The organism is Microbulbifer sp. CAU 1566 (genome assembly GCF_023156515.1).
Lineage (GTDB): Bacteria > Pseudomonadota > Gammaproteobacteria > Pseudomonadales > Cellvibrionaceae > Microbulbifer.
Genome location: NZ_JALNMG010000003.1, coordinates 522844 through 605488, shown reverse-complemented (window position 1 = coordinate 605488; position 82645 = coordinate 522844). Strand labels below are relative to the sequence as shown.

Sequence of the window (82645 nt, the reverse complement as noted above, 5' to 3'; positions counted from 1 at the left end):
ACAAGCGATTGAATCGCTTCTCGCTGCGTGGCAAACGTAAAGTGCAGGGGCAGTGGCAAATGTTCTGTTTGGTGCATAACATTGAGAAGTTGATGAATTACGGAGCTATCCACTGATTAACAGAGTTGTCCACACGTGCGGTGGCCAATTTCCCAAATACTGCGCACAAGCGTGATTATGTTAAAGGTTTGTGGTTAAATCTTGGCCAGGTAATAGTCAATTGAAAAGAGCTGGACGAGAGTAGTGATGAATATCGTTTTTCTACAGGCTCGTTAGGCGAAGATCATGTATTGCATACCAAAAGAATTGGATTTATCTAAAGCGATTGGTGAGTTCACGACACAAATATGTATAGGTAAGTACGATTTCCAGTTTAGCTTAGGAAAGGTTCATTTTACTGTCGAATCGCCGATTACATTGCTTAGGGGTGGTGATTTAGTCGCTACATGGAAAGAGGGTACGTGGCCAGAAAGTGGATTCATCGAAATTTTTAACGTTCCGGTAACTAAGGCTTTAATTGCCAGTGATGAAAAAATAATTATTTTCTTTGAAAATAGTTTAGAGATGCATCTTGTAGATAACAGCGATCAGTTCGAAAGTATGCAAATCAGTATAGAGGGCGAACCGGAAACTTGGATCATCTAGTGGGTCCGCCTAACAAGCGACTGTGGTGTCAACCACCCCAAATTTAAGTTGAACACCACGCTTGTTTTTCTCGAATCATCGCATTCAGGATAGTAATAAATTTTCGCATACAGGCGGTCAAAGCAACTTTCTTGTGCTTCCCTTGGGCTACGAGATTTTTGTAGAAAGCCTTGATCGCAGGGTCGCATTGAGTTGCACTCAGTGTCGCCATATAAAGCGTTGTGCGGACCGAGTCTCGTCCTCCCTGAATCCGTCGCTTCCCGCGCATCTTTCCGCTATCACGATTGATCGGTGCCACCCCGACGAGCGCAGAGGCCTGCTTGTTCGTCAGGCTGCCAAGTTCTGGCATATCGGCTAACAGGGTGAACGCAAGCGCTTTCCCAACACCAGGTGCTGACTCTAGAATCTCTCGCTTCTCTGATCATTCGGATTCTGTTTCTACAAGCTTCTCAAGCCTCTTTTCGACCCAGGCAACCTCAGCATCAAAGCACTTTATCTGTCGACGACAGGAGCGCTTGATCCCACCGTCCATAATGTGTCGACGATTGATTTCTTGAGTCCGAAGACTCAGTATTTGACGACGCTTGGCGAGTAAGTCTTTGATAGCTATAAGATTCTTACTTCTTTCAGGCGTCACGCGAGGCTTGATTACCGCCGCATATTCCGCAATTACCTGAGCGTCAATGCGATCCGTCTTCGCGAATTGCTCTATAGCGCCAGCATACTTCCTGACAGAAGTGGGCTTAGCTATACATACCGACAAGCCCTTATCATAGGCCGCTTCCGCCAGCGCGAATTCATATCTGCCGGTCGCTTCCATAACGATTCGTTCAACGCGATATCGTGAAAGACGATTCATTAGCGATCGGATGCCTTCTGGCGTGTTCTCCACCTGCCATACCAGCTCCTTCTCGTGGATGCAGATATCCAAACTCCACTTTCCAACATCGACACCGACATTAACCCTGGACTTCGTTAGCTTTTGGTTTGTCATGATGACTCTTCCTTGCTAAATTCGGGCTCGAGGCCCATTCGACTGTTAGGGTTTGCAAATCGGGTGGGCCTGGCGCCCACGCTTGTTAACGGTCTTTTGACCAATCGCTCATCGGACTGCCAGGCCGGTAACTTATGACGGTAAGTTACGGGTCTTACCTTACCGAATATTTGGGGAATTAGGCCATACAAGGCGCTGCAAGGCGGCGGCTTACTTTGTGCACTTTATTGCGCGGTCGCTTCGCTCCCATTTTCGCGCAATCAAGCGCCCAAAGTAAGCCGCCCCTGAGCGCGGCGTTAAGCGTCATTAGCCGGAAGGCAATTACATACAATAAGGAGTAAGTGTGAAATACATAGCTTTACTAGTTTCATTGTTTTTGGCGTCAAAAACGATCGCACAAGAAGATTGTAAAGAATTAGTAAGAAAAATTTCTGAATCCGGATTTTCGGCAACGGAGAAGCTTCATCAATTAGATGAGTTGAGGTCATGTACCAATAGTGCGTCGTACAAATATAAGAAATCTGTACTGCTAGCTTCAAATCGTGATCTTCAAGGTGCGCTATCAATCTTAGAAAATACCAGCGACTGGGGAGAGCTGGAAGAGCACGTAGTCCTTCTTAGAGCCAAGATCTATTCCGTTAGTGCTACAAACAAAGAAGCAATCGAAATTTTAGATAAGTATTTGGCGAGTCATAATGGAGGTGCTTCCATTCATTACTACAAGGGCACGTTGCTAAATTCTCAGCGGAAATTTAGTGAGGCAATAAATAGTTTTATCAATTCGGTCAAAGTTGCTCCGAATTCTAAATCATATCAAGCTGCAGCGGTTTCTTACTACGCGCTTGGCCAGTGTGACAATGCGGTATCTTCTATAGATCAAGCAGCTACCTTAGATGAATCTACTTTTGGTGATCTTGGCTCGATGCTAGTTATGTCCCGTTGTTACGCGATGCAAGGTAAATTTGTAGTAGCTAGCAATGCGCTAAAAATTTTGCTACAAAATAATCCTAGTGCAGAAGAAAATTCTGATTTTAAAGAAGCACTCACTAGTCTTCGTGCAAAAATCGCTGAAGCGAAAAAGTCGGGGGATGCATCAACAGATGCGCATTTAGTGAGCCTGCGGGATATTTAAGCCTCGATACGTTTAAAAAATTAAGCCGCGGCTGATTGCGGGGTTATACCGGCGCGGACAGGTGAAACCATTGAAAGACTTAATGCTCTTCCTCCTTGTAATGACGGCATGCACGGGCGTGTCGGCTGAGCAGTATCAAGGTCCTAGGAACGCTACATCACAAGATATTCCCGCCTTCGTCGAACGCCTTGATTCCCTCCGGCAAGCTGCCAACATCCCGGGATTGTCCGTAGCCGTTGTGAAGGGTCAAACGATCGCTCTCGCGTTGGGCTTGGGCTACGCTGACATCGAACACCATATTCCTGCTACTGCCGAAACCCCGTACAACATCGCCTCGGTCGCGAAGCCGATCTCCGCTGTCGTTGCCCTCCGGCTCGTCGAGGAGGGAGTACTTGACCTCGATCGACCGATTGTGGACTACAGCGAATGGGCAGACTTCTGCACCGAGTTCAGTCAGCAACCGTCGATATTTGCCAGAGGCCTCCGCTGCCAGCCCCCGAACCACACGCTTCGGCACTTGCTCTCTCATACCGCTACAGGGACGCTCGGCGACCAGTTCTCCTACAACCCCGTGCTGTACTCCTGGGCGTCGCGGCCCATCATGGCAGCCGCTGATACATCCTTCTCGGCCCTCGTCGAGCAGTATGTATTCGCGCCTGCTGGTATGACACGATCGGCCCGGATTAATCGGGATTTGCCCCTGCGTGAGGATTTGGCAAAGCTCCTGGCCCCGCCATACCGAGTCGGGGCCTCCGGGGCAGTCGAACGTGCCCCAGCGCCGCCACCCCAGGGAGACGGCGCCGCGGGCGGCGTAATCACGACGGTCCTCGCTCTTGCCAAGTTCGACGTCGCACTAGATCAGGGGGTGCTGATATCGGCAGGGTCACGGGCTGCAATGTTAGCCCCGATGCGATCGAGCAACGGTGAGGTGCTTCCGTACGGCCTTGGTTGGTTTGTGCAGGAATACCGGGGGCACACCCTCGTTTGGCACTCGGGATGGTGGGAGGACGCTTACTCCGCGCTGTATTTGAAGATCCCATCCCTGGACCTCACCTTCATTGTGCTCGCGAATAGTGAAGGTGTCTGGTGGGACAACCCACTTGACCGAGCAGAGGTCCAGCGTTCCGAATTCGCCCAGGCGTTTCTTCAGACGTTCGTTGATGACTAACCGGACCTTGTGTGGCCCACTTGCGCTGTCTAACCACGGCATGCAACGGACGGCGCGTTGTGCTGCCGCTGATGCCGGAGTCGTTAGGCAATCAACAAGTACATCGCAGCCTTCTGAAGGAGGGTTCAATGAAATGTAAAATTTTTCTTTGTGCAATATCAATATGTATTGTTTCAGCTCTTTCAAATGCAAAAGATTCATCTGAAAAATCGACGATCAAGTAAATTCAAGCTGGGAGTGAAAACATGACTCGGATAACAGGAATAGGTGGTATTTTCATAAAGGCCAAAGATCCAAATATGCTGCAGAATTGGTACAAAAAACATCTTGAAATAGATGTTCAAGTTTGGGGGGGAACATCCTTTAAGTGGGTAGATGGCGAAGGAAAGCCTTACGCTGGTACAACAGCTTGGATGATTGGAAATGGTGAAAATTTTGCACCTAGCGAGTCTCCTTTTATGGTTAATTATCGGGTCGCCAACTTAAGCGGGTTATTAGCCGCACTTCGCGCTGAAGGTTGTAATGTTCTAGAAAAAACCGAAGAATCAGAATTTGGCAAATTTGGTTGGGTAATAGATCCTGAGGGAAATAAGATTGAGCTTTGGGAGCCTCCAGCTGGAGTATAATGCCATACACGGTCCGGCACGGCGACGTCTTTTTCATTGCGGCTTCGCCTTCACTACAAAGCCGCGCGTGCTGGCGGTGTTAGCCTTCCGAGTTACCCACAAAAATTACAGGTATAGTAATGCCAATTAAGAAATGGATTTTTCAATACATCATGATGATTTTGGCGCTCTTCGTGCTATTTTCTGGTGTCCAATATCTAAAAGGTAGAGAGCTAGAATACGCTCTGGAGTTTGGTGTGCTTTGGGCTTTGACCAGCTCAACTATTTTCCTGGTTGTTCGTATAAGAAACTACAAGAAACGGGTTGCCTGTAAGTTGTGTAATGATCTTCCTGAGTAGTAGTTGATTGTATAGTGAGCCGCGTGTACAGCGTGCAAATAGTATGCTGTGGTACTTCGAGTTTCCGGCGCGGGGATTACTGCGTAAAACATTTGAATTTAGCTGCATAAGATTGTGGATAAGTATGAAAGAACTATGGGACAAATACGAAAAATGGTTGTCAGCTAACTTTGAGAGCGGGTTCAGAGACCTTAACCCGCCGATAACGGATGAGGAGCTTGAAAATCTCCAGTCAACACTGGATGTCCAGCTTGCTCAGGATTTTATTGATTTCCTCAAAGTCCATAATGGTCAGGCTGGTAATGCGGGCGGAATTATTGATGCGACCGAATTGCTGTCGTCAACACGGATTCTCGATGAATGGAGATGCTGGAAGGATCTGCTTGACAGCGGAGAATTTGAGGGCTATGACGAGGAGAGAGCTAACGGTGTTAAGGCAGACTGGTGGAATCAGAAATGGATTCCGTTTACCTACAACGGAGCTGGAGATCATCTTTGTCTTGATTTAGACCCCTCCGGTACAGGTTCACTTGGGCAGGTTATTACCATGTGGCACGACGACGGAGAACGCGAGGTAAAAAGTAACAGTTTTAAAGCTTGGTTTTCAGGCTACGTTGATGATGTCCTGCAAGGAAAGTACGTATATTGCGCGGATTACGACGGGGTCGTAAGCGTCGAAGATATCTAAGATCTAAAGTCTAAGCTAAGGCGGGGCCTCGGCGCTACTGCGCCGGGCCGGTAGTCATTTTCGGAGCAGGCAACATCTTTCGTGTTTGCAACTTTATTCACACAGTCTGTTTTCGGTAAAGTTCAGTATCTGTATACATAAATCATAATCGTCGAGTAAACGCGTGTGTCCCAGTCCAGCAGTGAGGACTAGAACCGCACTGGGGTTACTGTTCCTGATCTTCATAGCGTGTTCTACGGGTATTTTTCGATCATTTCGGTCATGCAGAATTAAGTGTTGGCCATTGTAGTTGGCTAATGTTGCGTTTGTGTCAACTTGGGCGATGGGTATACCGGCAAATTCTTCGATGCAATCGTGCATATTCTGCCGCGCGGGTTTTGACAGGCGAAGCCAGTCCGAGACGCCATTGATTGTGGATGCGGCGTCTGCCGGGGCTGAAATGGTGACCAGGTGTGAGGTTTTCAATCCCTGACTTATCGCCAAGGTAGCCGCTAACCCACCCATGGAGTGACCCAGCAACAGTTCGATCGGGCCGACAATATCGGCGGCTGCGTTCAATATATCGGCAAAGTGTTGCGGCGACGCGCGCTCGCCAGCGCCGTCCCCGTGTGCCGGTGGCTCGACTATCACTACGGCGTAGCCGTTGTCCCGCAGTGCGCTAGCGATACTGTGCAGCTGGCTGTGGTGCCCCTCCCAGCCGTGGATCAGTAGTACTACGGGTTCAGCTTTCGAACCCCAACGTCGAACGCAGCCCTGTTCCAGTTGCCAGGTATCATCCGCTTGCGGAAGCCGATTTTGGCTTTTGTACTTTCTGCGGGGGACCTGAATTTGTTTCGCGGCCCATTGGCCGATGGTGCGCGGGGCGATATAGCTGGCACTCCCAATCAGTACGGGCAGGATTTTGTATAGCACAGACATATCCTTAGTTGCTCTCTGAAAACGTTTGTTGAAAATTCAATCTTAAAAGCGATTGCTAAAATCCATACTCGAAGCCTACCAGCAGGCGATCGCGGGCATCGAACTGGCCATATCGGCCGTACTGGCTTCCGTAAAACATATTTGCCTCTATACGCAATTCGAGATTGGCGAGATAGTCGTAAGTCAGTTCAGCTGACAGCAGGCCATCACCGCTATCGATGTCGTGTATCAGCAGGTTGCGCAAGGTCAGTACTTCATTGAGAAAGGTGCGCTCTATTAACAGCGTGGCGTCGGTTTCGATGGTGTCCCGCGTTGCGCTCACTCCTTTGCGGTCAAACCAGCTTTGAATCAGTTGTGCCGAAACCAGGGTGTCGCTGAGTCCCATCCAGTCCACGCCAAGTGCGTAGCTCAATTCACCGCCACGAACAACGCCGTTGTTTTCAGTCAGGGTATTGGTTTGACTATGGCGGTCTGTGGTGTAGCCCATTTCCGAGCGTAGGGTAAAATCGCCAAAGGCGTTCGAAGCGGAACCACCGATAGTGTGGGTGCGCTCGTAAGACCCGTGAATTCGCATTCCACCATTTTCCTGATACAAACGCATGACCGGTGTGTCCGCATAGTGGTAGAGATAGTTCACCGTAAGATCCCAGCCGTGCAGGCGGCTGGAAAGTTGCAGGCCGGCGTCGGCATCGGCCAGAACCCGGCCGGGTTTTTCAAACGTGTAACCGGTAATCACGGTGCCAGCTGGCGGAGTTACCATAAGTTCCGGCGACGTGGGGGCGTAGCTGGCGCCGGCAGCCGGCACTTCGTGATAGGTCTGGTCGGGTATCAGGATTAATTGACCGTCCCAGTCTTTGTTTAAAATGGTATCCAACGAAAATTCCCATTTGGCCGCCCAAAGGGGAATACGGGAGGATTCAAAATCTTCCAGAATAAACTCGCGGTAGCGCTGTGGATTGACTCTGTCGAGCACTTTCAGACCGTCGGTCTGCCCCCAGACAATCTGTTGCTTTCCCAGTTTGAGGTAAGTGCCAAACGGGTAAGCCTCAAGGTAAAATTCCCGCAGCTCTACTTCGGTATGCGCACCGAGAAATGCCCTGCGTGACCAGGCGTTGACCGCCGCCTGATCCGGCTCACCGGGTTCGAGATGGTTTTGGCCATCGGCACGAATGCGGCCAATGGCGGTGACGTCGATGCCATTGGCGCTGCGCCATTCCAGTTGTGGGAGTATGACGAGTTCACTTTTCTGGGGCGTACCATCGGTGGTCTGTACCGCGTGTTCCGCACTTATAATGCCGCCGATGCGTACCGAGGCGGCACAGCTCGAACTCACTAAAGCCAGAGAGATTACGCCCGCAAGCGGCCGATATGCTCCTTGTGTAATGGAACGCATTACCGCACGCCCCGGCGCAAAGTGCGCTCTTCAAAACGCTCATCGTCGAGGGGGGTATCGTAGGCAACGTCGCTGATCAGCAAATGGGTCTGGTGGCCGGTCTTGTGGTTGTCCACGGTGATTTCGTGCACTGTCCAGATGTCGTCGATTTTGCGCACATCGGTAAATATCGCGGTTTTCAGCGGGTTGCCCTGAACATCGAAGTTTTCAGAGCGGCGAATGGTGTGGGTGGCCGGGTCCACATACCAGCGTGCGCGCCCGTAGCCCAGTTCCTCGGCCACTTGTTCATTGACCGGAGTACCTTCGACGACAATGGTGTTGATGCCATCCACTAACGATTCTTCGATGCGGGTAAAACGCCAGTCCTGCAGAGAGATTTTGTTCTGGCGTTTCATTTCCTCGTAAGTCAGGTCGGTTCCGAGGAAGTAGTCACCGCGGTCTGAAGCCGAGATTCGTCGTGTCTTGCGCAGCGCGGGTAAATACAGCCACTGCTCGTCCTCGGTGTTGGGGTCTGCGTAATCGTAAGTGAGGAAGGCGGTGTCGCGCACGTTGGTTGGCTCCAGGTAATAGAGCACTTGCCGCTTGTCAGCGCCGTAGTATTTGCGCTGCACAATGGTCTGCTGAATCCGCTTTCGCCCCCGGCGGTCGGTCAGCGTAAGGGTCAGGTTGGCCCGCTGTGTAATGCCTTCCGGTCGCGCATCCACTGCTTGCATTATTGTCTGGCCAGTATTGTGATCGTCTGCGAATGCGGTAATGGCGAGAATGAGCAGCGTAATCCCGGTCAGTATTTGCAATACGCCGATGGTCGCGAATCCCTGTTGGAGCTTTGGTGTCGACAGCTTCGACGCCGGCTCATCCCGTTGGCCAAACAGGGCGCGGGGACGCAGTACACCAATCAGCGCTGTCATACTGGTCATGCTGATCACGAAACTGGTGAATACCGCAATGGCGACCAGCAATCCGAAGTCCTGCAGTGGTGGCACCTTGGACGTCATCAGTACACCGAAGCCCAGCGCCAGTGCCAGCAGGTTGAACAGCAGCGCGCGGCCCGTGCTCGGGAAGAGAATGGCTACCGCCTCTGGGTAATCCATTTGTTGATCGCGGATCAGTGTGCGCAGGCGGTCGATGGTATGAATGGCAAAGTCCACGCCCAGACCAATAGCAATGGCCGCAAACATCGAGGTACCGATGCCGATCCAGATACCGGCATAGCCCATGATTGCGAAGACCATCAACACGGAGAAGGCCACGGGCAGGGTGGCAATCATCCCGAGTATCAGTGAGCGAAAAAATACGGTGGAGGAAACCAGAACCAGTATCAGTGCGAGCGCCATACCAGCGGCGGTATTGCCAGCCAGTGGTTTCAGCCAGGAGTAACTGAGATCGATGGCGCCGGTCGTATTGCCGCGGATGCCCGGTGCATCGAACTCTTCTTTGAGATATTGCTTGAGGCCCAGAACGATGGGTTCCACATCCTGGAAATTGTCTGCCTTGAGTTGACCGCGTACATGGGCCTGGCGGTAGTCGTAATCAATCTCCTGTTCGAAGTCATCCGGCTCGCCTGAAGCGCTGTACAGCAGGAAGTACTGGGCAATCAGTGCGGAGTCATCTGGAATTGCGTAATAGGCCGGGTTGCCCTCGTGCAATGCCTGGTGCATCTGCTTGATGTGGTCGACGATGGAAGTGGTATTTTGAAGACCGCCGTGCTGTTCCATCCAGTATTGCAGTGCTTCGATTTTGCGTAGTTTGTCCGGTTGGAACAGATCCTCTGGCTGCGGTGTTTCGATGGCAACATCCAGATAATAGGTGCCGTCGAAGTGCTGGTTGATGATCCCATCGGCGATACGCAGGGGCTCCTGCTCCTGAAAGCTGTGTATGCGCTGGTCATTGAACTCGATGCGGCTGGCGCCGCCGATTGCGATCATCAGCAGTAGCCCGGTGCACAGTAATATATGCACCGGGTAGCGGGCGACAATGCCCCCGCATGCCGCCATGATGGCTGTGGTGATACCACCCCGGGCATTTTTTGCTGCGTTTTTTACGGTGGTCTTTATTCGCGGCTTGAACAGCGACAACAGTGCCGGCAATAGCAGCAGGGTCCAGGCCCAGGCGGCGAGAATCCCGACGGCGGCGAAAATGCCGTAGGACTGCATGGGGGGCAGGGATGCTGCCAGCGATAAGCCGACAAAGCCCGCGACCGTGGTGAGTGTGGTCAGGGTGACCGGTCGCCACATGGCACTCATCGCGCGCGCTACCGCCTGTTGCCCGGAAAGCTGCGGATTGTTCGTCAGCTCCTCGTAGTACTGGGTAAAGATATGGATTGAATCGCATACCGCGATTCCGATCAGTATCACTGGCAGCGAGTTGGTGATGACATACATGGGTACGCCCGCTGCCGCCATGCTGCCAAGTCCCACCGCGACGGTGCCGAATACCACCAGGTTTGGAAGCAGGGTGCCGGCAACCGTCCGGAACGCCAGCAACAGGACCGCGGTGATAATCAGCGCGGCAATCGGGTTCAGCCGGCTGGCATCTGCGGCGATGTAGGCGGACAGGTAGCCGGATACCGCACCCTGGCCGGCGACGTGAAGTTGTAGGTCATCCCCTAGCCAGCCTTGCTGCTGGCCCTCGGCGGTTATCTGCCCGGCTAATGCGAGCAATGCGTGGTACACCTGCTCGTCATTTGCTTCCGGCAGGGTTTCTGCAATTAGCAGTGTGCTGCTGCCATCGCGGGCGGCGAGGGTGCCGAGCATCAGCGGAAAGTTTTCCACCCGCTCCCGGACGGACTTAGCCTCCGCCATTGTTTGCGGAGGCACTTCCCAGAATGATTCCACCAGCATTCCATCGCGGACACCGCGAATATCTTTTTCCGTGGCCAGGCTGGTAATCCCATCGGGGTCGATACCTTCGATGGTGGTAAGTGCTTGGGTGAGGTGCTCAACCAGTTGCAGGGCGCCCGGGGTGTAGATTCCGTTTTTTCCGCTGGACGTGACCGCAATTACCATCGGGTCCTTGAGCCCGAACACCGCCTCCACGTGGTCGCGATAGGCGAGAGCCGGACTGTCCCTGGGGACGAAGGCCTCCGGGGTTGTGTCCTTGGTCATGGTGGGTAAATAGCGCCCCACAAGGCCGATTGCCACAAAGCAGCCAATTATGACCAGCCAGCGCCAGCGCAGTAGCCCCCAAAAGAAGCGGTATGCGGTGGTGGTCGTCTCTGTGTGCCCTGGATTATCCGTTTTCATTAACTTTCCTCTGTTTATTCCCTACCTACCGATCGTTAGTCTTGCGGGGTGAAAAAAAGCGCAGTGATCACTGCGCCCTCGGCGTCAAATTTTCGTGCCTGTTGTTTGTACCTGTTGTTTGTACCTGTCGTTTGTACCTACTGCTGGCGAAGGTACCCCAGCGTCTGTTGGCAAATCCGGGTAAAGGTGGCCTCGGCAGACTTTTTACTGCCGGATTCCGACGGCAGGTTGATACGGGCGGTAACCAGCGCGCCTTGCACCGCGGCTATCAGCCACTCCGCCAGGTCAGAAGCCGAGCCGTGCTGGCTATCGATGCTGCCGTCGGCAATCCCGGCTTCAAACGCCGATTCGAGAAACTGGTGCTGCGCGTGAAAGACCGCTTTGACCGCCCGCTGCAAGCTATCCGGCAGGCTGCCCCAGCTGGACGAGAAGGCGCCGGCGGGGCAGAGCCGGGTACCGGCGCCCAGCCAGCCGAGATAGAAATCGAAGCAGTAGGCCTCGAGTCGCTTTACCGGTGCCAACCCCGCCTTCGACTGCGACCAGCGCACAATTCCCTCCCGAGCTCGCTCTAACATGGCAACGGCCAGCGCCTCTTTGGACGGGAAGTGATGGTAAATACTCGGCTTGCGGATACCCACTTGTTCCGCCAGATCGCGGAAACTGAAACCGTCGTAGGAAGCCTGCTGAATCAGCAATTGCGCGCTGTCGAGTAGCTGCTCACGGGTGTCGAGCTTGGAGGTTGGCGTGTTCGTCATAGGGCACCGAATGCGTTGTCTACCTACCGAAAGGTAGGTTTAGGTTGGGGCAATTGCACATCGGTGTCAAGCACTCCGGTTTTTTGGCGGGAAAGGCGCTGAATCTGGTGGCTGCCACAGCCCCGGCAAGGAGCCCGAAATGCTGCCCGGAATGCTGCCCGGATTACCGCAGGATTGTTGCCTGCTAGTCAGTTCCGAATCTGACTAGTCTCAATCATCCCCTCCCCATACACTGGTACCCACGTATTCAACCAGTGAACTGACTGTGCAACCGGACCCTGAACTTTGCCACACCGCCCGGCTCGCCCGCGACAAGCGATTTGATGGCCGCTTCTATACCGCGGTGAAGACCACGGGTATTTTCTGCCGTCCCATCTGTCCCGCGCGCCCGCCGCTGGAAAAGAACGTGGAGTACTTCGCCACTGCAGCGGAAGCCGCTGCCGCGGGTTACCGTCCCTGTTTGCGCTGCCGCCCGGATGCCGCTCCTGGCAGCCCTGCCTGGGGACTGGTGTCGACCACGGTGCAGCGCGCCCTGAATTTGATGCGGCGGGAACGGGAGGCTCAGTCCATAGAGCAGCTGGCCGATCGTTTGGGTATTAGCAGTCGCTACCTGCGCAAACTCTTTGCCGAACACATTGGTCTCAGTCCGCTGCAGGTGTGGCAAACCGAGCGCGCCCTGTTTGCGTTCAGCCTGCTGCGGGATACCAGCCTGCCCATTGGTGATATCGCCTTTGCTGCGGGGTTCAACAGTCTGCGCCGTTTCAATGGTGTTTTCCGCGAGATTTATCGGCGCACCCCCTCGGAAGTACGTCGGGAAGAGCACCCTGAAAAGCGCAGCCAAAGCTGGCAGGCGGGCAGCCCGGCCCAGGTGACCATGTACCTGAGCTATCGCCCCCCGTTTGATTGGCCCGCATTACTGGCGTTTTTTGCGGCGCGCACCCTGCCGGGGGTGGAACAGGTGATTGCCGCGGATGACCCGGAGCAGGGCGAGTACCAGCGCAGTTTCCAGTTGCTCGGCCAGCGCGGTTTTTTGCGGGTAGCCCACGAGCCGGACAAGGGGCGCTTGCGCGTCCGTGTATTTGGCGAGGGTTGCGGTGCGGTGCTCTATCCGCTGCGGGAAAAGCTGCGGCGACTGTTTGACCTGGACGCCGACAGCGATGAAATTCGCGGGCACCTGCAGATGGATCCATTGCTGAAAAGCGTTCTGGAAAAAAGCCCCGGCGTGCGCCTGCCGGGGGCCTGGGATCCTTTCGAATACACGCTGCGCGCCATTCTCGGTCAGCAGATTTCGGTTGCGGCAGCCACCACCATTGCCGGGCGTGTGGCCAGCCGGTATGGCGACTACTTCCCTGGGCCGGACGGACAGTTACTGCTATTTCCCACCGCAGAACAGCTCCGCGATGCCGATTTCTCCGATATCGGTGTGACCCGCACCCGCGCGCAGACATTGCGAACTTTGGTCGCGGCCACCCTGAACGGTGAGGTCGATTTCGATGAGCCGGATCTGGAAAGGTTCTGTGCTCAGATGACGGCGCTGCCGGGCATTGGTGACTGGACCGCCCATTACACTGCGATGCGGGGCCTATCGATGCCCGACGCCTTTCCCGCATCGGACCTGGGGATTCTGATTGCCCTCGGCGACAGCGAGCGCAAGGCGACACCAAAGCAGGCACTTACCCGCGCCGAATCCTGGCGCCCCTGGCGGGCCTATGCCGCACTGCTGCTGTGGCAGTCACTCAAATTGAATACAGAAAAGAGATCGTCAACATGATTCGGTATGAAATCTATCCCAGTATTTTTGGCGAGCTGGGTATCGCCGCAAGCGATACCGGATTGGTGGGGATCGACCTGCAGGTGGGAAAGCGGCCACTGGTGGTGAAGGCGGATTGGCAGCGGGGTGCCAACCATCTGACCGATGCTGCTTCAGATCAGTTGGCAGCCTACTTTGCCGGTGAACGGCAGTCCTTTGATCTGCCACTGGACGCGGCGGGAACGCCTTTCCAGCAGTCCGTATGGCGGGCCCTGTGTGCAATCCCCTACGGCGAGACCCGCAGTTACCGGGAGCTGGCGGAGGCGATTGGCAACCCGAAAGCGGTGCGCGCGGTGGCGCGGGCCAATGGGGCCAATCCGCTGTCTATTGTGGTTCCCTGCCATCGGGTGATTGGCGCGGACGGTACCCTGACCGGTTATGCCGGCGGACTGGAGATGAAAGCCCGGTTGCTGGTGTTGGAGGGGGCTCTGATCGGCTGATCTGTCTGCCCGGTCAGGTCGTTTTCGCAGGGGATCCGGGGTGGCAATCGGGGGCCTTGGGCGGGATAATGCCCGGCTGATTTCCACCCATCCAAGATCCTGAGCGGAGGCCGAATGCTGTACAGATTGGGCGATAAACAGCCACAACTGGAAGGCGAGGGGCACTATGTGGCGCCGGGCGCCCGGGTAGTGGGCAATGTGCTGATGCAGTCCCACAGCTCTGTGTGGTTCAACGTGGTGATCCGGGGCGACAACGACCGGATCACCATCGGTGAGCGGTCGAATATCCAGGACGGCTCAGTGCTGCATACGGATCCGGGTCTGCCGCTGACGGTGGGCACGGGTGTGACCGTGGGGCACAAGGTGACCCTGCATGGATGCCAGATTGGCGATTACTCGCTGGTGGGCATGAATGCGGTAGTGCTGAACGGAGCCAAAGTAGGTAAGTGCTGCATCATTGGTGCCAATGCGCTGGTGACGGAAAATGCACAGATCCCGGACTATTCCCTGGTGCTGGGCAGCCCGGGCAAGGTGGTGAAAACGCTGGACGAATCGACCTTTGAGCTGCTGAAGGCGAGCAGCGATATCTATGTGGCCAATGGCAAGCGGTTTTCGGAAGAGCTGGTGCCGGTTGACGGTGTTAACGGTAGCGAGCGCGATGACTGAGAGCGATTGGAGTCGGGTGAAACATCAGGAACCCGATCCTGCCTTTGAATTCCCTGTGAAATCCCCCTGTGTGTCGGTGTGTGCGTTGAATCGCGAGGATATTTGCGAGGGCTGCTTTCGCACCGGGACTGAGATCAGTCAGTGGGGGCGGATGTCTAATGCTGAAAAGAAGCAGGTCCTGCAGAATTGCCAGGACCGCGCGGTGAAATTGCGGCGGGTCTGGTGGTCTGACTGAACTTGTTTTTGTGGCGGTGCTCCACCTGCGTATCGACCGTATTACTTCGCTAGAAATTATTGGGTACCCGGATCAAAACTCGAATCCAAATAACTGCAAATAGCTCCGGGCCAAATTAAATAGAACAGAATATGACCCAACCTTTCGTACATTTAAGAATTCACTCCGAATATTCCCTGATTGACGGCCTGGTGCGGATAAAGCCGTTGATTGGCCGCGTTGCCGAGCTGGAAATGCCGGCGGTCTCCATTACCGACCAGACCAACTTCTACGCCCAGGTAAAGTTCTACCGCGCGTGTATGGGCGCGGGTATCAAACCGATCACCGGTGCCGATTTCTGGTTGAGGGAAGGGGGCGAAGAGCACCCGACGCTGCTGACCCTCTACGCGATGAACGAGGTGGGTTATCGCAATATTACCGAGCTGATTTCCCGCGCCTGGATGGAAGGGCAGTACCACGGTCATGCGTTTGTCGAGCGGTCCTGGATTGAGGAGGCATCGGAAGGTGTTCTGATGCTGTCCGGTGCCAAGTACGGTGACGTCGGGCGGGCACTGATCGCCGGGCGCAATGCGCAGGCGGAAACCCTGGCCCAGGAGTGGGAGCGGATTTTCCCGAATCGTTATTACCTGGAATTGCAGCGTACCGGTCGCCCCGGGGATGAAGAGTACCTGCACGCGGCGGTGAATCTTGCCGGCAAACTGAACCTGCCGGTGGTGGCCACCAACGATGTGCGCTTCCTGGAAGACAGTGAGTTTGAAGCGCACGAGGTGCGGGTTTGTATCCGCGAAGGACGGGCGTTGGATGATCCCCGTCGCGAGCGCCGTTATTCTGCCGAGCAGTATCTGCGCACACCGGAAGAAATGCTGGAGCTGTTCAAGGATCTTCCGGAAGCCGTGGAAAACACGGTGGAAATTGCCCGCCGCTGTTCCTCGCCGATTCAGTTGGGTAAATATTTCCTGCCCCAGTTCCCGATCCCCGAGGGAATGACGGAGAACGAATTCTTCGAAAAAATCTCTTTCGAGGGCCTCTACGAGCGCTTGGAATTTATCCTGGATAAATCCGCGCCGGATTATGAGGCGCGCAAGAAAGAGTACGAGGATCGCCTGCGCTTTGAGCTGGATATCGTTATCCAGATGGGGTTCCCGGGCTACTTCCTGATCGTGATGGACTTTATCCAGTGGGCCAAGGATCACGATATCCCGGTAGGGCCGGGGCGGGGCTCCGGTGCGGGCTCGCTGATTGCCTACTCGCAAAAAATTACCGACCTGGATCCGCTGCAGTACGACCTGCTGTTCGAACGATTCCTGAACCCGGAACGGGTATCCATGCCCGACTTCGACGTTGACTTCTGTATGGAGAAGCGCGACCGGGTAATCAGTTACGTGGCCGACAACTACGGCCGTAACGCGGTGAGCCAGATTATTACCTTCGGTACCATGGCCGCGAAGGCGGTGGTGCGGGACGTGGCGCGGGTGCAGGGCAAGTCCTACGGCCTTGCGGACAAGCTCTCGAAAATGATTCCGCCGGATCCGGGGATGACCCTGATGAAGGCGTTCGAGCAGGAAGATATTCTGCGCGAGTTCCTGGAGAACGACGAGGAAGGCCAGGAAATCTGGGAGATGGCGCTGCAGTTGGAAGGCGTGGCGCGGAACGTGGGTAAGCACGCGGGTGGTGTGGTTATCGCCCCCACCAAACTGACCGACTTTGCACCGCTGTATTGTGACGAAACCGGTGCGGGTCTGGTCACCCAGTTTGACAAGAACGACGTGGAAGACGCGGGTCTGGTGAAGTTCGACTTCCTCGGCCTGCGCACCCTGACCATCATTGACTGGGCCAAGGCGATGGTGGATGAGCAGCGCGCACTGGAGGGCAAAGAGCCGCTGGTGATTGAAGCGCTGCCGCTGGACGATGTGGAAACCTTCAAGCTGATCAAGCGCGCTGAGACCACCGCGGTATTCCAGCTGGAATCCCGCGGTATGAAGGACCTGATCAAACGCCTGCAGCCGGACAACCTCGAGGACATGATCGCCCTGGTGGCCCTGTTCCGTCCGGGCCCGCTGCAGTCGGGCATGGTGGACGACTTCATCAACCGGAAACACGGCCGCGCCCAGGTGGCCTATCCGGATGCCAAGTACCAGCACGAAAAACTGAAACCGATTCTCGAGCCCACCTACGGCGTTATCGTTTACCAGGAACAGGTAATGCAGATCGCCCAGGAACTCGCGGGTTATACCCTTGGTGGCGCGGACATGCTGCGCCGGGCCATGGGTAAGAAAAAGCCCGAGGAGATGGCGAAGCAGCGCAGCACCTTCGAGGAAGGCGCCAAGTCCGAGGGCGTAGACCCGGATCTGGCGATGAAGATCTTCGACCTGGTGGAGAAGTTCGCCGGTTACGGCTTCAACAAATCCCACTCCGCGGCTTACGCCCTGGTGTCCTACCAGACCGCCTGGCTGAAGGCACACTACCCGGCGCAGTTTATGGCGGCCACCATGTCTTCGGACATGGACAAGACCGACAAGGTGGTGACCTTTATCGAAGAATGCCGGGCGATGAAACTGGACCTGGTACCGCCGGATGTGAACCTCGGTAACTACCAGTTCTCGGTGCCTGTCTCCGCGGATGGCGACAACCGCATCATCTACGGTCTCGGTGCCATTAAAGGCCTGGGTGAGGGTCCGATCGACAACATCATCAGTGAGCGGGAGAAAAACGGGCCCTTCAAGGACCTGTTCGACTTCTGTTCGCGCATTGATCCGCGCAAGGTGAACAAGCGTGCGCTGGAAGCCCTGGTGCGCTCCGGTGCCCTGGACAGCATTGGCCCGGACACCTCCAGTGCCGACGGCCTGGATTACTCCCGCGCCGTGTTGTTCAACGCCCTTGATGAAGCGGTGAAATCCGCCGAACAGCAGAGCAAGAACGACAGCGCCGGCATGATGGACCTGTTTGGCGAAGTGGTGCGCTCCGCCAGTGATGGCGATGTGTACGAAGATTTCCGCAATGCGCGCCCCTGGGGGATTCGCGAGCGGTTGGAAGGGGAGAAGAATACCCTCGGTCTGTACCTGACCGGCCACCCCATTGACGAGTACGAAGAAGAACTGAAACACCTGGTGAAAGCGCGTATCGCCGACCTGAAGCCCGGCCGTGAAAACCAGAAGGTGGCCGGCCTGGTGGTGGGTATGCGGGTGATGAAAACCAAGCGCGGCGATTCCATGGCCATTGTCAGCCTGGACGACCGCAGTGCGCGGATCGAGGCGGCGGTGTTCAGTGAAGCGTTCGGCGAGCACCGGGAAAAACTGGTGAAGGACTCCCTGCTGGTACTGGAGGGCTCCATTTCCCACGACGACTACAGCGGCGGCCTCAAAATGAGTGTCAACAGCGTGTCGACTCTGGATGATCTGCGCAGTGGCAGCGTGGTTGGGGTGACCCTGAAGCTGGACAGTGCCCAGGCACTGCCCAAAATGGGCCAGCGTCTGAGCGCTTGTCTGCGTCCCTACGTGGGGGGCAATTGTCCGATTCACGTCGAAGTGGAGCGCAGCGACGCCCGCGGTGTCTTCCGTCTCGCGGATGAGTGGAAAGTGGAGCCAAATGACCAGCTGATCCAGTCCCTGCGGGAGGTGATTGGCCGGGAGCGGGTACAGCTCAACTACACTTCTCGGCAGTAAGTGAGGTGTGCACTCGACTGAGTGGTTCTATCCCGGTAAGCTAGCCGCCATTTTCAGTAGACGGGCCTGTTTGCGACTGATCGGGGATTTTCGGTCGCATTTTTCAACTTTTTGGGCAGGCCCACAGAATTATCAAGGCGCGATATAAATGAACTTCAGTTTTCTCGAGTTTGAACAGCCAATTGCGGAACTGGAAAGCAAGATCAAGGAATTGCAGCATGTGGGCGACGACAACGAGCTCAACATCGCTGAAGAGATCACCCGCCTGCGGGAAAAGAGCGAGAAGCTCACTGAATCCATCTACTCCGACCTGTCGCCGTGGCAGATCGTTCAGGTAGCGCGGCATCCGCAACGCCCCTACGCAAAAGATTACATCGAGCGCATCTTCACTGACTGGGATGAGCTGCACGGCGACCGTCACTTTGGCGACGACCAGGCCATCATCGCTGGTATCGGTCGACTCGAAGGCCGCCCGGTTGCCGTGATCGGCGAAGAGAAGGGTCGTTCCGTTAATGAAAAAGTGAAGCGCAACTTCGGTATGCCCAAGCCCGAGGGCTACCGCAAGGCCCAGCGCATCATGGAAATGGCTGAGCGTTTCAAAATGCCGGTTCTGACGCTGATCGACACTCCCGGGGCCTATCCGGGTATCGACAGTGAAGAGCGCGGCATTTCCGAGGCGATTGCCAAGAACCTGGCAGTGATGTCGCGTCTGCGTACGCCGATCATCTGCACCGTGATTGGTGAAGGTTCTTCCGGTGGCGCACTGGCTATCGGCGTGGGCGATCAGCTGAACATGCTGCAGTACTCCACCTACTTTGTGATTTCCCCGGAAGGTTGCGCCAACATTATCTGGAAGACCGTGGAAAAGGCGCCGCTGGCAGCCGAGGCCATGGGGGTGACTTCCAGCGTGCTGGAAGAGCTGGGTATCGTGGATGAAACGATTCCTGAGCCTCTCGGTGGTGCCCATCGCGATCCGGACCTGATGGCCGCCCGTTTACGGGATCGTCTGTCTGAGCAACTGGACAAGCTCACCGCGACACCGCTCGATGATTTGCTGGAGAAGCGTTACCAGCGGTTGATGAGTTACGGCAATGTAACCGGCTGATACCGGTAGCCTGTCGCAATATTGGCACAAGTCCAAAACAACAACGGCAACTTCGGTTGCCGTTGTTGTTTTTAGGGTTGTTGTTTTTGCCGTTCCAGTAATGCAATTACAATCTATAAATATGGCGATAGCCGGCAACCGCCACCTGGAACGGTGTATGGTCCTGCAGGTAAAGTCGCAGGCAATCGGCCGCATCCGGTTCACCGTGCACCAGCATGATCTGCGTATCCGCTTTCAGGTTCGAGCCCAGTAGCCATTCGCCGAGTTCCACATAATCGGCGTGGGCGGACAAGCCCTCGAGTACTTCAACCTGCGCCTTGCAGGGTACATATTCCCCATGGATCTTTACGCTACTGGAGCCGGCCAGCATCCTCGCTCCACGGGTGCCGCCCGCCTGATACCCGGTAAACAGCAACGCCGCCCGATGATCCGGCAATAGCCGCTTCATATGGTGCAAAATACGGCCACCGGTCGCCATACCACTGCCGGCGATGATGATGTGGGGGTATTGGATATTTTCCAGTGCCTTCGATTGGTCGACACTGCGGGTGTACTGAATTCCCGCGCACATAAAGGTGCAATTCTCGGCACTGAGGCGGTGTTGCTCCGGATAGCGCGAGTAGATTTCCGATGCGTCTATGGCCATGGGGCTGTCGAGGATGATCGGAAGTTTGGGGATCTTTTTCTCGCGCATTAACGAAAGCAGTAAAAACTGCAATGTCTGGGCGCGGCCCACCGCAAAGCTGGGAATCAGCAGCACACCACCGCGTGCCACGACCCGGTTCACTATCTCGGCCAGTTGCACTTTGTGGTCGATCTGCGGATGGCGGCGATCGCCATAGGTCGACTCCATCAGTAACAGGTCGAGCGCAGGTAGCGGCCTCGGTGGATACATGATCAAGTCATTCACACGCCCGACATCACCGGAAAACCCGACACGCTTGCCTTCTGCATCCATGATCGCGCACCCGGCACCCAGGATATGGCCTGCCGGCTGAAAATGTAATTGTGCACCGCCGATATGAAATGGCTGGTCAAAGGCTACGGGCTGGAACAGTTCCAGACAGCGCTCGGCGGTCTCCCCGGTGTAGAGCGGCTCCGGGTGCGCGTGCTTCCCGAGTTTGTGGCGGTGATAGTAGTGGGCGTCTTCTTCCTGAATGCGCCCGGCATCCGGCAGCAGGATGGAACACAGATCCATGGTCGCGTGATGGCAGTACACCGGCCCCCGGTATCCCATGGCGTACAACCTCGGTATATAACCCGAGTGATCCAGATGGGCGTGGGTGAGCACGATACCGGCGATTCGACGGTAGTCGAACATCGGGGCTTCCCAGTTGCGCTCACGCAGCCATTTGTATCCCTGGAACAGGCCGCAATCCACCAGGAATTCGGTTTTTCCCTGGTCGATCGACACCAGGTGTTTCGACCCGGTAACGGTACCCGCTCCTCCCAGAAATGTGATGTTCATGGTTAGCGCCCCTTGCTCACACCGGGTTTTGCGGAGCCGGATATTTCAAACAGGTCCCGGTTCTGGTGAAAATAATCCCGGGCGTACGTCAGCTCACCCAACGTCGATGCGTACAGGGTGGCGAGAGGTTGCCGCGCCTCGATTCTGTCTCCCACTTTCGCTTGCAAACGCAAGCCAGCTTCCGGTGAAGAGGGCGCGCCAGCGACCTTTGCCAGGTGTGCGAGGCGCCGGTTGTCCATACTGCGTAGCAGCCCTGCGCATTCGCTGCGTAATTCCGTGTGATGACTGGCGATCGGTAGTTCGTGGAGTCCCCCCTGGGCCTCGCAAATGGAACGGAACTGTGTCCAGGCTTGTCCTGAGCGGAGAATCTCTCGTGCCTGTTGCATGGCTTCTGCTTCATCAGCACCGGTTGCCATCGATAACAGCTGCCCCGCGAGATACACCGCACGGTTTTCGAGGTCCGGCGGGGCGTTACGCGCATTGCGCAGCACGCTCAAAACATCCCGGGCTTCTTCCGCCGGACCAATACCGTTACCAATGGCCTGGGTGCCATCGGTCATCACACATCTCACCGTCAAACCGAGTGCCTCGGCGACATTCTGGAAGAGTTCCGCCAAAACGTCGGCCTGTTCCTGACTGCGTACCTTTGCTGTTTTACCGACCGGCATATCGATTAGGATATGGGTGGAGCCCGCGGCCATTTTCTTGGACAGAACCGAGGCGACAAGTTGGCCTTCGCTATCGAGATCCAGAGCGCGCTCGATACGGATCAGAAAATCATCCGTCGGGCTGAGGCCCACCTCGCCACCGGCGATCAGGCAGGCGCCGGTGCGCGTGATGACGCTGCGCAATTGGTCCAGTGGAAGGTCAACGTTGGTCAGTACCGCCATGGTATCGGCGGTGCCCGCGGGCGATGTGATGGCGCGGGAGGACGTTTTCGGAATGATCAGCCCGGCAGCGCTGACAATGGATACCACAATCGGCGTGGTGCGATTTCCCGGAAGTCCGCCGATACAGTGTTTGTCGAAGACTCGTTCGTGCTCGGGCCAGTGCAGCTGGTTGCCCACTTGTGCCATGGCTCGGGTCAGCGCAGTTGTTTCCGAGGCGGTGAGACGGCCGCCGGCGCAAGCGGAAATAAATCCGGCGATTTCAATGTCGGAATACAGACGCAGGTTGATGTCGCGAATAATGCTGTTGATTTCGTCCGCTTCCAGCGAATGACCATAGATTTTTTTGCGCAGCGCACTCAACGAATGAACCTGGGGCACATGGCCTACCGTTACCGATTGCCCGTGTGTCAGTGACAGGAATGCCCAGGCGCTGTCGGAAAAACCAATGCTACCGTGGGGCAGGATTTCTTCCGCCACCGTGTTGAGTGTGGCGATCAAGGTGTGGGAGTTGGCGTTGATCTGCAGTCGCGTATTGGCGGTATAGCCCTCTGCGCGACAGATGGCGCAGTCGGCGCGCATATAAACCAGTGGTTCCTGGTGGGTATCTATCCCCATTTTGTAGGCGTAAAGCGGCATGGCCCGAGACATGGCGTCTTCCTGGAAACATCATACGGGGCAGCCTGGCCGGGTAGGCGGAGCGTCCTGTGACCCCGCCGATCTCCGTCATTAGGTCATATCAGCCCTCTATTTAATTCAAGTTCGCTTATGTGATGGCCGCAAGTTAATGTGATCTTTGCGGGTGGCTTACGGAATCCCTGGCGATAGCGCGTTAATAGACTCCATATACCGTAAGTTGCCATCAACCCTTCAAATGACGCTTCCCACTTTTGCTTTCCTGTTGAAGTGAGCAGGATTTACGGCCTGTATTTCTTCCGTCTTATGTGCGTCAGGTCCGAGTCTGGCGGGTAAATACCTTTTTCTCTCCCGATTCCCGATGATTTCAACATGGGATATCCCTCCCTATTCAAAGCACATTAATTTATTCCCGCAGTTTCCCGGGCGAACGAAGTCGCCGGACATGACTGATGAAATATAAAAATAATCAGCGATAAACAGGAAATGCGTGATGAGGAAAATCAAAACTACGCGACACCTCCAGGGTGCCCTCGCGGGGCGGCTTGTGGCTGTTGCTTCTCTCTGTTCCATCTTTTCGTGGCCAGTCCTTGCTGCGGAGATTCTCACTTTAAATAAACCCGCTTCGGCGACGAGCGAAATTCAGTCGGCATCGTTGGCCTTTGATGGTAACCAGAATACCCGATGGGAAAGCGCACACCAGGTGGACCCAAGTAGCCTGACCGTGGACCTCGCGGATACCTTCCAACTGGAAAGCGCAACCATTTATTGGGAGGCGGCGAATGCTTCGGATTACATCATCGAAGGCAGCGCCAATGGCGTGAACTGGAACCAGATAGCAAGCTTTACCGGTGGTGCATTTGGCAACCGGACGGATGTTCTGCCGTTGACAGGAAACTACCGCTATGTGCGCATGAATGCCTTACAGCGCAGTGCGGAAAATGCCTGGGGCTATTCGATCTGGGAAATGGAAGTGGAGGGTACGGCGATTGTTGAAGTCCCAGCCGATGACAATATCGCGCTGCTCGGGAGTGCCAGTGCCAGTTCAGGGGATGCGTCCCAGGCGATCGATGGCAATGGCGGTACACGCTGGGAGAGCGATCACGCTGTCGACCCTTCCTGGATCGCGGTAGATCTGGGCGATAGCTACCCACTGTCTCAGGTGGTGCTGGATTGGGAAGCGGCGAATGCCAAGCGCTATGAGGTGCAGGGTTCCCTGGACGGGGCCAACTGGGACACGCTGCAAACCTTTAGCGGCGGCGAGTTTGGCAGTCGTACCGATGCACTGGCAGTCAGTGGTAACTACCGCTATGTGAGGATGTACGGCGCCGAGCGCAGCGACGGCAATGACTGGGGCTATTCGATTTGGGAATTCCAGGTCTTTGCGCGCGCGGGTGATATCGATCCGCCACCGGAGGTTGATCTGCCCTCAAATCTGCCGCCTCCAGACTTTTCAAACCTCACTTATAACACCCTGTATGACACGGTCTACACGCCGGAAAGTTCACAGGAATGGCGAGTCGAAGCGGACGGCACCATCGTGACCCTGGCCAGCGGACGCGCGCGCTCACGGCACGAATCGGAAGATATTTTCTATACCTTCCCCACCCATTATTTTGAACACCGCACCTTCGAGATCGAAATTCACGATCACACCCCGGCCGGTGAGAACCTGGTAGAGATTTTTTATCACCCCGAGTACGCGAACTATGTACCGCCCGGGTGCCGCTCCTCCTATAGCAATGAGTGGCGTGCAGACTTCAACAACAATGCCGGCATGGATGAAAAACTGCAGCAAGCGGCGGCAGACGGGACCGGTGAACGCTGGGTTTGCCGCATCCAGCGGGATGCGCACAACGGTGACGACGGTGTTATGCGCGTGGGCGAGTGGATGGAGTTTGAGCTGCAACAGTTTCTGGGGCGTTTTGAGGGTGACCCGAACGTGCGTGGGCAGGCCGTCTACTACACCGATACCTATCGGATAAAGCTCGGTCAGCCGGGCCTGTTCATTGTGAACGATGAAGTATTGGATGCACAACTTCGCAGTGGCGGCCGCGCATCGGCACCCTATGTTCGAGCAGGTGACGCAGTACCCGCGGCGGAAATCATTAGCGTGAATGCCGACAATACCGTCACCTATAAAGTGGCGAGTAATGGCAAGTGGACGCAAAAAGCCAATCCTTCCGGCGAGCTAGTGACCTTTCCCATTCTCGATGGCATCGATGTGTACGATAACTATGTCGTGGATAGCGGCGTTGCGGATTGGACAACGTATATGCGGGAGGGGCTGAACACACAGTGGGACACGCACAATGTGTTTATGCAGGGGCGCCGGGTATTCCATACGCGTTTTGACAGCGGCGTTCACGAGGAAGCGGGCAATCCCGATTTTCCCGAACTGGCGAACCTGGCAGATGGACTGCTGGTGAAAAACTCCTGCTTCGGTTGCCACATCAATAACGGTCGCGGCATTGCCCCCCAAAATAATCAACCGCTGGATACTCTGGTTACCAAAATCGGTAACGGTTATTTCGATGAATTGGGCAAACCTGAAGCGCACAGCTACTTTGGCAGTGCCCTACAGGGAACGTCGCTGAACTCGGCCATTCCCGCGGAGGCGAACGTTGTCGTCAACTACTCCACAAAAAGCGGAACTTTTAACGATGGCGCTGCGTACACCCTGCAGGAGCCTCATTACACCGTTGTAGCGAGTGACGCCGCCGGTGGGGCCGCGCCGTTTATTTCGCCGCGCATGCCACAAAGTATTACCGGCCTGGGCTTGCTGGAAGCGGTGCCGGAAAGCGAAATTCTGGCCTGGAAGGATCCGGATGACGCAAACGGTGATGGTATTTCCGGTCGCGCAAATGTTGTGGATTCACCGTCCGCCGGTGAGCGACAGATCGGTCGCTTTGGCTGGAAAGCGACCTCTTCAAGCCTGCTGGATTTCACCGCGGAAGCACTCAGTGCCGATATTGGTGTTACCACATCTGTACTGCCAAGCCCCGCCTGTGGCGCCGAGCAAACCGCCTGCCAGCAGAACTCCGGGCAGGGGGTGGAACTGAGTGATCTGCGTTTGCAGGAAATGGTTGTGTACCTGCAGGCCCTGGGTGCGCCGTCCCGCCGTCCCGATGAAGTGAATCAGCCAGCGGTTATCGCCGGGCAGCAGCATTTCAGCAACTTGGGTTGTGTCGCCTGTCATCGACCTTCCATGGACACCGGTTACCGCCATGATCTTCCTGAACTGCGCGGCAATACCATACGTCCCTACACGGATTTACTGCTGCACGACATGGGCGAGGAGCTGGCTGACAGTCTGACCGCGTCGCCGGCGCTCAATCGCGAATGGCGAACACCACCGCTCTGGGGACTTGGCATGTTGGAGGCAGTCAGCGGACACACAAGCCTATTGCACGACGGTCGGGCGCGCTCCATTGAGGAGGCAATTCTCTGGCACGGTGGGGAGGCCGCAAACAGTCAGGCGGGTTATCGGGCACTTGCGGCCGGACAGCGAGCCGAACTGATCGCGTTTTTGCGCTCGCTGTAAATCTCAAAAGCGCGCATCAACCAGGGAGCAGTGGGTGCCTTGCACATTGGGCAACGAATCCGAAGTTCTGCTCCCAACACTGAAACATCTACTGAATTACAAAAATAATCAGCGATAAATCAGGAAATGCATGATGAGGAAAATCAATAACACGCGACGCCTGCAAGGTGTCCTCGCGGGGCGGCTTGTGGCTGTTGCCGCACTAGTTTCCACTTTTTCATGGCCCGCTCTGGCTGCGGAAAACCTGGCCCTGAATAAACCGGTATCAGCGAGTACCCAGTTGCGTCCGGCGGCGGACGCGGTGGATGGAAGTGGTTACAGCCGCTGGGAATCCGAACATGGCGTGACACCCAGCTGGCTCAGTATTGATCTCGGGGCTTCCACGGAGCTCGGCAAGATCGAACTGGACTGGGAGGCGGCAAACCCGAAACGATTTGAGGTGCAGGGTTCAAATGATGGCAATCAGTGGACAACGCTGGCGTCAAAAAATGATGGCGTTTTCGGTAACCGCACCGATGTGCTGGATCTGTCCGGCAGCTACCGGCATCTGCGGGTAATGGCACTTGAGCCGAGTGAGGGTAACGCCTGGGGCTATTCGCTGTTTGAGGTCCGGGTGGAGGGCGAGGGCGGTGAGCCCACCGGGCCTGTGGCCTATGTGCCGTTGTTTCCGGAAGGGATTGAGGCACTGGAGCAGATTCAGTACACCGAGCCCGATGGCACCCTGGTAACCCTGATGGGCGCGCGACCGACCGAGCGTCACGCACGCGAGCGCGGAGAGCCCTGGGATTGGGAGGATGTGCAGCCTGGTCGATACCTGACATTCCCGCCGTTTTATTTCCAGAACCGCACCTTTGGCCTGGAGATCCGCGACAACGTGGCTGCGGGCGGCAACAAGGTGCAGTTCTACATGCACGTGAATGCCGGCTCGTTCTACGGCACCACCTTCAGCCTGTTCCGCAATGTACTGGACCCGACGGTGACAGAATTCGGCTGGTCGCTGAACTACGGTTTCAACAACCCCAATGAAGGTGGCCAGCCGCTGTGCCATGCGGGGGTGCCGGATTGCTTTATGGAAGTGGATTCCAACTGGCGAACCGATCCGCACAGCCCGTTGCAGGTTGGCGACAAAATTGAGCTGGCACCCGCGCCGCGATTGCAGACACCGGTGATCGATGGCGGTGGTGAGCGCTATTACTCGTTTGAACAACTTTACGTGGTCGGTGTGGGGATGCGCCCCTGGTACGGCATTCATCCCAACCTGGACTCGGAGCCGTTACCGTCAGAAACTCTGCTGGGTGGCGATACCAGTATTTCTTATAACTATTCCGAGGAGCCGATGCGGATGTTCCAGCAGATGGCGAATAATATCGGGATTCAAAACACCCAGCGCTTTGTCGAGGGCCGCAGGCTGTTCCACACTTCCTTCGACGATGGTGTTCACTCGGAATTTCCCAACGAAAACCCGGTATTTTCCGCACACAGTAATCAGTTAGGTCCACGTTTTAATGCGGAGCGCTGTATCGGCTGTCACATCCAGAATGGGCGCAGTGCGACGGTGGCCGTAGGCGAGACACTGGATACCCTGTCGGTGCTGACCGGTGACAGTAATAGCAACCCCCATCCGGTGTACGGCTTTAATATCCAGCAGCAGGCGCAGGATAGCGGCGCTGCGGATTACTCGGTGCGCATCCAGTCGATGCAGACCCAGTACCGGACGCTGAACGATGGCACTCAGGTGGAACTGCAAAAGCCGCTGTATCAGTTTGCGGGTGCAGTGCCGGATACCTTTTCCGTGCGCCAGGCGCCGCAGGTAATTGGCCTTGGATTATTGGAGGCGATTGATGAGGCGTACATCCTGGTCAATGTAGATCCGGAGGACAGCAATGGCGATGGTATTCGCGGCCGCGCGAATTTTGTGACGGATCCGGAAACCGGGCAAACCCGACTCGGGCGCTTGGGTTGGAAGGCGGCAAAAGCGGGATTGCGGCATCAGGTTGCGGAAGCATTGGTGCAGGATATGGGGATCACTTCACCGGTATATCCGCTGCGCGACTGCCAGAAGAGTGATGACAACTGCCATGTAGCGGGTGTCTCGACGCATGTCTCGGAAACCGAACTGACGCGTCTGCATCAGTATCTGGCGTTGCTGGGAGTACCTGCCCAGCGCAGTCTGCGCAGTGGCTACCCTGCGGGTATCCGCGTGTCGCCGGAGCACGATATGAACCCCCAAGAAATTACACTGGGGGAACAGAAGTTTGGTGACGCGGGCTGCACCGGTTGTCACAAGGCTTCGTTCACGACTTCGGACCGGCACCCGCTGGCGGAATTGCGCAATCAACAGATCAAGCCGTATACCGATCTGCTGCTGCATGATATGGGGCCGGATCTCGCCGACTCTCTTGCGCAAGGGGAGGCTGCCGGCAACTTGTGGCGGACGGCGCCGCTGTGGGGATTGGGCAGTCTCAAGTATGTTCAAAATGGCGAGGAGAATGTGCGTTACCTCCACGATGGACGGGCACGCACGCTGGATGAGGCGATTCTCTGGCATGGCGGTGAAGCCACTCAGAGTCGATTGAATTATGAATCGATGAGTGCTGGTGACCGCAATGCCGTAAAAGCTTTTTTGAACTCGCTTTGATGTCCTAGCCCCGAATTTTGGGGGTTCTTATGTCGTTTGGTGGCGTTAAAGCACCGGGTACGGGTTTTCAGGACCGCTGTGAATACATCCATGTACGCTGCGTCGGCGACGTCCCTGTCGCCGACGCTCCTGAAAACCCGTACCCGGCACTTTAACTTCGATTCGAAGGCTTCAGCTTCGTAAGAAAATTTACATACACAGACCGGTTCTACGAAGCCTAGGTGGCAGAGCTAAAGGTGAAGTGCTGGGGATCGGCTTTCGAAAGCGTCGCAAACAGGATGTTTGCGCCGCAGCGCCCAGGGATGGGTTCACAGCGGTTTCGAAAGCCGATACCCAGTGATTCACCGCCACCGTGCCTGCTTCAGTGCACTTCCGCTATGGCACCGAAATATGATCCGCGGCTATCAACCCATTTGCAGCAATTGCCCTGTGAATACGGGTGCAGGTCTTGGCGAACCTGGAGACCTCTCCAAGAGTCGGTTTCTCATCCGCTTCCAGGCGGCTTTCCCATTCCTCGATCTCCTGATCCAGATACTCCAACAACTTCTTCGCGCAACCCTGGCAAGGGCCCGCACACAGCTCGGCCGCCGGCATGGTGAAGGGCAGGGTGGTGCGGACTTCCGAGATGATCTCGCGCATGGCGGTACTGGTATCGGGCTTCATGGCTCCAGTTTAGGGTAGTCAGAACAATGCCCTAATTCGCTGTTTATGTCCCTAAATGACCAGCTGCGGGCCCGTGACTACTGGGTTTAAGCCTGTCATATGGGTAGACTGGCCATCGCTCAAAAACCGTTCGAACGAGTACGTTCGCATTAATATCAGTCACTATTCTAAGTGTGGGGGTCTTCCTTGGCGGAGCTGGGTTCGCTGTTAAGCCTGATGCCAGACCAGAGCCCCGGCCTTGCCCTTGGGCTGTTACTTGCTGTCTGCGTGGTCAGTGCGTTTATCTCTGCGGTGACCGGCGGCGCGGGTGGCATTTTGATGTTTGCCGCATTGAACGTGGTTATCCCGTTGCGTGCCCTGGTGCCGATTCATGGCGCCGTGCAGCTACTGAATAATCTCGCTCGCGTTGCCTACGTGCGCGAACATATCCGTTGGGAGCAATGCATCCCGTTTTTTATTGGTTGCACCCTGGGCTCCGCCGCTATGACCCTGGGGCTGGCCAATCTCGATTGGCAACAGCTGCCGTTGGTGTTGCTGGCAGTACTGATTTTCTACACCGTTTTCAAACCGAAAAAACTGCCGGAAATTCGACTGAAACCGCGCAATTTTTTCTGGGTGGGCATCGCGACCGGCACATTAGGTATTGTCGCGGGGGCGGTAGATCCGCTGCTGGCTGCTTTCTTTGTGCGCAAGGATATGACGCCCAAAGAGATTGTGGCGAACAAGTCCGTGATGCAGGCCTGGTGCCACGCGCTCAAGGTGCCTGCGTTTATTTATCTGGGGTTTGCCTTCTCCGATCACTTGGGACTGATCCTGCTGCTCACCGTAGCTGCGGTGATTGGTACCCGTATTGGTATTGCACTTTTGAACCGGATCAACAGCGAAGTCTTTTTCAATTTAATGCGTGCGGCACTGCTGATTGCCGGGGCGCGCATTGTTTACCAGTTGTTTGTAGCATAAGAATTTAGGTATATACGATGGCCGATTATCAGATTATTAATCCCTACAACGGCGAGCAGATTGAAGCCTACGACTTCCACACCAAAGAACGAGTAGAGCAGGCGATCCAAACCCTGGTGGCCGGCCGCCAAATCCAGCGGGCCACCCCCGCATTTGAGCGCTCGAATATCCTGATGAAACTTGCCCAGCTGATGCTGGAACGCAAGGAAGACCTGGCCCGTTTGATTTGTGAAGAAACTGGCAAAACCATCAGCGACAGCCGAATCGAAATCGACCGCGCCTACAACACCGCCCTGTCCAGCGCCATGGAAGCCCGCAATATCAACGGCGAAGCCCTCGACTCCGACGCCTTCCCGCCCATGCGCGAAAAAATCGGTGTGGTACTGTGGAAGCCGCTGGGCACCGTGCTGTGCATCACGCCATTCAACTTCCCGATCAACATCGCAGTGCACAAAATCGGCCCCGCCTTTGCCGCAGGCAACACCATCCTGTTCAAACCCGGCCCGCAAAACAAACGTTCCGCGGAGCTGCTGGTAGAAATCTGCTACGCCGCCGGCATGGACAAATCCGTACTGCAAATGCTGATCCCGGATATCGAAGCAACAAGTTACGCGGTGTCCCACCGCGAAATCCAAGCCATCAACTTCACCGGCGGCACCGCCGCCGCCAACGCCATCGCGAAGAACGCCGGCTACAAAAAAATGCTGTTCGAACTCGGCGGCAACGATCCCCTCATCGTCATGCCCGACGCCGACCTTGATGCCGCCGTAAACGCCACCATCAACCAGCGCTTCGCCACTGCCGGCCAACGCTGCACCGCCGCCAAACGCCTGTTCGTCCACAGCGAAGTATTCGAAGTCTTCACCGAAAAGCTCGTCACCGCCACCGCCAATCTAAACGTCGGCGACCCGGCTCTTGACGACACCTTCGTAGGCCCCTTGATCCACACCGCCGCCGCCGACGAAGTGGCAGGACGCATTGAATCTGCCGTACAGGGCGGAGCAAAGGTTCTGTTTGGTCACAAACGCGAAGGCAACATTCTCTGGCCAACCATCCTCGACAACGTCGCCGACGACGCCGAACTGGTTGCCGAAGAAACCTTCGGCCCGGTTGTACCGCTGCGCAAGTTCGACGACGAAGCCGAACTCGTGTCTCTTATCAATAACTCGCCCTTCGGCCTGCAAGCCGGCGTATTTACTCAAAACCTCGCCCTCGCCAAACGTCTATACAACCAACTGGACGTAGGCCTGCTCGCCGTCAACGACGGCCCGGGCTTCCGCGCCGAACATTTCCCATTCGGCGGTGTAAAGGAAAGTGGGGTAGGCAGAGAAGGCGTGAGCTACGCCATCCGCGAAATGAGCTATCAAAAAACACTGGTGATCTGATCAGTTGCTACAAAGTATTTAACTTGAATCGAAGGCCGGGTGCTGGGTGGAAGGTTTCAGGAGCGTCGGCGACAGGACGTCGCCGCCGCAGCGCCCAGGGATGGGTACACAGCGGTCCTGAAACCTTCCACCCAGTGCCCGGCCGCCACCGCAAGAGCTACGAAGCTCCCACTACGATAGGACCAGGCTAACGCCAAAATACTCCAAAGACTTGTCCTTCCGGTCAAATTACCACTATACTCGGCCCCAACTTGTCGGAGTGCCTTTGGGCTGAGATCGCTGTTGCGAGATCCGTTGAACCTGATCGGGGTAACCCCCGCGTAGGGAACAAGATCTGAATTCGCTACTTTTCGTACGCACGTTTGAATCCAGATTTAAATGCATTTTTAAATCTGCGCGTCCGAAACCCGCTCTCCCATCTGCCCCCCGGCATCCACTCACGGATACCATCCACGGAACGTCAGAAATGACGCAAGGGGTCAGCATGTCTCAAGTCGCCGAACCAAAAACCAACACTAATAAAACAAATAAGAAGAGCCGCGCCGAACAGCAGGAAAGTGCCAAAAAATTCCTCGATAACCTCACCGCCCAACAATTCCCCAACTCCCGCAAAGTCTACCTGCAAGGAGAGCATGAAGGCGTCAAGGTCGGCGTTCGCGAAATCTGCCTAGGCCAAAGCCTCGTCGGCGGCGACGAACAAAACCCCGTATTTGAGCCCAATGAACCGTTGCAGGTCTACGACACCGCCGGCCCATACTCCGACCCAGACTACAAACCCAATGTCCGCGAAGGCCTGCCGAAACTGCGCCAACAGTGGATCGAATCTCGCGGCGACACCGAAATACTCGACACCCGCCAGGCCGCCTACAGCCAGAAACGCATGGCCGACCAGGGCCTCGACCATATCCGCTTCGATAACCTGCCCGCACCGCGCAAAGCCAAGCCCGGCAAGAACGTCACCCAGATGCACTACGCGCGCCAGGGCATCATCACCCCGGAAATGGAATTTATCGCCATCCGCGAAAATATGGGCCGCGCGAAAATCGCTGAGGAACTAACGACAACGGACTATCAGAAAGCCCGCGAAGGCATCTATATTCCGCCACAAATCACCCCGGAATTCGTCCGCCGCGAAGTCGCCGAAGGCCGTGCCATTATCCCCGCGAACATCAATCACACAGAACTGGAACCGATGATCATCGGCCGCAACTTCCTGTGTAAAGTGAACTCCAACATCGGCAACTCCGCGATTACCTCCTCTATCGAAGAAGAAGTGGAAAAACTCGTCTGGTCCATCAAATGGGGCGGCGACACCGTAATGGATCTTTCCACCAGCCAAAACATCCACGAAACCCGTGAATGGATCCTGCGCAACTCACCGGTACCCATCGGCACCGTACCGATTTACCAGGCCCTGGAAAAAGTGAACGGTATCGCCGAAGACCTCAACTGGGACGTATTCCGCGATACCCTGATCGAACAGGCAGAGCAGGGCGTCGACTACTTCACCATCCACGCCGGCGTATTGCTGCGCTACGTACCACTGACCGCCAAACGCGCCACCGGCATCGTCTCCCGCGGTGGCTCCATCATGGCCAAATGGTGCCTCGCCCACCACAAAGAAAACTTCCTCTACACCCACTTCGAGGATATTTGTGAAATCCTGAAAGCTTACGATGTCAGCTTTTCACTCGGCGACGGCCTGCGCCCCGGCTGTATCGCCGACGCCAACGACGAAGCCCAGTTTGGTGAACTGCACACCCTCGGCGAACTCACCGAAATCGCCTGGAAACACGACGTCCAAACCATGATCGAAGGCCCCGGCCACGTGCCCATGCACAAGATCAAACAAAACATGGACGAACAGCTGGAGCACTGTCACGGCGCACCTTTCTATACCCTCGGCCCATTGACCACCGACATAGCCCCAGGCTACGACCACATCACCTCCGGCATCGGTGCCGCCATGATCGGCAGCATGGGCTGCGCCATGCTCTGCTACGTAACCCCCAAAGAGCACCTCGGCCTGCCGAATAAAGAAGACGTAAAAGAAGGCCTAATGGCCTACAAAATCGCCGCCCACGCCGCCGACCTCGCCAAAGGCCATCCAAGAGCCTACAAACGCGACGACGCCCTCTCCAAAGCCCGCTTCGAATTCCGCTGGGAAGACCAATTCAACCTCGGCCTCGACCCCGAACGCGCGCGCATGTACCACGATGAAACCCTGCCAAAAGAATCCGGCAAGGTCGCCCACTTCTGCTCCATGTGTGGCCCGAAATTCTGTTCAATGAAAATCACCCAAGACGTACGGGATTACGCAGCGAAGCAGGAAGCAGAGGCCAACAAAGGAATGGAAGAAATGTCGATCAAGTTTAAAGAACTAGGCGCAGAGATCTATCACAAGGGGTAACCCCCAAATTAATAGAAACTGCTTAGTGAAACGAGCAGGTAGTGGTACGGGTAATTGTTTGCCAGACCTTCCGCGAGAGGGACCTCGCGGAAGAGCCCCCATGGATGGGTTCACGGCGTGTCTGGCAAACAATTACCCGTAGCACTGCCGCCCCGAACCTCCCAAATACCTACCCCGGAACCCTAAAGTGGCAGAGCGGAAAATAAATATCGCAGTAGCGGGAGCCGGCCTGATGGGCCGCCTTCTAGCCTGGCGCTTGTCTGAAAAAGGCCACCAAGTAACCCTGTTCGAATCCGGTAGCCTAGAAAAGCCTGCGGGTGCCTGTCACGCCGCCGCCGGCATGATCTCGCCACTCTCCGAACTGTTCCACTGCCCACTCCCCATCTATCAGCTCGGCATGCAAAGCCTGCAATACTGGCCATATTGGGCAAAACAGCTGGAACAGGCGACTGGCACTAAAGTCGATTATCGCGAAAAAGGCAGCATCCTCATCGCCCACCCACAAGACCGCAGCGAACTCCTGCAATTCCAACAGGAGCTCAACGCCAAACTGGGCTCGGATAACCGCGACCAACTGCAATGGCTAGACAACAACGCCCTGCGAGACCTAGAGCCTGAACTCGACCGCTTCGACCAGGGCCTTTACCTGGCATCCGAAGCCGACATCGACAACCGAAAACTACTGCCGGCGCTGCTCAAAGCGCTCAAGCAATACGAAATCGAAATCCGCGAAAACACCCCGGTAGATTGCGGCTCCGAAACAATCCAGACCGAAAACGGCAACGAATACTTCGACCTGGTCATCGACACCCGCGGCCTCGGTGCAAAAAATCAGATCAATGGCCTGCGCGGCGTCCGCGGCGAAGTCATGGTCGTAGAAACCCCGGAAGTGCAATTAAACCGCCCCGTTCGCCTGCTGCACCCCAGATACCAACTCTACGCCGTACCCAGAGCCAACAACCAGACCGTCATCGGTGCCACCGAAATCGAAAGCGAAGACAGGAGCCCCATATCCCTGCGCTCCACCATGGAACTCTCCAGCGCACTCTATTCGATTCACCCCGCATTCGCCGAAGCCCGAGTCATTGAAACCCGCGTTAACTGCCGCCCCGCCACCATGGATAACTTACCGGTAGTGGAAAGCGAGCCGGGTCTTATCCGCATCAACGGCCTTTTCCGCCACGGCTACCTGCTGGCCCCCGCGCTGGTAGCCCAGGCCGAAAGCGAAATTTCCAAATTCATCCAAACGACTGAACAGGTGACCTGATGCAATTACTGGTCAACGGCAAACAACACAATTTTGAAAGTGAAAAATCATTGTCGGAATTGTTGCAACAACTGGGCTACAGCGGCGAGACTTTCGCTGTTGCCTTAAACGGCGACTTCGTGCCCCGTGCCACCTACGAGCAAACATTGCTGAATGCGGGTGATAGCCTGGATATCGTCGCCCCGGTTGTAGGAGGCTGAAAGGAGAGAGCAGATGGCCGATAAACTGAAACTCTACGGCAAAGAATTCGATAGCCGTTTACTGGTAGGCACCGCACTCTACCCGTCACCAGCGATCATGCGCGAATCCGTCGCCGCCTCCGGATCGGAAATCATTACCCTGTCCCTGCGCCGGCAAAGCCCGGCTCAGCAGCAGGGAAAAATGATCTGGGACTATATCCAGGAATCCGGTTGCCAGTTGTTGCCCAACACCGCCGGCTGCAAAACCCCGAAAGAAGTCATCGCCCTGGCGGAAATGAGCCGGGAAATATTCGGCACCGACTGGCTCAAGCTGGAAGTGATCGGCGATGACTACAACTTGCAACCGGATCCTTTCGGACTGATCGAGGCCGCGCGGGAGCTGATAAATCGGGGTTTCAAGGTATTACCTTATTGCACCGACGACCTGGTGGTATGCCGCAAATTGCTGGATGTGGGTTGCCAAGTACTGATGCCCTGGGGTTCCCCCATCGGCACCGGTCGCGGCCTGATGAACAAATACAATTTGCAGACGCTACGCGAGCGGCTGCCGGATACGCCGCTGATTATCGATGCGGGTATCGGTGCACCGTCCCAGGCGTGTGAAGCCATGGAAATGGGCTTCGATGCCGTACTGCTCAACACCGCCATCGCCAAGGCCCAGAACCCGGTGCTGATGGCCGAATCTTTCAAGCTTGCTGTACAGTCCGGCCGCGCCGCACGCAATGCAGGCCTGATGCTCAAGCGCCAGACCGCCAGCCCCAGTACTCCGACACTGGATATGCCGTTCTGGCAGCAGACTCTCAGCGCCGAACGTATCGAGAAAAATGGTGAGGGGGAGAAAGTCGAGGGGGAAAAAGGCGAGGGCGAAAAGATATGAACGATACAGAACACCAGCGCCCAATTGTCTGGACCATCGCAGGCAGTGATTCCGGTGGCGGTGCGGGTATTCAGGCGGACCTGCTCACCATGCACTATCTCGGCGTCCACGGGTGTAGTGCCATCACCGCAAATACCGCCCAGAACACCCTCGGGGTGCCAGCGATCAATGCGGTATCCGATGAAGTGCTGCAATCGCAGCTGGATGCGCTGCTCGCCGATCTCAAACCCGCAGCCATCAAGATCGGCTTGCTTGCAAATGCCGGACAGGTTCGTCTGGTGGCCGAATTCCTGCGCGCGTTGAAACCCCGTGGTGAGACAATCCCGGTGATCTACGACCCGGTCGCTGTCGCTACCAGCGGCGCACAGTTGACCGAAGACAGCACTGGCGCTGCCGTACTGAGCGAGCTGCTGCCCCTGTGCGACCTGATCACACCCAACAGTATTGAGTTGGAATGGCTGGCCGGAACTGGTGCTGACAGCGCAGAAGCCATTCTCAAGGCTGCACACAAGGTGCGAGGCAATCGACACGCGGCTCTGCTGGTGACCGGCGGCCACTTTGAGTTTGAACCGGGTACTACGGCAGACCTGCTGTGCTCAGGGGCCGGTGAGAATGTCAGCAACGACTGGTTGATCGGCAAAAAGATCGACACCCGCAATGCCCACGGCACTGGTTGTACCCTGTCTTCCGCAATCGCGGCGTTATTGGCGCTGGGCTACCCACTGAAAGACGCCTGTGTGGTGGCCAATGCCTATGTGCGCCGCGGACTGCGGTTGGGCAACAGCGATCACATTGGCGCGGGCGCTGGCCCTGTGGGGCACTGTGGCTGGCCCACAGAGTTGCAGGACTTTCCGGAGGTGCTGGTTGCCGGCAGCGAGCGTGCAAAGTCCTTCGGAACGTATAGTGAAACGGCGGCAGCGAATTTTGCCGCCGAATTCGCGCAGCCAGACTCCAATCAGCTAGGACTCTACCCGGTGGTGGAAACCGTGGAGTGGATCGAGAAACTGGCAGCAGAGGGGGTGCGTACCCTGCAACTGCGTATCAAGCACCCGGGCAGCGACCTGAAAGCGCAGATTGAGCAGGCCGTGGCTATCGGCCGCCGCTACGACCTGCGCCTGTTTATCAACGACCACTGGCAGCTCGCCATCGAGTGCGGCGCCTACGGGGTACACCTCGGACAGGAAGACCTGCAAACCGCCGACCTGAAGGCGATCCAGCAGGCGGGACTCAAACTTGGCATCAGTACGCACGGCTTTTTCGAGCTGCTGTACGCCCACCAATATCGTCCCAGCTACCTGGCCATCGGCGCCATCTACGCCACCAATACCAAGGATATGAGCGGCCAGTTGCAGGGTTCGCAAAAGCTTGCCCGAATGGCGGCACTGCTGCCGGATTACCCGCTGGTCGCCATTGGTGGTATCAATCTTGAGCGGGCGCCGGCGGTGGCCGCCAGCGGTGTGGGCAGTATCGCGGTAGTTACTGCCATTACCCGGGCCCCCGACTATCGCGAGGCTGTGGCACAATTGCGAGCAGTCATTGAATAGCCGAAACGTACCGAGAGAAGCCGAGCCGTGTTGAGTCGTAAACAGCTACAGCGTTACAGCCGCCAGATCATGTTGCCGCAGATTGGAGAGGCGGGGCAGGAGAAACTGGGTGCTGCGCGGGTGCTGATTGTCGGCCTCGGTGGTTTGGGTAGCCCGGCGGCACTGTATCTGGCCGCTGCCGGTATTGGCGAACTGCATCTGGTAGACGGCGACAAGGTGGAAATCTCTAACCTGCAGCGCCAGGTGCTCTACAGGACCAATCACCGTGATAAGGACAAGGCTCAGGTGGCGGCACAGCAGCTGACCGCTGCCAATCCGGAGATCCGCATTCACGCCCACTGCCGGATGGCCGACGAAGGTTGGCTCACGGATTTGCTATCCAAGCAGTCATTCGATCTGGTACTGGACTGCACCGACAATCTCAATATCCGCCACACGATCAATCGCGTCTGTCGTACCCAAAAGGTACCAGTAGTAATGGCTTCGGTACGCGGTTTCTCCGGACAGCTGGTGAGCTTTGATTTTCGAGCAGAAGATAGCCCCTGTTACGCCTGCCTGTTCCCACCGGCAGCCGAGCAGAGCGATTTGCCAGAGGCGGAGAACTGTTCCACCGTAGGTGTGATTGGTCCCGCGCTGGGCATGATGGGCAGCGCCCAGGCGCTTGAAGCGATCAAGCTGATCGCGGGCTTGCCGGTGAGCAGTCTGAACAAACTACAGCTGTTCGAGGCTGGAAGCCTCGAGTGGCGAGCCCTGGCCCTGGCTAGTAACAGCACTTGTCCCGTATGCGGATAACCAGTACAACGGGACTTAACGAATAAACAAGTAAATAAAAAGAGGGCGTATCTTGTCTGCACACACTTTTTCCCACGCGGTCGCCGCGTTTGCATTTAGCGCACTGCTTTTCGGCTGCAGCGAAAAATCTTCCGAAGTGACGGCGCCCGAAGCGCCTGCGCAGGATGTCGCCGTTCAGGAAATGACGGATCAGAAAGTGGAGACGCAACCAGTCACTGAAGTGGATGCTGTGCATATTTCACCGAAACTACTGGAGACCTACCAGCAAACCTGTGGCGGTTGTCACGAGAAAGGTCTGGTGGGGGCGCCGGCTACGGGTGATGTCGGAGCCTGGAAGCCGCGCCTGGCCAAAGGCATGGATACTATGGTCAAGCACGCCCGCGACGGCTTCAATGCGATGCCACCGGCCGGGCTCTGCTTCCATTGCTCCGATGAGGACTACGTGGCGCTGATCACCTATATGTCCACCGCCAAGTAGCCTTGTAGGACGCGGCCTGAAGCGCACATCTGCTGCGCCTGCTTGGGAATGACGGAGCAAGTCCGTTATCAGCGGGCTGCAACCTCTACCGCGTTCAGTAACTGCGCATACTGACCGGTGATGACGTTCATATTCCGCAACATGATGTCGGTAGTTCCGGTCACTACGTGAATTTGCCGGGCTTCCGACATTTGCATTTCTCCATCAAAACCACGGCTTGCGTAGCTCAGGTGTCCTTGCGTTTTCAGCAGGTTGCGGGTGATCTCCGGCGTATTCAGGGGGCTTTCCATAAGAAAGCCCAGCATCTGCTCGAACTCAGCCAGGTCTTCGTACAAAAGCCGGGTGCCATCGTTTCCGGCCACGCCCCAGAATTGCGCCACATAATTTTTGGCGATGCGTTGTGACAACATACGCTGACGACCTGAGACGTTTACCAGTTCCGCGCTGCTGTGCTTGGCAAGTGCCTGCAGGCGCATGACGTAAGTGTGGGCAGCGGGAAGCAGGCTATTGCTGAGTTTGAACAGCTCTGCCGCGGTAAATTTATTCACCGGCTGGCGCGCGATCGCAGAAAATGCCTGCCATTCTTTCTGTACCAGAGACAAGGTACTGCGGACTGGCGCTGCCGCTTCGAATGCAGCCAGTTGCTTCAGGTTGCGCTCAAACTCATTCATCGACCGCTCGAATACTTGCTGGTGCTTTTCGGTACCGGGTTGGATTCCCTGCAAAATATAGGACTGGGTAATCCTCTGGGACAGCATTCTCTGGCGTCCGGCGATGTTGATGGCATCTCCCATACTGAAATCTTGCAATTCGCTATTTGCGAGGGCATCGCCCCAGATCAGCAGAAAAATCAGGCAGAAGGCGTATCTCATTTTCACGTTCCTGAATTGAGTGGGTTGGGAAAAGGTGGAGGTTTGTTGGTAATTGCTTACCCGTGAGAACAGACAGGGCAAAGAAAAAACCCCGGCCTTGCGGCCGGGTAAGACTCAACGAGTGTGGTTGGGTTGCTTTGATCTCGGGTTACTTTGATCTCGGGTTACTTTGGTCTGTGCCGGAACACTTTCAGAATTGTGCTTGCGCTGTCAGCCACAGTTTGTCGGTATCAGCGCTAAAGTCATCGGCTGTGTAAGCACTGTATTTCATGCTGAGGTTTACCCCGGCCAATTTTCCGGCCACCAGAAAGCCCGCCTCGCTGCCTAGCTTGTCCATGCCGGATACATCACTGTCGTCGGAGCTCAGCTGGTGGTAGTTGAGCGCGAGTTTTACGCCGGACAGGCTGGTGCCCACCGAAAGGTAGACATCTTCGATTCCGCCAGAGATGTTGCCGGTACCGCCACCCAGGAACTTGTCAGACCAGCCTTGAAATTTGTGCAGGGTTGCCAGTGGAGTGATGAACTGCCCATCGGCGCCGTCTGCACCGAGCAATTCATAGCCCGCAGCCAGCGTAATACCTCCTACCTTGTAGCTACCCTCAGCCAGCAGGTAGTCCGCGTCGTAGCTGGCCGGATTGTTGGCCGCAGCGGATTGCATGGCATATTCCAGGGTGTAACCGAGATTGGCCTGGCTGCCTGCGAAGCGCGCACCATAGGTGTCAGTAGAGAAGGCCGCGGCATCTTCGTTGTCGATCAGGTAGGCGTAACCGCTGAGAGTGCCCGCGGAAAGGCCCGCGTATTTGCCGTTGAGCAGATAGGTATCATTGGTGTGATCACCTACCGGGCTGTCCTCACCAAAAATGCGATTGACGTTACTGACGCGAGCCAGGAACAGCGTGGTATCGGCGAGGCTGGTATTGGTAACGCTGAAGGCATCGTAGGTCTGTTCGTTCTGGCGGAAGCCGACGCCGCCGACGAAACGCTGGTTGTCCAGCAGGATACGCTGGCGTCCGTATTTGAAGGTGGTGGCACCGCTGGCATAAGCGAGGTAGGCCTGGTTGACTTCGGTACCTTCCGGGTCACTGACGCCGCCCTCAAATTCGGTGATGTGGGTAACATCGTCCATTTCGATCAGGGTGCTGAGGCCTTCGTAGGCCGCAGAGGTGAAGGTCAGACGGGTCTGCAGGCTGGTGAGATCCACGTCGCTGCCATCTACGTCGACAAATTCAGAGCGGGCACGGAAGCCGAGGGTTACATCACCCTGCGACAACGCATCGGCAATGCTGGTGACTTCCGGCGCTTGCTGCTCGGCCATTTCCTGTGCGAAGGCCGGTGCCACAGCCATGGCGCCAACGGCGAGGCACAGCAGGTTTTTGCGAAGTGAAGACTGGGAAAATTGTTTCTGGTTTTTCATAAGGTTTTCCTGTTAAGGAGATTAAAAACAAGTTAATAATTTTCCCCTTTTGCCCGAAATACGCGATTTCCGGCAAAGGGAGGGCCTGCCGATACGGAAACTGGTATCGGGAGGTAAAACTAAAGAGGTACAGCTAAAATCGAAAAGTAATACGCTAAACGGTCAGGCCGCGTCTTCCACCGCTTCTTTCTGTACGTGGTGTTCCTTAGCTTTTGGGACTGCCGTTTTAGATTTCGCGAATTTTTTCAATGGCACGTCGGGTTTGCTGTGGCGTTCATGCAGGAACTTCAGAACCTTGGCTCGATACTGGTTGTAAAGTGGATCGTCCGCAAGCTCCAGGCGGTGGCGAGGGCGCTCCAGGTCGACATCCAGAATTTCGCCGATAGTGGCTGCAGGGCCGTTGGTCATCATCACGATGCGATCTGACAGCAGTACGGCTTCATCCACGTCGTGGGTGATCATAATGACGGTGTTGTTCAGCTCCGCCTGAATCTCCATCAGGGAGTCCTGCATATGAGCGCGGGTCAGTGCGTCCAGTGCACCGAAGGGTTCATCCATCAGTAGTACTTTGGGTTGCATGGCGAGTGCCCGGGCGATACCCACACGCTGTTTCATGCCACCGGAAATTTCGTCCGGGCGTTTATGCATGGCATGGCTCATGTGTACCAGGTCGAGATTGTGCTCGATCCACTCGCGCATTTCTGCTTTGGATTTACTGCGACCAAAAACCTGTTTGACCGCCAGCTCCACATTTTCATAAGCACTCAGCCAGGGCAGCAGGGAGTGATTCTGGAATACTACCGCACGTTCCGGACCCGGTTCGGTGACTTCCTTGCCGCTCAGGATAACGCCACCGCGGGTGGCCTGATAGAGGCCGGCAACTACATTCAGCACGGTGGATTTACCACAGCCGGAGTGGCCGATCAGTGAGACAAATTCGCCCTGGGCAATTTTCAGGTCCACGTCCCGCAGGGCGGTAAACGGGCCCTTTGGGGTTGGGAATTCCATATCGATATGGCTGATGTCGAGAAGTACGCTCATTGGTTCTTTCTCCGTATCTTGTTCCGTTTCTTTGCTTGTTGCTTTGTTTGTTTCTTTCCGTGTGCCTTATTGGTTTGCCGATTTATCCCAGGAAACCAGTTTCTGTAGGGCGAGCATGCCGCGATCGAGCAGGAAGCCGATAAGGCCGATCACCAGTACGGCGGCCATAATGCGGGCCAGAGAGTCGGAACTGCCATTCTGGAACTCATCCCACACGAATTTTCCGAGTCCGGGGTTTTGCGCCAGCATCTCTGCGGCAATCAGTACCATCCAGGCCACACCCAGAGACAGGCGCATGCCGGTAAAAATCATCGGTACCGAAGCCGGCAATACGATTTTCTGTACATGGCGCAGGGCCGGCAGGCGCAGTACCTTGCTCACGTTCACCAGGTCCTTGTCGATACCGGCAACACCGACTGCGGTGTTGATTACCATGGGCCACAGGCAACACAGGGTGACGGTGATCAGCGAATTCAAGAACGACTTGGCAACCACCGGGTCTGGCGAGGTGTAGAGCGCGGAGACCACCATGGTGACCAGGGGCAACCAGGCCAGCGGTGACACCGGCTTGAATATCTGGATGATCGGGTTGATCGCATTGTTCAGGGTTTTACTGAGGCCGATAGCGATACCCAGGGGAATGGCAATGGCTACCGCCAGCAGGAAGCCACTCATCACGGTCACCAGGCTGGTCACGATCTGGTCGAGGAAGGTTTCTTTGCCGGTGTAGGCGCGGATCTTCGGCTCGTAGCTGGGGACTTTTGCCAGGCGCTCCGCATTGCGCTTTTCCTGACGCTCGTAAAACGCCTGTTCCTTCTCCCGTGACCGTTGATGCTCACCGTAGAGGGAATTGAATTGCTCCATCACTGCGGCGGGGCCAGGGAATTTACCCAGGGATGTATCGATATTCTGTGCGGTAATGGACCACAACAACAGGAAAGCGAGGATGCCGGCCAGTGGCAGGGCGACCAGTCGAATTGCGCCGCTGACAAGGGTTCCGTTGAAGACGTCGCTCAGTTGCGGCAGTTTGAAGCGCGGTAATTTTTCGGCATTCACAGTGGTGGTATTCATTCCTGTTACCTCTGCACACGGGTTGAGTATGTTAGACGAGCGTATTGTTTTTTTGTGGAGGCGCTGACCGCGATTCCTGGTCAGCGCCTTGCTCGTATGGGATTAAGGGCTTTGGTTTACAGTTTCTGTCCGGACTTCAGGCCAATGGAAAATTTCTCGATGTAAGCATTGGGTTCCTGGCCGTTGTAAACGATACCGTCGATGAAATGGGTTTGCGGGCTGCGGAAGCCGTCTTCAGTCGCGAAGTCCGGGAATTGCTCAGCCGAGGCCAATTTTTCGTCAATCAGGGATTTGGCGGCCGCGGCATAGATGTCCGGGCGATAAACCTTGGCTGCCAGTTCCTTGTACCACTCGTCCGGCTTGTCTTCGGAGATCTGGCCCCAGCGACGCATCTGGGTGAGGTACCAGATGGCATCGGAGTAGTAGGGGTAGGTGGCGTTGTAGCGGAAGAAGACGTTGAAGTCGGGTACTTCACGCTTGTCGCCTTTTTCATACTCGAAGGTACCGGTCATGCTGTTGGCGATCACGTCGTAGTCGGCGCCCACATAGTTTGACTGGGACAGGATTTTCACCGCTTCCGGGCGGTTCGCGTTGCTGTTCTCATCCAGCCACATGGCGGCGCGGATCAGGGCGCGGGTGATACGCACGGTGGTGTTGGGGTACTTCTCCGAGAATTCTTTGGTGATGCCGAACACTTTTTCCGGGTTGTCTTTCCAGATTTCGTAGTCAGTCACTACCGGAACGCCGATATCTTTAAATACCGCCTGCTGGTTCCAGGGTTCACCGACGCAGTAGCCGTAGATGGTGCCCGCTTCCAGGGTCGCCGGCATCTGCGGCGGCGGGGTTACCGAGAGCAGGGCATCCGCATCGATCTGACCGGAGGTGTCGCCCTTGTGCGGGGCGTAGTAACCGGGGTGTATGCCGCCAGCGGCAAGCCAGTAGCGCAACTCGTAGTTGTGCGTGGATACCGGGAATACCATACCCATATTGAACGGCTTGCCATCGGCCTTGTATTTTTCCACCACCGGTTTCAGAGCATCGGCCTTGATGGGATGGACGGGCTTACCATCCGCCTGTTTCGGAATGTTGGGCTTCATCTGTTCCCAGATGGCATTGGAAACCGTGATGCCGTTGCCGTTCAGGTCCATCGAGAAGGGGGTAATGATGTCCGCTTTGGTGCCGAATCCCATGGTCGCTGCAATTGGCTGACCGGCCAGCATGTGTGCACCGTCGAGGCGACCGTCGATAACGCCGTCCAGCAGCACTTTCCAGTTCGCCTGTGCCTCGATGGTGACGTACAGACCTTCGTCTTCAAAAAAGCCTTTTTCATAGGCAATGGCGATGGGGGCCATATCCGTAAGTTTGATAAAGCCAAACGTCAGCTCTTCTTTTTCTGGGTAACCGAGTTCTTCTGCGGTTGCTGGTGCCATACCGGTAAGAAAACCGATTGAAAGGGTGAGTGATGCGGCAATTGCTTTTATCGGGCCTTTATTGAAAAGCGTGCGTGTGAAGACATTTTTCCTGGTCATGATGTTAATTCTCCAAGTTTTCAGATGTGTATAAAAAATTCGGACGAAAAAAAAGGCGCTCACCGGTCGCTTGCCATTCGGGGCAAGATCGGTGAGCGCCTCTGCTCAAGGGCAAACGCCTGGGCGTTGCCTAACTGTTTTTATCTGGGCTTTGCAAAATGGAGCGGCCCAGTTGGTCAACGGAAATGAGGTGCCGGTGTCAGCGGGTCACTTCTGGGGCGGAACTATTAGTGTGTTTTCCTGCGTGTTTTCTTTCCGCGTTTAGCAGCTGCATTGCAGAGTCTGTGCCAACTTTTTCTAGTTCGACTGCAGATAGGCGATTGATGGAGGGTTGGTGGCGGGGGTTGTTGGTTCGCCGGAGTAGCCGTGAGTTGCCTATAAGTCTTTGTAACATATGTGAATTTCTTCACGGCTCAGGAAGCGCTCATCGAGATTGCTGGCGCTCGTTGGAGGGAGATACGTTATTTTTCTGCGTGTTGAATAGTGTGCCAGTTGTGTTCGACAAGAGAAGTGTGTTGCTGATAACCGCTGGCTATTTCAGTGCAGGAGTCTCATGAAACGGAAAAATTGGTGCGGGTGTGAACACTCGTGGGGGACATTCATGGTGCATTGATAGTGCACTGATAGTGCAGTGATGGGGCTGAAATAGTGCACGGCCAAAATGTGCGGAACAAAAAAAGGCCGGACGCAAGCGCCCGGCCTTAACCGAAAATCGGTTACGAAAGTTGATCAGAAGCTGTAGTTCAGCGATGCGCCGACCAGCCAGGCTTCGAGGTTGGTGGTGCCACCGTCGAAGTAGGTACCCAAGGCCACGTCGTTGGTCAGTGGCAGTGCCTGGAATTCCTGGATCACCTCATCGTCGCCCCACAGGTAGGCCAGGCCAGCATCCACACTCAATTGATTGTTGAATTTGAAGGTACCGCCAAAAGTAACCCACTGGCGATCCGCGTCAGGAATGGAAAGGGTGCGCCAGGTTACCGGCAATCCAGCGCCACCGCCCAATCCAAAGGATGCCGTTTCTTCGACCGCATCTTGGTAGAGGCCGTTACGAGCTGCGCCATTGTCAAACGCATAGCCCACACGCCAGGTCACCTCATCACAGGGGTAGTACTCCACGCCCAGACTGTAGCGCCAGCCGCTCTTGAAGTTCTCTTCCTTGATGTCCAGCGGGTTGTAGCCGGGGAAGGGCTCGCCGTTAACACGCTGATCCGGGAAGAAGGCCTCCAGGCGCTCAAAGTCATCCCAGTCCGTCCACATGGCGCCCAGTGCTATGCCCCAGTTGTCATTGAAGCGGTGGTAGAAACCAATTTCTGCCGTGTCGGGCAGGTCAAGGGTCAAATTGGCGGGCTCGTTGTCGAACGGCAACCCGGTATTCACGGAGGTCAGGAGGTCGGAATTCACGTCGGCCTCAATTTCGGGGTCCAGCTCCGACTGGTAGGAAATACCAATACGGGTTCGGCCATCAACACTGCGCCACAGCGCACCGATGCTCCAGCCATAGTCCCAGTCGTCGCCATCCGCGTCGAGAATACGCGCGTTGGAGACCGAGGTGCCCAGTAACTGTTCCGCCAGTGGATCCAGTACAAAGTTGTTCGGCACTTTGCTCTTGAGGGTGGCGTCGGCGTAGAGAATGTTGGCCGACACACCCACGCTGAACTGGTTGTTCCAGTCAAAGGCAACGGACGGCGCGATATTGACACTGAGCAATTCGGTTTTGTCGGCGATGTGGGTGACCGGCCAGGAGGATCTAAAATCGGTTTCCAGACCGTAGTCGGTATTCATCGCCAAGCCGAAGGACCAGCAGTCGTCAAAGGGAACCGCCAGGTAGGCGTTGGGTACCCAAGCGCTGCTCGCGTAGTCATTCGCTTCTGCGAAAACGGACGCCGCCAGCTGAGGGCCTGCTGGCGTAAGCAGGTAGTAGTCAGTGAAACCTGCGGCATCGATTTCCGGGTTTACGTAGGTGACACCACCTGAAAGCGAGATGCTGCTGAACAAGGCGGAGCCAGCGGGGTTACGCGCCAGAATTGCGGCGTTGTCACCGATTGTATTTTCAGCGGCAAAGGCTCGGCCGAGGCCGGAGCTGCTGGATTCCTGAAGGGCGAAGCCCGCAGCCAGCGCGCCACTGGAAAAAGTGCCGCCAGCTGCGGTGCAGATTGCTGCGGCCAGTGCGGCCTTGCGCAGAGTTTTGATAGTCATGAGGTCCCACTCTATTGCTGAAATGATGCCTGCGGGTCAAAACTGCGCCCGCTTTAGGCCGAGAATCTTTTCCAGAAACATTTGCTTCTGGCAAACAAATTCCTAGTAGAAGGAGTCTAGCAGTGCGAATTTCACGCACGGGGAGAAAGCGACGACTTTATAAAGACGCAGAGCGGAAAAATCTACGGTTTGACGTAAATTTTTTGGAGAATGTGATTAATTTTTTTAAGTTATTTTTTTACGCTGACGGCATTTCCGTTAATGGATAATTTGGTCAGGGTGATTTGGTAGCTTTTGCCATTATCTTCCTGCTGCATCAGCTTTATTAGAGCGTAGTTCCATTCGGGGGCAAACCAGATGTTGGTGACGCGCTCGGCATCCTGGCCACGGACCCGCTGTACCTTGACGGTATCGATCAAGCCCATTGGCGTTTGCAATGTTTCCTTGCCGGTAATTTCGAATTCGTATTCCCGGATTTTTTTGCCGTCGGCAACCTGGTATTTCAATGGCGTTTTGCCGTTAGCGACATCGATGGCCAACTGCAGTTGATAGCTTATTTTGTCCTGAATATTGGCTGGCGCATTTTCGATGCTATGGGCCTTGTCATACACGTTCACCACACGGCGGGCACCGTCTTCAAAGCTGAGTGCGGTGTGGCGGTCTTTTCCCAGTCCGGATTTTTGATAGTCGTAATGCTGTGGGATCAGGCGCAGGTCTTGTTGCGCAAACCGTGAATACTCTTCGATCTTGGCAAACATGGAGTGTGCGGAAAAATCCAGGCGCCAACTTGAGGGAGATCCGCTCAGGGTGCGTTCAGCGGTGACGCCAAAACCACTGAATTTGGCTTCGTAGGTGGCGGAGAAAGGTGTGAGAACGACGGGCGCTTGAGACGAAGCGGTTTGCTCAGCCTGGGCCAAAGCAGACACGCCGAGGGCAATCGCAATAAAGAAAGAGGAGAAGTGTTTACTGAGAAAAGCGTATCGAGACAAGGTCTCACCTCCGGCCTGAAATTCTAGTTCCATGATTCAGGCCGAAAGTGTAGACGGCCTGTCAGTCGAGGCGTTTACCACCGCGGGGTAGTAGTTCGCCATCCAGTTCCGCGCGGTCGCCGACCATCTGCAGTCGCCCTTCGGCAAACCAGCGGGCAACCAGCGGATACATTTTATGTTCCTGCACCTGAACACGCTGTGCAAGGGTCTCGGCGGTATCGCCGGATTCTACCGGCACGGCGGCCTGTAGAATGGGGGGGCCCCCATCCAGCTCTTCGGTTACAAAATGTACAGTGGCGCCGTGTTCGCTGTCGCCGGCGTCCAGTGCACGCTGGTGGGTGTGCAATCCCTGGTACTTGGGCAACAGCGATGGGTGAATGTTCAACATCCGGCCGCTGTAATGGCGTACGAAGTCCGGGGTGAGGATACGCATAAAGCCGGCGAGGATCACCAGATCCGGCTGATAGGCGTCGATCACCTTGATCATCGCCTGGTCGAAACTGTCGCGGTCACTGAAGTCTTTGTGGCTCAAAACTTCGGTGGCGACGCCGGCATTCTGTGCCCGAACCAGACCGTAAGCGTCGGCTTTGTTGCTGACGACTGCGGCTACGGTGTAGCCGCAGTCGTCGCCGGCATCCAGGAAGGCTTGCAGGTTGCTGCCGCTGCCAGAGATGAGGACAACGGCGCGGCAACCCTTAGCAGCAGAATTGCCAGAGGAGTCGTCGGATTGGGGGTTGTTCGAAGAATTCGTCATGGACGGCTTACAGTCCCGCCAGTTCTACGGCTTCGCCACCGTTGGCGGCTTCGATGCTGCCCACGATGAAGGCGTCTTCGCCCATGTCCTTGAGCGCAGCGACGGCCTTGTCGGCATCCGCCGCGGGCACACAGATCACCATGCCCACACCGCAGTTGAAGGTGCGGTACATTTCGCGGCCCTCGATGTTGCCGGCTTCCTGGAGCCAGCGGAATACCGGGGGCAGTTCCCAGCTCTTGGTGTCGATCACGGCGCGGGCATTGTCCGGCAGTACCCGCGGCAGGTTTTCCAGCAGGCCGCCGCCGGTAATGTGGCTCATGGCGTTGACCTGTACGGTCTTCATCAGGGCCAGCAGGTTCTTCACATAGATGCGGGTCGGGGCCATCAGCGCGTCGGCCAGGGTTTTGCCTTCCATGTCTTTCTGCAGGTCGGCACCGCTGATTTCCAGTACCTTGCGGATCAGCGAGTAGCCGTTGGAGTGGGGGCCAGAGGAAGCCAGGCCAATCAGCTTGTCGCCGGTCTGTACCTTGCTGCCATCGATGATCTCGGATTTTTCGACCACGCCAACGCAGAAGCCGGCCAGGTCGTAATCGTCGCCTTCATACATGCCGGGCATTTCTGCGGTCTCACCGCCCACCAGCGCAGCACCCGCCAGCTCACAGCCCTTGCCGATTCCGCTCACCACGTCCGCGGCGATGTCCACATTGAGCTTGCCGGTGGCGTAGTAGTCGAGGAAGAACAGCGGCTCGGCGCCAGCGACAATCAGGTCGTTTACGCACATGGCAACCAGGTCGATACCGATGGAATCGTGGATGCCCAGGTCCATGGCCAGGCGCAACTTGGTGCCGACGCCGTCGGTACCACTGACCAGTACCGGCTCTTTATAACCGCTGGGCAGCTGGCACAGGGCTCCAAAACCGCCCAATCCGCCCATGACTTCCGGGCGCTGGGTGCGCTTGGCGACATGTTTGATACGCTCAACCAGGGCATTACCTGCATCGATATCGACGCCGGCATCTTTATAACTGAGGGAGGGGCTGGCGGAAGGAGTGTTAGGCTTGGAGTCGCTCATGGTTCAACCTGTTAAGGGCCTGTTTGGCAATTTGGAAGGGCGCGTATTCTAGTGGAAAAATGCCCGATTGTGCGAACTGAAGGCTGGGAGAAACAGCCGACACTGATACAATAGCCGCTAATTGACGTCCGGGGGCCCAACTCCGGCGCTTGAGCGCACCGCGGAATGCTGCCAGAGACCCGCGCAACCCGGTGCAAAAACATAAAGAGGTAAGGGGCAAAGAGCTAATGCCATTGACGATGAATTCCCGCGTGGTGCTCTGTTTCTCGCTGCTACTGGCAGCACTGATGCTGGCGATACCGGCTTCGGCCCGGGTAATGCCGGACCTGTACGAAGTGCGAGAGGCGGTACCGAGCCGCGGCGCCACCGATCGTACAGCGGCGACCAGCCGTGGCCTGGAGCGCGTTTTTATTCGGGTGACCGGCGATCAGCAGATCGCCAGCAATCCCAAGCTGGCCCCAGTTTTGGGGCAGGCCAATAAATATGTACAGGGTTACCGCTACGACAGCGACAACAACCAGCTGTACGTGCACCTGACCTATGACCCCAAGGCGGTCAATGATTTGGTGCACCAGCTGCAGTTGCCGCTATGGCCCAACAACCGCCCCGGCACCCTGGTGTGGATGGCGGTGGACACCCTGCAGGGGGGCCGTGACACCCTGCGCCAGGAAGATTACCCGGAGCTGTTCGGTCTGCTGGACGGCCTGGCGCTGGAGCGCGGCTTGCCTCTTGACTTTCCGGTCATGGATTTGAACGACCAGCGCAACATGCCGCTCGGCAGTCTCTGGGCGCAGGACGAAGGGGCGGCCGAACGCGCTGGTGTGCGCTATCGTCCGGACGCCACCTTGATGGGGCGCCTGTTGCAGACCTCTGGCCAGCGCTGGCAGGCCAATTGGCTGTTGATTCACGGCGGTCGCAGTTACGCGTTTGATGCCAGTGGCGAATCCCTAGAGGAAGTGGCTCTGCGCGGGGTCAATGAAGCGACCAATATGCTGGCCGAGCGCTATGCAGTGCGCACCGGCGATACTGGTGTCGCCAGTGCCGTGTTGGTGGAAATCTCCGGCATTCGCAACTTCGCGGCCTATTCGCAAGCGACCAATTATTTACAGGGGCTGGCCCAGGTGAGCAGTGCGGATGTCCTTGCGGTGAATGGCGACCGTCTAACCCTGTCGCTGACCACCAGCACCCAGCTGGAGTCCCTGCGGGATGTGCTGGCACTGAACCGTAATCTTCAACTGGCAGGTGACGACGGACCGGTGGATCTATCCGGGTACCGCGCACCACTGGGCAGTGCCCAGAACCCGTTGCGCTACAACTGGCACTGATCCGTGAGCGGTAGTAGTCATACCGGTGGCGTTCCACAGCAGCTCTCGCTGGGGGTATCCCTGCGGGACGACGCCACTTTCGCCAATTTCTTTCAGTCACCGGACGCGGTCAACCGTCAGGTGGCCGGCATGCTGCAGGCCTTTGCCAGTGGTGACAATGCCGAGCAGGCCATTTACCTGTGGGGCGAGTCTGGTAGTGGGGTGACCCATTTATTGCAGTCCGTGTGTCAGGTGGCCGAGACTGCCGGGCGCAGTTTTCAGTATCTGCCATTGGCGGATCTGATTGAGGCGGACCCCCAGGTCATTCTCGAGGGGCTCGAATTTCTGGATCTGGTGTGCATCGATGACCTGCACCTGATCGAAGGGCGCGCAAATTGGCAGACCGCCTTGTTCCACCTGTACAACCGTCTGCGGGACAGTGGTCGTCAGCTGTTACTGGGTTCTCGCAAGTCTCCCCGGGGACTGGAACTGGGTCTGGCGGACCTGCAATCTCGTTTGCAGTGGGGCCTGACATTTCAGCTGCATCCCCTGAGCGATACCGACAAACTGGCGGCCTTGCGCCAGCGCAGCCGCCTGCGTGGGTTTGACTTGCCGGAAGATGTCGCTCATTACATCCTGCATAGGGCGCCGCGGGATACCCGTGCACTTTTCGCTTTGCTCGAGCAGCTGGACCGGGCCTCGTTGCAGGCCCAGCGCAAAATCACCATTCCCTTCGTCAAACAGGTTCTGAACATCTAGAACCGTTGATAGTAATTCGGAGACGCGGGCCGCTGGCGGCTCGCGTGATTTCCGGTATATCTCTTCCGCCTTCCTGCCAGTCGTCCTATCTGCCGTCCTACCATTCTTTCTGTCGGTCTTCCTACCGGTTTTCCTGGCATTTACTTCTACACTGTATTCGATAGCGTGAATTTAGCCGCCGGTACCCCCTAATGGTCGCCGGCGCGCTATAGAGGAGTGTTAGATGTCCCCTTTGTTGAAATTCTGTGCTGCCGGCGCCATTTCCGGGTGCCTGGCAATGTCCGCCAGCGCGGAGACTGTGGTCAGTATTCTCAAGCTCGACAGCAATGGTGTCGGCACCATGCTGGGTACCGTCACCATTCGTGAAACGCCCTATGGCCTGGTGTTCGCGCCCGACCTCAAAGGGTTGCCGCGGGGGTTACACGGCTTCCATCTGCACGAAAATGGCAGCTGTGAGTCGGCAATGAAGGAAGGGAAATCGGTTCCGGGGCTGGCCGCGGGCAGCCACTATGACCCCAAAAAGACGGGCAAGCACGGCACGCCCTGGGGCGATGGCCACCTGGGAGACCTGCCGGCGCTCTATGTGGACAACGATGGCAAGGCCTACGAGCCCGTACTGGCCCCCCGCTTGAAGGTCTCTGACCTCAAGGGCCGGGCGCTGATGGTACACGCCGGTGGTGACAACTTTTCCGACCAGCCCAAGCCCCTCGGCGGGGGCGGTGCACGCATTGCCTGTGGCGTAATTCAGTAACGGTCGGCAACGGCGGGGCCCTGTGGCTCACTGATACTCGGTTTGGCTCGAGCGTGCACTGTACTGGCGACTGCCACAGTCGCTGCTGACAGCAGTGCCGTCCATCGGCTGGTAAAGGCCGTCAAAGCAGCGTGGCAAGGGCCACCGGGGTTTGCGGATGTTCAGGCCCTGCTGCGGGCCACACGATTCGGCGGCGCCCGGAATACACCAGTCTGCGGGTACCTCTCGGGGTGCCCGGTTTTGCGTGTGCCGGAACTCTGATACCGCGTGATACACCAAACGCCGCGCCCGGTTCAGGCTACCCAGCGGTTGCCAGTCGCCCACCCCATGCCAGGGGTTCATCGACAGGTTTTCACAGAACTGCCGCTGTGTATCACCGGTGATCGTCTGCGGGGGTATATGGATACGGGCTACGGGAATGAACGGGGATTCGCTTTCTTCCCAGATCACCGTGGCGTCATCCAGTGGCATGTTTCCGGTTTCCACCCTCGGTTGCACCAGAAAATCGAAGCAGGCAGAACCGGACTCCAGTGTGCTTGCCATTTGCCGGGTGAGAAAATCGTCCGCGCTTTTATCGGCGACGCTCGTGTAGCTTGCGCCGGCGCAGGGGCGGCTGGAAAACTTCAGTGCGGTTTCGCCCAGTTGATAGGGCAGCATGGAAAAGTACTGGGCGGCAAAGGGAGTTTCGATTTTGGAAGAGATGGTCTGCTGTGCCCGCAGCATCTCCTTTAAATGCAGTCGCGGTGGCCAGAGGTTGATAAACCAGCCGGTTTTATCCAGCTTGGCCAGGTACTGCATATTCTCGGCGTAATCGTAGATATTCCGATTAAAAAACGCCGGGGTATTGGTCATGATGAAATCCTGGGTGCCGGTGCTACCCAGTTCCGCCGCAATGGGTTGCCCCTGCGCCTCTGCGGCATCGATGCCCAGCACCTTGACCGCCATACCGCGGGCATCCGGCTCTTTGTCCGGCTGGACCAGCATGTCGCCATTGGAAAACCGGATCCAGGCTTTGTAATCCTGTCCCGGCTTGCTGAAAATTCCGTAGCGAAAGCGTTCAGGAATATCCCCGTTTATCTCGAAGGTCGCACGCACACAGCCCGTCGCTTTGGCGTGGGCATCCCGGCGGTACAGGTTGCCGTAGCGTTTGCTGTTTTCGGCATGTGCGATCCGGGATATTTCCCGGGCCGAATGGATGGCGGATTGAATGGCTGCGCGCTCTTCCGCGGAAATTTCCATACCCAGGTCGTCAAAAGGCGCCTGCGGTTGGCCGGTGGCCTGCGCAAGGCTGGCGAAAAACCAGGGCAGTAAACAAGCCGGTGGGAAGTAACCCCGAAGGCGCTTCAGGTTAAATGTACGGTTCAACATGCGCGTATCTCCTTATCGCTGCCCGGAAGGCTGCGTGCCACGCTGGGCCAGCTGTCCGTGGGGATGACGAAAGCCCTGGCAGGCCTGCTCGCCAATGGCGCTCGCCGGCGGCTTGGAATACTGCGCCCAGTTTTGCGGGTCGCCATTCAGCGCCTCGGAAAAGTCCGGGTTACCCATCACCTTGAGGTATTCGATCAACGCCATGCGCTCGCTTTCCCTAAAGCGTCTGCCGATGCGCCCCGGCATCTCGACATCTGTAAACAGGTGGCCGCGGTTGCTGTTGCCGGTCTGCGTTGTATCAAACGCGAAGTTGCCCTGGCGCATATCGGTGACATAGCCCAGTTTCTGCGGGTTGTACTCCCGGTGACCCACACCAAATTTGACCGGCCGCGCTTCCAGTGGCGACAGCAGGTCGTAAATCGTCGGTACCGAACCGTTGTGCAGGAAGGGTGGGGTGGCCCAGACCCCGTGCAGTGGGCGGGCTTTGTAGGCCAGTTTGTTGACGATACGGAAGGGCACATTGAGCCCGTCGTAATCGGCAATGCCGTTGTTGTCGCTGGAGATACCACTGTTGTCATAGAGAACCGGTACCAGCTTGTTCATTAGCAGCTGCAGACCATCCCCGGCGTTTACGCGCCGGTCGATATCATCGTCGGGGTTGTTCGGGTTTTTCGCGACCAGGGGGCCCGGATCAAAGGTGTGATTGACGAAGTTCTCCGCTGCTTTAGGATCGGTACCGATCACCTCGATATCAATCCAGGGCAGGGCCCAGAGCGTTTTTCGCCAGTCTTCCCGCAGCGGTTGGTTTTGTTCATCGTAGGAAATCTGTCCGGACATATCCCACTGCCAGTTCACGTCCCGTTGATGATTCGGGTTGTCATTGGGGCCGCCCGCTACTTTCCAGACGTAGGGCTTGGAAATATGTGGGCCGTGGCAGTGGACACACTGGTCGGCAAACAGATTTTTACCTTGTTGTGCTTTGGCGATATCGATTTCACCCAGAATCTCCTGAGGCCATTTGGGTGGGCGCAGTTTGCGTAGCGTGGTTTCAATACACTGCATGCCGTCGATATTGATGGTGGATCGGCCGAACTCGCCTTCCGGCAGTAGTTCACCCTGTTCGTCCACCAGTTTGACCGGCGCCATTACCCCGAGGCTTTCACCGACGTTGCGCGCCATGGCCTGATTGGTGAATCCGGTATATTGCACCCAGTCGAAGCGCCAGATATCCCAAAGAAACGGATAACTTACCGGCGCATCGGCGACTTTATAGTTCTCTTCAATACCCAGGTTGTAGCCGAAAACGACATTGCCGATACGCCCTACCGCGTCGGTGCGGCCGCGCCCCTCGGTGGTGGGGAAGTTATCGGGGTTGCCCGGGCCCTTGGCGAAATCAAAAAAGCGCTCGCTGAATGCGTTGAAGTCCTGCTTCAGTTGTTCGCGTTTGTCGCGATCTTCACCGGCCACTGCATCGGCAAAGCGCGCCCATTTGAAGGGATTGAACTTCATCTCGAATGTCGCGGCGCCCAGTGAGTGAATAAACTCACCGGGGTTACCCGTGGACATGCCGTGAATTGCCTGGCCGCCATCGACCCGCAGGGCCACACCCTTGTAGTGCAATTCGCCGGTGTGGCAGAGGGCACAGCCGAGGTCGATGCGGGTAGAGTTGTCGTCCGGATTCAAATGGCTGCCCATGCCCACCGGATACACACCGGATTCACCGGCAGAGTCCGCTTGTTGCGGCTCTACAATAAATCCCCAGCCGCGCATATTGTCTGCACTGGCTAGCTTTTCCTTACTGAACGGTAGCTCCAGTGCCGGTAACCACCGATAGTGGAGGCCTTGCAGTTCTGTTCCCTGGGGAGTTGAGTAGAACAGCTGTCGATCTTTCGCGCTCCAGCCCTGATCCAGGTAGCGGACTTCTGTGATTGTTTCGTGGGTGATATTGGGGGCGAAAAATTTGTGGGCAATTGAGCAACCGGTCAGTGTCAGCCCGGAAACGATGGCGGCGGTGGTCAGCCCACGGCGCAGGTGGCGGTTAAAATCCATTTTGTCGACTTTTGGTTGTATACATTGAGCGTTGCACGAGCCTGCCAGATACATCCTGTATTCCGTGCGTTGCAGGGGGATTGTAAAGGGTGAAGCTACAAAAAATAAGGCCGGACATGTTCACACATGTCCGGCCTTTGCTCGGTGATGGGAACTTCTGCCCGGTTTAGCGGATAGAAGTTCTATTTAACACCGTGTGAATTCCAGGGCTCAGTTACCCGCTTGCTTGGATTCCACCCAGTCACCTACCAATTCTTCCAGCACATCCAGCGGTACCGCGCCATTGGCCAGCACCACGTCGTGGAATTCGCGAATATCAAACTTATCCCCAAGTTCTTTTTTCGCATTTTCCCGCAGCTCTACGATTTTCATCATGCCGATCTTGTAGGCGGTAGCCTGGCCGGGCATGACGATATAGCGCTCGATGGCCTTGACCACATCGCCTTTGGGGTTGGGGCTATTGGTTGCCAACCAGTCAATGGTTTCCTCTCGGGTCCACTTCTTGCTGTGCATGCCGGTGTCGACTACGAGGCGGCAGGCGCGCCACAACTCCATGGCCAGGCGGCCGAAGTCGGAGTAGGGGTCCTGGTAGAAACCGATTTCCTTTGGCACCAGCTCGGAGTAGAGGCCCCAACCTTCGGTGTAGGCGGTGTAGCCGCCGAATTTGCGGAAGGAGGGCACGTTTTCCAGTTCCTGCATGATGGAGAGCTGCATATGGTGGCCGGGAATACCCTCATGGTAGGCCAGCGCCTCCATCTGGTAGGTGGGCATGCTGCTCATTTTGTACAGGTTGGCGTAGTAGATGCCGGGGCGGGAGCCGTCCGGTGCCGGGCGCTGGTAGAACGCTTTACCGGCAGATTTCTCGCGGAAGGGTTCTACCGCCTTAACGATCAGGTCCGCCTTGGGCTTGGTGATAAACAGCTCGTCCAGTCGACCTTTCATGGTGTCGATCATCGCGGTCGCTTCTTTCAGGTAGCGCTGTTTACCTTCCTCGGTCTCGGGGTAGTAGAACTGCTTGTCGGTACGCATGAACTCGAAGAATTCTTGCAGGCTGCCTTCGAACTTCACCTGTTTCATGATCGCGCGCATCTCGTCATGGATACGCTTCACTTCTGACAGACCCACTTCATGAATCTCGTCGGCCGTCATGTCGGTGGTGGTGTAGACGTTCAGGCGATGCTGGTAGTACTTGTCACCGTCGGGGAATTTCCAGGCGCCGTCGTCGGTGGTGGCCTGTTTTTCCAGCTCCGCCAGATACACGTTGAGGTTTTCGTACGCCGGTTTCACGCTTTCCAGCATCGCGGTTTTGGCTTTCTCGATCAGCGCGGCTTTTTCTTCGTCACTGATGCTGAGCTTGTCTACCTTGCCCTTGAAGTCCGCGTACAGGGTGCTGTCTTTGCCGTCGTCGTATGGCGCACCGGTAATCAGGTTTTCACCATCGCTGATGACATAGGGGAAAACGAACTTGGGGATGATGATACCGGCTTCGGCGCGCGCCTTCAGGTTTTCGATGACCTGATCAAAATGGGCTGGCAGTCCGTTGAGGCGGGAAATATAGGCCTCGGCATCCGACACATCGTCAACGCGGTGCTGGTTAATCAGCAATGAAGCGACGCCGGTGTGTGCGGCGTACATCTGGTTCACCGGGTAGGTGTGCAGGCGCCACTGGTAGCCTTCAATATCCTGCTCCAGATTGCGGATTGCCAGTTCCAGTGACAGGCGTGTTGCGTCGTCCAGTTGCGTCGGGTCGATCTTTTTCAGGGCTTCCAGCTGACGCTTGTGGATTTCATGGGTTTCCTTGGCGAACTCCGGGGAGAGGTTGTCCCACTTGCCGTAATCCTCTTTCATCCCCAGGAATGTTTTGAATTCCGGGCTGCGACTGACGTGTGTCTGGAACTGCTCTTCGAACAACTGGTTCGTTTTTTCGATGACTTCGGCATTCCCTTCGGATGAGGCGTTAGCGGTAGTGTCTACGCCCTGAGGGGAGGCTTGGGTGGCTTCTGCGCCCGCAGGGGACTGCTGTTCGGTATCGTTTTTGGGGGTGGCCGGTTCGCGGTCGCAACCTGCCAAGGCCAGCGCGCTTATGGCGGCCGCCAGCAGAGTCATCTTGAGCTTCATGGTGTTATCTCAATGTCAGTGAATGGTTGGTGAAAGAGGGATTGTCGGTCCAGTGTTTTAACCAGAAGTGGCAGAGGTTGCAAATTTTAACGACGGTCTGGTCATTTTATCGCGGTTTGGATTTATCGCGGGCACAAAAAAACGGGCCGCTTGGGCCCGCTTTCGCATCACTAGACCAGGTCCGTAATCAGGCAAAATTCTGATTTACGAACTCCCAGTTCAGCAGTGCCCAGAACGCTTCCATGTACTTCGGACGCGCATTGCGGTAGTCGATGTAGTAAGCGTGTTCCCAAACGTCGCAAGTCAGCAACGGAGTAACGCTGCTGTCGGTCAGCGGGGTTTCAGCATTGGAGGTGTTAACGATGGCTACGGTGCCGTCGGATTTTTTCACCAGCCAGGTCCAGCCAGAGCCGAAGTTGTTGACGGCGCTGTTGGTGAACTCTTCCTTGAACTTGTCGAAGGAACCGAAAGCGGCGTTGATCGCCTCGGCTACTGCACCGGTAGCGGCGCCGCCGCCGTTGGGGCTCAGGCAGTTCCAGTAAAAAGTGTGGTTCCAGATTTGAGCGGCGTTGTTGAATACGCCACCGGAGGAGGACTTGATGACGTCTTCCAGAGACTTGTCTGCTTCCGGAGTGCCTTCCAGCAGGCCGTTCAGCTTGTCTACGTAGGTTTTGTGGTGCTTGCCGTAGTGGAATTCCAGGGTTTCCTGGGAGATGTGCGGCTGCAGCGCGTCCATAGCATAGGGAAGTTCGGGGAGAACGTGTGCCATGTTGTATTCCTTCCTTTGTCTGAGACCTGTACCGACCCAAGAGTGGTAGCAGGTCAGTTATTGGTGGCAGGCATTCTACACCCGCTTGATGTCATTATTAAGCCATTGGACAGGCCAAAAAGGTTTCAATTGCCGCTAAGTTCAGGGTCATCTGCGAATGATTATCGATGACGGAGCAGTCTGTGCTTTCTATTGTCCTATTCTGATAACTGGAACCGCTTACTTTTTCGTCAGTTTTTGGTATAACTGCCGCAGATTTCTACCAATGACGGTCATATGGCCGTACAGCAACGCAGGACTACAGCATGCAACGCAGAGAGCCCACACTTGATGGCAGCAGCCCATCCGCTATGGACCCTCAGATTCCTAACGGCCCGATAGGTGGTAAGCGCTACGCTGCGCCCCAGGCGCCGGTTTCTGCCCCGGAACCCACCAGTTCTGGCGGTGGTTCTTCCTTCCTGGCCATTGTCGCACTGATGCTGGCACTTGCCGGCCTGGGCGCCGCGGGCTTTTTGTACCAGCAGTGGCAACTGACCCGGACTGTGCTGATTGATGCGGAGGCCCGTATCGTGCAGCTGGAGAAGCGCTTTGAAATGTCTGGCGAAGAGTCGGCGGCCTCGGTCGAAGTGCTCAATGCCAAAGTGAAGGAGAACGCTTCGGAGATTCGCAAGCTGTGGGGTGTTTCTTACGATACCAACCGCAAGAATATCGCCGCTAACCAGGCTGCCGCAGACGCTGCGAAGAAAGACGTCGCTGCACTGTCCAAAAAGGTCAGTGGCTTTGAGAGCAGCCTGAAGAAAGTGGCCGCTCTCGAGTCGGATATCGCGAAGCTGAAAGAGTCCACTGCGAGTGCTTCACGGGATACCAAAGATAAGGTTGCCAGCTTGGAGCGCCAGCTGTCTTCCGTACGCGCGGACCTGACGGCACGCGTGGGTGCCAACGAAGAAGCGGTACAGTCGATCGACAGCTACCGTCGCACCGTAAACAAGGACCTGGTGCAACTGCGCGATGCCATCCGCAGCCTGCAGTCCAGCTCCACCACTGCTTCCGCGCCCTGATCTGGTGCGCAAGTAGGGAAATATGAAGGTTAGCGGCAACTGGTTTTGTCGCTAACCATTCTCATTTTCACTTGCCCCTTGCTTTTTCAAAATTCCCACCTCTCCTCACTTCGTCCAATCCAACACCCGCCGACATTTCGTGTAAAATCGCCGCCTTCGAGACGAGACGACAACACCGGAGCCGGCAATGACCATTATCCGCCAGGACGACCTGATCGACAGCGTGGCCGACGCGCTGCAGTTCATCTCTTATTACCATCCCCAGGATTTCATCCAGGCCCTCAACAAGGCCTATGAAAAAGAAGCCAACCCGGCGGCGAAAGACGCCATGGCCCAGATCCTGATCAACTCCCGCATGTGTGCCCAGGGCCATCGCCCCATCTGTCAGGATACCGGCATTGTGACCGTGAAACTGAAAGTGGGCATGAACGTGCAGTGGGACGCGGAAATGAGCGTGACCGACATGGTCAACGAAGGTGTTCGCCGCGCCTACAACAACCCGGATAACGTACTGCGTGCGTCCATTCTGGCGGACCCCGACGGCGCCCGTAAAAACACCGGCGACAACACCCCGGCGGTCATTCACTACGAAATCGTTCCCGGCGACAATGTCGACGTCTATGTCGCAGCCAAGGGCGGCGGTAGTGAGGCCAAAAGCAAATTTGCCATGCTCAACCCCTCCGACTCCGTAGTAGATTGGGTACTGGACATGGTGCCGAAAATGGGCGCTGGCTGGTGCCCGCCTGGCATGCTGGGAATCGGTGTTGGTGGCACTGCCGAGAAGGCCATGCTGCTGGCGAAAGAGTCCCTGCTGGACCCCATCGACATTCAGGACCTGCAGGAACGCGGCGCTTCCAACCGAGCCGAAGAACTGCGCCTGGAGCTGTTCGACAAGGTCAACAAACTGGGCATCGGTGCCCAGGGCCTGGGTGGCCTCACCACCGTGCTGGACGTGAAGGTAAAGGACTTCCCGACCCACGCCGCCAACAAGGCCGTAGCGATCATCCCGAACTGTGCAGCTACCCGTCACACCCATTTCACCCTCGACGGTTCCGGCGCCGCGCGCCAGACCCCTCCGAAGCTGGAAGACTGGCCGGAAATCACCCGTGAAGCGGGCGGCAACACTCGCCGCGTGAACCTGGATGAAGTTTCTGCGGAAGACGTACTGAGCTGGCAGCCCGGCGACACCCTGCTGCTAAATGGCAAAATGCTTACCGGCCGCGACGCCGCTCACAAGAAAATGGTCGACATCCTGGCCAAGGGCGAGAAACTGCCAGTGGACCTGACCGGTCGCTTCATCTACTACGTGGGCCCGGTTGATCCCGTGCGTGAAGAAGTGGTTGGCCCTGCTGGCCCCACCACCGCTACCCGCATGGACAAGTTCACCCGCACAATGCTGGAAGAAACTGGCCTGCTGGGCATGATCGGCAAGGCAGAACGCGGCCCGACTGCGATCGAAGCCATCCGTGACAATAAAGCCGTCTACCTGATGGCGGTTGGCGGCGCCGCTTACCTGGTAGCGCAGGCCATCAAAGATGCCAAGGTCATCGCCTTCCCGGAACTGGGGATGGAAGCCATCTACGAATTCGACGTGGAAGACATGCCGGTAACGGTGGCGGTAGACAGCAACGGTGAATCGGTGCACAACACCGGCCCAGTAATTTGGAAGCACAAGATCGAAGAGGGCGCGGTGTAAAAAGCGCGCTTTATTCACATGAAGCCTAAAAGCCGGTTCCAGTTTTGGAACCGGCTTTTTTTTATCTGTACTTCAGGCAGCGAGTCCGATTGTCGAGTTTTTAGACGTCGAGACGATGTGCGATGTATTTCAGATCAGTAGCTGAAGTATTGGAGAAAACGTAACTGAATGAAATTAAAGGAATTTTTGTAAATTATGGTACAGCTATATCAAGGGATATATAGCTCGCCTGCCATATATTTACGGTACTCAAAGATCGTATAGTGAGGTAACCTGCTGAATTAACTAGGTTTTCCGTCAAACATAAACATTAGTACCAACTTGGATATGTGGCAGCGTGATATATGACCTGGGCTTTTGAATAAACTGTTAGTGTTTTTTACAGCGGTGGCATTTTGAGCTTTGGCTTTCGGAAAGTCTGGTGCAACAAACGGTGGTACCGGCACCTGGTGTAGCCAGATTTGGCAACGTGAAATCGTGGCTCCACTATTGGGCATCGGAGAGTCGGCTTCTGAACATTTGCGGGCAACTCTATTTGTGCCGTGCCGCAAAAGGCTAATCGTCGGCTTTGCCCACGATTTGGGTAGAGCCGGAAAGTGTGTGCCAAGTTGGCGGCACCGCACCGGGGTATTTTCAGGTATTGTAGGGGCTAAACCGTTCGTTCTTGTCAGTGGTTGCGTCGAACTGGTGCGTACAAAATATAGTCAGGCAGAGGCCCGAAACACTAACAAGCAGCGGCAGAGCGACAGCCAACACTACGCGCCTTTTTTGTTACTCGCTGCCGCTCAAACATTAACACAAAAGGCGCTCCGCGTTGGCTGCGCCTGCGCTGGGCGTTAGCCCTATGAGTAGAACATGACACTTAATGATTTAACTGTGAATTTTTCCCACCTTGAAAGAGAAAAAATCCTTTCTGACTGGCGGTGGCTAATCGGAGATGAAAAGCTTCCAATATTGATTACGGCGTTTGGCGAAGCCTTCCTACAAGATGTAAACGATAACAGTGTACATTTTCTAAATGTCGCGGATGGTGTTGTTTCTCATATTGCAGACTCTCCAGAGGAATTGAAGGCAAAGCTATCTGACAAAGAATTTGTGTCGGAGTTTTTAGCTGTCCAAGCTGTCGGAGATTTAAGGCAAGTGGGCAAGTTGCTTGAACATGGTCAGGTTTATAGCTTTAAGCTGGCGCCTGCTCTAGGCGGAGATATCACAGCTGACAATCTGGAACCGTCAGATATAGAAGTTCATTTTTCGGTTCTGGGGCAGATTCAGGAACAGGTCAAAAATTTACCTAATGGAACTGAAGTCGAAAGGGTGGAGTTTCAGCCCTCCAAAAAGCCTTGGTGGAAGCCCTGGGGCTAACAAAGTGCTGCAGCTGACGTCTTACTTTGTGCACTTTTTGCACGGTCGCTGCGCTCCTATTTTCGTGCAAAAAGCACACAAAGTAAGCCGCCGCTGAGCACGGCGTTTAGCGCTACGAGGCTATGAAAAAGATTTTATTCATTTTGTATTTTTTCACGTCTTTAGCAGTTGCCGAGGAAAGCACCTGCTATGGGACCACCTCCAATGGAAGACTAGAGAACGGGGTTCAACTGCCCACATCGGGCGTAAATTTTGAAGGGTATAGCATAGTTGCGAGATTAGCTGGGCGAACTTATGTTCACTCTCAGGTAAGTAAAATTATTTTAGCAGCGTACAAAAACCTAGAATCTACGAATCCTGAGAAAGTATTTAAATATGCTGAGACGGGGTTTGAAAAGGGTGGGCAATTTAAGCCACATAAAACTCACAGAAACGGCCTGTCTGTAGATTTTATGGTTCCAGTCTTAGATAAATCTGGGAAGTCAGTCCACCTGCCGACTAACCCAGTTAACAAATTTGGCTACGACATTGAGTTTGACAATTACGGGGCTTATGAAGAATTCACGATAGATTACGAGGCCATGGCCGCTCATATAGTCGCGCTGCATAAAGAGTCGGTAAATCGAGGTTTTGATTTGTGGCGTGTAATTTTTGATCCAAAGTTGCAGCCTAATCTTCTAAAAACAAAATATGGAGAATATTTGTCTAAGAATATCCAGTTTTCAAAAAAGCGTTCATGGGTGCGACATGACGAACATTACCATGTTGATTTCAAAATTCCGTGCGAGTAGCGGCGCTAACAATGCAATGCAGCCGACGTCTTACTTTGTGCACTTTTTGCACGGTCGCTGCGCTCCCATTTTCGTGCAAAAAATACACAAAGTAAGCCGCGTCTGATTGCGGCGTTAAGCACTATGAGCATATCCGAGACAGTTCAGAAAAATTTGGCTTCACTCTGTTTGATTCTAGGGGTGGCCTCGGCAGTATTTACAGCTTACTTCGCACCATTTTTCGGTTTGGTTTTTGATTCCGTATCGACTTCAGTGCTTGTCGAGCAATCAAAATACTTATTTGTATTCTTGATCTCTAAGCATGCTTATCTGGTTGCGTTATCCGTTGTCGGGTTCCTGATAGCAGGTTTCCGTAGGAAGGTCACTGGGGCACTATTTTTCGCAAGTATTCCTATTGCCAATTTGTGTGTCATCTTTATATTGGGGCAGCTAATTGGCGGTTGGTGAGTACTCAGGGGCGCATCATGCTTAACAAAGTGCGGCAGACCGACGTCTTACTTTGCGCACTTTTTGCGCAGTCGCTACGCTCCTATTTTCGCGCAAAAAATCCACAAAGTAAGCCGCTGCTGCGCACGGCGTTATGCGTAAGAACGAGAAATGTCGTACTTAGCAAAAATTGAATTTCTAAAGGTAAGTGACCCGAATTGCAGGGTTAAGTACATTACCGGAATCAGGCCCACTCTCAGTTATCAAGATAATGAGTTGTGGGATTGCAGTTTACGGTTATTGGCATGTAATGAGGCCGAACCTGGAGTATCCGTCGACGCCGAGGTCCACTTTTTAAGCCCTCATGCTCATGCCGGTAAAATCGAGCATGGCCTAGCGTTCAATTTGTATGCAGGTTACTGGCACATTGCACGCGGTAAATTTATAGAGCGGAGCTAGGCACGCATAACAAGGCCGGGCAATTTGCTCCGGGCCTGCGGCCCTCCGCGGGACAGCTTACCTTGTGCACATTTTGCGCGGGTCGCTGCGCTCCCATTATCGCCCAAAAAGCGCACAAGGTAAGCTGCCCCTGCCGGCGGCGTTATGTGTAAGTAGTCATGGAAGAAAAGTACGAAGCAATTTGGCTTAACATAGAAGAAGATGATTCATCTAGAGTGGTGCATGAAAGCTATAGTAAGAAGCTGGGTCGCCTAGAAATAATTTATCAAAGAGCGGATGGTTGCTATCTACCTTATTCATATAGAAAGCAACGAGATCATCAGTGGCGTCTTCCAGTTTGGTGTCCGGAAAATGAGAAGGCGATTCTCCCAACTCTTGAGGATGCCAGAGAGTATTTATCGAACTTTGTCGCAAGCAACACATAACAATCACAGGCAGTGAAGCTCCGGCCCTTCGGGCCTCCGCGGGACGGCTTACCTTATGCACGTTTTGCGCGGTCGCTTCGCTCCCATTTTCGCACAAAACGCGCATAAGGTAAGCCGCCCCTGCTGTGGGCGTTAGTGTTCAGGCATGAAAACGATCATCTTGTATCTATCAATGTTTTACTCGGCAGTAGCAATGGGTGCGCCTAGCGAAAAACCACCGGTTGGAATGAGTAAGGAAATCTGGGATAAGCATCTAGAACGACAAGCTAAGGCTGAAAAAGATCGGCAAGATAGGTTCCAAAAGGAGCTCAAAGATAACCCACCTGAGCCACCTTGGGTAAGATATCCGGAATATCATAGTAACGATATATTCTGGCGTATGGGGGAAGGTGAAACGTACTTAATGGAGTATGTACTCCCTTACTTAAAGTACGCCTCAGAGGTTGAGCTCAAAAGCTATAAAGAAAAGTATCCTGAGCCAAAAAGTTGGCATGGCTGGTACGCAGAGTAAAAACACTAACAAGGCCAGGCAGTTTGCTACGGGCCTCCGGCCCTCCGCGGGACAGCTTACCTTGTGCGCGTTTTGCGCGGGTCGCTACGCTCCCATTTTCGCACAAAACGCGCACAAGGTAAGCTGCCCCTGCTGGCGGCGTTAAGCATCCACAATGAATGGACTAGAAGAACTTCAAAATTGGTATGTTTCTCAATGCAATGATGATTGGGAGCATACGTATGGTATTGAAATTGGCAATATCGATAATCCGGGTTGGGAATTAAGAATCGATCTAAATGACACCAACCTAGAGAATGTACCTTTTGAGGAGTATTCGTACGGTGTAGAAGGCGAAGCGGGGGAAAGTGGGGGTAATTGGCTTGTCACTCGCATTGAGGAGGGTAGGTTCGTTGGATACGGTGGGCCGCATAAACTTCAGGAGCTTATTTCGGTTTTTGTAGCCTGGGCAAACTCCAATGCTTAACAATCAGCGGCAGAGCGACAGCCAACGCTACGCACCTTTTGTGTTACTCGCTGGCGCTCAAACATTAACACAAAAAGTGCTCCGCGCTGGCTGCGCCTGCGCTGGGCGTTAGCAATTGGTCAGTATGAAATTATTTAGATTGCTCATGTTACTTGTCTTTTCAAGCGCGGTTTATGCTGAAAACTTTGATGCAAGAATTCTCTTCGCTGAAGCGGCAATGCAATCTGAGGAAGGAAAGGAATACGAAAAATTGGTAAGGGAAAGCACATGGGATGCGGATCACGAGTGCTTTCTTGAGTCGGCAAAAGTTAGGGCAACCCCAGGGTACTATCAGCTAGTAGCCACTATTGATCGAGAGGGTAATGCAAAAATGGTCGAGGTGCGCCCTATACATCATTACTCATCATGCGTGGCAATCTGGTTTGCGAACAACAGGTATCCTAAACCACCACGACACAGTTGGCCCATTCGCCTGGAGGTAAATGCCCAGCCATAGTGGGCGCTTCATGCTAACAATCACAGGCAGTATGCTACGGCCCTTCGGGCCTCCGCGGGACGCCCAACGCTATGCACATGTTCTGCGGGTCGCTGCGCTCCCATTATCGCACAACATGTGCATAGCATTGGTCGCCCCTGCTGTGGGCGTTAGGCCCACTAGGAGAAAATAATGTTCGGATGGTTTAAGAAAAAAGAGACAGGGCCAGATTTTTCTAGCGTAGACTCAAGAGAAAAGGCCGAGGCTCTGGTTCAAAAAGGAGTGCTTAAAAAGCTCTTACTCCTGCCTTCCGAGTTCGGTGGCGAAGACGTTCCACCAAACGTCGTGTATGTACCGGAATTTGCAGTTGAGCTCAAAGCCAGAACCGATCATAACGTAGTTTTGCCTCTTGCTCAGGAGGGTAAGGTAACTCGTTACAACGCGACTCCTGAGTATCAAGGCAAGAGTTTTATTCCCTCTGCAATTAACATTGTTGCTAGCGAACCTGGTTCTTTTACATACCGAGTAGCAATCTGGGGCAAGCCGCTGAGTGAATCCAACGCAACGGCCTAACAAACAGCGGCAGAGCGACAGCCAACGCTATGCACCTTTTGTGTTACTCGCTGGCGCTCAAACATTAACACAAAATGTGCTCCGCGCTGGCTGCGCCTGCGCTGGGCGTTAAGCATCACAAGTAATGAAATTCTTACCAATCATATTTGGAATTTTTCCTGGCCTGATACTAGCTAGTACGATCCCTTTAGATAAGGAAGTTGTCCAAGTAAGAGAATGTGGTATGGAACAAAGAGATGGCCGTGGGCAGTTGCTTCCAATAGCTGTTTCTACTCCGCTTGAGTTAAATTGCCTCAATTGCAAAATTGAGTTCAATTTTGATGTGGCTGTAGGTGGAGGCTATCCAACCAATGTGAGTGCCAAATCCAGCGGCATCTCAAAACAGCAGGAAAATTGGTATAAAAATACATTTTCTCGTGGCTGGGTATTTCCAGGTTGTAGCCATAAAGGCAAAGCGAGAGGCTTTCAGGGGGAGCGCAGGGCCTTCAATGCTTAACAAACGCAGGCAGTTTGCTCCGGCCCTTCGGGCCTCCGCGGGATGCCCAACGCTATGCACATTTTGTGCGGGTCGCTACGCTCCCAGTTTCGCACAAAATGTGCATAGCATTGGTCGCCCCTGCTGCGGGCGTTAACATTCCGAGTTACCCACAAAAAGTAGACACCCTGTATAGTTATATTCAACGACTATGGAGGTGTCTAAATGGCACGCAAAAAACACCAGAATTACACCGAAGAATTCCGTAAAGAAGCTGTTAAACGATCGGAGCAGCCGGGTGTGACTCAGGCCCAGGTAGCTAAAGAGCTCGGTATCAGCGCGCAGCAAATCTCGAACTGGAAGCGTCAATTTACTCGCCTCTCAGACAAGCAATTTAACTCTGTCGATGGTGTGGACTATTCCAAGCAGGAGAGCGAAGAGCTCCGTAAGCTAAAGCGCGAGAATAAGCGTCTTAGGGAGGAGATGGAATTCCTAAAAAAGGTTTCTGCGTACTTCGCGAAAGACCAAGAGTGAAGTACGAGCTGATAGACCAGCATGTAGGGCAATTCGATATACGGTTGATGTGCAGAGTGATGGATGTTCATCCATCAGGTTTCTATCGGTGGCGAAGGCGCCCCGTTAGCCGAACTGAGCAGCGTCGAGAACAGATTACCACTCTGGTAAGAGATACCTATGAGGAGTTTGAGGCGTCGTACGGAGCCCCCAGGATTGCCCGGGAGCTGAACGAACTCGGTCATGAGTGTTCGGTCAACTATATAGCCAAAATCATGCAGGAGCAGGGAATCATTGCTCGTAACGGTAAAGCGTTCAAATTATGGCAGTCACGCTCTGACTATGCATAACGTCGCCGAGAACCTGTTATGGAGAGATTTTTCCACTGAGAGGCCCAATCAAAAGTGGGTAACGGATATTACCTATATCTGGGTTGAAAGGCGTTGGCTCTACTTGGCAACCGTTATGGATCTCTATTCACGAAAGATCGTCGGCTGGAGTTTTGGAGACAGCATGACAGAGCAGCTCGTTACCGAGGCCATGCAAATGGCCATAGACGCTCGGGGAGTAAGCCCTGGCCTTATCGTTCATTCGGATAGAGGGACGCAATACCGCTCCAACGAATATGTAGGCTTTCTTGAGCGACACGGCATTAAACGCAGTATGAGTCGAAAGGGGAACTGTTGGGATAATGCGGTGATGGAATCGTTTTACGCTAGATTGAAAGTGGAGTTGATCTACGCAAAGAACTTCCAGTCGATAGAAACAGCGCGTTCGGGTATATTTAGCTACATTGAAATATTCTACAACCGTAAGAGAAGACATTCTGCAAACGACGGGGTTAGCCCTGTCGAATTTGAGGAAAACGCAGCTGTTGCTGCATAAGTAAGGTGTCTACTTTTTGTGGGGAACACCAGGCCGTGAGTAATGAATAAAGTATTTCTCTTTTTTTTAGCCATTTTGTTTAGCTCTTGCAGTAATCTGGATGGGAATTTCAGCCAACGGAATGGTATCAAGTCGAGTTTGTTTGGCGAGTGGACTTATGAAACCGGACCTGAAAATTGTAAAGAGTATGGAAACATTGGATTTAAACGCTCAGGAAAATACACAAGATCTTCCGAAAATTGCCACATTGCAGATGACGCGTTTGGAAACTATTTCTATGGCTGGTACCAGGTAGAAGATTTTGTTTGTTTCGTAGATTCAAAGGAAGATTTGCGAGAAAGCCTTGAAAAAGGCTATTCACGTGAAAAGTGCACATGGAGAATACAGGATTTTAGCCCTAATCGCATAGTTGTGCGCAATCTTTTAAGTGCCAGTGATTATAGTACTATTGTGCTATCCCGAGCTGAATAGCCATACAGACGCAGTCAGCTTGGTAAACTCGACGCTTCGCTTCAAGTTTGACCGTTGCCGCCCACGTTATGAAAAATAAAATGTAGAGAAAGTTAAATGAATAATAAAATATTGATTAGGTTTATTTTGATGTGTTTGTCTATCTGTATACAGGCGTGTGGGACTACGGTTGAGGTGCCGATGTATCCTGATGAATATGATGTAAAAGCAGAAAAGCTTCCGTATTCTATTTTGGTCATATACGCGCCAGAATTTGAGCAAAACACCTATAAAACCTCCCAGTTAGCTAGCACTTGGAGCTATCCACTATCTAGAACAACTAAAAACCTCATAAATAACTCTCTAGAGACATATTTTGAGACGGTTGGAAGTGCTAGCTCTGAAGATGCTGATAGAAGTGGTTATGATGTCGTCGTATTTCCTGTGATTGAACAGTTTGAAGCCGAAGTTCCTTCAACAATTTTTTCACCTACCAAAACTAAAATTATTCTCTCATATGAATATCTAACTTCCTACGCGTCGAATAATGAGTCCGTCAGAAGTGTCGGCACTAACGAAATATCTGGAGGCGTTGGAAAGCTTGCTTATGATGATATGTCAGAGAAAATTAAAAGTCTGTCAGCATACTCCTCCGGTGTGTTTATAGGCGCCCCAAAGTATGAATACTTGGCAGCAAGAGATGGAGTAGTTGCTATAGCTCAGGCTGCCTATAACTTATCCAAAGATCTTGCAAGCCAGTTAAGTCATGATAATTTACTACAGCCGACTGTGAACACGTCGGCTGAGTAAGACGTTATGAGTCAGGAGAGTCGTATGGAATGGCCTAGCAATGAAGAATGCCTAGAAGCCATGACAAAGATAACGGAATATTATATGACGGGAGAGCAGAAAGTGTTTTGGCAGGAGCTCATTAAAGAATGTGAAGACACTGGTAGATTCCCTCCCGGAAAAGGTTTTCTTCATGACATAAATAAGGTTACTAAAGCCTCAGACAAACCCGATATGCCTGATTTTTCTGAGCTGTATCAATTGATTTGTACAGTATGCATTTAAAAGTGCATAACAAGGCTGAGTGAATATTGTTCGCTATGCTCACTGGGCAGCCTAGCGTTCGCGACTTTTGAGCATGGCTACTCCATTTTTGGACAAAATCTACAGTCACAGGTCTGCCGTTGTTGGCAGTGTTATGAAGCTATATTGGATCAAGAAGCAGCTCATGAAAGTTGTTGAATATGAACGTTCGCTACAATGGGTTGGTGATATTAAATGTCCAAGTTGTAGTGGATTGACGCCAGCGTGGCGATCGAGTGGTATGAGTGAATGTTTCCCTCATTTCTTTTGTGATAGATGCTCAAATGTAATTCATCGAGAGGAGGATAAGCGGCTCGTTTGGTATGAAAAGTCTCAAGAGCTTCTCAATCAAATTGCCAAAACATTACCCAGTTGCAATTGTGGTGGCCATTTTAGGCCAGGTTGCGGTCCTAAGTGCAAACATTGCGGTAAAGAAATACCCATTGTTTCTGATCCGGTAGAATATTTGCATAATCCAAATATGATCGTCGCCGATGGTGCATGTGCATATAGTGACAAGCGCGAACCATACGTGGTTCACATAGTCGAAACAAAACAGAACACAATGTAGCAATGCGCTGTCCCTGCCGGCAGCGTAAAGGTTTCTGATGCATCAGTGTCCTAAATGTAAGAAAAACGGCTTTAGTTTCTGGTGTAAGTTACGAGCAACCAGGTTGTTCCCCAAATCCTGTGAAATTTGCGGTTGTAATTGTCATATACCTGTAAAGTATGGGTTCTTATCATTGCTGTTTATGCTCATTCTATTCTGGGACATTTTAGTGGCTGCCTACATGTTGAGCGCTAATTTTGTTTTATGGGTAGTTGTGCCTTTATTAGTTGCAGTTTTTGTATCGTACGTAAGATGGTCGCCACTAAGGTGCAGCGACTAAACGTTAACAATCTAGGTAGTTTGTGGCAGCTCCCGGTGTGGCCTCTGCGCGGCGCTATGAATTTGAGTTGCACAACTCGAAAGGGACGCCGCGGATAAATAGCTCGGTACGCTGGATCAGCTCTTGCCCGAAATTTTGGCCAGCATTAATTCCCGAATGACCGGAACCGGCGCATTGCCGTAGCTCAAAAAGTCCTCGTGAAACTGCTTGAGGTTAAATTTGTCGCCGAGTTTCTCTTTGATTTCATCCCGCAGGGCCATAATGTCCATATAGCCTGCGAAATAGCTGGTCAGCTGGACCTGGCTCAGGGTGGCGCGACGCCATTTTCCTGCGGCTTCTGTTTTCTGCTGGAAGCCTTGTTTCATCAGCAAGTCCATAGCTTGTGGCTCGGTCATACCTTTCACCTGAATGGAATAGTCCAGGATCGTGTTGACAACAGTGCGCAGGTTCCACTTGTAATACATCATCCAGAGCTCGGGTGAGAAGTCGCCGTAGCCGGCCTCCAGCATCATGCGTTCTGTATAAACCGCCCAGCCCTCAATCATGGCGCCGTTGCCGAGAATGTTTTTGATTAGGCTGGGGGACTGGTTGGCGTAGACCAGTTGAGTGTAATGGCCGGGGATGGCTTCATGAATATTCAGAATCTGCATTAAATAGCTGTTGTATTCCCGCAGGAAGCTGTCGGCACGGTCATCCGGTAGCTCATCTACCGGCATAACGTTGTAGTAAGTGTTCGCGTTTTTGTCGTAAGGGCCGGGCGCATTGATGGAGGCAACGGCAAATCCGCGCATGTAGGGCGGGGTGGTTCGTACGACTAGTGGCTTTTCCGGGTCCAGTGTAAGCAGATCTTTTTCGTTGACGAAGGCCACCAGTTCCGGGATCTGCTCTTCTACCGCGGCTTTGAAGGTTTCTTTGGTGGCATGGTGTTCTGACAGTTTTTCCAATACCTGGGATATTTTTTCAAGAATGTCTTTGGGGCGCTTTTCATCCGGGAAGTATTTGGGCCAGAGTTTATCGGCCAGTTCATCCATTTCTAAATGCAGGCGGTCTTTTTCCCGCATGGCACGGTCATAGAGCTCCCGGCCATTCATGCCAATCTGGATGTCGTAGCGGAATTTTTCTTCATACAGCTTTTCACCGATTCGAAAATCGTGAAAGCTATCTGCCTTTTCCATTTTCGCGTGCAGGGTTTGCAGGTAGGTGATGTAGTCGTCGATCGCAGCGCGACTGCTTTTCAGTCTCGATAGGAATAGTTCCTTTTCATTGTCGGACAAACTGCTTTCCTGCAGCTTTTTCTCTAGCTCCGGTCCGAATACCGACTGGGCGCCCTCGTTCTGCTGAATCGCCAGTATCAGCTGGGGCGAGGCAGGATTCTTCAGGGATTTAGAGGCGGCGCTGTAGTAGGCGGGGATAGACTGCATCCGATTACTGAAGCTGCGCAGGCGGTCTTCGAGTGGTGCGTATTCCGTGTTGAGTATCAGGGCGAATCCGTGGGACACGTTGTAATTGGCTGGGTCCCACTCGTGCGATTTGAACTCGTTGATTTTCCAGATGGTTTCATTCAGAAAATTGTTGATCAGCGCCAGGTCGGACCGGGCGCTGCTATCGAGCTTCTCTGGATTGATACGTGAGAACTGGTTGAGGTAGTCCCGAGCGAAGCTGACGACCCGCCGGCGGTAATTGGTGTCCGGGGCTTCCAGTATCTCAGCGACCTGGTAGTAACCGTTGCTGATCGCCCACGAGGGGAACAGGTGCCACATGCGCTCGACCATCTGATTGCTCAGGCCCTGGAACGTTTTCTGTTCTGCGGTCACTTTTCCAGCTGTGCCGGCGGTAGCCTTTGTTGCTGCACTATTGGTGGTATTTGCGCCAGCCGTGGCGGGAGAGGAAGACAGGCTGTTGATACTGGAATCTTGGGCTGGGGAATCGCCGGGTTCCGGGTTTTTCTCGCCGCAGCCGCTCAGGGCTATCGACGCTACCAGCACGGTCAGCAGTTGCTTCATTTTCACTCTCAAATTTGTAAGGGGATATGGCCAAAAACTAGCACAGTCGACTTATAGTTATCGCTTGATCCGGCAATTATTTTGTGTGATCCACGTCGCCTTGTTTCACATCCGGGTGGCCGCTAAAGTGGCAAAACCGGAATTTGTGGCCGAGTGCCACGATTCAATCCACTGAAATCTGTATGTTAGAGGAGTCAGGTATGACAGAACTCGCAGCTCAGGCCTGTGAAGCCTGCAGGGCCGATGCACCACTGGTTTCCGATGAGGAACTGGCGGAGCTGATCCGGGAAATCCCCGACTGGACCCCGGAGGTCCGTGATGGCGTCATGCAGCTTGAGCGGGTCTTCAAGTTCCGCAATTTCAAGCTGGCGCTGGCGTTTACCAATCGCGTGGGTGAAATCGCGGAAGAAGTAGGGCATCACCCGGCGCTGCTCACTGAGTGGGGCAAGGTGACGGTCACCTGGTGGAGTCACGAGGCGGGCGGCCTGCACAAGAATGACTTCATTATGGCTGCGCGTACCGACAAGCAGGTAGACGCAGAATAAGCTGACAACTTCTGGCATTGTATTCCCAGATTTCGTCAAAACGCACGCCGTACCCTTGCGGTTTAATGGATGCGGTGTAGCGCTTGTTCAGAAGTCGCTTGTTTGTGGATCGCTTGCTTTTGGGAGTAAGTACCTGGCAGTCGGTGTGAGATGTTGAATGCCAAGAGGTCATTGGCGGTTCAGCTCACACGCAGAGTTTTCGACCCCCAGAGTTATCAAGCCCCCAGAGTTATCTGGTAAGTAGTCTAGAAGGATCAAAATGCTGAAGATGAAATCTGCCTGCGAACGTTGCAGCGCAAAGCTCGGCCTTTCCGATCAAGCCTTTATCTGCTCTTACGAGTGCACCTTCTGTCCAAGCTGTGTAGAAGAGGTGCGTTCTATCTGCCCGAACTGCCAGGGCAACTTGGTTCTGCGACCAATGCGTCGTACGTCACCCACAGAGGTCGCCAGAACGGGCTTTAAAGCCAAGCTGGAAACGATCCTGTAGGCCATTTTTCCGCCACTTATTTCTGTGCCCAGAGCAGAAACTCCCTGTTGCCGTCGCCGCCTTTGATGGGGCTTTCGATGTAGTCTCTGATGGTCAGCCCCAGTTGCGCACAGAGCGCGCAAATTTTTTCCTGCACCCCCTGATACAGCGCCGGGTCACGTACCAGTCCGCCCTTGCCGATACCTTCGGGTCCCACTTCAAACTGTGGCTTTACCAGGCTCAATAAATGACCGCCACTTTTCAGCAGGGTAGGGAGCTGGGGGAGTATCAGTGCCTGGGATATAAACGAAACATCCATGACAATGGCGTCAAAGCCGCGATCGGCGAAGGGCGAAATCTGTTCTGCGGTCAGGTGGCGGGCGTTAATGCCTTCAAACAAATGCATGCGCGGGTCCAGGCGCAGGGACTTGGCCAGCTGGTCGTGGCCCACGTCGATTCCCACAACCTGCTCCGCGCCGCGCTGCAGAAGACAGTCGCTAAATCCGCCGGTAGAGCAGCCTACATCCAGTGCGTTCCACCCTGCAGGGCTCAGCCCGGTGTGATCGAGAATGCCCGCCAGTTTCAGGCCGGCGCGGGAAACATACTGGTCTTCCGGTAGTGGCTCGACCTTGAGCTGGGTATCTTCACTGAGCGACTGGCTGGCCTTGGTTGCCGGGCGCCAGCTGTGGCCGTCACTCAGCAGCACCCGGCCGGCATCCACCAGTTTGCGGGCGTGGGTGCGGGAACTGGCCAGTTGTTGCTGGACTAATAACAGGTCGAGACGGGTCATGGTTGGCACTATAGTTTACGGTCGAGGGTTTGACGGTCGTGGAGGTGGGAATGGCTGCCATGCTAACCTCTGGCCTCCAAACAGGGAAGATTCCGCGACCGGCGGTGCAAATCTTCCCCCCGGGGGTCGGGAATTGGAAAATTTCATAGCCGAAGTGAATAACAGGAGTTGGGGTTAGATGGCAAAAAATGTGCTGAGCAAGTTCAGGATACGCAAGGGCAAGGTATTTGAAGCCCCGCTGGAAAACGCGTTTGGCCGTCTGGTTACGCCCTTCGAAGAATTCATACACCGCCAGAGCAGCAGTGGCCTGCTGCTGATGGCGTGCGCCGTGCTGGCGATGATCATTGCCAACTCCCCCTGGCAGGAGTGGTACAAGCACCTGCTGCACCTGCCGGTCAGTTACAACTTTGGCGACTGGTCGCTGTCGATGACCTTTCACCACTGGATCAACGATGGCCTGATGGCCATCTTCTTCCTGTTGGTGGGACTTGAGCTCAAGCGAGAGTTCCTGGTGGGGGAGCTGTCGGAGCTGAAACACGCGGTTTTACCGGTGATGGCCGCCATTGGCGGTATGGTGGTGCCGGCGTTTATTTTCTTTTTGCTGAATGGCGGCACGCCGTCAGAGCGTGGCTGGGGTATTCCCATGGCCACGGATATCGCCTTCGCGGTGGGTTGTATCGCCATCCTGGGGAATCGGGTACCGCGAGCGGTAGTGACTTTTCTGGTGGCGCTGGCGATCGTGGACGACCTCGGAGCGATTATCGTGATCGCGGTGTGGTATACCGAGAGCGTCAATACGACGGCCCTGATTGCCGCCTGCGCCTTGGTAGGTGTGCTCTGGCTGCTCAAGGTTGCCGGTGTGCGCCGGGCGGCTGGTTATATCTTTGTGGGGATCCTGCTCTGGTACGCGCTCTACGTCACTGGCGTCCATGCCACGCTGGCGGGGGTGATTACCGCCATGGCCATTCCCGCGCGGCCGAAATACGATCCAGTTGCGTTCAGTACCTTTGTGAAAGACATCATCCGCAGCTTCGACCGCTGTTTCCGTCCCGGTGACAAGATCATCGCCAACGATGCTCTGCGGGCGCGGGTGACCGCGTTGGACAATGGTATTCACCTGGTGCAGTCGCCGCTGCAGCGGATGGAGACACGGCTGCACACGCCGGTGGCATTTATCGTGGTACCGATATTTGCCCTGGCCAATGCCGGGCTGCCCATCGACAGCTTTACCAGTACGGAGGCGGTGTTCAACCCGTTAACCCTGGGTGTGATCTGTGGCCTGGTGTTTGGCAAGCTGATTGGTATTGTGGGTGCGACCTGGATTGGCTGGAAGATGGGCTGGGGCGAACTGCCCAAATCGGCAACCTTTCACCACATTATCGGTGTGGCTTTTCTGGGTGGTATCGGCTTCACCATGTCGATCTTTATCGCCGAGCTGGCCTTTGAAGGTGAGCTGGAGATGTTGGTTCAGGCCAAGGCCGGTGTGCTCCTGGCGTCGATTATTGCTGGCTTTTCAGGGTTTATGATTCTGCGGCGGGCGCCGATTGAGGAGTCGCTCCAGACGGACAAGGGCGAGGCGGACAAGGGCGAGGCGGAGCACTGACTCACATGGCTGGCAAGTGCTTTCAACCGGGCAGTGCCAGCCAGCCGATCACCAGCAGTGAGACCCACGCGAGCAGGGCGCAGCCGAGTTGCCAGTTGCGCGGGGTCTTGCTGAGTATTCCGGAACCGTAAACGACGCCGACACAGAGCCCCAGCAGTAACAGACTGGTCAGGCTGTGGCTCGGTGCCTGGCCGTTTTTGTACAGCAGTGGCGGCCAGAAAGTGATCAGCAAGCTGACCAATAATGCCGCAATAAACGTGGCGATTCTCAGCGCTTTCATGGATGGTGGAGCGGCGGTTTTTTCCGCGGGATTCCATTCCTCGTTTTTGAACTTATTCGGATTCAAATTCTGTCTCGCGGCGATCCATATCTTCGGTCACCTCCAGCCACAGGGCGTTCACCACGGCAAACGAGCAGGCCAGCATAACCCCCAGTATCCACGCGAAATACCACATGTGATTCTCTCCTCGATGCGCTTGTCGCGCGATTCTCTGTTCAATAGCTGCTGTGAGAGTTGTCTTCGATATATTCCCTGGTGACCCGCCCGAACATTTTGCGGTAGCACCAGATGTTGTAGAGCAGAATGATGGGGATAAAGATGACCGCGGCCGCAAACATCAGCCCCAGAGTGAGCTCACTGGAGGTGGCATCCCACATGGTGAGGCTCACATTGGGGTCACGGGAAGAGGGCATGACAAAGGGAAACAGGGCAATACCGGCGGTGAGGATGATGCAGGTAATGCTCAGGGCGCTGGCAACAAACGCCAGCGGACTTTCACGGCGGGAGCAAAGCCAGGTGGCGGCGGCCATCAGAACGCCCAGCACGGGAATCATCCAAAGCAGCGGGAACGCCTGATAGTTGGCTTGCCAGCCGCTGTTCCCGTAAGCCACGGTTTTCATCAACGGGTTGATTTTATCCCCCAGGGGTTTGCTGTCGACGATGTGCATACCGTCGATACCGAGCAGCAGCCAGATACCGGCCAGCAGGAACAATACGATCACCGCGAGGGCGCAAAGCTGGGTCACTCTCTGGGCTCGAGTGTGCAGCAGGCCGCGGGTTTTCATCTGCAGCCAGGTGCCGCCGTGCATCGCCAGCATAGCCACCGACAGCAGGCCGCAAATCAGAGCAAAGGGCGTCAGCAATGCCCAGAAGGAACCGTGATAACTGGGGCGCAGCAGGCTATCCAGTTCAAAGGGCAAACCCAGCATCAGGTTGCCGAAAGCGACGCCAAAAATCAGTGGTGGTACCAGGCCGCCAATGGTCAGCCCCCAGTCCCACATATTGCGCCAGCGCGGGTCGTCGACCTTGGAGCGGTAATCAAAGCCTACTGGTCGAAAGAAGAGCGCGCACAAGGTAATGATCAGTGCGGTATAGAGCCCTGAAAACGCGGCCGCATACACCATTGGCCAAGCGGCGAAAATGGCGCCGCCGGCGGTGACAAACCACACCTGGTTGCCTTCCCAATGCGGGCCTACGGTATTGATCATCACCCGCCGGTCCATGTCGGTTTTGCCGATCACCCGCAGTAGCATGCCCACACCCATGTCGAATCCGTCGGTGACCGCGAAGCCGATCAGCAATACCCCGATCAGTGCCCACCAGATGAGTTTCAGCGTCTCGTAATCCATGGCGAATCCCCTTGCTGCGTCAGGCCTGTAGCGGCGGCTCTTTTGCCGGTGTTTCAAAGTGGTATTTGCCGGTACCAAGGCTCGACGGGCCGAGCCGGGTAAAGCGCAGCATCAGGTAGACCTCCACCACGGCCAGGGCCGTGTAGAACGCAATGATTGCCGTGAGGCTGCCGATCACTTCGCCGCGGCTGATGGACGATGCCGACATATAGGTGGGCAACACCTCGGCGATGGACCAGGGTTGGCGCCCGTATTCCGCTACTATCCAGCCGCACTCCGCGGCAATCCAGGGCAGCGGCAGTGACCAGAGGCAGGCGTAGAGCACCGCACGGCTGCCGGCGCTGCGGTGGCGGGCGGATTGAATAAAGGCGGCGATAAACACGAACAGCATGACAAACCCGGCCCCCACCATAATGCGGAAGGTCCAGAACATCGGTGCCACTCTGGGGATTGAGTGCTCGGCGGCCTGCTGGATTTGTTCGTCGGTGGCGTCGGTAATATTTTCGGTATAGCGTTTTAACAGCAGGCCATAGCCGAGGTCGTACTGCAGGTCGGCAAAGGCATTTCTGGTTTCCTGGCTGGTGTCGCCGCCGCGCAATTGCTCGAGCAGGGCATAGGCCTGCATGCCGCGGCGAATCCGTTGTTCATTTTCCGGAATGATGCGGTCGAAGCCGACCACTTCCTCATTCAGGGAGCGGGTGGCGATCAGGCCCAGCGCCCAGGGAATTTTGATTTCCCAGTGGTTTTTCTTTTCCTCCTGGTCCGGAAGGGCAAACAGGGTGAAGGACGCCGGCGGAGTCTGTGTTTCCCATTCGGCTTCTACCGCGGCGAGTTTGACCTTCTGTACATCCCCCACGGTATAGCCACTCTCATCACCCAGCACGATCACCGACAGATTGGATGCCAGCCCGAAGCTGGCCGCCACCGCGAAGGAGCGGCGGGCGAAGGGAATGTCCCGTTTTCTCAGTAGATAGTAAGAAGACACGCTGAGCACGAACATGGCGCCAGTGACATAACCCGCGGCCACCGTATGCACAAACTTCACCTGTGCCACCGGGTTGAACAGCACATCGCTGAAGCTCGCCAGTTCCATACGCATGGATTCGAAATTGAACTCCGCGCCGATGGGGTGCTGCATCCAGCCATTGGCGATCAGTATCCACAGCGCCGACAGATTGGAGCCGATGGCCACCAGCCAGGTGCAGATCAGGTGTTGCACCTTGGTTAATCGATCCCAGCCAAAAAAGAACAGGCCGATAAAGGTGGATTCCAGGAAAAAGGCCATCAGTCCTTCAATGGCCAGCGGAACCCCGAAAATATCCCCCACATAGTGGGAGTAATAACTCCAGTTGGTCCCGAACTGGAATTCCATGGTCAGCCCGGTGGTGACGCCCAGCGCAAAGTTGATGCCGAACAGCTTGCCCCAGAACTTGGTCATGTCCCTGTAGATGGTTTTACCCGTCAGGACATAGCAGGATTCCATGATGGCCAGCAGGAAGGACAGCCCGAGGGTGAGGGGCACAAAGAGAAAGTGGTACAGGGCCGTGAGGGCAAACTGCAGCCGGGATAAGTCGACAACGGCTTCATCGATCACTTAACGCTCCTTGTCATGGCGATCCGTGTTTTGGCCTTGGGTATTGCTGTTGCTTGTTTTGGTCGTCGTTTCGATAACCGGTACTGTGGACTCTGCAGGCTCTTCAATCGATCGGGGGAAAAAATGCGCCGGGACGGGGGCCGCCTGCTCGGGATCCGGACTGAAGTAATGGATTTTGATCAAGGTGATCAGAGCAAGCTTGATGATCAGAACCGCGCCGAGTTCGATCACCAGGCGACGGTCGGAGAGCGTCATGGTGTACCCGCCAGATTAACCATTAATTAACCATTAAAAGAGGCGCCGCGGCGTAATAGTAGCAGTGGCGCCCAGTGGCAATGGGGGCGGGCAGCGATTTGGCGCGATAGTGGCGGTCTTTGCGGCGCTTTTGCTGTGTTAGTATCGGCGTTTTCGTGTTTTTGGTAAGGCCGGTATTTTTCGTGGTTTACCGCTTTCTGGTCGTTGAGCGCTCCGCCGATAGCGGCGGCGCTATAGGTAGCTATAGGTAGAAGGAGGGCGAGTCTTGTCTGAATCCAGTCTGAGAGCCAATTCCCGGGGGCATTGCCCGGTAGAACCGCCGGTACTGCAGCAGTCCCCTTTTTGCTGGAGGCTCGTGCTTCAGTGGAGCACCCTGCCGGTGATTGCCCTGCTGCTGGTTCTGCTCCTGCTGCCGCCTGTGGCGAGCGCCGGGAAGCGCTTTCCGGTAGATGATTCGTTCAACGTAAATTCGGCCTTGGCAAAGGCGCGCAAACAGTACCCGGCGATTGAGATCGCCCGGGTAGAGCCGGCAGCAGGCACTCAGGTACGGCGCAACCTGGTATACCGGCGGATTGAATCCGATGAGCGGGCCTTGCACCTGGATCTGTTCCTGCCTTCGGCGGGGGCGGCCTTGAGGCCGGCGGTATTGCTGGTCCATGGCGGTGGCTGGCGCTCGGGCAATCGCACCTTGCAGGAGCCCATGGCGATCTACCTGGCAAATCGGGGCTTCGTTACCGCCACGGTGGAGTACCGCCTTTCCCTGGAGGCCCAATATCCGGCTGGCATGCAGGACCTGAAATCTGCCCTTGGCTGGCTGCGCCTCAACGCCGACAAGTACGGCATTGATCCCGCGCGGATTGCGGTGCTCGGGGCTTCGTCCGGGGCGCAGATGGCGACTCTGGTGGGGGTGACGCCGGGGATGGAGGTCTTCGCCACCGTACCGAGCCGGGGCCGTGATTCCGTGCAGGCGATCGTCAACCTGGATGGCGTTGTCAGCTTCACTACGCCCATGGCGCTAAAGTTCGAAAATGACCCGCGTAAAAACCCGTCAGCGGCTGGCGCCTGGTTTGGCGGGCGCTTTGAAGACGTGCCGGATTTGTGGCGGCAGGCATCGCCGCTGGAATACGCCGGCGCGGACTCGCCACCGACGCTGTTTATCAATAGCAGTCATCCGCGCTTTCACGCCGGTCGGGACCAGTACATCGCGCGGCTTGCTGCGCATGATATCCCCAGCGAAGTGATGACACACGACGACTCGCCGCACCCCTTCTGGTTGTTCCAGCCCTGGTTCAATCCCACGGCCGAGCGGGTCGCGGATTTTCTGCAGCGCCAGCTCAAATAACAGTCGCAGGCAGTGGTTTTTGCTGGCTATACTCGCGCCGAAACCGCCGGCGGTTCGGCGTGGAGAAATGCACAGCTATGCAACAGTCTGAACAGTTTATCGATTTGCTCAAACTGCTGGTGCGCAGCCCCAGTGTGGTGGGCGCCGAGCACTCTTTTTTCCGAGTATTGCAGCGGGAGCTGGAGGAGCGCGGCGCGCACGTCACCTGGTACGAGGGGCTTCTGGTGGCCCAGGGTCAGCGCCCGCACA

The 82645-nt window shown here is 55.2% G+C and carries 75 protein-coding genes and 1 riboswitch (1 of these 76 cut by a window edge); of the genes, 46 read left to right on the top strand and 29 right to left on the bottom strand.

Translation table 11 applies throughout. The annotated features are described in order from the left end of the window. Positions 1–8 precede the first annotated feature (8 nt). Both M0G74_RS18280 and M0G74_RS10840 read left to right on the top strand, forming a co-directional pair. On the top strand, positions 9–116 hold the full coding sequence (locus M0G74_RS18280) for a transposase (protein ID WP_282450153.1): 108 nt from the start codon (positions 9–11) through the stop codon (positions 114–116). A gap of 169 nt (positions 117–285) precedes the next feature. Beyond that, positions 286–645 carry a hypothetical protein gene (locus M0G74_RS10840; RefSeq protein ID WP_248216691.1) on the top strand — a complete coding sequence of 120 codons (360 nt, stop codon included), beginning with the start codon at positions 286–288 and terminating at the stop codon, positions 643–645. A 43-nt stretch (positions 646–688) separates the two neighbouring features. Here the strand turns inward: M0G74_RS10840 and M0G74_RS10835 are convergent, their stop codons facing one another. Continuing rightward, the gene (locus tag M0G74_RS10835) at positions 689–1051 is read right to left on the bottom strand and encodes a transposase (protein WP_348983711.1); all 363 of its coding nucleotides are present in this window, start codon (positions 1049–1051) and stop codon (positions 689–691) included. 15 nt (positions 1052–1066) lie between these two features. Continuing rightward, the gene (locus M0G74_RS10830; RefSeq protein WP_248216683.1) at positions 1067–1639 is read right to left on the bottom strand and encodes a transposase; all 573 of its coding nucleotides are present in this window, start codon (positions 1637–1639) and stop codon (positions 1067–1069) included. Between the two features lie 343 nt (positions 1640–1982). Here M0G74_RS10830 and M0G74_RS10825 point away from each other — a divergent pair, with 343 nt between their 5' ends. The 5 genes from M0G74_RS10825 to M0G74_RS10805 all read left to right on the top strand — a co-directional run bounded on the left by M0G74_RS10825 (position 1983) and on the right by M0G74_RS10805 (position 5591). Continuing rightward, on the top strand, positions 1983–2771 hold the full coding sequence (locus M0G74_RS10825) for a hypothetical protein (RefSeq protein ID WP_248216681.1): 789 nt from the start codon (positions 1983–1985) through the stop codon (positions 2769–2771). Between the two features lie 70 nt (positions 2772–2841). Beyond that, the gene (locus M0G74_RS10820) at positions 2842–3939 is read left to right on the top strand and encodes a serine hydrolase domain-containing protein (RefSeq protein WP_248216679.1); all 1098 of its coding nucleotides are present in this window, start codon (positions 2842–2844) and stop codon (positions 3937–3939) included. A gap of 245 nt (positions 3940–4184) precedes the next feature. Then, on the top strand, positions 4185–4565 hold the full coding sequence (locus tag M0G74_RS10815) for a VOC family protein (protein WP_248216678.1): 381 nt from the start codon (positions 4185–4187) through the stop codon (positions 4563–4565). A 119-nt stretch (positions 4566–4684) separates the two neighbouring features. Further along, positions 4685–4903 (top strand): hypothetical protein, encoded by a 219-nt coding sequence (locus tag M0G74_RS10810; protein WP_236250409.1) that lies wholly within the window; start codon positions 4685–4687, stop codon positions 4901–4903. 124 nt (positions 4904–5027) lie between these two features. After that, the gene (locus tag M0G74_RS10805) at positions 5028–5591 is read left to right on the top strand and encodes an SMI1/KNR4 family protein (protein ID WP_160154163.1); all 564 of its coding nucleotides are present in this window, start codon (positions 5028–5030) and stop codon (positions 5589–5591) included. A gap of 93 nt (positions 5592–5684) precedes the next feature. Here the strand turns inward: M0G74_RS10805 and M0G74_RS10800 are convergent, their stop codons facing one another. The 4 genes from M0G74_RS10800 to M0G74_RS10785 all read right to left on the bottom strand — a co-directional run bounded on the left by M0G74_RS10800 (position 5685) and on the right by M0G74_RS10785 (position 11899). Continuing rightward, a complete protein-coding gene (locus M0G74_RS10800; RefSeq protein ID WP_248216675.1) occupies positions 5685–6503 on the bottom strand; it encodes an alpha/beta fold hydrolase in 819 nt (272 codons plus the stop codon). A gap of 61 nt (positions 6504–6564) precedes the next feature. Beyond that, the gene (locus M0G74_RS10795; RefSeq protein ID WP_248216674.1) at positions 6565–7842 is read right to left on the bottom strand and encodes a DUF1302 family protein; all 1278 of its coding nucleotides are present in this window, start codon (positions 7840–7842) and stop codon (positions 6565–6567) included. 59 nt (positions 7843–7901) lie between these two features. Next, complete coding sequence (locus M0G74_RS10790; RefSeq protein ID WP_248216671.1) at positions 7902–11144, bottom strand: outer membrane lipoprotein-sorting protein; 3243 nt, start codon at positions 11142–11144, stop codon at positions 7902–7904. A gap of 137 nt (positions 11145–11281) precedes the next feature. Then, entirely contained in the window at positions 11282–11899 is a 618-nt protein-coding gene (locus tag M0G74_RS10785) for a TetR/AcrR family transcriptional regulator (RefSeq protein ID WP_248216670.1), read from the bottom strand. A gap of 265 nt (positions 11900–12164) precedes the next feature. On the opposite strand from M0G74_RS10785, the gene M0G74_RS10780 reads away from it, so the two are divergent. The 6 genes from M0G74_RS10780 to M0G74_RS10755 all read left to right on the top strand — a co-directional run bounded on the left by M0G74_RS10780 (position 12165) and on the right by M0G74_RS10755 (position 19817). After that, on the top strand, positions 12165–13670 hold the full coding sequence (locus M0G74_RS10780) for a DNA-3-methyladenine glycosylase 2 (RefSeq protein WP_248216668.1): 1506 nt from the start codon (positions 12165–12167) through the stop codon (positions 13668–13670). Then, on the top strand, positions 13667–14149 hold the full coding sequence (locus tag M0G74_RS10775) for a methylated-DNA--[protein]-cysteine S-methyltransferase (RefSeq protein ID WP_248216666.1): 483 nt from the start codon (positions 13667–13669) through the stop codon (positions 14147–14149). Before M0G74_RS10780 ends, M0G74_RS10775 begins: the two co-directional genes overlap by 4 nt. Before the next feature lie 114 nt (positions 14150–14263). After that, a complete protein-coding gene (locus M0G74_RS10770) occupies positions 14264–14815 on the top strand; it encodes a gamma carbonic anhydrase family protein (RefSeq protein WP_248216663.1) in 552 nt (183 codons plus the stop codon). Then, positions 14739–15050, top strand: a complete 312-nt coding sequence (locus M0G74_RS10765; protein ID WP_348983709.1) for a DUF1289 domain-containing protein — start codon at positions 14739–14741, stop codon at positions 15048–15050. Before M0G74_RS10770 ends, M0G74_RS10765 begins: the two co-directional genes overlap by 77 nt. Positions 15051–15181: 131 nt before the next feature. Continuing rightward, a complete protein-coding gene (dnaE, locus tag M0G74_RS10760; RefSeq protein WP_248216660.1) occupies positions 15182–18712 on the top strand; it encodes a DNA polymerase III subunit alpha in 3531 nt (1176 codons plus the stop codon). 148 nt (positions 18713–18860) lie between these two features. After that, positions 18861–19817 (top strand): acetyl-CoA carboxylase carboxyltransferase subunit alpha, encoded by a 957-nt coding sequence (locus M0G74_RS10755; RefSeq protein ID WP_160154154.1) that lies wholly within the window; start codon positions 18861–18863, stop codon positions 19815–19817. Between the two features lie 106 nt (positions 19818–19923). Here M0G74_RS10755 and M0G74_RS10750 read toward each other — a convergent pair whose 3' ends face one another. Both M0G74_RS10750 and M0G74_RS10745 read right to left on the bottom strand, forming a co-directional pair. Beyond that, a complete protein-coding gene (locus M0G74_RS10750; RefSeq protein ID WP_248216657.1) occupies positions 19924–21285 on the bottom strand; it encodes an MBL fold metallo-hydrolase in 1362 nt (453 codons plus the stop codon). Positions 21286–21287: 2 nt separating this feature from the next. Continuing rightward, complete coding sequence (locus M0G74_RS10745) at positions 21288–22823, bottom strand: thymidine phosphorylase family protein (protein WP_248216656.1); 1536 nt, start codon at positions 22821–22823, stop codon at positions 21288–21290. Between the two features lie 478 nt (positions 22824–23301). On the opposite strand from M0G74_RS10745, the gene M0G74_RS10740 reads away from it, so the two are divergent. After that, entirely contained in the window at positions 23302–26352 is a 3051-nt protein-coding gene (locus M0G74_RS10740) for a di-heme oxidoredictase family protein (protein ID WP_248216651.1), read from the top strand. A gap of 130 nt (positions 26353–26482) precedes the next feature. After that, positions 26483–28990 carry a di-heme oxidoredictase family protein gene (locus M0G74_RS10735; protein WP_248216649.1) on the top strand — a complete coding sequence of 836 codons (2508 nt, stop codon included), beginning with the start codon at positions 26483–26485 and terminating at the stop codon, positions 28988–28990. Between the two features lie 375 nt (positions 28991–29365). Here M0G74_RS10735 and M0G74_RS10730 read toward each other — a convergent pair whose 3' ends face one another. Next, positions 29366–29653, bottom strand: a complete 288-nt coding sequence (locus M0G74_RS10730) for a hypothetical protein (protein ID WP_248216647.1) — start codon at positions 29651–29653, stop codon at positions 29366–29368. 186 nt (positions 29654–29839) lie between these two features. On the opposite strand from M0G74_RS10730, the gene M0G74_RS10725 reads away from it, so the two are divergent. The 9 genes from M0G74_RS10725 to M0G74_RS10685 all read left to right on the top strand — a co-directional run bounded on the left by M0G74_RS10725 (position 29840) and on the right by M0G74_RS10685 (position 39566). Further along, positions 29840–30613 (top strand): sulfite exporter TauE/SafE family protein, encoded by a 774-nt coding sequence (locus tag M0G74_RS10725; RefSeq protein WP_248216644.1) that lies wholly within the window; start codon positions 29840–29842, stop codon positions 30611–30613. A 17-nt stretch (positions 30614–30630) separates the two neighbouring features. Then, positions 30631–31998: an aldehyde dehydrogenase family protein gene (locus M0G74_RS10720; protein ID WP_248216642.1), complete on the top strand. Its 1368-nt coding sequence runs from the start codon at positions 30631–30633 to the stop codon at positions 31996–31998. 245 nt (positions 31999–32243) lie between these two features. Further along, positions 32244–32342, top strand: a riboswitch (TPP riboswitch). A 140-nt stretch (positions 32343–32482) separates the two neighbouring features. Next, entirely contained in the window at positions 32483–34408 is a 1926-nt protein-coding gene (thiC, locus tag M0G74_RS10715; RefSeq protein WP_248216640.1) for a phosphomethylpyrimidine synthase ThiC, read from the top strand. A gap of 187 nt (positions 34409–34595) precedes the next feature. After that, the gene (gene thiO / locus M0G74_RS10710) at positions 34596–35675 is read left to right on the top strand and encodes a glycine oxidase ThiO (protein WP_348983708.1); all 1080 of its coding nucleotides are present in this window, start codon (positions 34596–34598) and stop codon (positions 35673–35675) included. Continuing rightward, on the top strand, positions 35675–35875 hold the full coding sequence (gene thiS, locus M0G74_RS10705) for a sulfur carrier protein ThiS (RefSeq protein ID WP_248216637.1): 201 nt from the start codon (positions 35675–35677) through the stop codon (positions 35873–35875). Before thiO ends, thiS begins: the two co-directional genes overlap by 1 nt. 13 nt (positions 35876–35888) lie before the next feature. Next, on the top strand, positions 35889–36752 hold the full coding sequence (locus M0G74_RS10700) for a thiazole synthase (RefSeq protein WP_248216635.1): 864 nt from the start codon (positions 35889–35891) through the stop codon (positions 36750–36752). After that, positions 36749–38296, top strand: a complete 1548-nt coding sequence (thiE, locus tag M0G74_RS10695; protein ID WP_248216633.1) for a thiamine phosphate synthase — start codon at positions 36749–36751, stop codon at positions 38294–38296. The genes M0G74_RS10700 and thiE overlap by 4 nt, the downstream gene beginning before the upstream one ends. A gap of 27 nt (positions 38297–38323) precedes the next feature. Continuing rightward, complete coding sequence (locus M0G74_RS10690) at positions 38324–39088, top strand: HesA/MoeB/ThiF family protein (RefSeq protein WP_248216630.1); 765 nt, start codon at positions 38324–38326, stop codon at positions 39086–39088. Between the two features lie 52 nt (positions 39089–39140). After that, positions 39141–39566: a c-type cytochrome gene (locus M0G74_RS10685; protein WP_236250404.1), complete on the top strand. Its 426-nt coding sequence runs from the start codon at positions 39141–39143 to the stop codon at positions 39564–39566. Between the two features lie 68 nt (positions 39567–39634). Here the strand turns inward: M0G74_RS10685 and M0G74_RS10680 are convergent, their stop codons facing one another. The 9 genes from M0G74_RS10680 to purM all read right to left on the bottom strand — a co-directional run bounded on the left by M0G74_RS10680 (position 39635) and on the right by purM (position 50504). Then, positions 39635–40438 carry a type IV pili methyl-accepting chemotaxis transducer N-terminal domain-containing protein gene (locus M0G74_RS10680; protein WP_248216628.1) on the bottom strand — a complete coding sequence of 268 codons (804 nt, stop codon included), beginning with the start codon at positions 40436–40438 and terminating at the stop codon, positions 39635–39637. A gap of 190 nt (positions 40439–40628) precedes the next feature. Then, positions 40629–41852 (bottom strand): alginate export family protein, encoded by a 1224-nt coding sequence (locus M0G74_RS10675; RefSeq protein WP_248216625.1) that lies wholly within the window; start codon positions 41850–41852, stop codon positions 40629–40631. Positions 41853–42014: 162 nt separating this feature from the next. Continuing rightward, complete coding sequence (locus tag M0G74_RS10670; protein ID WP_248216624.1) at positions 42015–42893, bottom strand: ABC transporter ATP-binding protein; 879 nt, start codon at positions 42891–42893, stop codon at positions 42015–42017. Between the two features lie 66 nt (positions 42894–42959). Beyond that, a complete protein-coding gene (locus tag M0G74_RS10665) occupies positions 42960–43964 on the bottom strand; it encodes an ABC transporter permease (protein WP_248216622.1) in 1005 nt (334 codons plus the stop codon). Positions 43965–44080: 116 nt separating this feature from the next. Next, positions 44081–45394 carry a CmpA/NrtA family ABC transporter substrate-binding protein gene (locus M0G74_RS10660; protein ID WP_248216722.1) on the bottom strand — a complete coding sequence of 438 codons (1314 nt, stop codon included), beginning with the start codon at positions 45392–45394 and terminating at the stop codon, positions 44081–44083. A gap of 828 nt (positions 45395–46222) precedes the next feature. Beyond that, positions 46223–47689 carry an outer membrane protein transport protein gene (locus tag M0G74_RS10655; protein ID WP_248216619.1) on the bottom strand — a complete coding sequence of 489 codons (1467 nt, stop codon included), beginning with the start codon at positions 47687–47689 and terminating at the stop codon, positions 46223–46225. Positions 47690–47919: 230 nt separating this feature from the next. Continuing rightward, a complete protein-coding gene (locus M0G74_RS10650) occupies positions 47920–48678 on the bottom strand; it encodes a DUF3108 domain-containing protein (protein WP_248216618.1) in 759 nt (252 codons plus the stop codon). Positions 48679–48739: 61 nt separating this feature from the next. After that, complete coding sequence (gene purN / locus M0G74_RS10645) at positions 48740–49432, bottom strand: phosphoribosylglycinamide formyltransferase (RefSeq protein ID WP_248216617.1); 693 nt, start codon at positions 49430–49432, stop codon at positions 48740–48742. A 7-nt stretch (positions 49433–49439) separates the two neighbouring features. Continuing rightward, positions 49440–50504 carry a phosphoribosylformylglycinamidine cyclo-ligase gene (gene purM / locus M0G74_RS10640; RefSeq protein ID WP_160154133.1) on the bottom strand — a complete coding sequence of 355 codons (1065 nt, stop codon included), beginning with the start codon at positions 50502–50504 and terminating at the stop codon, positions 49440–49442. Between the two features lie 239 nt (positions 50505–50743). Here purM and M0G74_RS10635 point away from each other — a divergent pair, with 239 nt between their 5' ends. The 3 genes from M0G74_RS10635 (at position 50744) to sodC (ending at position 53318) form a co-directional block, all read left to right on the top strand. Then, positions 50744–51829 (top strand): DUF2066 domain-containing protein, encoded by a 1086-nt coding sequence (locus tag M0G74_RS10635; RefSeq protein ID WP_248216720.1) that lies wholly within the window; start codon positions 50744–50746, stop codon positions 51827–51829. A 3-nt stretch (positions 51830–51832) separates the two neighbouring features. Beyond that, positions 51833–52567, top strand: coding sequence for a DnaA regulatory inactivator Hda (gene hda, locus M0G74_RS10630; protein ID WP_160154132.1), 735 nt, complete (start codon positions 51833–51835; stop codon positions 52565–52567). A gap of 223 nt (positions 52568–52790) precedes the next feature. Continuing rightward, entirely contained in the window at positions 52791–53318 is a 528-nt protein-coding gene (gene sodC / locus M0G74_RS10625) for a superoxide dismutase [Cu-Zn] SodC (RefSeq protein ID WP_248216616.1), read from the top strand. Between the two features lie 27 nt (positions 53319–53345). On the opposite strand, the gene M0G74_RS10620 is transcribed toward sodC, so the two are convergent. The 4 genes from M0G74_RS10620 to M0G74_RS10605 all read right to left on the bottom strand — a co-directional run bounded on the left by M0G74_RS10620 (position 53346) and on the right by M0G74_RS10605 (position 59622). After that, complete coding sequence (locus M0G74_RS10620) at positions 53346–54686, bottom strand: catalase family protein (protein ID WP_248216614.1); 1341 nt, start codon at positions 54684–54686, stop codon at positions 53346–53348. A gap of 12 nt (positions 54687–54698) precedes the next feature. Continuing rightward, positions 54699–56735 carry a di-heme-cytochrome C peroxidase gene (locus M0G74_RS10615; protein WP_248216611.1) on the bottom strand — a complete coding sequence of 679 codons (2037 nt, stop codon included), beginning with the start codon at positions 56733–56735 and terminating at the stop codon, positions 54699–54701. Between the two features lie 210 nt (positions 56736–56945). Further along, on the bottom strand, positions 56946–58853 hold the full coding sequence (locus tag M0G74_RS10610) for a DUF885 domain-containing protein (protein WP_248216609.1): 1908 nt from the start codon (positions 58851–58853) through the stop codon (positions 56946–56948). A gap of 187 nt (positions 58854–59040) precedes the next feature. Next, entirely contained in the window at positions 59041–59622 is a 582-nt protein-coding gene (locus tag M0G74_RS10605; RefSeq protein WP_248216607.1) for a Fe-Mn family superoxide dismutase, read from the bottom strand. Between the two features lie 305 nt (positions 59623–59927). Between M0G74_RS10605 and M0G74_RS10600 the strand changes: the two genes are divergently transcribed. From M0G74_RS10600 to M0G74_RS10535, 14 genes are all read left to right on the top strand, one after another. Further along, the gene (locus tag M0G74_RS10600; RefSeq protein WP_248216605.1) at positions 59928–60680 is read left to right on the top strand and encodes a hypothetical protein; all 753 of its coding nucleotides are present in this window, start codon (positions 59928–59930) and stop codon (positions 60678–60680) included. A gap of 187 nt (positions 60681–60867) precedes the next feature. Further along, positions 60868–62376 (top strand): fumarate hydratase, encoded by a 1509-nt coding sequence (locus M0G74_RS10595; RefSeq protein WP_248216599.1) that lies wholly within the window; start codon positions 60868–60870, stop codon positions 62374–62376. Between the two features lie 855 nt (positions 62377–63231). Beyond that, entirely contained in the window at positions 63232–63738 is a 507-nt protein-coding gene (locus tag M0G74_RS10590; protein WP_248216597.1) for a T6SS immunity protein Tdi1 domain-containing protein, read from the top strand. Positions 63739–63860: 122 nt separating this feature from the next. Beyond that, on the top strand, positions 63861–64529 hold the full coding sequence (locus M0G74_RS10585) for a penicillin-insensitive murein endopeptidase (RefSeq protein ID WP_248216594.1): 669 nt from the start codon (positions 63861–63863) through the stop codon (positions 64527–64529). Positions 64530–65572: 1043 nt separating this feature from the next. Beyond that, a complete protein-coding gene (locus tag M0G74_RS10580) occupies positions 65573–65839 on the top strand; it encodes a hypothetical protein (RefSeq protein ID WP_248216592.1) in 267 nt (88 codons plus the stop codon). 145 nt (positions 65840–65984) lie between these two features. Next, on the top strand, positions 65985–66350 hold the full coding sequence (locus M0G74_RS10575; protein WP_248216590.1) for a hypothetical protein: 366 nt from the start codon (positions 65985–65987) through the stop codon (positions 66348–66350). Positions 66351–66504: 154 nt separating this feature from the next. Beyond that, positions 66505–66816, top strand: coding sequence for an immunity 53 family protein (locus tag M0G74_RS10570; RefSeq protein ID WP_248216588.1), 312 nt, complete (start codon positions 66505–66507; stop codon positions 66814–66816). A 667-nt stretch (positions 66817–67483) separates the two neighbouring features. Then, the gene (locus M0G74_RS10565) at positions 67484–67864 is read left to right on the top strand and encodes a hypothetical protein (protein ID WP_248216586.1); all 381 of its coding nucleotides are present in this window, start codon (positions 67484–67486) and stop codon (positions 67862–67864) included. A gap of 223 nt (positions 67865–68087) precedes the next feature. Next, the gene (locus tag M0G74_RS10560) at positions 68088–68360 is read left to right on the top strand and encodes a hypothetical protein (RefSeq protein ID WP_248216584.1); all 273 of its coding nucleotides are present in this window, start codon (positions 68088–68090) and stop codon (positions 68358–68360) included. A gap of 204 nt (positions 68361–68564) precedes the next feature. Next, positions 68565–68873, top strand: a complete 309-nt coding sequence (locus M0G74_RS10555; protein WP_248216582.1) for a transposase — start codon at positions 68565–68567, stop codon at positions 68871–68873. Positions 68874–69146: 273 nt separating this feature from the next. Next, positions 69147–69737 carry an IS3 family transposase gene (locus M0G74_RS10550; protein ID WP_282450115.1) on the top strand — a complete coding sequence of 197 codons (591 nt, stop codon included), beginning with the start codon at positions 69147–69149 and terminating at the stop codon, positions 69735–69737. 42 nt (positions 69738–69779) lie between these two features. After that, on the top strand, positions 69780–70208 hold the full coding sequence (locus M0G74_RS10545) for a hypothetical protein (RefSeq protein WP_248216573.1): 429 nt from the start codon (positions 69780–69782) through the stop codon (positions 70206–70208). A 96-nt stretch (positions 70209–70304) separates the two neighbouring features. After that, on the top strand, positions 70305–70997 hold the full coding sequence (locus M0G74_RS10540; RefSeq protein WP_248216569.1) for a hypothetical protein: 693 nt from the start codon (positions 70305–70307) through the stop codon (positions 70995–70997). A gap of 24 nt (positions 70998–71021) precedes the next feature. Continuing rightward, entirely contained in the window at positions 71022–71261 is a 240-nt protein-coding gene (locus tag M0G74_RS10535) for a hypothetical protein (protein WP_248216568.1), read from the top strand. A 1024-nt stretch (positions 71262–72285) separates the two neighbouring features. On the opposite strand, the gene M0G74_RS10530 is transcribed toward M0G74_RS10535, so the two are convergent. Further along, positions 72286–74172: a DUF885 domain-containing protein gene (locus M0G74_RS10530; RefSeq protein WP_248216566.1), complete on the bottom strand. Its 1887-nt coding sequence runs from the start codon at positions 74170–74172 to the stop codon at positions 72286–72288. Positions 74173–74372: 200 nt separating this feature from the next. Between M0G74_RS10530 and M0G74_RS10525 the strand changes: the two genes are divergently transcribed. Together M0G74_RS10525 and M0G74_RS10520 are read left to right on the top strand one after the other, a co-directional pair. Beyond that, entirely contained in the window at positions 74373–74717 is a 345-nt protein-coding gene (locus M0G74_RS10525) for a 4a-hydroxytetrahydrobiopterin dehydratase (protein ID WP_248216564.1), read from the top strand. 259 nt (positions 74718–74976) lie between these two features. Next, positions 74977–75204, top strand: coding sequence for a DUF1272 domain-containing protein (locus M0G74_RS10520; RefSeq protein ID WP_348983707.1), 228 nt, complete (start codon positions 74977–74979; stop codon positions 75202–75204). Between the two features lie 16 nt (positions 75205–75220). Here M0G74_RS10520 and M0G74_RS10515 read toward each other — a convergent pair whose 3' ends face one another. Continuing rightward, positions 75221–75973 (bottom strand): TlyA family RNA methyltransferase, encoded by a 753-nt coding sequence (locus tag M0G74_RS10515; protein ID WP_248216713.1) that lies wholly within the window; start codon positions 75971–75973, stop codon positions 75221–75223. Positions 75974–76151: 178 nt separating this feature from the next. Between M0G74_RS10515 and nhaA the strand changes: the two genes are divergently transcribed. Further along, a complete protein-coding gene (gene nhaA, locus M0G74_RS10510; RefSeq protein ID WP_248216562.1) occupies positions 76152–77576 on the top strand; it encodes a Na+/H+ antiporter NhaA in 1425 nt (474 codons plus the stop codon). A gap of 22 nt (positions 77577–77598) precedes the next feature. Here nhaA and M0G74_RS10505 read toward each other — a convergent pair whose 3' ends face one another. The 5 genes from M0G74_RS10505 to M0G74_RS10485 are packed head-to-tail and all read right to left on the bottom strand — an operon-like array spanning position 77599 to position 81054. Beyond that, the gene (locus M0G74_RS10505) at positions 77599–77856 is read right to left on the bottom strand and encodes a cyd operon YbgE family protein (RefSeq protein WP_248216561.1); all 258 of its coding nucleotides are present in this window, start codon (positions 77854–77856) and stop codon (positions 77599–77601) included. 52 nt (positions 77857–77908) lie between these two features. Further along, on the bottom strand, positions 77909–78031 hold the full coding sequence (gene cydX / locus M0G74_RS10500) for a cytochrome bd-I oxidase subunit CydX (RefSeq protein ID WP_160154111.1): 123 nt from the start codon (positions 78029–78031) through the stop codon (positions 77909–77911). 40 nt (positions 78032–78071) lie between these two features. Next, a complete protein-coding gene (gene cydB, locus M0G74_RS10495) occupies positions 78072–79205 on the bottom strand; it encodes a cytochrome d ubiquinol oxidase subunit II (protein ID WP_248216559.1) in 1134 nt (377 codons plus the stop codon). Between the two features lie 19 nt (positions 79206–79224). Then, positions 79225–80799 carry a cytochrome ubiquinol oxidase subunit I gene (locus M0G74_RS10490; protein ID WP_248216557.1) on the bottom strand — a complete coding sequence of 525 codons (1575 nt, stop codon included), beginning with the start codon at positions 80797–80799 and terminating at the stop codon, positions 79225–79227. After that, entirely contained in the window at positions 80800–81054 is a 255-nt protein-coding gene (locus M0G74_RS10485) for a hypothetical protein (RefSeq protein ID WP_248216555.1), read from the bottom strand. A gap of 355 nt (positions 81055–81409) precedes the next feature. On the opposite strand from M0G74_RS10485, the gene M0G74_RS10480 reads away from it, so the two are divergent. Continuing rightward, a complete protein-coding gene (locus M0G74_RS10480; RefSeq protein WP_248216554.1) occupies positions 81410–82396 on the top strand; it encodes an alpha/beta hydrolase in 987 nt (328 codons plus the stop codon). Positions 82397–82473: 77 nt separating this feature from the next. Beyond that, positions 82474–82645, top strand: partial view of a peptidase M42 gene (locus M0G74_RS10475; protein ID WP_248216552.1) — the start only. 884 nt of this gene lie beyond the right edge of the window; only the first 172 of its 1056 coding nucleotides appear in the window; it begins with the start codon at positions 82474–82476; its stop codon lies beyond the right edge, outside the window.

Coding starts and splice junctions, on each gene's coding strand:
- M0G74_RS10840 (WP_248216691.1), top strand. CDS start 286: ATGTATTGCATACCAAAAGAATTGGATTTATCTAAAGCGATTGGTGAG.
- M0G74_RS10830 (WP_248216683.1), bottom strand. CDS start 1,639: ATGACAAACCAAAAGCTAACGAAGTCCAGGGTTAATGTCGGTGTCGAT.
- M0G74_RS10815 (WP_248216678.1), top strand. CDS start 4,185: ATGACTCGGATAACAGGAATAGGTGGTATTTTCATAAAGGCCAAAGAT.
- M0G74_RS10810 (WP_236250409.1), top strand. CDS start 4,685: ATGCCAATTAAGAAATGGATTTTTCAATACATCATGATGATTTTGGCG.
- M0G74_RS10805 (WP_160154163.1), top strand. CDS start 5,028: ATGAAAGAACTATGGGACAAATACGAAAAATGGTTGTCAGCTAACTTT.
- M0G74_RS10790 (WP_248216671.1), bottom strand. CDS start 11,144: ATGAAAACGGATAATCCAGGGCACACAGAGACGACCACCACCGCATAC.
- M0G74_RS10785 (WP_248216670.1), bottom strand. CDS start 11,899: ATGACGAACACGCCAACCTCCAAGCTCGACACCCGTGAGCAGCTACTC.
- M0G74_RS10775 (WP_248216666.1), top strand. CDS start 13,667: ATGATTCGGTATGAAATCTATCCCAGTATTTTTGGCGAGCTGGGTATC.
- M0G74_RS10770 (WP_248216663.1), top strand. CDS start 14,264: ATGCTGTACAGATTGGGCGATAAACAGCCACAACTGGAAGGCGAGGGG.
- M0G74_RS10765 (WP_348983709.1), top strand. CDS start 14,739: ATGTGGCCAATGGCAAGCGGTTTTCGGAAGAGCTGGTGCCGGTTGACG.
- dnaE (WP_248216660.1), top strand. CDS start 15,182: ATGACCCAACCTTTCGTACATTTAAGAATTCACTCCGAATATTCCCTG.
- M0G74_RS10755 (WP_160154154.1), top strand. CDS start 18,861: ATGAACTTCAGTTTTCTCGAGTTTGAACAGCCAATTGCGGAACTGGAA.
- M0G74_RS10750 (WP_248216657.1), bottom strand. CDS start 21,285: ATGAACATCACATTTCTGGGAGGAGCGGGTACCGTTACCGGGTCGAAA.
- M0G74_RS10745 (WP_248216656.1), bottom strand. CDS start 22,823: ATGTCTCGGGCCATGCCGCTTTACGCCTACAAAATGGGGATAGATACC.
- M0G74_RS10740 (WP_248216651.1), top strand. CDS start 23,302: ATGAGGAAAATCAAAACTACGCGACACCTCCAGGGTGCCCTCGCGGGG.
- M0G74_RS10735 (WP_248216649.1), top strand. CDS start 26,483: ATGATGAGGAAAATCAATAACACGCGACGCCTGCAAGGTGTCCTCGCG.
- M0G74_RS10730 (WP_248216647.1), bottom strand. CDS start 29,653: ATGAAGCCCGATACCAGTACCGCCATGCGCGAGATCATCTCGGAAGTC.
- M0G74_RS10720 (WP_248216642.1), top strand. CDS start 30,631: ATGGCCGATTATCAGATTATTAATCCCTACAACGGCGAGCAGATTGAA.
- thiC (WP_248216640.1), top strand. CDS start 32,483: ATGTCTCAAGTCGCCGAACCAAAAACCAACACTAATAAAACAAATAAG.
- thiS (WP_248216637.1), top strand. CDS start 35,675: ATGCAATTACTGGTCAACGGCAAACAACACAATTTTGAAAGTGAAAAA.
- M0G74_RS10700 (WP_248216635.1), top strand. CDS start 35,889: ATGGCCGATAAACTGAAACTCTACGGCAAAGAATTCGATAGCCGTTTA.
- thiE (WP_248216633.1), top strand. CDS start 36,749: ATGAACGATACAGAACACCAGCGCCCAATTGTCTGGACCATCGCAGGC.
- M0G74_RS10680 (WP_248216628.1), bottom strand. CDS start 40,438: ATGAGATACGCCTTCTGCCTGATTTTTCTGCTGATCTGGGGCGATGCC.
- M0G74_RS10675 (WP_248216625.1), bottom strand. CDS start 41,852: ATGAAAAACCAGAAACAATTTTCCCAGTCTTCACTTCGCAAAAACCTG.
- M0G74_RS10670 (WP_248216624.1), bottom strand. CDS start 42,893: ATGAGCGTACTTCTCGACATCAGCCATATCGATATGGAATTCCCAACC.
- M0G74_RS10665 (WP_248216622.1), bottom strand. CDS start 43,964: ATGAATACCACCACTGTGAATGCCGAAAAATTACCGCGCTTCAAACTG.
- M0G74_RS10660 (WP_248216722.1), bottom strand. CDS start 45,394: ATGGCACCAGCAACCGCAGAAGAACTCGGTTACCCAGAAAAAGAAGAG.
- M0G74_RS10655 (WP_248216619.1), bottom strand. CDS start 47,689: ATGACTATCAAAACTCTGCGCAAGGCCGCACTGGCCGCAGCAATCTGC.
- purN (WP_248216617.1), bottom strand. CDS start 49,432: ATGACGAATTCTTCGAACAACCCCCAATCCGACGACTCCTCTGGCAAT.
- purM (WP_160154133.1), bottom strand. CDS start 50,504: ATGAGCGACTCCAAGCCTAACACTCCTTCCGCCAGCCCCTCCCTCAGT.
- M0G74_RS10635 (WP_248216720.1), top strand. CDS start 50,744: ATGAATTCCCGCGTGGTGCTCTGTTTCTCGCTGCTACTGGCAGCACTG.
- sodC (WP_248216616.1), top strand. CDS start 52,791: ATGTCCCCTTTGTTGAAATTCTGTGCTGCCGGCGCCATTTCCGGGTGC.
- M0G74_RS10620 (WP_248216614.1), bottom strand. CDS start 54,686: ATGTTGAACCGTACATTTAACCTGAAGCGCCTTCGGGGTTACTTCCCA.
- M0G74_RS10615 (WP_248216611.1), bottom strand. CDS start 56,735: ATGGATTTTAACCGCCACCTGCGCCGTGGGCTGACCACCGCCGCCATC.
- M0G74_RS10610 (WP_248216609.1), bottom strand. CDS start 58,853: ATGAAGCTCAAGATGACTCTGCTGGCGGCCGCCATAAGCGCGCTGGCC.
- M0G74_RS10605 (WP_248216607.1), bottom strand. CDS start 59,622: ATGGCACACGTTCTCCCCGAACTTCCCTATGCTATGGACGCGCTGCAG.
- M0G74_RS10600 (WP_248216605.1), top strand. CDS start 59,928: ATGCAACGCAGAGAGCCCACACTTGATGGCAGCAGCCCATCCGCTATG.
- M0G74_RS10595 (WP_248216599.1), top strand. CDS start 60,868: ATGACCATTATCCGCCAGGACGACCTGATCGACAGCGTGGCCGACGCG.
- M0G74_RS10590 (WP_248216597.1), top strand. CDS start 63,232: ATGACACTTAATGATTTAACTGTGAATTTTTCCCACCTTGAAAGAGAA.
- M0G74_RS10585 (WP_248216594.1), top strand. CDS start 63,861: ATGAAAAAGATTTTATTCATTTTGTATTTTTTCACGTCTTTAGCAGTT.
- M0G74_RS10580 (WP_248216592.1), top strand. CDS start 65,573: ATGGAAGAAAAGTACGAAGCAATTTGGCTTAACATAGAAGAAGATGAT.
- M0G74_RS10575 (WP_248216590.1), top strand. CDS start 65,985: ATGAAAACGATCATCTTGTATCTATCAATGTTTTACTCGGCAGTAGCA.
- M0G74_RS10570 (WP_248216588.1), top strand. CDS start 66,505: ATGAATGGACTAGAAGAACTTCAAAATTGGTATGTTTCTCAATGCAAT.
- M0G74_RS10565 (WP_248216586.1), top strand. CDS start 67,484: ATGTTCGGATGGTTTAAGAAAAAAGAGACAGGGCCAGATTTTTCTAGC.
- M0G74_RS10560 (WP_248216584.1), top strand. CDS start 68,088: ATGGAACAAAGAGATGGCCGTGGGCAGTTGCTTCCAATAGCTGTTTCT.
- M0G74_RS10555 (WP_248216582.1), top strand. CDS start 68,565: ATGGCACGCAAAAAACACCAGAATTACACCGAAGAATTCCGTAAAGAA.
- M0G74_RS10545 (WP_248216573.1), top strand. CDS start 69,780: ATGAATAAAGTATTTCTCTTTTTTTTAGCCATTTTGTTTAGCTCTTGC.
- M0G74_RS10540 (WP_248216569.1), top strand. CDS start 70,305: ATGAATAATAAAATATTGATTAGGTTTATTTTGATGTGTTTGTCTATC.
- M0G74_RS10535 (WP_248216568.1), top strand. CDS start 71,022: ATGGAATGGCCTAGCAATGAAGAATGCCTAGAAGCCATGACAAAGATA.
- M0G74_RS10530 (WP_248216566.1), bottom strand. CDS start 74,172: ATGAAGCAACTGCTGACCGTGCTGGTAGCGTCGATAGCCCTGAGCGGC.
- M0G74_RS10525 (WP_248216564.1), top strand. CDS start 74,373: ATGACAGAACTCGCAGCTCAGGCCTGTGAAGCCTGCAGGGCCGATGCA.
- M0G74_RS10520 (WP_348983707.1), top strand. CDS start 74,977: ATGCTGAAGATGAAATCTGCCTGCGAACGTTGCAGCGCAAAGCTCGGC.
- M0G74_RS10515 (WP_248216713.1), bottom strand. CDS start 75,973: ATGACCCGTCTCGACCTGTTATTAGTCCAGCAACAACTGGCCAGTTCC.
- nhaA (WP_248216562.1), top strand. CDS start 76,152: ATGGCAAAAAATGTGCTGAGCAAGTTCAGGATACGCAAGGGCAAGGTA.
- M0G74_RS10505 (WP_248216561.1), bottom strand. CDS start 77,856: ATGAAAGCGCTGAGAATCGCCACGTTTATTGCGGCATTATTGGTCAGC.
- cydX (WP_160154111.1), bottom strand. CDS start 78,031: ATGTGGTATTTCGCGTGGATACTGGGGGTTATGCTGGCCTGCTCGTTT.
- cydB (WP_248216559.1), bottom strand. CDS start 79,205: ATGGATTACGAGACGCTGAAACTCATCTGGTGGGCACTGATCGGGGTA.
- M0G74_RS10485 (WP_248216555.1), bottom strand. CDS start 81,054: ATGACGCTCTCCGACCGTCGCCTGGTGATCGAACTCGGCGCGGTTCTG.